This is a genomic window from Sphingomonas sp. DMC6, assembly GCF_056314225.1.
Map to the genome: position 1 here is coordinate 57,672 of NZ_JBQUYT010000001.1, position 113,417 is coordinate 171,088.

The 113,417-nt window shown below is 65.2% G+C and carries 104 protein-coding genes and 1 tRNA gene (2 of these 105 cut by a window edge); 50 read left to right on the top strand and 55 right to left on the bottom strand.

Annotation, left to right across the window (positions count from 1 at the left end; all coding sequences use genetic code 11):
* From ACT53M_RS00190 to ACT53M_RS00210, 5 genes are all read right to left on the bottom strand, one after another.
* Positions 1-1,454 carry the start of an efflux RND transporter permease subunit gene (locus tag ACT53M_RS00190; protein ID WP_476230693.1) on the bottom strand. It extends 1,723 nt beyond the left edge of the window, so the window shows 1,454 of its 3,177 coding nt (coding positions 1-1,454); its start codon is at positions 1,452-1,454; its stop codon lies off the left edge, out of view.
* Positions 1,455-1,577: 123 nt separating this feature from the next.
* On the bottom strand, positions 1,578-2,828 hold the full coding sequence (locus ACT53M_RS00195; RefSeq protein WP_476230694.1) for an efflux RND transporter periplasmic adaptor subunit: 1,251 nt from the start codon (positions 2,826-2,828) through the stop codon (positions 1,578-1,580).
* Positions 2,806-3,222, bottom strand: coding sequence for a hypothetical protein (locus ACT53M_RS00200; protein ID WP_476227317.1), 417 nt, complete (start codon positions 3,220-3,222; stop codon positions 2,806-2,808). The genes ACT53M_RS00195 and ACT53M_RS00200 overlap by 23 nt, the downstream gene beginning before the upstream one ends.
* A 364-nt stretch (positions 3,223-3,586) precedes the next feature.
* Positions 3,587-4,198, bottom strand: a complete 612-nt coding sequence (locus ACT53M_RS00205; RefSeq protein ID WP_476227318.1) for a TetR/AcrR family transcriptional regulator — start codon at positions 4,196-4,198, stop codon at positions 3,587-3,589.
* 65 nt (positions 4,199-4,263) lie between these two features.
* Positions 4,264-5,433, bottom strand: a complete 1,170-nt coding sequence (locus ACT53M_RS00210) for a glycosyltransferase family 4 protein (protein ID WP_476227319.1) — start codon at positions 5,431-5,433, stop codon at positions 4,264-4,266.
* A gap of 114 nt (positions 5,434-5,547) precedes the next feature.
* Here ACT53M_RS00210 and ACT53M_RS00215 point away from each other — a divergent pair, with 114 nt between their 5' ends.
* Positions 5,548-6,255 (top strand): fatty acid desaturase CarF family protein, encoded by a 708-nt coding sequence (locus tag ACT53M_RS00215; RefSeq protein WP_476227320.1) that lies wholly within the window; start codon positions 5,548-5,550, stop codon positions 6,253-6,255.
* Here ACT53M_RS00215 and ACT53M_RS00220 read toward each other — a convergent pair.
* From ACT53M_RS00220 to ACT53M_RS00245, 6 genes are all read right to left on the bottom strand, one after another.
* Positions 6,239-7,516, bottom strand: coding sequence for a capsule biosynthesis protein (locus ACT53M_RS00220; RefSeq protein ID WP_476230695.1), 1,278 nt, complete (start codon positions 7,514-7,516; stop codon positions 6,239-6,241). The genes ACT53M_RS00215 and ACT53M_RS00220 overlap by 17 nt on opposite strands.
* Positions 7,516-9,048 (bottom strand): capsular polysaccharide export protein, LipB/KpsS family, encoded by a 1,533-nt coding sequence (locus ACT53M_RS00225; RefSeq protein WP_476230697.1) that lies wholly within the window; start codon positions 9,046-9,048, stop codon positions 7,516-7,518. The genes ACT53M_RS00220 and ACT53M_RS00225 overlap by 1 nt, the downstream gene beginning before the upstream one ends.
* Positions 9,049-9,141: 93 nt before the next feature.
* Positions 9,142-9,963, bottom strand: coding sequence for a 3-deoxy-8-phosphooctulonate synthase (gene kdsA / locus ACT53M_RS00230; RefSeq protein WP_476230698.1), 822 nt, complete (start codon positions 9,961-9,963; stop codon positions 9,142-9,144).
* Positions 9,964-9,972: 9 nt separating this feature from the next.
* A complete protein-coding gene (locus tag ACT53M_RS00235) occupies positions 9,973-10,773 on the bottom strand; it encodes a 3-deoxy-manno-octulosonate cytidylyltransferase (protein WP_476230699.1) in 801 nt (266 codons plus the stop codon).
* Positions 10,774-10,780: 7 nt separating this feature from the next.
* The gene (locus tag ACT53M_RS00240; protein ID WP_476230700.1) at positions 10,781-11,779 is read right to left on the bottom strand and encodes a KpsF/GutQ family sugar-phosphate isomerase; all 999 of its coding nucleotides are present in this window, start codon (positions 11,777-11,779) and stop codon (positions 10,781-10,783) included.
* Between the two features lie 488 nt (positions 11,780-12,267).
* Positions 12,268-13,296 (bottom strand): LacI family DNA-binding transcriptional regulator, encoded by a 1,029-nt coding sequence (locus ACT53M_RS00245; protein ID WP_476230701.1) that lies wholly within the window; start codon positions 13,294-13,296, stop codon positions 12,268-12,270.
* Positions 13,297-13,475: 179 nt separating this feature from the next.
* Between ACT53M_RS00245 and bglX the strand changes: the two genes are divergently transcribed.
* The gene (bglX, locus tag ACT53M_RS00250; RefSeq protein ID WP_476230702.1) at positions 13,476-15,764 is read left to right on the top strand and encodes a beta-glucosidase BglX; all 2,289 of its coding nucleotides are present in this window, start codon (positions 13,476-13,478) and stop codon (positions 15,762-15,764) included.
* A 466-nt stretch (positions 15,765-16,230) separates the two neighbouring features.
* On the opposite strand, the gene ACT53M_RS00255 is transcribed toward bglX, so the two are convergent.
* The 9 genes from ACT53M_RS00255 to pspA form a co-directional block, all read right to left on the bottom strand.
* A complete protein-coding gene (locus ACT53M_RS00255; protein ID WP_476230703.1) occupies positions 16,231-16,638 on the bottom strand; it encodes a SufE family protein in 408 nt (135 codons plus the stop codon).
* A 161-nt stretch (positions 16,639-16,799) separates the two neighbouring features.
* Complete coding sequence (locus tag ACT53M_RS00260; RefSeq protein WP_476230704.1) at positions 16,800-17,048, bottom strand: hypothetical protein; 249 nt, start codon at positions 17,046-17,048, stop codon at positions 16,800-16,802.
* Positions 17,049-17,068: 20 nt separating this feature from the next.
* The gene (locus ACT53M_RS00265) at positions 17,069-17,338 is read right to left on the bottom strand and encodes a hypothetical protein (protein ID WP_476230705.1); all 270 of its coding nucleotides are present in this window, start codon (positions 17,336-17,338) and stop codon (positions 17,069-17,071) included.
* Positions 17,339-17,523: 185 nt separating this feature from the next.
* Positions 17,524-17,790, bottom strand: a complete 267-nt coding sequence (locus ACT53M_RS00270) for a hypothetical protein (protein WP_476227331.1) — start codon at positions 17,788-17,790, stop codon at positions 17,524-17,526.
* An 11-nt stretch (positions 17,791-17,801) separates the two neighbouring features.
* The gene (locus ACT53M_RS00275) at positions 17,802-18,131 is read right to left on the bottom strand and encodes a hypothetical protein (RefSeq protein ID WP_476227332.1); all 330 of its coding nucleotides are present in this window, start codon (positions 18,129-18,131) and stop codon (positions 17,802-17,804) included.
* A gap of 15 nt (positions 18,132-18,146) precedes the next feature.
* Positions 18,147-18,434 carry a hypothetical protein gene (locus ACT53M_RS00280; RefSeq protein WP_476227333.1) on the bottom strand — a complete coding sequence of 96 codons (288 nt, stop codon included), beginning with the start codon at positions 18,432-18,434 and terminating at the stop codon, positions 18,147-18,149.
* A gap of 30 nt (positions 18,435-18,464) precedes the next feature.
* On the bottom strand, positions 18,465-18,836 hold the full coding sequence (gene pspC / locus ACT53M_RS00285) for an envelope stress response membrane protein PspC (protein WP_476227334.1): 372 nt from the start codon (positions 18,834-18,836) through the stop codon (positions 18,465-18,467).
* 1 nt (position 18,837) lies between these two features.
* Positions 18,838-19,110, bottom strand: a complete 273-nt coding sequence (gene pspB / locus ACT53M_RS00290; protein WP_476227335.1) for an envelope stress response membrane protein PspB — start codon at positions 19,108-19,110, stop codon at positions 18,838-18,840.
* Positions 19,111-19,114: 4 nt separating this feature from the next.
* A complete protein-coding gene (gene pspA / locus ACT53M_RS00295; protein ID WP_476227336.1) occupies positions 19,115-19,783 on the bottom strand; it encodes a phage shock protein PspA in 669 nt (222 codons plus the stop codon).
* A gap of 391 nt (positions 19,784-20,174) precedes the next feature.
* On the opposite strand from pspA, the gene pspF reads away from it, so the two are divergent.
* Positions 20,175-21,215: a phage shock protein operon transcriptional activator gene (gene pspF, locus ACT53M_RS00300; protein ID WP_476227337.1), complete on the top strand. Its 1,041-nt coding sequence runs from the start codon at positions 20,175-20,177 to the stop codon at positions 21,213-21,215.
* A 107-nt stretch (positions 21,216-21,322) separates the two neighbouring features.
* On the top strand, positions 21,323-21,943 hold the full coding sequence (locus tag ACT53M_RS00305; protein WP_476227338.1) for a superoxide dismutase: 621 nt from the start codon (positions 21,323-21,325) through the stop codon (positions 21,941-21,943).
* Between the two features lie 114 nt (positions 21,944-22,057).
* Here ACT53M_RS00305 and ACT53M_RS00310 read toward each other — a convergent pair whose 3' ends face one another.
* The 4 genes from ACT53M_RS00310 to mtaB are packed head-to-tail and all read right to left on the bottom strand — an operon-like array spanning position 22,058 to position 26,570.
* Complete coding sequence (locus ACT53M_RS00310) at positions 22,058-23,815, bottom strand: chloride channel protein (RefSeq protein WP_476227339.1); 1,758 nt, start codon at positions 23,813-23,815, stop codon at positions 22,058-22,060.
* Positions 23,816-23,822: 7 nt separating this feature from the next.
* Positions 23,823-24,449, bottom strand: a complete 627-nt coding sequence (locus ACT53M_RS00315) for a septation protein A (protein ID WP_476230706.1) — start codon at positions 24,447-24,449, stop codon at positions 23,823-23,825.
* Complete coding sequence (gene ftsY, locus ACT53M_RS00320; RefSeq protein ID WP_476227341.1) at positions 24,442-25,377, bottom strand: signal recognition particle-docking protein FtsY; 936 nt, start codon at positions 25,375-25,377, stop codon at positions 24,442-24,444. The genes ACT53M_RS00315 and ftsY overlap by 8 nt, the downstream gene beginning before the upstream one ends.
* Positions 25,374-26,570: a tRNA (N(6)-L-threonylcarbamoyladenosine(37)-C(2))-methylthiotransferase MtaB gene (gene mtaB, locus ACT53M_RS00325; protein ID WP_476230707.1), complete on the bottom strand. Its 1,197-nt coding sequence runs from the start codon at positions 26,568-26,570 to the stop codon at positions 25,374-25,376. Before mtaB ends, ftsY begins: the two co-directional genes overlap by 4 nt.
* A gap of 29 nt (positions 26,571-26,599) precedes the next feature.
* Here mtaB and ACT53M_RS00330 point away from each other — a divergent pair, with 29 nt between their 5' ends.
* A complete protein-coding gene (locus ACT53M_RS00330; protein ID WP_476230708.1) occupies positions 26,600-27,178 on the top strand; it encodes a DUF924 family protein in 579 nt (192 codons plus the stop codon).
* Here ACT53M_RS00330 and ACT53M_RS00335 read toward each other — a convergent pair.
* Entirely contained in the window at positions 27,153-28,793 is a 1,641-nt protein-coding gene (locus ACT53M_RS00335) for a putative bifunctional diguanylate cyclase/phosphodiesterase (RefSeq protein WP_476230709.1), read from the bottom strand. The genes ACT53M_RS00330 and ACT53M_RS00335 overlap by 26 nt on opposite strands.
* A gap of 239 nt (positions 28,794-29,032) precedes the next feature.
* Between ACT53M_RS00335 and ffh the strand changes: the two genes are divergently transcribed.
* The 4 genes from ffh to ACT53M_RS00355 all read left to right on the top strand — a co-directional run bounded on the left by ffh (position 29,033) and on the right by ACT53M_RS00355 (position 33,217).
* Complete coding sequence (ffh, locus tag ACT53M_RS00340) at positions 29,033-30,514, top strand: signal recognition particle protein (RefSeq protein ID WP_476230710.1); 1,482 nt, start codon at positions 29,033-29,035, stop codon at positions 30,512-30,514.
* Between the two features lie 48 nt (positions 30,515-30,562).
* On the top strand, positions 30,563-30,949 hold the full coding sequence (gene rpsP / locus ACT53M_RS00345; protein WP_476230711.1) for a 30S ribosomal protein S16: 387 nt from the start codon (positions 30,563-30,565) through the stop codon (positions 30,947-30,949).
* 63 nt (positions 30,950-31,012) lie between these two features.
* On the top strand, positions 31,013-31,516 hold the full coding sequence (gene rimM, locus ACT53M_RS00350) for a ribosome maturation factor RimM (protein ID WP_476230712.1): 504 nt from the start codon (positions 31,013-31,015) through the stop codon (positions 31,514-31,516).
* Between the two features lie 123 nt (positions 31,517-31,639).
* A complete protein-coding gene (locus ACT53M_RS00355) occupies positions 31,640-33,217 on the top strand; it encodes a serine hydrolase domain-containing protein (protein ID WP_476230713.1) in 1,578 nt (525 codons plus the stop codon).
* A 6-nt stretch (positions 33,218-33,223) separates the two neighbouring features.
* On the opposite strand, the gene ACT53M_RS00360 is transcribed toward ACT53M_RS00355, so the two are convergent.
* Positions 33,224-34,126, bottom strand: coding sequence for an NAD(P)/FAD-dependent oxidoreductase (locus ACT53M_RS00360; protein ID WP_476230714.1), 903 nt, complete (start codon positions 34,124-34,126; stop codon positions 33,224-33,226).
* 58 nt (positions 34,127-34,184) lie between these two features.
* On the opposite strand from ACT53M_RS00360, the gene ACT53M_RS00365 reads away from it, so the two are divergent.
* The 6 genes from ACT53M_RS00365 (at position 34,185) to ACT53M_RS00390 (ending at position 37,188) form a co-directional block, all read left to right on the top strand.
* A complete protein-coding gene (locus ACT53M_RS00365) occupies positions 34,185-34,565 on the top strand; it encodes a PIN domain-containing protein (protein ID WP_476230715.1) in 381 nt (126 codons plus the stop codon).
* A gap of 55 nt (positions 34,566-34,620) precedes the next feature.
* A complete protein-coding gene (locus ACT53M_RS00370) occupies positions 34,621-34,890 on the top strand; it encodes an AbrB/MazE/SpoVT family DNA-binding domain-containing protein (protein ID WP_476230716.1) in 270 nt (89 codons plus the stop codon).
* Positions 34,883-35,260, top strand: a complete 378-nt coding sequence (locus ACT53M_RS00375) for a PIN domain-containing protein (RefSeq protein WP_476230717.1) — start codon at positions 34,883-34,885, stop codon at positions 35,258-35,260. The genes ACT53M_RS00370 and ACT53M_RS00375 overlap by 8 nt, the downstream gene beginning before the upstream one ends.
* Complete coding sequence (gene trmD / locus ACT53M_RS00380; RefSeq protein WP_476230718.1) at positions 35,257-35,991, top strand: tRNA (guanosine(37)-N1)-methyltransferase TrmD; 735 nt, start codon at positions 35,257-35,259, stop codon at positions 35,989-35,991. The genes ACT53M_RS00375 and trmD overlap by 4 nt, the downstream gene beginning before the upstream one ends.
* A gap of 1 nt (position 35,992) precedes the next feature.
* On the top strand, positions 35,993-36,379 hold the full coding sequence (gene rplS, locus ACT53M_RS00385) for a 50S ribosomal protein L19 (RefSeq protein ID WP_476227966.1): 387 nt from the start codon (positions 35,993-35,995) through the stop codon (positions 36,377-36,379).
* A 389-nt stretch (positions 36,380-36,768) separates the two neighbouring features.
* Complete coding sequence (locus ACT53M_RS00390) at positions 36,769-37,188, top strand: hypothetical protein (RefSeq protein WP_476230719.1); 420 nt, start codon at positions 36,769-36,771, stop codon at positions 37,186-37,188.
* 42 nt (positions 37,189-37,230) lie between these two features.
* Here ACT53M_RS00390 and ACT53M_RS00395 read toward each other — a convergent pair whose 3' ends face one another.
* The gene (locus ACT53M_RS00395) at positions 37,231-37,506 is read right to left on the bottom strand and encodes a hypothetical protein (protein ID WP_476230720.1); all 276 of its coding nucleotides are present in this window, start codon (positions 37,504-37,506) and stop codon (positions 37,231-37,233) included.
* 442 nt (positions 37,507-37,948) lie between these two features.
* Here ACT53M_RS00395 and ACT53M_RS00400 point away from each other — a divergent pair, with 442 nt between their 5' ends.
* The 5 genes from ACT53M_RS00400 to ACT53M_RS00420 all read left to right on the top strand — a co-directional run bounded on the left by ACT53M_RS00400 (position 37,949) and on the right by ACT53M_RS00420 (position 45,261).
* Entirely contained in the window at positions 37,949-40,180 is a 2,232-nt protein-coding gene (locus ACT53M_RS00400; RefSeq protein ID WP_476230721.1) for a S9 family peptidase, read from the top strand.
* A 116-nt stretch (positions 40,181-40,296) separates the two neighbouring features.
* Positions 40,297-42,162 carry a methyl-accepting chemotaxis protein gene (locus ACT53M_RS00405; RefSeq protein WP_476230722.1) on the top strand — a complete coding sequence of 622 codons (1,866 nt, stop codon included), beginning with the start codon at positions 40,297-40,299 and terminating at the stop codon, positions 42,160-42,162.
* 74 nt (positions 42,163-42,236) lie between these two features.
* Entirely contained in the window at positions 42,237-43,565 is a 1,329-nt protein-coding gene (locus ACT53M_RS00410) for a DUF418 domain-containing protein (RefSeq protein ID WP_476230723.1), read from the top strand.
* 230 nt (positions 43,566-43,795) lie between these two features.
* The gene (locus ACT53M_RS00415) at positions 43,796-44,821 is read left to right on the top strand and encodes an aspartate-semialdehyde dehydrogenase (RefSeq protein WP_476227359.1); all 1,026 of its coding nucleotides are present in this window, start codon (positions 43,796-43,798) and stop codon (positions 44,819-44,821) included.
* Positions 44,822-44,823: 2 nt separating this feature from the next.
* Positions 44,824-45,261 carry a GFA family protein gene (locus ACT53M_RS00420; RefSeq protein WP_476230724.1) on the top strand — a complete coding sequence of 146 codons (438 nt, stop codon included), beginning with the start codon at positions 44,824-44,826 and terminating at the stop codon, positions 45,259-45,261.
* Between the two features lie 13 nt (positions 45,262-45,274).
* Here the strand turns inward: ACT53M_RS00420 and ACT53M_RS00425 are convergent, their stop codons facing one another.
* The 4 genes from ACT53M_RS00425 to ACT53M_RS00440 all read right to left on the bottom strand — a co-directional run bounded on the left by ACT53M_RS00425 (position 45,275) and on the right by ACT53M_RS00440 (position 49,531).
* Entirely contained in the window at positions 45,275-46,306 is a 1,032-nt protein-coding gene (locus tag ACT53M_RS00425; protein ID WP_476230725.1) for a class I SAM-dependent methyltransferase, read from the bottom strand.
* Positions 46,307-46,393: 87 nt separating this feature from the next.
* The gene (locus ACT53M_RS00430) at positions 46,394-47,998 is read right to left on the bottom strand and encodes a DHA2 family efflux MFS transporter permease subunit (protein ID WP_476230726.1); all 1,605 of its coding nucleotides are present in this window, start codon (positions 47,996-47,998) and stop codon (positions 46,394-46,396) included.
* Positions 47,999-48,000: 2 nt separating this feature from the next.
* Positions 48,001-49,092 carry a biotin/lipoyl-containing protein gene (locus ACT53M_RS00435; protein ID WP_476230727.1) on the bottom strand — a complete coding sequence of 364 codons (1,092 nt, stop codon included), beginning with the start codon at positions 49,090-49,092 and terminating at the stop codon, positions 48,001-48,003.
* A complete protein-coding gene (locus ACT53M_RS00440) occupies positions 49,085-49,531 on the bottom strand; it encodes a MarR family winged helix-turn-helix transcriptional regulator (RefSeq protein ID WP_476230728.1) in 447 nt (148 codons plus the stop codon). Before ACT53M_RS00440 ends, ACT53M_RS00435 begins: the two co-directional genes overlap by 8 nt.
* Positions 49,532-49,609: 78 nt before the next feature.
* Here ACT53M_RS00440 and ACT53M_RS00445 point away from each other — a divergent pair, with 78 nt between their 5' ends.
* The 4 genes from ACT53M_RS00445 (at position 49,610) to ACT53M_RS00460 (ending at position 53,503) form a co-directional block, all read left to right on the top strand.
* The gene (locus ACT53M_RS00445; RefSeq protein ID WP_476230729.1) at positions 49,610-50,053 is read left to right on the top strand and encodes a GFA family protein; all 444 of its coding nucleotides are present in this window, start codon (positions 49,610-49,612) and stop codon (positions 50,051-50,053) included.
* On the top strand, positions 50,034-50,795 hold the full coding sequence (locus ACT53M_RS00450; RefSeq protein WP_476230730.1) for an alpha/beta fold hydrolase: 762 nt from the start codon (positions 50,034-50,036) through the stop codon (positions 50,793-50,795). The genes ACT53M_RS00445 and ACT53M_RS00450 overlap by 20 nt, the downstream gene beginning before the upstream one ends.
* Before the next feature lie 58 nt (positions 50,796-50,853).
* On the top strand, positions 50,854-52,668 hold the full coding sequence (locus ACT53M_RS00455; protein ID WP_476230731.1) for a M2 family metallopeptidase: 1,815 nt from the start codon (positions 50,854-50,856) through the stop codon (positions 52,666-52,668).
* A 79-nt stretch (positions 52,669-52,747) separates the two neighbouring features.
* A complete protein-coding gene (locus ACT53M_RS00460) occupies positions 52,748-53,503 on the top strand; it encodes an SIMPL domain-containing protein (protein ID WP_476227366.1) in 756 nt (251 codons plus the stop codon).
* Positions 53,504-53,537: 34 nt separating this feature from the next.
* Here the strand turns inward: ACT53M_RS00460 and ACT53M_RS00465 are convergent, their stop codons facing one another.
* The 4 genes from ACT53M_RS00465 to ACT53M_RS00480 form a co-directional block, all read right to left on the bottom strand.
* Positions 53,538-53,678: a hypothetical protein gene (locus ACT53M_RS00465; RefSeq protein WP_476230732.1), complete on the bottom strand. Its 141-nt coding sequence runs from the start codon at positions 53,676-53,678 to the stop codon at positions 53,538-53,540.
* 109 nt (positions 53,679-53,787) lie between these two features.
* Positions 53,788-55,224, bottom strand: a complete 1,437-nt coding sequence (locus ACT53M_RS00470) for an AMP nucleosidase (RefSeq protein WP_476227368.1) — start codon at positions 55,222-55,224, stop codon at positions 53,788-53,790.
* Between the two features lie 107 nt (positions 55,225-55,331).
* Complete coding sequence (locus ACT53M_RS00475; RefSeq protein WP_476230733.1) at positions 55,332-55,565, bottom strand: hypothetical protein; 234 nt, start codon at positions 55,563-55,565, stop codon at positions 55,332-55,334.
* Between the two features lie 71 nt (positions 55,566-55,636).
* Positions 55,637-56,119 (bottom strand): redoxin family protein, encoded by a 483-nt coding sequence (locus tag ACT53M_RS00480; RefSeq protein WP_476230734.1) that lies wholly within the window; start codon positions 56,117-56,119, stop codon positions 55,637-55,639.
* Between the two features lie 119 nt (positions 56,120-56,238).
* On the opposite strand from ACT53M_RS00480, the gene ACT53M_RS00485 reads away from it, so the two are divergent.
* Positions 56,239-56,799, top strand: coding sequence for a YqgE/AlgH family protein (locus ACT53M_RS00485; protein WP_476230735.1), 561 nt, complete (start codon positions 56,239-56,241; stop codon positions 56,797-56,799).
* A 5-nt stretch (positions 56,800-56,804) separates the two neighbouring features.
* Here the strand turns inward: ACT53M_RS00485 and ACT53M_RS00490 are convergent, their stop codons facing one another.
* Positions 56,805-57,317, bottom strand: coding sequence for a hypothetical protein (locus tag ACT53M_RS00490; protein ID WP_476230736.1), 513 nt, complete (start codon positions 57,315-57,317; stop codon positions 56,805-56,807).
* A gap of 206 nt (positions 57,318-57,523) precedes the next feature.
* Here ACT53M_RS00490 and ahcY point away from each other — a divergent pair, with 206 nt between their 5' ends.
* The 8 genes from ahcY to trxA all read left to right on the top strand — a co-directional run bounded on the left by ahcY (position 57,524) and on the right by trxA (position 70,594).
* Positions 57,524-58,942 (top strand): adenosylhomocysteinase, encoded by a 1,419-nt coding sequence (gene ahcY, locus ACT53M_RS00495; protein WP_476231556.1) that lies wholly within the window; start codon positions 57,524-57,526, stop codon positions 58,940-58,942.
* A gap of 126 nt (positions 58,943-59,068) precedes the next feature.
* A complete protein-coding gene (locus tag ACT53M_RS00500) occupies positions 59,069-61,408 on the top strand; it encodes a sensor histidine kinase (RefSeq protein WP_476230738.1) in 2,340 nt (779 codons plus the stop codon).
* Positions 61,405-61,857 (top strand): tRNA (adenosine(37)-N6)-threonylcarbamoyltransferase complex ATPase subunit type 1 TsaE, encoded by a 453-nt coding sequence (tsaE, locus tag ACT53M_RS00505; protein WP_476230740.1) that lies wholly within the window; start codon positions 61,405-61,407, stop codon positions 61,855-61,857. Before ACT53M_RS00500 ends, tsaE begins: the two co-directional genes overlap by 4 nt.
* The gene (locus ACT53M_RS00510; protein WP_476231558.1) at positions 61,854-62,828 is read left to right on the top strand and encodes an aminoglycoside phosphotransferase family protein; all 975 of its coding nucleotides are present in this window, start codon (positions 61,854-61,856) and stop codon (positions 62,826-62,828) included. Before tsaE ends, ACT53M_RS00510 begins: the two co-directional genes overlap by 4 nt.
* Positions 62,825-63,586, top strand: coding sequence for a nucleotidyltransferase family protein (locus tag ACT53M_RS00515; RefSeq protein WP_476230742.1), 762 nt, complete (start codon positions 62,825-62,827; stop codon positions 63,584-63,586). Before ACT53M_RS00510 ends, ACT53M_RS00515 begins: the two co-directional genes overlap by 4 nt.
* Before the next feature lie 99 nt (positions 63,587-63,685).
* Entirely contained in the window at positions 63,686-66,625 is a 2,940-nt protein-coding gene (gene addB, locus ACT53M_RS00520) for a double-strand break repair protein AddB (RefSeq protein ID WP_476230744.1), read from the top strand.
* A 156-nt stretch (positions 66,626-66,781) separates the two neighbouring features.
* The gene (gene addA / locus ACT53M_RS00525; RefSeq protein ID WP_476230746.1) at positions 66,782-70,183 is read left to right on the top strand and encodes a double-strand break repair helicase AddA; all 3,402 of its coding nucleotides are present in this window, start codon (positions 66,782-66,784) and stop codon (positions 70,181-70,183) included.
* Positions 70,184-70,267: 84 nt separating this feature from the next.
* Positions 70,268-70,594: a thioredoxin gene (gene trxA, locus ACT53M_RS00530; RefSeq protein WP_476227378.1), complete on the top strand. Its 327-nt coding sequence runs from the start codon at positions 70,268-70,270 to the stop codon at positions 70,592-70,594.
* Positions 70,595-70,747: 153 nt separating this feature from the next.
* On the opposite strand, the gene ACT53M_RS00535 is transcribed toward trxA, so the two are convergent.
* Both ACT53M_RS00535 and argJ read right to left on the bottom strand, forming a co-directional pair.
* Positions 70,748-71,539, bottom strand: coding sequence for an inositol monophosphatase family protein (locus tag ACT53M_RS00535; protein WP_476230747.1), 792 nt, complete (start codon positions 71,537-71,539; stop codon positions 70,748-70,750).
* Positions 71,540-71,543: 4 nt separating this feature from the next.
* Positions 71,544-72,770, bottom strand: a complete 1,227-nt coding sequence (argJ, locus tag ACT53M_RS00540) for a bifunctional glutamate N-acetyltransferase/amino-acid acetyltransferase ArgJ (protein ID WP_476230748.1) — start codon at positions 72,768-72,770, stop codon at positions 71,544-71,546.
* A gap of 57 nt (positions 72,771-72,827) precedes the next feature.
* Here argJ and ACT53M_RS00545 point away from each other — a divergent pair, with 57 nt between their 5' ends.
* The 3 genes from ACT53M_RS00545 (at position 72,828) to secA (ending at position 76,904) form a co-directional block, all read left to right on the top strand.
* Positions 72,828-73,649 (top strand): energy transducer TonB, encoded by an 822-nt coding sequence (locus ACT53M_RS00545; RefSeq protein ID WP_476230750.1) that lies wholly within the window; start codon positions 72,828-72,830, stop codon positions 73,647-73,649.
* 126 nt (positions 73,650-73,775) lie between these two features.
* A complete protein-coding gene (locus ACT53M_RS00550; protein WP_476230752.1) occupies positions 73,776-74,036 on the top strand; it encodes a hypothetical protein in 261 nt (86 codons plus the stop codon).
* A gap of 126 nt (positions 74,037-74,162) precedes the next feature.
* Complete coding sequence (gene secA, locus ACT53M_RS00555) at positions 74,163-76,904, top strand: preprotein translocase subunit SecA (RefSeq protein ID WP_476230754.1); 2,742 nt, start codon at positions 74,163-74,165, stop codon at positions 76,902-76,904.
* Between the two features lie 105 nt (positions 76,905-77,009).
* Here the strand turns inward: secA and ACT53M_RS00560 are convergent, their stop codons facing one another.
* From ACT53M_RS00560 to moaA, 7 genes are all read right to left on the bottom strand, one after another.
* Positions 77,010-77,597: a CC0125/CC1285 family lipoprotein gene (locus tag ACT53M_RS00560; RefSeq protein ID WP_476230755.1), complete on the bottom strand. Its 588-nt coding sequence runs from the start codon at positions 77,595-77,597 to the stop codon at positions 77,010-77,012.
* A gap of 128 nt (positions 77,598-77,725) precedes the next feature.
* Complete coding sequence (locus ACT53M_RS00565) at positions 77,726-78,241, bottom strand: phosphoribosyltransferase (RefSeq protein ID WP_476230756.1); 516 nt, start codon at positions 78,239-78,241, stop codon at positions 77,726-77,728.
* A complete protein-coding gene (locus ACT53M_RS00570) occupies positions 78,241-79,257 on the bottom strand; it encodes an adenosine deaminase (protein WP_476230758.1) in 1,017 nt (338 codons plus the stop codon). The genes ACT53M_RS00565 and ACT53M_RS00570 overlap by 1 nt, the downstream gene beginning before the upstream one ends.
* A gap of 115 nt (positions 79,258-79,372) precedes the next feature.
* Positions 79,373-80,770 (bottom strand): methyl-accepting chemotaxis protein, encoded by a 1,398-nt coding sequence (locus ACT53M_RS00575; RefSeq protein ID WP_476230760.1) that lies wholly within the window; start codon positions 80,768-80,770, stop codon positions 79,373-79,375.
* A 224-nt stretch (positions 80,771-80,994) separates the two neighbouring features.
* Positions 80,995-81,069 (bottom strand) — tRNA-Asn (locus tag ACT53M_RS00580).
* Positions 81,070-81,155: 86 nt separating this feature from the next.
* Positions 81,156-81,929, bottom strand: coding sequence for an NAD kinase (locus tag ACT53M_RS00585; protein WP_476230761.1), 774 nt, complete (start codon positions 81,927-81,929; stop codon positions 81,156-81,158).
* Positions 81,926-82,942 carry a GTP 3',8-cyclase MoaA gene (gene moaA, locus ACT53M_RS00590; protein ID WP_476230763.1) on the bottom strand — a complete coding sequence of 339 codons (1,017 nt, stop codon included), beginning with the start codon at positions 82,940-82,942 and terminating at the stop codon, positions 81,926-81,928. The genes ACT53M_RS00585 and moaA overlap by 4 nt, the downstream gene beginning before the upstream one ends.
* 78 nt (positions 82,943-83,020) lie before the next feature.
* Here moaA and ACT53M_RS00595 point away from each other — a divergent pair, with 78 nt between their 5' ends.
* On the top strand, positions 83,021-85,000 hold the full coding sequence (locus ACT53M_RS00595; RefSeq protein ID WP_476230764.1) for a putative bifunctional diguanylate cyclase/phosphodiesterase: 1,980 nt from the start codon (positions 83,021-83,023) through the stop codon (positions 84,998-85,000).
* Positions 85,001-85,013: 13 nt separating this feature from the next.
* Here the strand turns inward: ACT53M_RS00595 and ACT53M_RS00600 are convergent, their stop codons facing one another.
* The gene (locus ACT53M_RS00600) at positions 85,014-86,483 is read right to left on the bottom strand and encodes a protoglobin domain-containing protein (RefSeq protein ID WP_476231559.1); all 1,470 of its coding nucleotides are present in this window, start codon (positions 86,481-86,483) and stop codon (positions 85,014-85,016) included.
* 225 nt (positions 86,484-86,708) lie between these two features.
* Between ACT53M_RS00600 and ACT53M_RS00605 the strand changes: the two genes are divergently transcribed.
* Positions 86,709-87,128, top strand: coding sequence for an SgcJ/EcaC family oxidoreductase (locus tag ACT53M_RS00605; protein WP_476230765.1), 420 nt, complete (start codon positions 86,709-86,711; stop codon positions 87,126-87,128).
* A 6-nt stretch (positions 87,129-87,134) separates the two neighbouring features.
* Here ACT53M_RS00605 and mfd read toward each other — a convergent pair whose 3' ends face one another.
* The gene (gene mfd, locus ACT53M_RS00610; RefSeq protein WP_476230766.1) at positions 87,135-90,608 is read right to left on the bottom strand and encodes a transcription-repair coupling factor; all 3,474 of its coding nucleotides are present in this window, start codon (positions 90,606-90,608) and stop codon (positions 87,135-87,137) included.
* A gap of 162 nt (positions 90,609-90,770) precedes the next feature.
* The gene (locus ACT53M_RS00615) at positions 90,771-91,037 is read right to left on the bottom strand and encodes an FAD assembly factor SdhE (RefSeq protein WP_476230768.1); all 267 of its coding nucleotides are present in this window, start codon (positions 91,035-91,037) and stop codon (positions 90,771-90,773) included.
* Positions 91,038-91,225: 188 nt separating this feature from the next.
* Here ACT53M_RS00615 and ACT53M_RS00620 point away from each other — a divergent pair, with 188 nt between their 5' ends.
* Both ACT53M_RS00620 and recG read left to right on the top strand, forming a co-directional pair.
* Positions 91,226-91,435 carry a hypothetical protein gene (locus tag ACT53M_RS00620; protein ID WP_476230769.1) on the top strand — a complete coding sequence of 70 codons (210 nt, stop codon included), beginning with the start codon at positions 91,226-91,228 and terminating at the stop codon, positions 91,433-91,435.
* Between the two features lie 65 nt (positions 91,436-91,500).
* Positions 91,501-93,564, top strand: a complete 2,064-nt coding sequence (gene recG, locus ACT53M_RS00625; protein ID WP_476230771.1) for an ATP-dependent DNA helicase RecG — start codon at positions 91,501-91,503, stop codon at positions 93,562-93,564.
* A 10-nt stretch (positions 93,565-93,574) separates the two neighbouring features.
* Here recG and argC read toward each other — a convergent pair whose 3' ends face one another.
* The 3 genes from argC to ACT53M_RS00640 form a co-directional block, all read right to left on the bottom strand.
* Complete coding sequence (gene argC, locus ACT53M_RS00630) at positions 93,575-94,504, bottom strand: N-acetyl-gamma-glutamyl-phosphate reductase (protein ID WP_476230773.1); 930 nt, start codon at positions 94,502-94,504, stop codon at positions 93,575-93,577.
* The gene (locus tag ACT53M_RS00635) at positions 94,501-94,692 is read right to left on the bottom strand and encodes a hypothetical protein (protein WP_476230774.1); all 192 of its coding nucleotides are present in this window, start codon (positions 94,690-94,692) and stop codon (positions 94,501-94,503) included. Before ACT53M_RS00635 ends, argC begins: the two co-directional genes overlap by 4 nt.
* Before the next feature lie 118 nt (positions 94,693-94,810).
* Positions 94,811-95,164, bottom strand: coding sequence for a MarR family transcriptional regulator (locus ACT53M_RS00640; protein ID WP_476227970.1), 354 nt, complete (start codon positions 95,162-95,164; stop codon positions 94,811-94,813).
* Between the two features lie 222 nt (positions 95,165-95,386).
* On the opposite strand from ACT53M_RS00640, the gene secG reads away from it, so the two are divergent.
* The 3 genes from secG to ACT53M_RS00655 all read left to right on the top strand — a co-directional run bounded on the left by secG (position 95,387) and on the right by ACT53M_RS00655 (position 98,160).
* Entirely contained in the window at positions 95,387-95,761 is a 375-nt protein-coding gene (secG, locus tag ACT53M_RS00645) for a preprotein translocase subunit SecG (RefSeq protein WP_476230776.1), read from the top strand.
* A gap of 108 nt (positions 95,762-95,869) precedes the next feature.
* Positions 95,870-97,501: a CTP synthase gene (locus tag ACT53M_RS00650; RefSeq protein WP_476230777.1), complete on the top strand. Its 1,632-nt coding sequence runs from the start codon at positions 95,870-95,872 to the stop codon at positions 97,499-97,501.
* Between the two features lie 2 nt (positions 97,502-97,503).
* The gene (locus ACT53M_RS00655) at positions 97,504-98,160 is read left to right on the top strand and encodes a peptidylprolyl isomerase (protein ID WP_476230779.1); all 657 of its coding nucleotides are present in this window, start codon (positions 97,504-97,506) and stop codon (positions 98,158-98,160) included.
* Positions 98,161-98,646: 486 nt separating this feature from the next.
* Here the strand turns inward: ACT53M_RS00655 and ACT53M_RS00660 are convergent, their stop codons facing one another.
* Positions 98,647-99,114 (bottom strand): Hsp20 family protein, encoded by a 468-nt coding sequence (locus ACT53M_RS00660; protein WP_476230781.1) that lies wholly within the window; start codon positions 99,112-99,114, stop codon positions 98,647-98,649.
* A 225-nt stretch (positions 99,115-99,339) separates the two neighbouring features.
* Between ACT53M_RS00660 and ACT53M_RS00665 the strand changes: the two genes are divergently transcribed.
* The 4 genes from ACT53M_RS00665 to ACT53M_RS00680 all read left to right on the top strand — a co-directional run bounded on the left by ACT53M_RS00665 (position 99,340) and on the right by ACT53M_RS00680 (position 104,629).
* Positions 99,340-101,811 carry a TonB-dependent receptor gene (locus ACT53M_RS00665; RefSeq protein ID WP_476230783.1) on the top strand — a complete coding sequence of 824 codons (2,472 nt, stop codon included), beginning with the start codon at positions 99,340-99,342 and terminating at the stop codon, positions 101,809-101,811.
* A gap of 406 nt (positions 101,812-102,217) precedes the next feature.
* Entirely contained in the window at positions 102,218-103,468 is a 1,251-nt protein-coding gene (locus ACT53M_RS00670) for a lipoprotein-releasing ABC transporter permease subunit (protein WP_476230785.1), read from the top strand.
* Positions 103,461-104,135: an ABC transporter ATP-binding protein gene (locus ACT53M_RS00675; protein ID WP_476230786.1), complete on the top strand. Its 675-nt coding sequence runs from the start codon at positions 103,461-103,463 to the stop codon at positions 104,133-104,135. The genes ACT53M_RS00670 and ACT53M_RS00675 overlap by 8 nt, the downstream gene beginning before the upstream one ends.
* Before the next feature lie 11 nt (positions 104,136-104,146).
* On the top strand, positions 104,147-104,629 hold the full coding sequence (locus ACT53M_RS00680; protein ID WP_476230787.1) for a glutathione peroxidase: 483 nt from the start codon (positions 104,147-104,149) through the stop codon (positions 104,627-104,629).
* A gap of 43 nt (positions 104,630-104,672) precedes the next feature.
* Here ACT53M_RS00680 and ACT53M_RS00685 read toward each other — a convergent pair whose 3' ends face one another.
* Together ACT53M_RS00685 and ACT53M_RS00690 are read right to left on the bottom strand one after the other, a co-directional pair.
* Positions 104,673-106,889: a beta-glucosidase gene (locus ACT53M_RS00685; RefSeq protein WP_476230788.1), complete on the bottom strand. Its 2,217-nt coding sequence runs from the start codon at positions 106,887-106,889 to the stop codon at positions 104,673-104,675.
* Positions 106,890-106,984: 95 nt separating this feature from the next.
* On the bottom strand, positions 106,985-109,246 hold the full coding sequence (locus ACT53M_RS00690; protein ID WP_476230789.1) for an FdhF/YdeP family oxidoreductase: 2,262 nt from the start codon (positions 109,244-109,246) through the stop codon (positions 106,985-106,987).
* Between the two features lie 66 nt (positions 109,247-109,312).
* Here ACT53M_RS00690 and fdhD point away from each other — a divergent pair, with 66 nt between their 5' ends.
* The 3 genes from fdhD (at position 109,313) to ACT53M_RS00705 (ending at position 112,252) form a co-directional block, all read left to right on the top strand.
* Positions 109,313-110,062: a formate dehydrogenase accessory sulfurtransferase FdhD gene (gene fdhD / locus ACT53M_RS00695; protein ID WP_476230790.1), complete on the top strand. Its 750-nt coding sequence runs from the start codon at positions 109,313-109,315 to the stop codon at positions 110,060-110,062.
* Positions 110,047-110,580: a molybdenum cofactor guanylyltransferase gene (mobA, locus tag ACT53M_RS00700; RefSeq protein ID WP_476230791.1), complete on the top strand. Its 534-nt coding sequence runs from the start codon at positions 110,047-110,049 to the stop codon at positions 110,578-110,580. Before fdhD ends, mobA begins: the two co-directional genes overlap by 16 nt.
* Positions 110,581-110,650: 70 nt before the next feature.
* Entirely contained in the window at positions 110,651-112,252 is a 1,602-nt protein-coding gene (locus ACT53M_RS00705) for an ATP-binding protein (RefSeq protein ID WP_476230792.1), read from the top strand.
* A gap of 6 nt (positions 112,253-112,258) precedes the next feature.
* Here ACT53M_RS00705 and ACT53M_RS00710 read toward each other — a convergent pair whose 3' ends face one another.
* A protein-coding gene (locus ACT53M_RS00710) for an NAD(+) synthase (protein ID WP_476230794.1) crosses the window boundary here: on the bottom strand, positions 112,259-113,417 show its 3' portion. 893 nt of this gene lie beyond the right edge of the window; only the last 1,159 of its 2,052 coding nucleotides appear in the window; its start codon lies beyond the right edge, outside the window; its stop codon occupies positions 112,259-112,261.

The window sequence follows — 113,417 nt, forward strand, 5'->3', positions numbered from 1 at the left end:
AGCGAAATTGCCGTCGCGACCGAGATCGTTACCGCGAACTGCTTGTAGAAGGCGCCCGACAGCCCATTGAGGAACAGGGTCGGCAGGAACACCGCGAATAGCACGAGCACGATCGCGACCAGCGCGCCCGACACTTCGTCCATCGAGGTACGCGCGGCCTGAAGCGGCGTCATGCCATGGGCCAGGTTTCGCTCGACATTTTCCACGACGACGATCGCGTCGTCGACGACGATGCCGATGGCGAGCACCAGCCCGAACAGCGACAGGTTGTTGAGCGAATAGCCCAGCGGCAGCAGCACCGCCATGGTGCCGATCAGCGACACCGGGATCGCCACGACCGGGATGATCGCCGCCCGCCATTTCTGAAGGAACACGATAACGACGAGGACGACGAGAAGCACTGCCTCGCCCAGCGTATGGTACACTGCATCGATCGACTGGGCGATGAAGGCGGTGGGGTTGTAGATCACGCGATATTCCAGGCCCTTGGGGAAGGTCTTGGAGATCGTGTCCATTTCCGCCTTGATCCGTTCGGCGGCGGCGAGCGCATTGGAGCCCGGGCGCTGGAACGCGGCCAGAATGACGGTGGGCTGGTTCGAGAGATAGGTGTTGGACGAGTAATCGGCGGCGCCCAGTTCGACGCGCGCCACGTCGCTCACGCGAACCTGACGGCCCTGCGCATCAGTGCGGATCACGACGCGGCCGAACTCGGCCGGGCTCTTCAGCCGGCCTTGCGTTTCGACATTGAGCTGGAAGGCATTGCCGCTGGGGGCGGAGCCGGGCTGGCCCAGCGTACCCGCCGCGACCTGGATATTCTGCCCACGCAGCGCCTGGACGATGTCACCGGCGGTGAGGTTCAGCGCGGCGGCACGGCCGGGGTCGATCCACACCCGCATCGCATAGTCGCGCGCACCGAACATCCGCACGTCGCCCACGCCTTCCAGACGGGCGAGGCGATCCTTCACCTGCGTCAGGGCGTAGTTGGAAATGTAGCTGCGATCGATCGAGTTGTCCGGCGAGATCAGGTTGACGACCATCAGGAAGTCGGGGCTGGTCTTGCGCGTGACGACGCCGAGGCGCTGCACTTCCTCCGGCAGGCGCGGGATGGCGACTGCCACGCGGTTCTGCACCAGCACCTGCGCGGCATCGAGATTGGTACCGGACTTGAACGTGACGGTGATGGTGACATTGCCGTCGCCGGTCGATTGCGACGACTGGTAGAGCATGTCGTCGACGCCGTTGATTTCCTGTTCGATCGGCGCCGCGACGGTTTCCGCGACGGTCTCCGCCGACGCACCGGGATAGCTGGCCGTCACCGTGACAGTGGGCGGCACAATGTCGGGATATTGCGATATGGGCAGCGCGAAATAGGCGATGCCGCCCAGGATCGTGATGATGATCGCGATCACTGCCGCGAAAATCGGGCGGGTGATGAAAAAGCGCGAGAGGCGCATGGCCTTCTCCTTCTTGCGAGCGGACGCGGCCAGTCGCGCCCGCGTGGGACCACGCGGGCGGGCCGAGCGAAAACTGCCTGCCGCCGGGCTTTGGGGGGATGGGGGAGCCCGGCGGCAGTTCGGTCAGCGGGCGAAGGTTGCCTGGCCCGTAACCGGAGCGGAAACCACGGGGGTGCCGGACGAAGCGGTCGGCGTGATGCTGCCGGGCTTCGGCTGCACCTTGGCGCCGGGCTGTGCCATTTGCGTCCCGGCGATGACCACGCGGTCGTTCGGGCCGATGCCGGAGCGGACGATGCGCAGCCCGTCAACGACCGGACCGAGCACCACCGGCTTGGGCACCACCGTTCCGTCCGCATTGACCGTCATCACCAGCTTGCGTGCCTGGTCCGTCTGCACGGCAGCGTCGGGCACCAGCAGCGCGCGGGCCTTGCCGCCGGCTGCCAGCCGCATGTTGCCGAACATCCCCGGCGTCAGGAACATGTCGGGGTTCGACAGCACCGCACGGCCGCGGATCGTACCCGACTTGGGGTCCAGCCCGTTATCGGTGAAGTCGATATGCCCCTGCCAGCGATAATCGGTTTCGTCCTGCAGCCGGATTTCTACGGGGCTGGCCGCCGATCCCGCAGCGCGCTTGGCCTTGAGGAACAGCGCCTCCGATCCGTCGAAAGTGAAATAGATCGGGTCGAGCGCGTTGATCGTGGTCAGCAACGTGCCGCCCTGGCCTTCACCGGCGGCAACCAGATCGCCCGGGTCGACGCGACGGTCGGAGATGCGGCCCGAAATCGGCGCGCGCACCTGGGTGAATTCGACATCGAGCGCCCGGGCGCGAACCCGTGCCTGTGCTGCCGCCACCGCCGCAGTCGCGGCGCGGACGCGGGCCTGCAGCCGCTCGACATCGCTCTTCGAAACGGCCTCGACACTTACCAGCCGCTGCGCGCGGTCGAGGTCGGAACGAGCCAGCGCCAGATCGCTCTGGGCGCTGGCCAGTCCGGCCTTGGCCTCGGCCAGAGCTGCGGTGAAGGGGCGGGGATCGATGGTGAAGAGAAGCTGGCCCTGCTTCACCACGGCGCCGTCCTTGAAGTGGATGGCCGTCACAGCGCCCGAGACGCGCGGGCGCACTTCCACCGTGCGGCTCGCCTCGAAGCGGCCGACATAATCATCCCATTCATTCACTTCACGGGCCAGTGGCGTGGCTACGGTGACGACGGGCGGCGGCGGCGCGGCATGGGCAGGCGTGTTGCGACCGCTGATGCCGAAGCCGATCGCGACGGCGCCCAGCGGCACGGCGACCAGCGCGGCCTTTTGCCAGCCTTGCAGCCGGGTGGTGCGGCGGCGTGCCGCGGTATCGCCCTCAATGGGCGCGTGCATGTTCATGAAACTTCCCCTGATTCAGTGCCGCGCGACCGCGGCTGATGCTGGCAAGCAGCGTCTCGAGCTGGGCGGGTGAGTAGCCCGCCTCATGAAAGGCGCGGATTTCGGATTGCGGCACGCGATAGCCGCGATGCCAGGCAATCACCGCCACGCGGCGAAGCGCTTCGAGCCTCGGGTCCGCGAGCCGCGGATTGGGCCGCTCACCCCCGAAAATCACGCCAAGCGCAATCGACAGGCGGCTCGGCGCTTCGAGCGACGACAGGCGATCATGCTGGGCAATCGCCACCACCTGCCATTCGAGCGCGGAGAGTTTGCCCTCGTCAGCGGTCTCGACGCGGGCGACGATCGGCAGCACCACGGCGTTGTGCTGCATTTCGGTGAGATCAAGATAGGCCATGATCGTTCTCCCTCTGTTGGTGCCGGCGGGGAGCAAAGCTCCGCCCTTCCGCGCGGCGCCTGTCGCCTGCGGTTGCCGGTTCGGTGTCTTCAGGGCGCACGACGCCACCGCTGCGAATGCAGCGTCGTGCGACTGCGTGGAAATGGTTGCGGGCGTTTACCGCGGGCTAGGGGTGGGGCTCACCCGCAGCCTAGCGACAGACAAACTCCGGACTGAAAGCTGACCTTGCCATGCGACTGTCTCCTTCGGCGCATGTTTCGTACCGATTGGTATATAAGTCGTGCTGCGGCGCGTCAACGGTCTTTTTTATACCGGGCGGTATTTTTGTGCGCAAGAGCCCGTTTTAATTGCGTGTTTGCGCAGTTTACCGGGTCGGCCAGAGGGAAAGGCTGGTTTGCACAAGCCGCTCCAACTCGCCGCAGCAGGTACCGGCACCGCCCTGCAGCGCGATTCCCTGCATCAGCGCGACCAGATAAGCCGTCAGGCCCTCCGCATCGATATGGTCTGGCAGATCGCCTTCGGCTTTGGCCCGCTCGAAGCGGGCTACGAGCGCGCGTTTGGCGGATTCGCCACGCTTGAGCACTTCCTCGCGGATCGACTCGGCTTCGACGCCACAGGCGACCGAGTTGATAACGCCCATGCAGCCCTTGGGGTCACTGCTGTCGCGTTGCCGCTCCAGCGCGCCGCGGAGCAGATTTTCGGCAACGCCGCGTGCTGTGGGCGCTTGGAGCGCGCGGCCAATATAACAGAGCTTCTCGCGCTCATAGAGGTCCAGCGCCTTGCAAAACAAGGCTTCCTTGTTGCCGAAGGCGGCATAGAGGCTGGGCCGGGTGATGCCCATTGCCTCGGTAAGGTCGGTCAGCGAGGCGCCTTCATAGCCCTTGCTCCAGAATACGCGGAGCGCAGCGGTTAACGCCTCGTCGACGTCAAACTCACGGGGGCGGCCCTTCGACACGGTACAGGCTGCGGTTTTCATAACGAGCGGTACATAAGCATTTGGCCCGGAGATTGCTAGCAGGAATACAGGTTCCGGTACCGTCCTTAAGCGCCCGGGAAGTGTTCGGCGAGCCAGGTGTCGACGATGGCGAAATGCTCCGGCCATTCGTGTTCGTGAAAGTCCGCCGCGGCCGCAATCTGCCGGGCCCGTCCGGGGGAATCGGTGCAATAGTCCAGCACCGCATGTTCCCAGGCAGGCAGATCGTCTGCACCCAGATAGAGCGGTATCTCCCCGGCGATCTCGCGATAGACGGGCAGGTCGCTGGCGATCACCGGTATCCGGCGTTGCAATGCCTCGATCACCGGCAGGCCGAAGCCTTCGACGAAGCTGGGCATAAGCAGCGCGCGGGCGCCATCCAGATAGCCGACCATTTCACCGTCGCTGCACCGCCCGAGTTCGATGACATGCCGCTTCATCGCCGGGCTGGCATGGTCGAGTATCGCGAACACGTCGTTCGCTTCCCAGCCGCGCTGGCCGATCAGCAGCAGCACCGGCGCCTCGGCCCCGCGCTCGTCGACCAGCTTTTCCCAAAGACGCAACAGCAGCAGGTGGTTCTTGCGCGCTTCGATCGTACCGATCACGACGAAATAGGGGTTCTGCGGCCGGTCGACCGGCGCGGGTTCGGCGGGGTGGCTCGCTGCCAGCCAGGCAGTGACGGCAGGTGGCGGCGCCGGATATCCGTTTGCCCGTGCAAACGCTGCCAGTGCGTCCAGTGTCGCTGCGGAATTGCCGATAATGCCTGCGGCGCTGGCCAGCACATTACGCATCCGGTCGGCATGGCGTTCCGCTTCGCCCGGGCGGCAATATTGCGGGTGGGTGATCGGAATCAGATCGTGGATCAGGTAGATCGGGCGCAGTGCGTGCCGATGCAGCCAGGCGGGAAGTCCGGCTGCGTTGAGGCCTGTATGGCCGATGTTGAGATAGAGCATGCCCGGCTTCAGCTTCGGCTGCCGTTGCAGCAGCGCGCCGGCCATAAGCCGCAGGAACCGGGGGCGAAATCCGTTCGGGCCGGCTGCCAGCAGCGCGAACAGGCGGTCGCTCGAACGCGCATTCAGGACGATCCGGTGCTCACCGCGTTGCACAAACGCCAGCGCACGCGGGCCGTAATGCTCCATATAGGCCAGGCAGACGCGGTCGATTCCGGTGGGTAATCGGCCGCTCCAGATCCGCCAGATCAGCCGGCTGACGTCGAACAGGAAGGGGCGGGTGGACATTGAGGCGCGGCCATGCGGCATTGCCGGCGGCTTGACAAGCATCGCTTGAGCGAGTGAGGCAGCGGGCTATAGTGTCGGCCGGGCTGCCGCCGGCTTCGGACGAGGAGTGGCACGATGCTTCGCCAGCGCGCGATCCTGACGGTATTTCTGCTGTCGGTTGCGGCAAATGCCTGGTTTGCCCTGCGACACCCGCATTGGCTGGCGATCCCGGCGATGCTGCTCGCCTGGTATCTCGCCGATCTGATGTCGGGGCTGATCCATATGTACATGGATTACCGCCCGTGCACGCCCGGCAAGCGGTTGAGCGACCTGTTCTTCTACGAAGGCTCGCGCGAGTCGGACGAATATCTGGCGATGTTCCGCGCGCGCATGGCGAGTATCGGGCCGTTCGAGCGCATCTCCTATGACTTCAAGAACCACCATCCCCGGCCCGACGCGCTGGGGCGCCGGCCCCTGTGGCGGCTGATCGGATCGACGGTCATCATCGCGGCCTTGCCGCTGTCGATCGTCGGCAACATCGCCGGCGGGTTCGATCTGGTGCCCGGCTGGATGATGGCGGGGCTGGCCGCGTTCCTGATCGGGGGTGGCTTTGCACAGTATTTCCACGGCGAGCTCCATCGCCGCAACAACCCTTGGTATATCCGCGGCATGCGCCGTATCGGGCTATTGATGACGCCGGCCGCTCATCAAATCCACCACGACACATTGCAACGCGATTTCGCTACCAATTGTGGCTGGTCCAACCCTTTGGTAAATCGCCTCTTTCGCTACCTTCGCGCGCGCGGGAAGCTCATTGACGCAGGTCTTATTCCCTCGCCCTGACCGCCCCGATCTGGGCGAGCATCGCGGCCCGCCGACTCAGCGCGCCCTCATCTTCGGACAGCAGCCGGTCAACGCTGTTGCGAACCAGAATGTCGACGCCCGATTGACTGGCAAGGCCGCCGCGGACCAGGCATTTCGCGTGCAGCACGCGCTTGAACGCAGCATATAGTTCAAGGTTGGGCTTTTCAGGCCATTGCCAGAAGCTGTCCAGCCCGGCCTGGTGCGTAACGCCCCGCACGTCATACACGGCCTCTCCCAGCACCACTACCGGCGTGCCCACTTCGAGTGCGAGGGTTCCGGAGGTGGAGTTGACGCACACCATACCCAGGGCGTCCTTGGCGAGGCTGACAAGGTCGCCACCATCGATGTGCAGCACGCGATCGGCGATACCGAGCCGCCGCGCCATCCGTGCAATGCGCGCGCGCCAGCTGCGATGGGAGCTGTCGAGAGGGTGCTCCTTGACGACCAGAATTGCGTCCTCGGGCGCGAAATGCGCGAAACTTTCGAGCACATATTCGACCGCGACCGCCATCGATCCGAAGGGGGAATGCGCCCGGATCTGGTAATCGCCCGTAAGCTGCAGCGGGAACAGGAAGTAGTTGCGGTTCGCGATGGTTGCCAATGTCGCCTTCGCCTGTCGCTCCCGCAGCCCGCGACGCAAGAACTTGAAAGCCCAGCCGATGCCGTCGAGCATCAGCGATCCCTGGCGGTGGCTGGAATAGTAGGGGAAGCGCAGCTTGCCCGTCACCACATAGTGATAATGCCAATAGCTGTCGCGGGCGCGGCGTTTGAAGTCTGCCGTGATGGGAGGGAGCTTCGGCACGTCGGGCAGCCACCGCGCCATGGCCCGGATCACTTCCGGATCGCGTTCCATCGGCGAATGGCCGTTCACGCCGTCGCGTTCCAGCGTCATCCAGTCGGGCCGGATATAGCCTTCTTCGAACACATGGATGTGGATGCCGCGCAGCTGTGCGAGCCGAACGGCAGTCTTGTGCATCGGCCGGCAATCGCCGAACAGGACCAGATCGGTGATCCCCTGGTTGCGCACGAACCGGTCGAAAAAGATCGGCCATTTGCCCATGGGTCCGCGGTAGTCGATCCCTTCGCCCGGCCAGTCATATCGGTCGCCGCCACAAAGGTGGATGCGGTGCACGCCTACGCCGCGTTCGCGAAGCGCCGTCGCCAGTGCCCGGAAGAACGGTCCCGGTGGCCCCTGGAGGAACAGAAATTCGCGACGGAAAGTTTGCGGCGTATGCAGCATTATCGGTTCACCGAACGGCGCAGGAGCGCGTTGAGCCGGCCTTGCCAGGTGCGCAGGCGCACCAGCGGCGAGGAAATCGCAGCTGCACCCGCAGCCATGCGTTCAACCAGGATTTCGGCGGGGCAGGGAAGGTGCGTCACCGGATCAATATAGCGGGGATAGAGCAGTAAGGTGGCTGCGACCAACTCTTCGAGCGAACGTCGCCGCGTGCGGCGTGCCGGCACCGCGCCCAGGTCGCGCGTCAGACCCCAGCCCGCATAGAAGGGTACGCCATGCGTGGTCACAGGCTTTCCCCGCAAGAGAGACTCGAACCCGGCAAGCGAGGTGATGACATGGACCGCGTCAACGGCATCGATGAGCGCAGTGATGGGAGCATCACGCTGAACCTCATCGGCAAAACGAAGCGCTTCGACTTCTGGCACATGGCCCTTGCGGTGACCTGCTTCCACATCCGGATGCGGCTTATAGATGATCCAGGCGTCGCCTTCTAGATGTCTCACCTGCGAAAGTAGGCGTATATTGCTTACATTTCCGCCGCCGCTAAGAATCGAGCGGTCATCTTCGACCTGGCCGGTGACAAGAATCTGTCTTTTTTTGTTAACCTGTCGTTCAAATGTCACAGGCCCCTGCGCGTACTTGCTTATTGCGCCCGAAACGATTTGCTCGCGAAGCCGGCGCGCGCGCCGGCAAAGTTCGTCGTCTATTTCGCTATATTGCAGTATGTTTTCTAGGTCGCTCGGCTTCGCCGGGTCGAAATAGACGCCGGCATGGTCCACAATGGCCGACAGCGGCGGCACGCAATTCGCACCAAGGCCCACAGAGCGGATGAAACCGTCCTCGATCTCACCAAGCGGTACCCGTCGAGTTTCAAGCACGTTCAGAAGGTCCGGTGAAGTGCGCGATTTCCACGCCAAAGCGTTGCATGGCGGCGCCTTACTTCCGATTTGGGTGCGGCGATGCGGGACTGGTCCTTGCCCGTTCCAGAGCAGAGGATCCAGCGTAATGCGCTTCCAGCCGGCGACGCCATATACTGCGTCGACGCTGCGATTGCTGTCGATCAGGCGGCGCCACGCCCCAAGTTGGGCGATTGCCGTTGCGACGGACCATCCGCTGTCGTGAAACGGGTCGGCATAGCGGCAGGCGCCCACGACGCGAGCGAGAGTTGCGGCGGGGTCGGTATCGCAACCGGAAAAGGCGCCTTCCCCGAATACGCGCACCGCCTTGCCGGCGAGCGCCGCTACCAGCGCGAGTTCCTGGCCGGCGCCAGCCCAGATCGCGGGCGCCGTGTTCACCAGGTGCCACGGGTCGATATCGCCGCCGATGCTCGGGATATCCGATGGCGCGCGAATGCCCCTTGCTGCGAGCAGGATTGGTCGCTCCGTTACCGCGGCAGCCAGCATTTCGTGAAGCTGAGCATTGCTGTCTGGGGCTAGCAACACTGTGCAGCCTGCGGGAAATTCCGGTTGGGCACCCCAGAAGCTGCCGCCGACTCGCTCTTGCACCAGCGCGTCCGCAATCTGCTCCGCGTCCACCGTCGTCGTTCCGGGGCGAGCGAGGGGGGCAGCGCGATGCCCTGGGAAGGGCGGGATGCGCAGGAAAGGGTGAGCAGGCGCTGCCGCCACGGGTCAGGCCTTGACGGCTGTGTCGATGGCAAAAAGCTGGCGCAAGAATGGCTCCAGCTCGGCCAGCGGTAGCGCGCTGGGACCATCGCACTTGGCCTTGGCGGGATCGGGATGGGCTTCCAGGAACAGTCCGGCAATGCCGACCGCTACGCCGGCGCGGGCTAGCGCCGCCGCCTGTTCCCCGCGCCCGTCGGCGCTGTCGGGGCGGGCACCGGGTTTTTGCAATGCATGCGTAACGTCGAACAGCACGGGCGCCATCGGCTTCATCAGGTCGATGCCCAGCATGTCGACGACCAGATTGTTGTAGCCGAAGCTGGTGCCGCGCTCGCACAACAGGATGCGGTCGTTGCCTGCCTCATGGAATTTGGTGAGGATATGGCGCATTTCCTGCGGGGCGAGGAACTGCGGCTTCTTGACGTTGATGACCCGGCCGGTGCGCGCCAGCGCCAGCACCAGATCCGTCTGGCGCGCCAGAAAGGCAGGCAATTGCAGAATGTCGGCGACTTCTGCAGCAGGCGCTGCCTGCTCGGGTTCGTGCACATCGGTCAGAATGGGGACGCCGAACCGCTCCTTGATTTCGGCAAGCGCCTTCAACCCTTCCCGCAAGCCTGGCCCACGAAAGGAATGAACGGAGGAGCGGTTGGCCTTATCGAAACTGGCCTTGAAGACATAGGGGATGCCGAGCGCGCCTGTTACCCGCACCATATGCGCCGCAACCTCATGCAAGGTCTCGCGATCCTCGATGACATTCATGCCGCCGACCAGTGCCAAAGGCGCGTCGTTGGCGAAGCGAATACCTGCTTCCAGGGTAACGGAACTGTGCATCGGGCGCGCCTAGCGCATTCCCCTTTCGCGTAAAACCGCTTCGATAGCGGGGACGTCTTCGGGATTGTTGAGTTCTATACAATCCCATTCGAGCGGTTCGAACGGCACCATGCGGATCGGCGCGTGCGTATCGAGGAAGCGCAGCTGTTCCAGTCCCTCCAGCGCCTCGAGCGGCGACGGCGGGGTAGCCGCATAGGCCCGCAGCGCGGCCGGGCGATACGCGTAGACTCCAAGATGCAAGTGCACATGCCGATGCGCATCGGCCACCTCGTCCCCGACAAAGGGGAGCACGCGCTTCGAGAAATAGAGGGCGCGGCGCTCGTGGTTGAACACGACCGTCGTGCCACCGACGCGACCTTCGGCCTGATCGGTGACGAGATGGCGGTACAGGGTTGGGGAACAGCGTACCGCCGGTGTCGCCATTGCCGCATCGGAATCACCGGCCAGCGCCGCAACCAGATCACCAACGACAAAGGCTGGGGTTAGCGGCGCGTCGCCCTGGAGGTTGACGATCAACGGAGCGACGTCGCCCAGAATATCCAGCGCCGCGGCGCAACGTTCGGTGCCGTTGCGGCATTCGGCAGGCGTCATCACCACCTGGCCGCCGAAATCCTGAACGGCTTCAGCAATCCGTGCATCGTCAGTGGCGACCCAGACATGGTCCGCGTTCGTGATGGCCCGGGCGGCTTCCCAGGTGCGCTGGATCAGGCTGCGCGGCTCGCCGTCGGCGCCACGAAGCAGCGCCAGCGGCTTGCCCGGGTAGCGTCGCGACGCAAACCGCGCCGGGATGATGACGGCGAAATCGGTCATGACCTGATCAGCTCAGGCCGTGGCGAAGCAGGTCGTGGATATGGACGATGCCGACGGGACGGGGCTGGCTTACGGTCGGGTCATCGACGACGAAGGCGGCGGTGATGACGTTTTCGTTGAGGAACAAGAGCGCGTCCGCCGCTGCAATCTCGCCGACGATGACCTTGGGACCGCGCGTCATCACCTCGTGCGCGCAGGCCGTTGCGAGTACGTCGAAATGGCGCCGCAAGTCGCCATCGGTGATGATTCCCAGCAATGCACCGGTGCCGTCGATAACACCCGCCAGACCGAACCGGCCCGATGTCATTACCGAAATTACTTCCGGCATTCGTGCGCGCATGTCGACCAGCGGCATCTCGTCCGGCCCGTGCATGATGTCCGAAACCGGGGTTAGCGCCAGGCCGATATTGCCGGCCGGGTGCAGCTTGCGGAGGTGGTTTTTCGACACGCCGCGCATGTCCATCACCGTCATCGCCAGCGCATCGCCGAGCGCGAGCTGCATCGCGGTCGACGCGGTGGGGGCGACATTGGCGGAGCAGGCCTCACGCACATCGGGAAGAAGAATGCCGACTTCGGCCTGATCCATCACGATCGACTTCTTGCGAGATGCGACACCGATGACGGGAATTCCGGTCCGCTTGGCATATTGGATGATCGGCCGCAGTTCAGGCGTGGCGCCGGAGTTGGAAAGCACCAGCAGCACGTCGCCACGCGCGAGCATCCCCAGATCGCCGTGACCGGCCTCGCTGGGATGGACGTAGATCGCCGGGGTGCCGGTAGCGGCAAAGGTGGCCGCTATCTTACGGGCAACATGACCCGATTTTCCCATGCCGGTGATGACGATCTGACGCGCCGCGTTCAGGATAAGGGAGCAGGCGGCAACAAAGCTCTGGTCGAGGCATTCCTCCAGGCGGCCAAGCGCCTCCCGCTCGATACGCACCACCTCGCGTCCACGCAGCACCACCGCTTCACGTTCCAGCGGCTCAGCCTCAGCGAGCAATTTCATATGCGGCCTTTTCCCCTTCTAGACCTTTGGCAACGTTCGATTTGCTAAAAGGTTGTCACGTGCCCGAAATAAGAAATCGCGAATCTGCCATCGATCTTTTTTCCGGCAAAATCATGCCTTTTCCAATGAACCCGGCGTGAACCTCATCGGCAATTCCGCACCGCCCGGCCGGGGACGGTCGAGAGGCGGCCGTACAGGAGGGCGGCGATCCTTTGCAAGATATTGATCCATGAATCGCAACAGTGTTGCCGCCCGCCCGCGATGATCAATGGGGGGCGAACTATTGCGATTCACTCCGGGAGAAGCCTGCCCACCATAAGCTAATCCTTTCAATTCAAAGGAAAGTCACTCTTGCCTGGAAAGGTTTTTGTCCCACCCGACGGTTTTACCCCCATCCTGCAGCGCCCGGCCTTGTTTCCGCCCGCGCCACATTTGAGAGATGGAGCCATTTCGGACCTTAAACAAATAAGGGGAAATGCGGGGCAACCTTATTCCGTCGGTCGGGGAGGCAGGGCCGTCGCGGCGGCTCGGAGGGGCGTTGTGCTGCGGACGACCAGATCGGGCGCGATCCGGATCGTTTCGGGGGCGGCTCGTTCCCCCTCCAGCTGATCGATCAGGCGGCCCACCGCGCGGGCGCCCATCTCGGCGATCCGTACCTGCACGGTGGTGAGGTCGAGATAGCGGGCCAGCGGCACGTCATCGAAACCGGCGATCGCAATGTCGCCCGGCACGGCCAGCCCGGCGCCACGCAACCCATGCATGCAGCCCAGCGCCATCATGTCGTTGGCAGCGAAAATCGCATCGCAGGGGAGGTTGCGGGAGAGGATGTCCCGGGCCGCTTCCTCGCCGCTGTCCTCGTTGAAGTCGCCCTGGAGAATGCGCGGTTCGATGCCCGGCAGATACTGTTCCATCGCCCGGCAATAGCCCTCGGAGCGCTCGCGCGCGTCCACATTGCCGATCGGCCCCGCAATATGGAGGATGTGACGATAGCCTCGCGCAGCCAGGTGCGCGACCACGGCCTCGGCCCCGCCGCTGTTATCCAGCCGGAAGCTGGTCCGCCCCGGCGGCGCCGCCGTGCAGTTCATCAACACGACAGGCTGGGTTGGGGGCAACGCCTGGGCCAGCACCTCGAGCGACAGGCGCGGCGCCATGACCAGCAGCCCGTCGACGCGGCCGCGCATGGCGCGTATGGCACTCATCGCCTGATCGCGGTCGTCATGCATGTTGGAAAGCAACAGCAGATAGCCGTGTCGACTGGCTTCGCGATCCATGCCGCGCACGCATTCCGAGAAGAATTCGCCATGCAGATCGGGCAGCACCACGCCGATCGCGTTGGCGCGCGCCATGCTGAGGCTGCGCGCCGCAGCATGCGGCACATAGCCGAGCGTCGCCGCTGCCGCGAGGATGCGATCGCGGGTATCCGGGTGCACATTGTCCAGGCCATTCAAAGCCCGGGAGACCGTGGCAACCGAAACCTGGGCGAGGCTGGCGACATCCCGAATCGTGGCTTCGCCCATGATGTACTTACTCCCCCCGATACGCGCGCGATCGACTGTTTCAGGCCGCATCGGCGATTGCAATCCCTGTGCCCCCGCGGCTATGTAACCGGTTACGCAGGCTTGGCGAAAGCCACGGCCGGGAGAGAGCAAACCAGCGCCGGGGTAAGGCACTGGCGGGACGGAGAGGGTTGAACAGGATGGTCGATACCAGGATTTCGCGGCGTGCCGCGCTGCTCGGCGCGGGGGCGATCGCTGCCTGGATGCACAGTCCGGCGCGCGCGATGCTGTGGCGCGCGGGTGCACTGCCGGTGCCTGCCTTTGTCGATTCGCTGGTTTCCCGCATGACGCTCGCCGAAAAGGCGGGGCAGTTGACGCTGATGCCGAGTGCCTGGGGCGGCGGCGCGGCGACCGCGCTGAACCCGCCCACCGCCGGGCCGAGCTTCGATGCGCAGCTCGAGGAAGTCCGGCAGGGCCGCATCACCGGCGTGTTCAACGGCAATGGCGCGGAGATGGCCCGGCGGATGCAGGGCGCGGCGATGCAGTCGCGCCTCAAGGTGCCGCTGATCTTTGCCGGGGACGTGATCCACGGCCACCGCACCATCTTCCCGGTGCCGCTGGGTGAGGCCGCCAGCTTCGAACCCGACCTGGCCGAGCGCACTGCGCGGATGGCCGCATTTGAAGCCGCTGCGGCCGGGATCGACTGGACCTTCGCGCCCATGGTCGACATCGCGCGCGACCAGCGCTGGGGGCGCGGCGTCGAAGGCGCGGGCGAGGACATTCTGGTCGGCGAGATTTTCGCCGCCGCGCGCGTGCGCGGATTCCAGGGCAAGGATCTGAAGGCTTCGGACGCGGTACTGGCCTGCGCCAAGCACTTCGCGGCCTATGGTGCGGGCGAGGGCGGTCTGGATTACAACACCGTCGACGTGTCGGAGCGGACGCTGCGCGAAGTATATCTGCCGCCGTTCAAGGCGGCGGTCGATGCCGGGGTGGGGTCGTTCATGGCCTCGTTCAACGAAATTTCGGGCGTTCCTTCGACCGGCAATCCCTGGCTGATGCGCACCGTGTTGCGCGACGAGTGGCATTTCGACGGCTTTGTCGTGTCCGACTATACCGGCGATATGGAGATGATCGCGCATGGCTTTGCCGCTGATGCGCGCGATGCGGCCAAGATCGCCTTCCTCGCCGGCGTCGACATGAGCATGACCAGCGGATTCTATCGCGATCACCTGCCCGATCTGGTCGAAAAGGGCGAAGTGCCGATGGCGCTGCTCGATGCATCGGTGCGGCGCGTGCTGGCTGCGAAGGCCGCTCTGGGCCTGTTCGACGATCCGTTCCGGCGCATCGACCCGAAGCGCGAAAAGGCGCGGACCCGCACCAGGGCGGCGATCGATCTGGCGCGGGAATCCGGGCGCAAGTCCATCGTGCTCCTGAAGAACGAAGGCGATCTGTTGCCCTTGCCCAAGGCGGGCAAGCGGATTGCGATCATCGGTCCGTTCGCGGCAGGCGCGCATGATCTGGTCGGCCCGTGGGTCATTTATGGTGACGATCAACAGTCGGTCGATCTTGCCGCAGGCGTGAAGGCGGCGGTGAAGGATCCGGCGCTGGTCACGGTAACGCCGGGATCGGACGTTGAGACGCCGATTCCGGGTGGGATCGACGCGGCGGTGGCGGCGGCCAAGGCTGCCGATGTTGTGCTGCTGGCGGTGGGTGAATCGCAGGGCATGTCCGGCGAGGCGCAGTCGCGTGCGGACATCGTGCTGCCGGCGCCGCAACAGGCGCTGGCCGAGGCGGTGGCCGCTACCGGCAAGCCCGTTGTCGTATTGCTGAAGAACGGTCGCGCGCTGGCGCTGAAAGGCGCGGTGCTGGATGCGCCGGCGATCCTCGTCACCTGGTTCCTTGGCAGCGAGACCGGCAATGCCATCGCGGACGTGCTGTTCGGCGACCATGGTCCTTCCGGCCGCCTGCCGTGCAGCTTCCCGCGCGCGCCGGGGCAGCAACCCTATTATTATGCGCACAAGAATTCGGGACGGCCGAACCCCTCCGACGACAAGCTGGAGCCGTACAAGACGCATTATCGCGGCGTGCCGAACTCGGCGCTGTTCCCGTTCGGGCACGGTCTGACCTATGGCAAGATCGACTATGCCGATCTGCAGGTAACGCCGGCGATGGCGTGGGACGGCGAAGTGGTGGTCAGCGCGACTGTGACCAACCGCGGCACCCGCGCGGCGGACGAAGTGGTGCAGCTTTACATCCACGACCGTGCCGCCAGCGTGACACGGCCGGTGCGGGAGTTGAAGGCGTTCCGCAAGCTGACGCTGGCGCCGGGTGCATCGGAGCGCGTGACGTTCCGGCTGAAGCGTGCGCAGCTCGAATTCATCGGGCTGGAAGAAAAGCCGACCGTGGAGCCCGGCACATTCGACGTGTGGGTTGCACCTTCGGCGGAAGGAACGGGGCTGAAAGGCAGTTTCGCGTTGCAGCGGGGCTGATGGGGCATCTCCCGCTGGAACAAGGCGCTGGGGGTGACGAGGGTATTTACAAAACTGCGTGGATGGTGCCCCATCCCCATCGTCATGCCAGCGCAAGCTGGCATCTTCCGCAGGTGCGCTTTTCCGGTATCGCCCAGCCCCCGAAGACCCCAGCCTGCGCTGGGGTGACGGCTGGAGGAAAGGATTGCGATACACGGGTGAGTCCAGGTCAACGCAGCCTGTAGTAGGGGCGCCGCTTTCCTACCGCCTGTAGGCGGTCGCCCTGCTGCCGGCCTGGGACGGGATTTCATACCAAGGTGCATGGGTGGCGACGCATCCCGCTTCCCTCCGTCAGCCCGGCGGAAGCCGGGATCCATTTGCCTCTCCTTCTCAGCAAGAGCCGATAGCGAGACCCCAATGGACCCCGGCTTTCGCCGGGGTGACGCTTGGTGAAACAGCGATGGGTTCTTATCAACGCAACTAGGTATCAGTCGTGCAGGCGTGCTGCCGTGTCGCGGATCAGTGCGATCATGTTGGGAATGCCCTGGGTTCGGTTCGAGCTGAGCTGGTTCTTCAGGTTGAACGGCGCGAGCGCTGCCTCGATGTCGGTCGCGGCGATTTCAGCGGGCGTGCGGTCCTGCACGGTCAGCAATACCAGCGCGATGATGCCCTTGGTGATCGCGGCGTTGGAGTCGGCCAGGAAATGCAGCCGGCCATCGTCGGGGCGGGTGGGATAGACCCAGACGGAGGCCGAGCAGCCGCGCACCAGCGTGGCGTCGGTCTTCAGGGCATCGGGCATGTCTTCCAGCCCGCGGCCCAGATCGATCAGCAGCCGATAGCGGTCGTCTGCATCGAGAAACCCATATTCTTCCTGAAGATCGGCAATGCTCGTCATTCCGTTCGCGCTAGAGCCAAAGCGGCGGGATTTCCAGTCGCCGCGTCACTTCGCCTGCGTGCCGCCGAAGCGCAGGCCCAGCCGGGGGCGGGGGCTGCGTTCGGCGGCAGGGGCTGCGGCCGGCTGGTTCTGCTGGCCGCTCGCGGGGCGATCGGCGGAATTCACAGATCGACACCCGCCGCGATCGCCTCCAGCTTGCGGATGCGTTCCTTGAGGTCCGCAATTTCGATGCGCGAGGCGGCGGTAGGCAGGGCGGGCTGCGGATCCGAACCGCGGCTGCGCTCCACCAGTTCGCGGTGCTTGAGTGCCAGCCAGCCGCGCCAGCCGGAGAGACCCGCGGCGGTGAGCATCGCGAGGCCGGCGAGGCCCGATACCGCCATGGTCAGATAGAGTTGGGGATCGCTGGTCATGATTCCTGCTCCCGTCATAATCAGATGCGGTTCTTGTCGCGCAGCTTCTCGATCTCATGGTCGAGCCGCAGGCTGGTTTCATTGTCGGTGATGACGCGCTCGAGCACCTGCACGCGGTCCTTGAGCTGGCGGATCTCGTCGCGGAGGCGGGCGTTTTCCGCCACCTGGACCGCGTCCGGCTCCGCCGGGGCATGGCGGCCGCGTACCCGTTGCACGCCGTAGCGCGCCTGAATGACCCTGCCGACCGTCACAATCAGGATGATCGCTACGACCATTTCCGACCAAGCCATTGTTCAACTCCCCTCTTCTGCGCTCTTGGCGTTCAGTTATTCTGCGATGCCTCGGCGGCGCGGATAGCGCGGCGACGGGGACGATCACGGCTTTCGGCGAGGTAAATAGCTCCCCCGCACAGTGCCGTCAGCACTGCGAGAACGATAATCATCGAAATATTCCTTCTGGTTAGGCGCGATCCGCCCTAGTTCAGCGGTGCATCGCGCAGTCGTTCGATTTCTTCTGCCAGACCCGCACCACGATCGGTGATGATCCGTTCGAGAACCTGTACCCGTTGTTCCAGCCGCTGGATCTGCGCCGCATATTGGGCGGCCTTTTCCGCGGCCATGCCTGCTTCCATTTCCATCCGGCGTTCGCGCAGCTTCAGAAAGGGTTTCACGAACACGCCGCCGATGATGGCCACGAGGCCGCAGCTGATGCCAAGGATCGGGATGAGGAGCGGCGAAATCATGGTCGTTCCTTTCAGTTCGTCTTGCTGCGCAGCGCTTCGATGTCGCGGTCGAGCTGGTGGGCGCTGTCGGTTACGATCCGTTCGACATTGGCCAGCCGGTCCTTCATCGAGCCGAGTTCGGCGCGCAGTTGCGCATTTTCCTGGCTGAGCAGCTTGATCCGCTCGATCGCCTCATCGTTGCGCTGCGGGTAGACGGCCTTGCCCCAGCTGTTTTCCAGCGGATAGCCGTTCTTGACGCGGAGCCAGGTGGTGAACAGCCACCCACCGACCCCCATGAACCCCAGCGCAATGCCGCTGAGGATGATCCAGGGGAGGAAAGGGGCGAGGGTAATTTCGATCATCTTGTCTCTCCCGGTTCAGCGCAGCGCGTCGATGGCGCGGGCGGTGCGCTCGGCGGGATCGGTGGCGATCCGTTCGAGCACCGCAATCCGGTCTTCGAGGCGGCTGACCTGGCCGGTCAGGCGCGCATTCTCGGCAGCGAGCAGTTCGATCTTGCGGTCGCTCTCCATATCCCCGCGCGTGGTGATTTCACCGTTGCGTTCGCGGATGGGGTAACCGTGCTTCGTGCGTGCCCAGACCGAAACTGCCCAGGCCGTGGGGCCGACGGCGATTGCGGTAATGGGTACCAAAATCCCCAGGTCCATCGTCTTGCCTCCCTGTTGCAGCCCTTCGCCTCAGCGCAGGCTGTCGATTTCGTCGGCGAGCCGGGTGTTGCGGCTCGTATAGTACATCTCGATATCGGCCAGCCGACGATCGATGTCGCGGAACTTGGAGCGGACTTCCGCCGTGGACCGCTTGGGGCTGGAGCGTACGCCCTGCCAGAAGCGTTCGTCTTCGGGCGTGTCGTACAGGCCGGCCGGCTTCGGATTGGCGATCCAGGCGATCACGAAATAGCCGAGCGCGGCCCAGCCGGTGGCGAAGGTGAGCAGCACGGTGGCCACCCGAACCCAGGTCACGTCGATCCCGGTATAATCCGCGATCCCGGCGCAGACGCCCAGAAACTTGCCGTTCTGCTTGTCCAGGTAGAATTTGGTGCGAGCGGACATCTCAGTTCCTCCGTGAAGGATCATAAGGGCCGGGCTCGGGGCGCTGGGCCGAGAGCGGGCGATAATCGGGGTTGTCGGCGGCGATGATCCGCTCGACCGTGTTCAGCCGGTCTTCCAGCATCCGCGCCGTGCGATAGAGGTCGTCGAGCAGATTTTCGTCTTCCCGGGTGATCGTGCCGGCCTGTTTCCACTTGGTGACATAGTGGAAGACCAGCCACGGCAACCCGATGAAGAGCATCCCGCAGACGAGCACCGGGATCAGTACGTCCTCCATCGCCTCACGCTCCCTTGTTCAGCCGGGCCTTCAGCGCTTCGAGTTCGGCATCGACCTTCTCCGACGAACGGAGCTCGGCGATTTCTTCTTCCAGCGTCTTCGGCGCGCCACCCAGGCCCATCGCATCGGCGCGGCCTTCGGCCAGATCGACGCGGCGTTCGAGGATGTCGAAGCGCGAGAAGGCATCCTGCATCTTCGCGCCGTTGGTCATTTCCCGCAAGCGGGCGCGGTTGTTCGCGCTTTCCAGGCGGGCGACGATCGAGTTCTGGCGGACACGGGCCTCGCGCAGCTTGTTCTGCAGCTTGTTGATGTCCTCTTCCGAGGCCTTCAGCGCATCGTCGAGCACGGCGATTTCCTGATGCAGCTGGTCGCACATGTCGGCGGCCTTCTGCTTTTCGACCAGTGCGGCCTTGGCCAGGTCTTCGCGGTCCTTGGAAAGCGCCAGCTCGGCCTTTTCGGTCCAGCTTTCCTGCAGCTTTTCCAGCTTGGCGATGTGACGGCGCATTTCCTTCTGGTCGGCGATGGTGCGCGCGGCGCTGGCGCGAACTTCGACCAGCGTTTCCTCCATCTCGAGGATGATCATGCGGATCATCTTGGCGGGGTCTTCCGCCTTGTCGAGCAGGTCGGTGACGTTGGCGGCGATGATATCGCGGGTTCGCGAAAAGATGCCCATTTGAACTCTCCTTCGTAATCTGGTGTCCGCCGGAGGGGGAAGGGAAGATCCCCCTCCGGCGATACCCGGCCCGCCGAGGGAAGCAGCGGGCTGGGGAGACCTCGTGTGCCTCAGGCGACCGCGGGGCCGACTGCGCCGGCCATGAAGACCGCGCTGGCGAGAAAGGCGAAGCTTACCGCGACGAAGACGTTGCGAAGCTTGATGACCTGATAGTGCATGGTGGCATTCCTTGAAGCGTTGTTTCGGTGCCCGTCGCCGGGCTTGCCCACAGCTTTGCAGGGAGCGTGCCAAGTCGCGAAAACGGTGGATTTCCGTGCCTTTTTGCCGGTGATGGCGCAGAGTTGGGAAATTTCCCTTGCCAATTGTTGGGAAAATTCGCCAAGCTTGGGGAATGGAGCGCGTTACCCAGGTCATTGGCCAGTCATCCGTCTTTCTCGACGCGCTGGAACGCGCCAGTCGCGCCGCCGCACTCGACCGCCCGGTGCTGGTGATCGGCGAGCGTGGTACCGGCAAGGAACTGGTGGCAGAGCGCCTCCACCGGCTGAGCGGACGATGGGACCAGCCGCTCGTCACGATGAACTGCGCGGCACTGCCCGAAACGCTGATCGAAGCGGAGCTGTTCGGCCATGAGGCGGGTGCCTTTACCGGTGCCACCAAGGCGCGGGTGGGGCGGTTCGAGGAGGCCGATGGCGGCACGCTGTTCCTCGACGAGCTGGGCACGCTGTCGATGGGTGCGCAGGAGCGGCTGCTGCGCGCGGTGGAATATGGCGAAGTGACCCGGATCGGTTCGTCGCGGCCGATGCGGGTGGATGTGCGGATCGTCGCCGCCACCAACGAACATCTGCCCGACCGCGTGGAAAAGGGCACCTTCCGCGCCGACCTGCTCGACCGGCTGAGCTTCGAGGTGGTGACGCTGCCGCCGCTCCGCGTACGCAAGGGCGATGTCGAGGTGCTGGCAGACTTTTACGGTCGGCGCATGGCGGCGGAGCTGGGCCGCGGCGACTGGCCCGGCTGGGGCCCGCACGCGCTGGACGCGCTGCTGACCTATGACTGGCCGGGCAATGTCCGCGAACTGCGCAACGTCGTCGAGCGGGCGGTCTATCGCTGGGAGCGCGAAGGGCCGATCGACGCGATCGAGATCGATCCCTTCGCCTCGCCCTTCCGGCCGAAACCCATGGCCAGTTCGGCAAGCGGGCCGGTGGAGAAGCCCGCGCCCGCGCTCGAGCCTTCGCCGCTACCCGCGCCCGCCGAACCGATCGACAACGGCGGCGACTTCAAGACGCGCGTGGCGCGGTTCGAGCGGCAATTGCTCGCCGGCGCGCTTGCCGAGCATCGCTACAATCAGCGGGCGACCGCGGAGGCGCTTGGCCTCACCTATGACCAGTTGCGCCACGCGCTTCGGCGGCATGATCTGCTCAGCGCGGGCGCATAGATCGGCATATTCGATCACGTCCGAAACAAAAAATGTTGCGGCGTCGGCGCGTCCCGTGCGTTAGGCGAGCGACCGGAACGGTTTCCAATCCCAACCAGGAGGATGACATGGCCTTCGAACTGCCAGAACTGCCCTATGCCAAGGATGCACTCGCGCCGCACATGTCGGCCGAGACGTTCGACTTCCACCACGGCAAGCACCACAAGGCCTATGTCGACAACTGCAACAAGCTGGTTGCCGACATTCCCGAACTCGCCGGTGCCAAGCTGACCCAGGTGATCCAGTATGCCAAGGAAAAGGGCAACAAGGGCCTGTTCAACAACAGCTCGCAGATCTGGAATCACAGCTTCTTCTGGCAGTGCCTGACGCCCAACTATGCGGCGCCCACCGGCAAGCTGGCCGAGATGATCACCCGTGATTTCGGCAGCCATGAAGCGCTGATCGAAAAGCTGAAGGCTGAATCCGTCGGCCATTTCGCCAGCGGCTGGGGCTGGCTGGTGCTCGATGGCGACACGCTGAAGGTGACGTCGTTCCACGACGGCGACTCCCCGGTCGCGCACGGTGTGAAGCCGCTGTTCACGATCGACGTGTGGGAACACGCCTATTATATCGACTACCGCAACGCCCGCCCGTCGTTCGTCGACACGGTGCTGACCAAGCTGGCGAACTGGGACTTCGTTGCTCAGAACCTCGACGGCGAAGGTGCAGCACGCGCCGACCAGGGCTGATTTCGCCATTCACCCTCACCCTTCCGGCGCTTCGCGCCTCCCTCCCTCTCCCAATGGGAGAGGGAAGGGGCCCATCGCGATAGCGATGGGAAGGGTGAGGGTGATGGTTCTGCCTCAACTTTCCCCGTACAATTCCCGCTGGGCCTTCTCCAGCTCTTCGGCATAGCGACGCCGGGCGTGACGCTCGGTGATCAGGCCCAGCACCATGCCGTCCGGCGACAGCACGGCCAGATCGTCGGCAACGCTGGCGTCAAAGGCTTCCAGCACCTCGGCAATGTTCATCCCCGGGGCGAGCGCGGTGTCGCTCAGCTTGGCCAGCGCACCCACTTGCGCGACGGCATCGGCCGCCGGGCTCCACAAATCGGCGGTCTCGGCGATGCCTGCATAGCGGCCGGCGTTGTCGAGCAGCACCACGCGCTTGGTGGAGCCTAGCGGAAATCGCTTTCGGAAGGCGGCAACGCCGGTATCCGCCGCAATCTGCGCAATATCGCTGCGCATCATGCGGGCTGCGGTGAGGGCGCGCACCCAACCGACATCGCGGCCGCTGCGCAGCGTCTCGCCGCGCAAATGCAGCCGCCAGGTCGAGAAGCTGTATCCGAACAGTTCGCGGACGATCGTGCTCGCGATCAGCGAAGCGGCGATGGCGACGCCCGTGATCGAGAAATCATGCGTCACTTCCAGCACCAGCAGGGCCATGGTGATGGGGCCGCCCACCACCGCGACCGCCAGCGCCGCCATGCCGACGACGGCGGCGTCGTCCGCCACCAGCGGATGGAGATGCGGAACCTGCGCCAGAACGAGCTGATAGAAGCGGCCGACCAGGCTGCCGAGGAACAGCGAAGCGAAGAACAGGCCGCCGCGAAAACCGAAGCCGAGCGAAACCGCCGAGGCGAGCAGTTTCAGCAGGATGGCGATGCCCAGTGACAGGATCGTCGCTTGCGCTGCCAGATTCAGGTTGAGCGCGCCATGCCCGCTCGACAGCACTTGCGGCGAGGCAAGTGCGAGCGGCATCAACAACAGGCCGCCGATCAGCGGTGCCAGCGCCGGCGGCAGGGCAGTGCGCCGCACGCTGCCTTCCACCAGTGAGACCAGTCGCATCAGCGCAATGCCGAAGCCGGCGCAGCACAGGCCGAGCAGTCCGTACAGGGCATAGTCGGCAGAGTTCATCGGATGCGTGCCGCCTGCGCTGATGACATAGGGGGCGATGCCGAGCGCCCGCGCGATCAATGCGCCGGTCAGCGAGGCCAGCACCACCGGCGCGACGGTCGCGGGTGTATAGGCGCCCAGCACAACCTCAAAGGCATAGAAGGCGCCGGTAAGCGGGGCACCAAAGGCGGCGCCCAGCCCTGCACCGGCACCTGCCGCCATCAGCGTGCGCAGATCGGCGCGGCGCAGCTTCAGCCGCTGGCCGAGCAGGGATGCGATGCCACCGCCGGCCTGGGCATAGGCGGCCTCCAGGCCCACCGAAGCACCGAAGCCGTTCGAAATCAGCGTCTGCCCCACCACCGTGGCCGTGTCGCGTGCGGGGATGCGGCCGCCGTGCAGCGCATTCGCCTCGACCACGTCGATCGTCTTGCGGCGGCGGAGCAGCCACAAGGTCGCGCCGAGCAGCGCGCCGCCCACGGGAAGCGCAAGCAGGCGCAACGGGGCGAGATGGCTTGCTGCGCTCAGATGTTCGCCGATGTTCAGGCCGAATAGCAGCCGCTGCAGCCCGCGGGCCGACTGACCGATCGCAATTGCCGCGAAGCTGGCGGCGGCACCGACGGCAACTGCCAGCACCAGAAACCACAGGCTGCTCGACCGGATCTGCCGGCGCAGACCATTTGCCGCCCGCACCGCGCGATAGGATGCGGGGTGGTGCGGAACGCCCATTCTCGCTTCAGCCTTCCGGCGGCAGCGGAACGTCTTCCGGCTTTTCGAGCTGCAGTCCGTGGCGGAGCAGCATCGGGATATTGGCGGCCGCGAATACCAGCGTGAGCGGAATCACGCCCCAGGTCTTGAACGCCACCCAGTGATCCCAGGTCAGCCACTGCCGCATGACCTCGTTCAGGATCGCCATCGCCACGAAAAATGCCGTCCAGTTGATGGTCAGCAGCCGCCACCCCTTTGCGCTCAGGCCGGGATAGGCGGCTTCCAGCAGCATCTGGAGCAGCGGCTTGTCGGCGATCAGGCCATAGCCCAGGATCAGCGCGAACATCGCGTAGACGAAGGTCGGCTTCATCTGGATGAAGGCCTGATCGTGAAAATAGAGCGTCAGCCCGCCGAATACGAGCACCAGCGCGGCGGTGATCCACAACATTGGCGAGATATGCCGTGTCTTCCACCACGAAACCGCCAGTGCGATCGCCATCGCGACCATGAAGGCGAGCGTCGCGGTCAGTGCGCGCGCCAGTGCCGGCCCATGGGCCAGGGCGTTCACCGCGAAGAAGAGGAGCAGCGGCCCGAAATCGAGCGCCATGCGCAGGCCGGGCTGGGGGGCGGGGCGGGGGCTCTGCGGCTCAGCCACGGGTCAGTTCCTCCACGCCGGCGATGATGCGGGCGACTTCGTTGGCATCGAACGGGCGCAGGTCGTCGACCTTTTCGCCGACCCCGATCGCGTGAATCGGCAGGCCGTATTTCTCCGCCGCCGCGACCAGCACGCCGCCGCGCGCGGTGCCGTCGAGCTTGGTCATCACCAGGCCAGTGACGCCCGCAACTTCCTTGAACACCTCGATCTGGTTGAGCGCGTTCTGGCCGGTGGTGGCGTCGAGCACCAGCACCACGTCGTGCGGCGCCGCCGGGTTGAGGCGGCCGAGCACGCGGCGAACCTTGGCCAGTTCGTCCATCAGCTCGCGCTTGTTCTGCAGGCGCCCGGCGGTATCGACGATCAGCACGTCGGTACCGATCTCGGTCGCGCGCTTCACGGCCTCGAACACGATGCCCGCGGCGTCGCCACCTTCGGCGCCGGAGACGATCGGCACGCCGATCCGCTCCGCCCAGGTCTTGAGCTGGCCGATCGCGGCGGCGCGGAACGTGTCGCCGGCGGCCAGCATCACGCTGTAATCCTGGTCGAGCAGGCGATTGGCGAGCTTGGCGATGGTCGTCGTCTTGCCCGATCCGTTGACGCCGATGACCAGGATTACCTGCGGGCGCGGAAATGCTTCGATCTCCAGCGGCTTTGCCACCGGTTCGAGCACCTTGGCGATTTCCTCGGCAACGACCAGGCGGATGCCCAGCTCTTCCATGTTGCGCTCAAACTGCCCTTCGGCCAGCCGCGCGCGGACCCGTGCCGCCGTGGCGGGGCCAAGATCGGAGGCGATCAGCGCTTCTTCGATCTCATCGAGCGTCGCGTCGTCGAGCCGCGCGCCAGAAAGGCCGGCAAGGTTGCCCAGCAGCCGGTCCGACGTCTTGCGAAAGCCGCCGAGCAGTCTTTCGTGCCAGCTCGTCCCGCTCATGCCGCCAGCCTTCCGTCCAACACGCCTGCAATCGTCACGTCCACAATATCTCCAATCGGGGCGGGGGCAGTGAGGCGCACTTCAGCGAAATTGCCGGCATGGCCCCGGTCGCCCGGTCGCTCCACCAGAATCTGCTGGCGGCTGCCCACCAGACCCGCGAGCCAGCGCGCGCGTTCCGCCGCAGCCGCCGCGCGCAGCCGCGCCGCACGTTCCCGCACCACGGCCGGCGCCACTTGGGGCATCCGCGCAGCGGGTGTGCCCGGGCGCGGGCTATAGGGGAAGATGTGCGCATGTACCACGCCGCAATCGCCGATCAGCGCGAGCGTGTTGGCGAACATCGCCTCATCCTCGGTCGGGAAGCCGGCGATCAGGTCGGCGCCGATCGCGATGTCGGGCCGGGCGGCGCGCAGTCGCTCGGCGAGCGCCACCGACTGGACGCGGCTGTGGCGGCGCTTCATCCGCTTGAGGATCATGTCGTCGCCGGCCTGCAGCGACAGATGGACATGCGGCATCACCCGCGGTTCCTGCGTCAGCAGCGCAAACAGCCGGTCGTCGACTTCGATGCCGTCAAGCGAGGAGAGCCGCAGCCGCCTTAGCCGGGGTACATGGCGCAGGATGCGCTCGACCAAGGTTCCCAGCGTCGGGCTGCCCGGCAGATCATGGCCGTAGCTGGTGAGGTCCACCCCGGTCAGCACCACTTCGCCATGCGCCTCGGCCAGCGCGGCGATCCGGTCGATCACGGCGCCCGCCGGCACCGAGCGGCTGTTGCCGCGCCCCTGCGGGATCACGCAGAAGGTGCAGCGATGGTCGCAGCCATTCTGCACCTCTACGAACGCCCGGGCATGGGTGGAGAAACTGGCGGCCAGATGCGGCGCGGTGTCGCGCACGGCCATGATGTCCTGCACCTGCACCCGCGCTTCGTTCGCCCAGGCGGCGGGCAGCAGCTTCTCGGCATTGCCGATCACCCGGTCCACCTCGGGCATGGCGGCGAAACCGGCCGGGTCGATCTGTGCCGCGCAACCGGTGACGACCAGTTCGGCATCGGGCCGTTCGCGCCGGGCACGGCGGATCGCCTGGCGGGTCTGTTTGACGGCCTCGGACGTTACGGCACAACTGTTCACCACGATGGCGTCACGGTCCGCCAGCAGTGCGCGGATCGACTCGCCTTCGGCTAGGTTCAGCCGGCAACCCATGTTAAGGATGAGGGGCGAGGAGAGCGACATTGGCGAGCGATCTAGAGACGCCGACCGCAGAAGTCCACGCGAAGGCAGCGTTGGTGCTGGCCTTCTGGTTCGACGCGCTCATGCCCGAACAATGGTTTGCCAAATGCGACACGCTGGATGCGGAGATCGCCCGGCGCTTCGGCAAGCTGCGCGACACGGTGCTGGCGCGCCGCGCGGCGGGGTGGGACACGGCGCCCGACACGCTGCTGGCGGCGGTGATCCTGCTCGACCAGTTTTCCCGCAACATCCATCGCGGCAAGGCCGCGGCCTTCGCTGCCGACCCGCTGGCGCAGCGGCTGGCCAGCGAGGCGGTGGAGATGGGCTGGGACCGCGACATGCCCGCAGAGCGGCGCCAGTTTCTGTATCTGCCGTTCGAGCATGCCGAGGACCCGGTGCTGCAGGCGCGCAGCCTGGAATGCTTTACCGGGCTGGGGCTGGCACAGCCGCTGGCCTATGCCCGTGAAGATGCCGAGGTGATTGCGCGGTTCGGGCGTTTCCCCACGCGCAATGCCGCGCTCGGGCGCGACTCGACGCCCGAGGAGAAAGCCTGGCTCAGCCAGCCTGGCGTCGGCTGGTAGCGGCGTCGGTAACGACCGGGCGTGGCCTTTCGGGCGCGGCTGCCTGCAGGATCAGGCGGCGTTCGGCGAGCAAACGGCGCACGCTCGCGATGGAGAGCGGGCGGCCATAATGCCAGCCCTGTGCCTTGGCGCAGCCGAGCGCACGCAGCCGTTCCTCGATCGCCCCGTCTTCCACGCCTTCGGCGGTGACCGGCAGGTTCAGGCTTTCCCCAAGCCGGACGATCGCGTTGACGATTGCCGCCGAATCCGCGCTCTGGTTGAGCGAGGTGACGAAGCTCTTGTCGATCTTGATCCGGTCGAAGGGCAGGGCGCGCAAATGGGCAAGCGACGAATAGCCGGTGCCGAAATCGTCGAGCGCCAGGCGAACGCCCTGGTTCTTCAGGCTGCCGACGATCGACTGGGCCAGCGGGAGATTGTCGAACAGCGAGCTTTCGGTGATCTCGACTTCCAGCCGGTTGGCAGGAAAGCCGGTCTCGGTCAGCACCTTGATGATCTTCTGCGCCAGCCAGGCGTCGCGCAGCTGCCAGGGCGAAATGTTCACCGACAGCGACAATGCCGGATCCCAGTCGCGCGCGGCGAGGAATGCCTGCTGCATGATCGACAGCGACATGTCGCCGATCATGCCCGTTTCCTCGGCGATGGGGATGAACAGTTCGGGACTGATCGTGCCGCGGGTCGGGTGTTCCCAGCGCGCGAGCACTTCAAAGCCGTGCAGCCGGCCGGAGGGGAGATCGATCTGCTGTTCAAAATAGGGCACGATCTGCTGGCGCGGAATGGCCAGGCGCAGCCCGCTTTCCAGCTCGTTGCGCGTCTGAAGCTCGCGCTCCATCGACTGGTCGAACCAGGCATAGCGGTTCCGGCCGGTCTTTTTCGCCTGGTACATGGCGATGTCGGCCGAGCGGATCAGCGCGTCGATGCTGGCGCAGTCGAAATCGCTGCGGGCGACGCCGACCGAGCAGCTGATGTGCAGGCGCAGCCCTTCCGCCTCGAAAGGCTGTGCCATGCGGCAGACCAGGCGTTCGGCGACTCGCTCGACGGTTGCGGGTTCGCCGGGGTCGAACAGAAAGGCGCAGGCGAATTCGTCGCCGCCCAGCCGCGCGGTGAGCGCCACCGGCGGCAAGGCGCTCGCAATCTCGCCGGCAACCGCGCGCAGCAGCGAATCGCCGACCGGGTGGCCGTGCATGTCGTTGACCGATTTGAAATGGTCGAGATCGAGCACGATCATCGCCATCGCCTTGCGCCGCCGTTCCGCGCGCAGGAACATGGCAGCGCCTTCTTCGGCCAGGCTGCGGCGGTTGAGAAAGCCGGTCAGCGGATCGCGGCTGGCAAGATGTTGGGCGCGTTCTTCTGCCGCGGTGCGCATCTCCACTTCCATGCTCAGCGCATGGTGACGGCGCCAACCGAACAGGATCAGCGCGACATTGAGAAGCAGCGCGATCACCAGCGTGCGGTCTGCGGGGGGCGTACCCTCCGCATAATGCTGCAGCGTCTTCGACAGCACGGCGCTTCCCGTGCCGACGAACAACAGAATCGCGGCTACACTCGTCGCCCCTGCTATAATGCCGGAGCGACGGTTTTCCTGTCGATCGAGATCTTCGTCTAAAGCCAGCGCCATTGCCGGAGGACATCCCCCAAGGATTTGAATGGGGCCTTCTTCCATGGCGAGAGTGTAGATCAGGTTAAACCCGTAGCGCTTGCAATCGTCGGGGGCTGCGTCTAAAGGCCAGCGCAACCGTTCCTGACGAACGCGCGACATTTGCCACCCCAAGGGGTGACGCCGGCCGACGAGGTTTCGTCCGCCGGCGTGTTTTGCGTTTGGCGGTGCGAGACTGAATTTGGAGTGATCTGGGCATCATGTTCGAGAGTTTGAGCGATCGGCTGGGCGGCGTCTTCGAACGCCTGCGCGGGCGTGGCGCGCTCGCCGAGGCCGATGTCCGGACCGCGATGCGCGAAGTGCGCGTGGCGCTGCTGGAAGCCGACGTCGCGCTGCCCGTCGCCCGCGATTTCGTCGACAAGGTAACCGAGCAGGCCGTCGGCCAGCAGGTGCTGCGGTCGGTCACGCCGGGGCAGCAGGTCGTCAAGATCGTCCATGACGCACTGGTCGACATGCTGGGCGCCGACACCGCCGAACTGGCGATCGACGTTACCCCGCCGGCCGTCATCATGCTGGTCGGTCTGCAGGGCTCGGGCAAGACCACGACCACCGCCAAGCTGGCCAAGTTGCTGAAGAAGCAGGGCAAGAAGGTGATGATGGCGTCGCTGGACGTGAACCGTCCGGCCGCGCAGGAACAGCTGGCCGTGCTCGGCACCCAGACCGAAGTGACGACGCTGCCGATCGTCGCGGGCCAGCAGCCGGTCGACATCGCCCGCCGCGCGCTCCAGTCGGCGAAGCTCCAGGGCTTCGACGTGCTGATGCTCGACACTGCGGGCCGTCTGCACGTCGACCAGGCGCTGATGGACGAGATGAAGGCGGTTGCCGACATCTCCAAGCCGCAGGAAATCCTGCTGGTCGTCGACTCGCTGACCGGTCAGGACGCGGTGAACGTCGCCAGCAACTTCTCCGAACAGGTGCCGCTGACCGGCGTGATCCTGACGCGGATGGACGGCGATGCGCGCGGCGGTGCGGCGCTGTCGATGCGTGCCGTTACCGGCAAGCCGATCAAGTTCGCGGGCATGGGCGAAAAGCTCGACCAGATCGAGCCGTTCCACCCGAAGCGCGTTGCCGGCCGCATCCTGGGCATGGGCGACGTCGTCAGCCTGGTCGAAAAGGCCGCGGCCGCGATCGAGCAGGAAGATGCCGAGCGCATGGCGAACCGGCTCGCCAAGGGCCAGTTCGACATGAACGACCTGCGCGCGCAGCTGGCGCAGATGCGCAGGATGGGCGGCCTGGGTGCGCTGGCGGGGATGATCCCCGGCATGAAGAAGGCGCAGGCGGCGGTCGATCAGGTCGGCGGCGACAAGGTGCTGATCCGCATGGACGCGATCATCGGATCGATGACGCCCAAGGAGCGCGCCAAGCCTGAACTGCTCAACGCCAAGCGCAAGATCCGCATCGCCAAGGGCAGCGGCCTGACCGTGCAGGACGTCAACAAGCTCATCAAGATGCATCAGGAGATGCAGACCGCGATGAAGCGGCTGAAGAAGATGGGCGGGCTGAAGGGCATGCTGGGCATGCTGGGCAAGGGCGGCCCCGGCGGCGGCATGGGCGGCATCGGTAATGCGCTGGGCGGCGCCGAGCTCGGCGACATGATGGACAAGGTGGGCGCGGGCCTGCCGGGTCTTCCTGGTGGCGCGAAACTGCCCCCTGGCTTCGAAAATTTGCTGAAGAAGAAGTAATTTAGTTCAACTGGTTTCAACTGTATCTCAAGAAGGAAGTGAAGTAGAATGGCTCTCTCCATGCGTCTGTCGCGCGGCGGCTCCAAGAAGCGCCCGTATTACCGGATCGTCGTTGCTGACGCCCGTGCGCCCCGCGACGGCAAGTTCATCGAGAAGATCGGCACCTATAACCCGCTGCTCGCCAAGGATTCGCCCGAGCGCGTGAAGCTGGACGGCGAGCGCGCCAAGTACTGGCTGAGCGTCGGCGCCCAGCCGACCGATCGCGTCCTGCGCTTCCTCGACGCCGTGGGCATCAAGGAGCGTGCGGCCCGCAACAACCCGAACAAGGCGGTCCCGGGCGAAAAGGCCAAGGAACGCGCGGAAGAGCGTGCCGAGAAGGCCAAGGCCGCTGCCGAAGCCGCTGCCGCGCCGGCCGAAGAAGCTGCCGAGGCCTGAGGCTGACATTCCCTCCCGCTGCGCGCGGGAGGGACGCCTTATGCGTCGCGCGTTCGCTATATCATGTCCGAACCCTCATCTCCCTCGCGCCGCGGCGATCGCCCGGTGACGCTTGCCGCCATAATCGGCGCGCACGGCATTGCGGGTGAGGTTCGGCTGAAGGTGTTTGCCGAAGATCTGGCGGCGCACAAACGCTTCAATGGCGGCACGCTGACGCTCAAGACACTGCGCGATGGCCCGAACGGTGCCATCGCCCGATTCGCCGAAGTGAGCGACCGCAACGCCGCCGAGGCGCTGCGCGGGACCACATTGACGGTGCCGCGCTTCGCCCTGCCGCCGCTTGGCGAGGGCGAATATTACCATGTCGATCTGCTGGACCTGCCCGTGCTTGGCGAGGATGGCGCCACGATCGGTCGCGTCGTCGCGATCGATGATTATGGCGCGGGCGACGTGATCGAAATCGAGCGCCCCGACGGCAAGCGCTTCATGGTGCCGATGCGGCCCGAAGCGGTGCCGAGCTGGGATGAGACCAGGCTCGTCGTAGCGAGCGCTTTCATCGATTTCTAAAGTCCGTCGCGCGATGTTCGTCGCGGGACCGTCATGATTCCCGTATAAATAGGTGATGGGGGCCTATTGGCCGGCAATTGCGGGGGCGATTGACCGATGGGGCGAATTCTTTCTCTTGCAGCCATGCTTGGCTTGGTCTTCTCGCCGATCCCGGTGAAAGCACAGGACTGGGCAAAAGCGGACGCCTTGTTTGCTGCCTATGACCGGCTCGACATGCCTGGCTGTGCGTATGGCGTGTTCCGCGACGGCGTGTTGCTGCATGCGCGGGGCTTCGGCGCCGCCAATGTCGACGACCATCGCCCGATCACGCCCGACACGATCTTCGAGCTCGGCTCGATCACGAAGCAGTTCACTGCTTTCGGCCTGCTGTTGCTCGAGGCAGAGGGCAAGCTGAAGCTCAGCGATCCGTATGCCAAATATCTGCCCGAACTGCCTGCCTTCGCGCACGCGGTCACCTTCGAGCAGGGGCTGCACCATATGGGCGGGCTGCCGCCCTATCTCAACTATGCCTTTTTCCTGCAGAGCCCGGGCATTGAGCATGTCGATGCCGCCCAGCGTATGCGTTATCTGCAACGCGACACCGCGCTGATGTTCCCGAGCGGCGACGATTTCAGCTATGGCGACGTGCCCTATGGCCTGGCCTCGGTCGTGATCGAGCGGGTGAGCGGCATGTCCTTCGCGCGCTACATGCGCGAACGCGTATTCCTGCCGCTTGGCATGACGGAAACCCAGGTGTCGCAAGAGCGCGAGCCTGCGCCGAACCGCGCCTATCCGTATCAACTCAACCAAGCAGGCGTGCCGCTGCTGACGATCGTGTCGATTGCCGATCTCGGCGGCTGGGGCGTGAAGTCGAGCATCCGCGACCTGGCGCGCTGGGAAGCCAATCTGCGCAGCGGCGCGGTGGGCGGCAAGGCGCTGATCGCGAAGATGCTGACGCCGGGACGGCTGAACAATGGCGAGCCGGTTGCCTATGGTCTCGGCTTGGAATTGATGCCGTATCGCGGCATGCGGCTGTATGAGCATAACGGGACGGCGGACGGGGTTGCGACCGACATCATGAGCTATCCCGATGCCGGGATCGGCATGGCGATCGTCTGCAACCGCGACGACCTCGACACCTATTTCACCATTCGCGACCTCGCCGACATCGTGCTCGCGGACAAGGCTGCACCGAAGCCGCCCCAGGCAACCGTGGCGGAAGATGGTGCGCTCGTTGGCGGCTATATCGACACGCGCGACAGGAGCTTCGCGATCGAGGCGCGCGAAGGGCGCCTCTATTATCGGAGCGGCGGCTACAGCGAGGCGCTAGTCCGGGTTGGTCACGGGCGATACGCGCTGGTGGACACCGAATTTGAAGTCGAAGGCACGGGGCTGCGCGAACATAATCCCGCGCGCGCCGACGAATCCTTCCGTCGCTTCACCCCCGTGACGCCGGACCAGGCGACGCTGCGGTCCTATCTCGGCCTGTATCGCCATCCGCAGTTCGACGGTGTGATCCGCGTCGAGTTCGCCGGGAACGGCATTGCGCTCCGCTTGCTCGACGGCACGGTGAAGCCGCTGACGCCGACGATCGCCAATGCCTTTAGCGGTTCGCACCAGGGCAGCTTCGGGCTGCGCTTCACCGCCAACGGCGCGGGCATGACCATGACGATCCGCCGGTTCCGCGGGCGCGACATGGTGCTGACGCGGATCGCGGACTGATCCTGCCTAGCGCCAGAGCGGCGCCTGGGCGTTGAGCATGTTGCGGATCGTCGTCGCCGCGACGCCGGCTTCGCCCATCGCATGGCTGATCTGGTCGAGCCCCTTGGCGACGTCGCCGGCAGCGAACAGGCCGGGGAGCGAGGTGCGCTGGTGGTCGTCGACCTCGAGGCAGCCGCTGGCGTCGGCTCGGGCACCCGCCTCGACGGCAAGCTCCGATCGGATGTGCGAGCCGAGCGCGGGGTAGAGGCTGTCGAACGCCAGCCGCCCGGCGGCCGTGGATAGCACTAGCTGCCCGTCTTCCAGCGCCCAGCCGGTAGCCGGGCCGTTGATGCAGGGAATGCCCGCGGCGTCGAGCTGGGCCAGCTGTTCGGCGGGCAGCGCGTGGCGATCGGGGGCGATCAGCGTCACGTCCTTGGTGAAGCTGCGCGCGAACAGTGCCTCCCGCGCGCCGTGCGTGCCGGTTCCGAGGACAGCCACGCGCCTGTCGGTAACTTCATAGCCGTCGCAGACCGGGCAATAGCGGATCAGGCCGTGCGCCAGCGCTGCGTCGTGCAACGCATCGGGCATCTCCGGGCGGTGATTGACTACGCCGGTTGCCAGCAGAACCGCCCGCGCACTTGCCTCGCGCTCGCCGATTTCGATGCGGAAGCCTTCGTCCAGCACCTCCAGCCTAGTCACCCTGGCTGCCTCGCGCACGGCGCCATATTTCTCGGCCTGGGCGCGCATCCGCCCGAGCAGGTCCAGACCTGAAATGCCTTCTGGATAACCGGCGTGGTTGCGGGTGCAGGGAATCAGTGCGGCGCGGCTCGATCCGCAATCGAACAGGCGGATATTCAGGTGAAAGCGGGCAAGATAGATGGCCGCGGTCAGCCCGGCCGGCCCGCCGCCGATGATGATGCAATCGTCCATGCCGCCGCCAGCGCGCGGGGGCGGGACAGGTTCCCGGCCGGGATGCTAGAGGAGGCATATGGCTGCGCCTGACTATTTGCTCGATACCTGTGTCTGCATTCGCCTGCTGCGGGGCGGCGGCGCACCGCTCGCGCGACGGATTGCAGCGGCGGAGCGGGGGAAGATCGCGATCTCGGCGATCAGCCATGCCGAACTGATCGATGGCGCTGCGCGAGGCGAGGCGGCGAGGCTCGCGGCGCTGGAAGCGCTGCTGGAGAAGGTGCCGGTCGCCGCCTTCGATGCAGAGGCCGCGCTTAGCTTTCCGGCGGCGCGTTTGGCGCGGGGGCGGTACGACCGCTTGATTGCCGCGCATGCGCTGGCGCTGGGCGCGACATTGGTGACGCACAATGCCGGCGATTTTCGCAAGGTGCCGGGGCTACGGATCGAGGACTGGTTCTGAGCGCATTGCTTTCCGAGAGGTGTGTATATACATGCCGTATATACGGAGGCGGCATATGGGCGAGGAATATCGCGCCAGGATCTTCAAGTCAGGCAATTCGCTGGCGCTTCGCCTGCCCAAGGCGCTTGGCCTGAAGGAAGGCGCTGAAGTGGTACTGCGCGAGGGGCGCCGCGGCTTTTCGGTCGAGCCGGTGGACGGCGAGGAGAAGATCGGCGGGGACTGGATCGGCGCGCTCCCGTGGCTGAAGCCGATTCCGGACGAAGATCGCGAGATTGAGGAACGCGAACTCGACTGGGAATTGCGAAAATTGCGGCGCGATGACTGATCCGCTTTTTCTGCTCGACAGCAATATCTGCATCGATCTGCTCCAGGGGGCGGTGGAGCGGTTGAATGCGCGCGTCCGTGCGCAGGCGCGGGGCAGTCTGGCGGTTTCGGCGATCAGCTATGCCAAGGTTCGGCTGGGCGTTCGCGACGCGCACGGCGAAAGGGCGCTGCAGGGGTTTTTACGCGACGTGCTGTTGTTGCCCTTCGACGCCGCCGCTGCGGAGGCCTATGCCCGGCTGCCTTTCCGTCGCGCCCGGCTGGACCGGCTGATCGCGGCGCAGGCGCTGGCGGCCGGGCTGACGCTGATTACCAATAACGAGCGGGATTTCGCCGACATCCCGGACCTCAGGCTAGAGAACTGGACGCTGTGACCTTCGCCGCCACTATCCTTACGCTTTATCCGGAGATGTTTCCCGGGCCGCTTGGCATTTCGCTTGCCGGGCGTGGCCTGCGCGAAGGGCTGTGGGCGCTGGAGACTGTGCAGATCCGCGATTTCGCCACCGACAAGCATCGCTCGGTCGATGACACGCCCGCGGGCGGCGGGGCGGGGATGGTGCTGCGCGCCGATGTGGTCGCCGCCGCCATCGACAGCGTTGCGCGGGACGGCAGGCCGCTGCTCGCCATGACACCCCGCGGGCGACCGCTCACGCAGGGGCGTGTGCGCGAACTGGCGGCAGGGCCGGGGGCAATCGTGCTGTGCGGCCGGTTCGAGGGATTTGACGAGCGAATCTTCGACGCGCGCTACGTGGAGGAAGTTTCGATCGGCGACTATATCCTTTCCGGTGGCGAAATGGCAGCGCTGACGCTGCTCGACGCTTGCATTCGTCTCCTTCCCGGCGTAATGGGCGCCGCTTCCAGCGGTATGGACGAGAGCTTCGAAACGGGGCTGCTCGAATATCCGCAATATACCCGACCTGTAGAATGGGAAGGGCGCACGATCCCCGAAGTGCTGCGATCGGGGGATCATGCGAAGATCGAAGCCTGGCGACGCGCCATGGCAGAGAGCGATACACGGCTAAGGAGGCCGGACCTTTGGGAGCGCCACGAGGGCGCTCGGGTTCAGTCTCCCTCTGGCGCGCGGCGAAAAAATGGGACTGACTGAGATGAACCTCATCCAGACGCTCGAAGCCGAGCAGATTGCCAAGTTCAATGAAGCCAAGAAGATTCCGGAATTCCGTCCGGGCGACACCCTTCGCGTCGGCGTGAAGGTCGTCGAAGGAGAGCGTACCCGCGTGCAGAACTTCGAAGGCGTGTGCATCGCCCGCGCCAACAAGGGCATGGGTTCGAACTTCACCGTTCGCAAGATCTCGTTCGGCGAAGGCGTCGAGCGCGTGTTCCCGCTCTATTCGCCGAACCTCGATTCGATCGAAGTCGTGCGCCGCGGTGTCGTGCGTCGTGCGAAGCTCTATTATCTGCGCGGGCGCACCGGCAAGTCGGCACGTATCGCCGAGCGCCGGGATACCCGTACGGAGACCCAGGCGGCCGAATAAATCGGTTCCCGATTATCAAATTGCAGGGCGCGCGACCGAAAGGTTTGCGCGCCCTTTGCTTTGTGCAAACGGTTGGCCTCTTTTCGCGTTGGTGCTTTTGTCAACGGGTTCAGCGAACTGGGAGGTAACTTTTCGATAACCGCTATTGGTTATACCATCTACTCATAATGATACAAAAACCGGTCTTCTGACCGGATTTGATTTGAGATTTAAACATTTCCGAGATCATAGTCATTTCAGGCTCCGGTGCGTTAATACATTACTAACTATTGTTAGTAATGCTCGAACCCGGTGGGGTGCGTAGAGTCGCGTTGGGTAGATATCCGTAATCGATACAATGGGGTGCGATCGCATAGATCGGCGCTGGGGGCTGTACGGGAGTAAGTAAAATGACGGGGCGTCCGGAAACTATCGATATCGCGACGCGTCCTCTTCGTGAGGATGCTTTCCTGATCGGGGATGCCTGGACGAAGTCCCATCTCGACAAGCTGGCAGAGGCTGCGCTCGGGCTTGTAGGTGGCGATATTGCCATTGCCCGGATGGACCGGGTTGGTACGATTGCGCGTTCCGAGCGGGGACTGGACGCAACCATCCCGAACGCCGTGCTCGCCCAGCCTGCTCTTGCATTTCGCAATGGCTATATTTCTCAGCTCAGCGTGCCGCTTCGCGCCGGGGATCGTCAGGTCGGCATGTTGACCGTTCTGCGCAAGGAGGCACGGGCCTTTTGCCGCGACGACATCGCCGCGCTGCGTTGGCTAGCCGCCGGGATGTCGGAACGCACACCCGAAGAGATCCGGCAGCTCAACTGAGCCGCCGGCTACGCGTCAGCCCACTGCGGTAGAATTTGGCCGTCAGTCGACAGGCCAGGTGCGCGCTGCCAAGGCAGCGCGACCGCGCGCGGTGAGCGCTGCATCAATGACAACGGGCCCGCCCGGCTGGACCAGCAGCGCCTCATAGGTAAGGAATCCGCAGTCGCTGAGCGATTGCACGATCTCGAGAAACTGGATCGTCGAGCGGGTGTCGTTGCCCAAGCCGAGGCTGGTTGGAGTCAGCACGGTCAGTGCTGGCCAACTTTCCTGCAGCAATCGGGCGGCGGCTTCCGCTGGCGCCTGTTTACGCGTGCCCATCTGGCCGTCCGAAGACATCCGGCCGATACTCCTTCAATGGACCTACTGCGCCCCGATCTCATGCCTTTAGGCCGTTGATTAAGCTCTAAATAAGAATCGTTAAAAAATCCTTAAGATGTCGCAACTGCGGCGGAATCGTGCTTTTCGCGCCGCCAATATCCGGCTGCCGTAAGTTTACAGCAGTCAGATCAGGGCTATTTTATACCGCGAAATATAAAAAGGTAGGTATATTCCGGAGGACGGCTCTCGAATGATTTTAGTATGAGAAATTTTAACAACGTGCTTACGAATATTTTGTTGCAGCTTGGATGGCCATGACGGGCATTTTTTCTGAGTTCTTGGCCGCAAGGTCAGCCTCTTTACGGGTCGGCCCTCCCTCGCGATAAGCCTCGTTCGCCCGCATGCGGGTTTAGCCCTCTGGAGCGTTGGGATGCGCAAATGGATGACGGGACTTGTGATCGGAAGCTGTGGTGTGTTGGCGGGCATGGGTGAGGTGGTGGCACAGACCCAGCCGCAGCCGCTCACGCTGGAGCGCGTATTCGCCAGTCCTCCCATCGATGGGCCGGCGCCGCGCGCGCTGAAACTGTCGCCCGACGGCAAGCTGCTGACCCTGCTGCGCAACCGCGACGACGAGAAAGAGCGCTACGACCTCTGGGCCATGGATACGGCCACGGGCGCGTGGCGAATGCTGGTCGATTCCAGAAAGCTCGGTTCGGGTGCCGAATTGTCCGAAGCCGAGAAGATGCAGCGTGAACGTGCGCGGATCAGCGGCACCAAGGGCATTGTCAGCTATGACTGGGCGCCCGACGGCAAATCCGTCCTCGTTCCGCTGGACGGCGAACTGTTTCGCGCAGGGACGGACGGCACCGTCGACAAGCTGCCCGCCGCTCCAGGCGCGAAGCTCAACGCCACGATCAGCCCGGCCGGCACCTATGCCAGCTATGTGCAGGACCGGAATCTTGTGGTGATGGATCTCGCCACCCGTAAACCGACGCGCCTGACGCGGGACGGCGCCGGAACGGTGCACTGGGGCGAAGCGGAGTTCGTCGCGCAGGAGGAAATGGGGCGCGATCAGGGCTATTGGTGGGCGCCCACCGATGCCTATGTCGCCGTTGAGCGGTTCGATGAGGCGCCGGTCGGCATCGTAACCCGCGCGGCGATCGGCGCCGACGGCACGAGCATTTTCCAGCAGCGCTATCCGAAGGCGGGCACGCCCAATGTGCTGGTCGAACTCTATGTGATCGATCCGCGTCATGGCGGCCGGGTGAAGGTGGATCTGGGGAGCGATCCCGACATCTATCTGGCGCGGGTGAACTGGTCGGCCGATGGCAAGACGCTCTATGTCCAGCGTGAGAACCGCGCCCAGACCCAGCTCGACCTGCTGGCGGTCGATCCGGCGACCGGCGCATCGCACCTGCTGTTCAGCGAGAAGGCGGCGCCGAAGAGCTGGATCAACCTGTCCAATGCCTTCACCCCGCTGGCGGACGGCAGCCTGATCTGGTGGTCCGAGCGCGACGGCCATGGCCATCTCTATCGCTGGAATGCCGGCACCTGGACCCAGCTCACGCACGGGGCGTGGGAAGTCACGCCGGAGGCGGTGAGCGTCGATCAGAAATCCGGCCGTCTGTTCTTCCAGGGCAACAAGGATGATCCGCTCGAGCGGCATCTCTACTGGGTCGATTATCGCAAGCCCGGTGCCATTACCCGGCTAACCGAACGCGGATGGTGGAACAGTGCTTCGATGGATGTCGGGGGCACCCGCGCGATCATTGGTCGATCGAGCCCGAACCAGCCGCGTCAGGTCTATCTTGCCGAGGCCGACGGCAAGCGGCTGGCCTGGGTGATGGAAAATGCCGTCACGGATCCGGCGCATCCCTATCACCCCTATCTGGCCGCGCATCGCGAGCGGACCTTCGGCACCGTCAAGGCCGCCGACGGCACCGAATTGCATTGGGAAATGATCGCGCCGAAGCTGGAGCCGGGCAAGCGCTATCCGGTATTCTTCCAGCATTATGGCGGCCCGCATGTGCAGACTGTCAGCCGCGCCTGGGGCGGGGCGCTGCAGCAATATCTGGTCGGGCAGGGCTATATCTGGTTCCAGATCGACAATCGCGGCTCGGCCAATCGCGGGGTCGCGTTCGAAAGCGCGATCTGGCATGCGATGGGCACGGTAGAGGTGGAAGACCAGCTATCCGGCGTCGCTTACCTAAAGACGCTGCCGTTTGTGGAAGCCAAGCGCATCGCGACCTATGGCTGGTCCTATGGCGGCTATATGACGCTGAAGCTGCTGGAAGCTGCGCCGGGCACCTTCGCGGCGGGCGTGTCCGGTGCGCCGGTGACGAAATGGGAACTCTACGACACCCATTATACCGAACGCTATATGGGCGATCCGAACAAGGTGCCTGAAGCCTATCTCCGCTCCGGCGCGATTGCCGATGCAGGCAAGATCGCCGATCCCTTGCTGATCCTGCATGGCATGGCCGACGACAATGTCGTTCTGGACAACACCACCGCCATGGCAGCGACCCTGCAGCAGCGGAATATCCCGTTCGAGATGATGCTCTATCCCGGCTCCACGCATCGCGTCGGCGGCCCCGGAATTAGTGAACATCTATGGGGAACGATCTTGAAATTTGTGGAAAATACTTTGAACGATCCTCGCAGGGCGCGGTAGTCGCTGTATAAATCCTTAGGCATGAGAAGCACTTGTGGCGTCTCTGCCTCCTATAACTTCCAGAAGGACAATAGCGCCCGCAGGAGAGGCGCGAGGCTTTCTGGAAGGATCGCGACGTGCAATTTCTCGCAAACCTGAAGATACAGTTCAAGATCATGCTGTTGCTGGGCCTGCTGGGGGCCATCGCCTTCGGCATGTCCTGGTATGCCGGTAACCGCATCATGAGCGCCGACGCGGACTATAGCGTGCTCGTCGGGGACCGGCTTCCCGACACGATCAAGCTGGTTCGGATCAATCGCATCGCTTCGACGATGATCTATGACACCTATCGTGTCATGGCCTATGAAGGCACCTCGCAGGAGGCGCGCGACGCGGCGGCCGATGAGCCCAAGGTCTACAAGCAGGCGCTCGATGCGCTCGATGCCGTAGGAAAGGTTGAGCCGGCAATCGCGCCTGCCCTGAACGGTTTCCGTGCACAACTGGGCGAAATCCATGGCCAGTTGTCGCGGGCGATCCAGTTGGGCTTGCGCAACCAGGACGAGCAGGCGCGACAGGTGCTGGTGCAGACGGACGTCGCGATGAAGCGTTTCACCAGCGACCTTCGGGCATTCAACGATCGCCGCGTCGCTGAAGCCAATGAACAGTCGGATCAGTTGAGCGCTGCTGCCGCTAGCACGCGGACGATGTTGCTGGTGACGGCGGTGATCGCGATCCTGTCCGCCATGGGCTTTGCGATCTTCGTGGCACGCAGCCAGATCGTCCGGCCGCTTGCTCGCCTTCAGGACGCGATGCGGGCGCTGGCCGGTGGCGACAATGGCGTCGATGTACCCGGCACCGAGCGCGGCGACGAAGTGGGCGCGATGGCGAAGTCCGTGCTCGTTTTCAAGGACGCGGCGATCGAGCAGGCCGCTGCGGCCGTCGCCAAACAGCGCGCAGATGCCGAACAGAAACTGGTCGTCGACACGCTCGAGGACCGTCTGGGCAAGCTGGCCGATGGCGACCTGACCGCCACGATCGATGCAGCCTTCGCCGCGCAGTATGAAAGCCTGAAGGGCAATTTTAACGCGGCCGTGGTTGCGCTGCGCGATCTGATCTCCGCCGTGATGGACAGCGCAGAAGCGATTTCGACCGGATCGGCTGAAATCGCGCAGGCCTCCGAAGATCTGGCACGTCGCACCGAAAGTGCTGCGGCCAGCCTGGAAGAGACCTCGGCGGCGGTCAGCCAGATGGACCAGCGCATCAAGGCGACCGCGACCGCCGCGACGCGCACCGTCGAGCGGGCCAACGGCGCGATCGAAGTGGTGGACTCGGGCCGCTCGGTGGCCGACGAGGCGGTGCAGGCGATGAACCGTGTGTCGGACAGCGCCAAGGGCATCGACAACGTGATCGAGGGCCTCGACAAGATCGCGTTCCAGACCCGCGTTCTGGCAATGAACGCCGCCGTCGAAGCCGGTCGCGCCGGCGAGGCTGGCCGCGGCTTCGCGGTAGTGGCCGACCTTGTTTCTGCCCTTGCGATGCGGGCTGAGGAAGAGGCCGGGCGCGCCCGCGACCAGCTCACTGCGACGCAGACGGACATCACCGCAGCGGTGGACATGGTCCGCCGTGTGGATGGCGCGCTGGGCGACATCGTCGGCGACGTCAACGAGGTCCACTCGCTGCTGTCGACTATGGCCAATGACAATCAGGTGCAGGCGGCAGCCGTCACCCAGGTTGCGACTGCGGTCAACTCGATCGATCAGTCGACCCAGCAGAACGCTGCGATGGTTGAAGAAACCTCCGCTGCGGCACGCAATCTGAGCAGCGAGGTCGCTTCGCTGTCGGAGCGCGCTTCGCGGTTCAACACCGGCCGCAGCGCCGCAACGCGCCGGCCGGTCCGCTCGACCGTTCACGCGCTGCCGGTCGCCTCCTCCAAGCCCCACGCTGCGACGGTTTCTACCGTTCGCCAGGTGGGCGCCGATGTCGAGGAGTGGGCGAGCTTCTGATCGCCCGCCTGCCAAGTATAGACTTGGTGCAGGACGAACTATAGGCTCGCCCCCGATCGAAGCGGGGGCGAGCCATGGTCGTTGATGCGGAGGTGTCACTTGCGCCGGTGCGCGATACTGCGCGGATCGATATTCTCGACATATTACGCGGCTTGGCCATTCTCGGCATTTTCTTCATGAATATTCCGTTCGAGGGGCAGACAGTGCTCGCGGAATTCGGAACGCCGCAGCGGATTGGCTGGAGCGTCGCCGATCAGTGGAGCTGGGCCGTCATCAAGGTGGCGCTGGAGGGCACTCAGCGCGGCGTGCTGGAGATTCTGTTCGGCTGCGGGCTGATGGTGCTGGCGTCGCGGGCGATGCGGCCGGATGGCCCCGTGGCAGTCGCCGACCTCTATTTGCGTCGCAACCTCTGGCTGCTCGGCTTTGGGCTGGTCGACATTTTCCTGGTGCTGTGGTCGGGCGACATCCTGCACCTATATGCGCTGGCGGCGCTGTTCCTTTTTCCGTTCCGGGTGCTGGGGCCAAGGCTGTTACTGGCGCTCGGCTCGGTCTTTGCGCTGGCGATGGCAGTCACCGGTGGCCTGCAATATGCCGAGCGCGCGCAACTGGTCGCGGCGATGCCGGCAATCGAGCAGAAGGTGGCGGCACATCAGCCGCTGACCGCAGCAGAGCAGGCGAAGCAGCAGGCGTGGCACCATTGGTTTGAACTGCGTAGAACCGGCGGCGAGATCGGCAAAAAGGCGCAGCAACTCGAGAAACAGGGGCTGTCCGGCGGCTTTGTCGCCTATGCGACGATGAACTACGCCTTCTATTTCACCTTCCTCCTGCCCGAACTCGGCATGGGCATCGCCGAAGCGTTCTGCACGATGCTGATCGGCATTGCGCTGTGGAAATGGCGCGTGGTGCAGGGCGGACGGAGCACGCGCTTCTACTGGCTGTTGCTGATCGGCTGTTACGGCCCGGGGCTGCTGGCGCGCGCGGTGGGCGCGCATCTCTACTTGTCGCCCGTGCCGATCGCACAGACATTCTGGATCACGGATGAGCCGGCGCGCCTGCTCGTGTCGGTGGGGCACATTGCGCTCATCAACCTGCTCGTGCGCAGCGGGGCGGGGCTGGTTCTGCTGGCGCCGTTCAAGGCGGCGGGGCGCACCGCCTTCTCGCTGTACTTCCTGCAGCAGATCATCGCCCTCTACATCCTGTTCGCGCCCTGGGGGCTGGGCCTGTGGGGCAAGCTGAGCTGGAGCGGGCTGTATCTGGTGGCGCTGGCTGTGCTGGCGTTTGAAGTGGTGGTCGCCAATCTGTGGTTGCGCAGCTTCGCCGTGGGACCAATGGAATGGGCGTGGCGTTCGCTTGCCTATGTCCGCTGGCAGCCATTGCGGCGGGGCGATCCGGTGAAGGCCTAACTTTCGTACGAAATTTCACCAAATGGTCTCGCCACGCAGCTTTGTTTCTGCTAGCGGGCTCCCGATGCTTCGAAAACGCGCCACACTCACGCGAATTACCCCGCGCCCGTAATCGGGCGCGATAGCTGCTTGTGCAGCGAAGCAGCGGAATGCACGTGCATTCCACCTTTCTCTCACACTAAAGAGCACCCACGCCGCACTGCCGGCGCTGGCAAGAAAAAGAGGTACAGATGGGTTACCGTGTCGTCGTCGCAGGCGCCACCGGCAATGTCGGTCGCGAAATGCTGAACATCCTGGCCGAGCGGGAATTCCCGATCGACGATCTCGCCGTGCTGGCGTCGTCGCGCTCGACCGGGGACATGGTCGATTTCGGCGAGACCGGGAAACAGTATAAGGTCCAGAATATCGAGCATTTCGATCCCACCGGCTGGGACATGGCGCTGTTCGCCATCGGCTCGGAAGGCAGCGCGATCTATGCGCCGAAGTTTGCCGCCGCAGGCTGCACGGTGATCGACAATGCCTCGCTCTACCGCATGGACCCGGACGTGCCGCTGATCGTGCCGGAAGTGAATCCGGAGGCGATCGACGGCTACAAGGCGCGCAACATCATCGCCAATCCGAACTGTTCGACCGCGCAGATGGTGGTGGCGCTGAAGCCGCTGCACGACGCCGCAAAGATCAAGCGCGTGGTGGTCGCGACCTATCAGTCGGTCTCGGGCGCCGGCAAGGCTGGCATGGACGAACTGTTCAACCAGAGCCGCGCGATCTTCGTCGGCGATCAGGTGGAGCCGGCCAAGTTCACCAAACAGATCGCGTTCAACGTGATCCCGCACATCGACAGCTTCCTCGACGATGGTTCGACCAAGGAAGAATGGAAGATGGTCGCCGAGACCAAGAAGATACTCGATCCCAAGATCAAGGTGACTGCCACCTGCGTGCGCGTGCCGGTGTTCGTCGGCCATTCGGAGGCCATCAACCTCGAGTTCGAGAACGAGCTGTCCGCCGAGGACGCGCAGAAGATCCTGCGCGAGGCGCCGGGGGTGATGCTGGTCGATAAGCGCGAAAATGGCGGCTATGTGACGCCGATCGAGTGCGTCGGCGAATATGCCACCTATGTCAGCCGCGTCCGCGATGACTCGACGGTCGACAATGGCCTGTCGCTGTGGTGCGTGTCGGACAATCTCCGCAAGGGCGCCGCGCTGAACGCCGTGCAGATCGCCGAGCTGCTGGGCCGGCGGCATTTGCAGAAGGCCTGACCATGGCAGTGACGGGCGGCTGCCGTTGTGGCGCGGTGCGCTACACGCTGGCACTGGAGGCGCTGCCGCCCGTCTATTGCTGTCATTGTCTCGATTGTCAGACCTGGTCGGGCAGCGCCTTTACGCAGCAGGCGCCGGTGGAAGAGACGGTCTTCGCGGTAGCCGGGCCGCTGGTGGAATATGCCCATCCCGGTAGCAGCGGCAGCACCTCGCACCAGTTTATCTGCGGCATTTGCCATACGCGCATCTTCAACCGGCGCAGCGCACGACCCGGTCTGGTGCTGTTGCGCGCCGGTACGCTGGACGACAGCGCGGCGATCGTGCCGCGCGTGCACATCTGGACACGGCGCAAGCAGGCATGGGTGAAACTGCCCGATGAAGTGCCGCAATTCCCGGAGAACGCGCCGCTGACGGAATTGGCCGCGTTGTTGCGCGGGTGAGGCTGGCGGCGCTTCAGCCTGCCTTGCGGATGATGATCCCGAACGATGTGCTGACGAAGCCGTCGATCGACAGCTTCAAATGCGCGGGGGAGCCGATCGTCATCTGATTGCCGTCAGTTCCGTCGAACAGCCAGGGTGGAAGATCGATGAACCTGTCCATCACCTTGTCGCCAAAGTCGAAATCGAGCGGCGATACTAAGTGGCCGGCCGCTGCCAGCCGGGCCGAAAGCGCTTCGATATGGCGCCGCTGAAATAGCACGGTCACCCAGTTGTCGATCGAAGGGCCCACATTGTCGACGTTCAGTTCCAGCGTGTGGACCGCGGTGCCGCCCGGGCGAAGCGTGTCGAGCGAGCGTTCGATGAAGCGTAGCCCGTGCTCGATGCTGCCCAGATGTTCCAGCGCACACATCGACCAGCAGAAATCGAAGCCCTGCAAGCGCTCCGGAACCGCGTTCATGTCGACGGTGTCGATGGCCACGAACTGGTCGAAGGTGGCGCGATCGACCAGATGGGGTACGAACGGCGATGCAGCCGAGCCCAGATGCTGGTTGGTCGCGGTCCATCCCGCCGCATGGGCGGCCTCGCTCGAATAATCTGTTGCCGTCACCAGGATGCCGCGCGACGCGAGATAGCTGGGGATAGGCTCCGCACCGCATCCGAAACCCAGGCCGCGACTGCCCGGATTCAGATGGCCGTGTTCGAAAAGTACCTGCAGCACATAGACGAGTTCCCACAGCTTGCGATGATAGACGCGTCCCGTCTTCAGTTCGGACGCCCAGTGTGCCGCCCAGTCGCTTTCGATATCGGCCTGGGTCGCCGGCTTGCAGGTCAGGCCCACCGGGCGGGCCTCTGTCGGTCCAGTGACCGGCAAGGCCTCGGCCAAACGCCGCGCCAGTTCATAGCCCATCGCCTTCACGTTCAGCTCCAGCGCGCGCACTTCCTTCACAATGTCATTGAGCGCATTGAGATTCGGCTGCGAGTCCTTGGTGACCAATGCCAGCAGGCGCCTCAGAGTCCGCGCCTCGATCTTTTTGCGAAGTGACAAGCCGCCTCCTGCGTCATGCTATGTCTGGTAGACACATGGCGCCGCCCTTTTGGCAAGCGCGCACCGGAAAGCTTCGGCGCAGACCGCTCAGTGCCCTGCTGCTGAAGGATCTGGCTTTTCGGCAGGCCCTTTGGGGCGGCGGAGTAGCAGCACCAGCGGCACGCTGATCGCCGTTACGATCGCCATCAGCCAGAAGTCGTTGAGATAGGCGATCATGGCTGCCTGCCGCGTTACTTCGCTGTCGAGCATCGCCAGCGCGCTGGTGCCGGCCCCGCCCAAGGCGCGGAGCAGGCCGGGGTCGAGCCCGTTCAGCGCTTGCGCGGTGACATGGCTGCCCAGATACTCATGGCTCGTCTGGGTGCTGCGGGCGAGCATGGCCGTTACGATCGATATGCCTACAGACGCGCCGATGTTGCGCATCAGGTTCATCAGGCTCGATCCCTCGGTACGGAAATGGGCGGGCAGGCCGGCAAAGGCCAGCCCCTGCAGCGGCATGAACACCAGTCCCAGGCCCAGGCCCTGCACGAAGCCCGTGATGATGAAGGGCGTCGAGCCCATCTCGATTGTCCATTGCGACATCTGCCACAGCGACACTGCCGCCACGGCGAGCCCGCCACCGACCAGAATGCGCGGATCGAAGCCGCGCTGGGTAAGGGTTGCGGCCAAGTACATGGTGATCAGCACGCCGACGCCGCGCGGCATCAGGAGCAGGCCGGTATCGAACACCGAATAGCCATAGAGCGCCTGCAGCATGGGCGGCAGCAGCGCCATGGTGGCCATCATCACAAGTCCGATGACCAGCATGAAGAAAATGGCGGTGACGAGGTTGCGGTTCTTCCACAGCTCCCGGTCGAACATGGGCTGTCGGCCCGTGAAGAGATGGACCGCGAACGTCCAGAAGCCGATGACGGCAAGGAGCAGCTCGATCCATATTTCTGTAGAGCCGAACCAGTCCTGATTTTGCCCGCGGTCGAGCATCAACTGCAAACCGATAATGCCTGTCGATAGCAGCGAAAAGCCGAGCAGGTCGAATGGACGCATCCGGATCGGGCGGCTGGGCAGCAGCCACCACAGGATCGCGAAACAGACCACGCCGACCGGCAGGTTGACGTAGAAGACCCAGCGCCATTCGAAATTATCGGTAAGGTACCCGCCGATCAGCGGACCCATGATCGGGCCGACCATGATGCCCATGCCCCAGATCGACATTGCCTTGGCCTGGCGCTCGGGCGGGTTGATGTCGAGCAGCACGGTCTGGCTGAGCGGATTGAGAAACGCCGCCGAGATGCCCTGCAACAGGCGGAAGGCGACCATCTCCTCCAGGCTCTGCGCCGCGCCGCACAGCGCCGAAGCGACGATGAAGCCGATGGTGGAGGCAAGGAACAGGTTGCGCGACCCGACCCGGTCGGCCAGCCAGCCCGTGATCGGGATCGCGATTGCCGAGGCGACGATATAGCTGGTCAGTACCCAGGTGATCGTGTCGGAGGTCGCACCCAGCGCGGTCTGCATATGGGGCAGGGCGACATTGGCGATGGTGGTATCGAGGATCTGCATGATCGTCGCCATCATCACGCCCAGGGTCAACAGGCCGCGATACTTTACCGGCAGGGCAGCGACACCGGCCTGTGGGCCGGAAGGTTGGGCGCGTGCTGCGCCCGCCCGGCTGGCGCCGCCCGGGGCCGCCGTCGCCATGGTCAGTTGCACTTTCCGGTGAAGGAGACGTCGATATCGGCCGACAGGCCCGCGATCATCTCGCGCGGGCTCTTGCCGTCGATGGCGATGCGAACCGGCACGCGCTGCGTCACCTTGACCCAGTTGCCATTGGCGTTCTGCGCCGGCAGCACCGCAAAGGTGGAGCCGGTGCCCGCACCGATCGACTGGACATGGCCACGCAATTTCAGCTTCGGATAGGCGTCGAAGCGGACGGTCGCGCATTGGCCGACGCGCATCTTGTCGAGATCGGTTTCCTTGAAATTGGCCTCGATCCAGGCGGGCTTGTCCGACACGATCGAAACCGCGGGCAGGCCGGTGATCATCTGCTGACCGACCTGTAGGCTCTTGGTCTGGCTGACGATGCCGCTGATCGGTGCCCGCACGACGGTGCGCTGCAGGTCGAGCTCGGCCTTGGCCAGCTGGACCCGGGCAGCGGCGATGGCGGGGTTTTCGCCCGGCACGGCATTGCCGGTTGCCAGCTTGGCGCGTGCCTCGGCCGCGCTCGCCTGTGCATTCTCCAGCGTGGCGCGGGCCTGTTCCAGCGCATGTTCGGCGGCCTGATAATTGGCGCGCGTGGTGAAACCGGCCTTCATCAGCGCGGCCTGGCGATCATAATCCTCTTTGGCCTGCTGGATGCGGTCGCGCGCCGCCTGAATGTTGGCACCGGTGCCCTGGTAGCTGACGCGATCGGTGTTCAGTTGCACCTGTGCGGACGCGATGGCCGCCTTCGCCTGCTCGACGGCGATGCGATAGGGCTCGGGATCGATGCGGAACAGCAAATCGCCGGCGTTAACGTGCTGGTTTTCCTGGACCGCGACTTCGACGATGCGGCCCGCCACGTCGGACGATACCGACGCCTTGTCCTGCTGGACATAGGCATTGTCGGTCGAGACGCTGTGGCCGGAGGTCAGCCAGAAATAGCCCGCGACCAGCACCAGCACCAACGGCACGCCCAGCATCAGCACCGGGCGGAGCCAGTTGCGCCGGCGGTGGCGCGCAGGCTGTTCCGTGGCAACGGCCGCGGCGGCTTCGTCTTGCGAAGGGGAGCGCAATTTCGGGTCTGCGTCAGCCATGAGCCGCCTCTTTGATTTCTGCGGATTGCGACAGGTTGTCGCGAATGGTCAAAAGCGACTGGCGCAACGCCGCGCGCGCTTCGTCGTTCAAGCCGGCAAGAATTTCTTCGAGCCAGCCGCTGACGACGATGTGCAATTCTTCCAGCACCGGGGTGGCGCGGGGCGTCAGGTGGATGCGCCACATGCGCCGGTCGGCGGGATCGCGGCGACGCTCGACCAGACCTGATTCCTCCAGCCGATCGATCATCCGGCAGCAGGTGATAGGCTCGACTTCGAGAAGTTCGGCAATCTGTCCCTGGTTGAGGCCCGGCTCGCGCTCAAGGATCTTCAGCACGCGCCATTGTGTTAGACTCGCGCCGATCGAGCGCGCACGTTCGTCGGCACGCCGCCGCATCAGGCGCGCGACATCGCTGATGAGGAAGCCCAGAGTTTCGGTCATGACGGCACAGATAATAAGGGTGCTTATTAACTTCAAGCGGGTGAACCGGTCGATTCTGTCCGTGAATGGAGGGTGAGAATGGATGAGGAATTGGGCGGCGGGTGCCAGTGTGGCCGCATCCGCTATCAGGTGCGGGTACGCGATGCCGATGCCTATCTGTGCCATTGTCGCATGTGCCAGCGGGCAACTGGCGGCGTTTCCATCGCCTTTAAGAATGTGCGGAAAGACGATGTCCGGTGGGAACGCGAGCCGGATCGCTACGCGTCCTCGCCGATCGCAAAGCGCGGCTTTTGCCGCGAGTGCGGGACTCCGCTGACGTTCGAATTCCCCGACAGCGAAACCATGGATCTGACGGTCGGGAGCCTCGATGCACCGGGCCGGTTCCAGCCGACGCACCATTTCGGCGTGGAAAGCATGCACGAACAGTGGCTCGACACGACGGCGCTGCCCAGATACCGGACCGAGGACAATCCCAATGTCGTACAACGCTGGATGCATAGCCTTGGCAGACTTCCCGACTGAAACCTACCGCTTCCACAGCTTCGATGGGGTCGAGATCGCCTGGACGGAGATGGGCGAGGGGCGGCCGGTGGTGCTGATCCACGGCTATTTTTCCAATGCCGAGGTCAACTGGATCAAATACGGCCATGCCGCCAAGCTGGCCGCGCGCGGTTGCCGGGTGATCATGCCGGACCTGCGTGCCCATGGGCAGAGCGACAAGCCGCACGATCCCGCCGCCTATCCGCCCGACGTGCTGATGCGCGACGGCTTCGCGCTGATCGCGCATCTGGGCCTGACCGACTATGATCTGGGCGGCTATTCGCTGGGCGCGCGGACGGTGGTGCGGATGCTGGCCAACGGCGCCGCGCCGCACCGGGTGGTGCTCTCGGGCATGGGGCTGGACGGGCTGGTCGCGACCAAGGGGCGCGGCGCCTATTTCCACCGGGTGCTCACCAATCTCGGCAGCTTCGAGCGCGGCAGCTCCGAATGGCTGACCGAGGCGTTCCTGAAGACGACCAAGGGCGATCCGGTGGCGCTGCTGCGGATCCTTGACACCTTTGTCGACACACCACGCGACGACATTGCGGCAATCGGCCAGCCGACCGTGGTGATCGCCGGTGCCGACGATTACGACAATGGCTCCGCACAGGAAGTCGCGGACCTGTTGCCCTGGGGGCATTTTGTCGAGATTCCCGGCAACCACATGAGTGCCGTGACGCGGCCCGAACTGGGCGACTCCATCGCCGATTTTCTGGTCGGTTGACGGGGGCGGGGGAGGCGCGGCAAGGTCGCGCCTTTCTTGATTTCGGGAACCTACCATTATGATCCGCAAGGGACTTTCGCTGCTGGCGCTGGGTATCGCGCTGGCCGGCACGGCGCAGGCGCAAACCGCCAAAGCGCCAACGGCTGCCGAGGCCGCGACGTTTCTCGATCGCGTGCAGCAGGAAATTACGACGTATAACTTGACCGCGCAGCGCATCGCCTGGGTCAACGCCACCTATATCACCGACGATACCGATGCGCTGGCGTCGGAGGTCGGCGCAAAGGGCACCGAAATGTCGGTTCGCTTCGCGCTGGAGGCGGCGCGGCTGCAAAAGGCGCCGGGGCTGACCGCCGAACAGCAGCGCCAGCTGACGATGCTGCGCGCCGGGCTGGTCCTGCCGGCGCCGACCCGCGCGGGTGCAGCGCAGGAATTGAGCGACATTTCGACGCGGCTCGGTTCGGCCTATGCCAAGGGCAAGGGCACCCGGAACGGCAAGCCGATCAACGGCAGCGACATCGAAGCGGCGATGGGCAAAAGCCGCGATCCAAACGAACTGAAGGAGATGTGGGTCAGCTGGCACGACAATGTCGGTGCACCGATGCGCGGCGACTTCGCCAGGATGGTCGGCATCGCCAACCAGGGTGCGCAGGAACTGGGCTTTGCCGATACCGGCGCGCTGTGGCGTTCGAGCTATGACATGACCCCGGCGCAGTTCGCACAGCTGACCGACAAATTGTGGGGCGAAGTGAAGCCGCTCTACGTAGCGCTCCACACCTATGTCCGTCGCAAGCTCAACGAGCAATATGGCGATGCGGTGCAGCCCAAGACGGGGCCGATCCGCGCCGACCTGCTCGGCAATATGTGGGCGCAGGAATGGGGCAATATTTACGGCCTCGTTGCGCCCAAGGGCGCGGGCGACCTGGGCTATGACGTCGGCGACCTGCTGACCGCCAAGGGCTATGACTGGAAGAAGATGGTCCAGACCGGCGAGGGCTTCTATTCCTCGCTCGGCTTTGCGCCGTTACCCGCGACTTTCTGGGAGCGTTCGCTGTTCCTGAAGCCTGCGGATCGCGAAGTGCTGTGCCATGCATCCGCCTGGGACATCGACGAGAAGAACGATGTCCGCATCAAGATGTGCATCAAGGTCAATTCGGACGACTTCGTCACCATCCACCACGAGCTGGGGCATAATTATTACCAGCGCGCCTATCAGGCGTTGCCGGCGCTGTATCGAAACGGCGCGAACGATGGTTTCCACGAAGCGATCGGCGACTTTATCGCGCTGTCGATCACGCCCGAATATCTGGTGCAGATCGGCCTGCTCGACCGCGCACAGGTGCCGAGCGCCGACAAGGACATAGGCCTGTTGCTCCGTCAGGCGATGGACAAGGTGGCGTTCCTGCCGTTCGGCCTGCTGGTCGACAAATATCGCTGGCAGGTCTTCGACGGGACGATCCCGGCCGGCCAGTATGAGGCTGGCTGGAACAAGCTGCGCCTGCAATATCAGGGCATCGTGCCGCCGGTCGCGCGCGACGAGAGCAAGTTCGATCCGGGCGCGAAATACCATGTCGCCGGTAGCGTGCCCTATGCCCGCTATTTCCTTGCCCGGCTGTTGCAGTTCCAGTTCTACAAGGCGGCGTGCGACCAGGCCGGGTGGAAGGGGCCGCTGCATCGCTGCTCGTTCTTCGGCAACAAGGAAGTCGGTGCGCGGCTGAACAAGATGCTGGAAATGGGCGCGTCAAAGCCCTGGCCGGAGGCGCTGGAGGCGTTCACCGGCACGCGCGAAATCTCCGGCAAGGCGATGATGGAATATTTCGCGCCGCTGAAGAAATGGCTCGACGAGCAGAATAAGGGGCAGCCCCAGGGATGGTGACGCGGTCGGAGTGCTGGTGAATCTGCAAGACTTTCTCCCCCGTTTCAGGCAGGAGCAGCCCGTAATGGGGGAGAAATCCATGCGAATCACGAATTTCGTTACCGCGCTTGCGTTGCTGTCGCCGGGCCTTGCGCTGGCGCAGGTGGGGAAGCCCGCACAGCCGGTTGCGCTGGAAATCGTCGCTTCGGGCGGTGTCGATGCGACGGCGACCAAGCTGACGATGACGATCAGTTTCACCGAAGAAGCCAAGACCCAGGACGCTGCCGACAAGGCCCGCACCGCCAAGATGGCGAAGGTAGAGGCGGCGCTGAAGGCACAGGGGCTGACCAGCGCTGCGCTCAGCGATCTCTCGGCATCCGAGCAGACCAAGATCATGCTCGCCAGCGGCAAGGGCAGCGGCGACGACGACAGCGAAGACGCTGACGCCAAGGATCCGAAATTCTCTGCGACCGAAGCCAAGAAGCTGACGGTCGCTTCCGCAGCGCAGGCGGAAGCCGTCAAGGCAGCGCTGGAAAAGCTCGACGTGACCGTCGGCGAAACAAATTCGGAACTGGACGACGCGGGCTTCGCTGCGGCTCAGCGTCAGGCGAAGGCCAAGGCGCTGCGCACTGCGCGTGCCGATGCCGATGCTTATGCGAAGGAAATGGGTCTTCGTGTGAACCGCGTCGTCCGGATCAGCGAAGTTGGTAACAACCTGCTGCTGCCGGGCTTCCAGGCCAAGATGGAAGAGGCAATGAGTAAGGGCCCGCAGGCGCTGGCCAACCTGTTCAAGAACCCTGAGGGCGCCGTGCACGTCGAAAAGTCGATCGTCGTCGAATTCGAACTGGCCCAATAAGACTTGATGCCCGGCGCGTTGGGGGCGCCGGGCGTTATTCTTCCGGATCGTCGGGGATCATATTCTCGTCGGCGATCCGGGCGTTCCACTCTTCGGAACTGTCAGTGCGGTCGGGCTGATGCGCGTGGCCCTTGGCGTCTGTGTGCTCTTCGGGTGTTCGTTCGGGGTTGGCCATGATGCTTCTCCTCGCGCGGAGAACGCATCGCGCGCCGGGAATGTCCTTGCGGCTTGTCGCCCTCACCCTTCCGTGGCGGCGGGAAGGGTGAGGGCGATCCGACCCGCTCTTACCGGAACGGCGGCTCGTTGAACGCCCGCAATTTCCGGCTGTGCAGCTTGGCGCCTTCGCGGCGCAGTTCCTCGCAGGCTTCAATGCCGATCTTCAGATGCTCGGCGATGGCGCGCTCGTAGAAGCGGTTTGCCTGGCCCGGCAGCTTGAGTTCGCCGTGCAGCGGCTTGTCCGACACGCAGAGCAGCGTCCCATAGGGTACGCGGAAGCGATAGCCCTGTGCCGCCAGCGTCGCCGACTCCATATCCACGCCCACCGCGCGGCTCAGCGAAAAGCGCAGCGCCGACTGCGAATAGCGCAGCTCCCAGTTGCGGTCGTCGGTGGTGACGATGGTGCCGGTGCGCAGCCGCTGCTTGAGCTCGTCCCCTGACTGGCCCGACACCGTCTCCGCTGCGCGGGCGAGCGCCTGCTGCACTTCGGCGATGGCGGGGATGGGGATTTCCGGCGGCAGCACATCGTCCATGATATGATCGTCGCGCAGATAGGCGTGCGCCAGCACATAGTCGCCGATCCGCTGGCTGGGGCGCAGGCCGCCGCAATGGCCTATCATCAGCCATGCCTCGGGGCGCAGCACCGCCAGATGGTCGGTAATCGTCTTGGCGTTGGACGGACCGACGCCGATATTGACCAGCGTGATGCCGGTGCCCCCGGGCGCCATCAGGTGATAGGCGGGCATCTGGTGCCGCCGCCATGCGCCGTCGCTGACCAGCCGGTCGGCGTCCGCCGCATCCTCGATCACGATTCCGCCCGCGCCAGACACGCCGGTGAAGCGGCTTTCCTCACCCAGCTGGCTGCACGCCCAGCGCACGAATTCATCGACGTAGCGATGATAGTTGGTGAACAGGATATATTGCTGGAAATGCTCGACCGGGGTGCCGGTATAGTGCTTCAGCCGGGCCAGCGAGAAATCGGTGCGCAGCGCATCGAACAGCGCCAGCGGGCGGGTGCCGTCCTGGCTGATCCACAGGCCGTCGGCGATCTCGTCCCCAATGTGCGACAGCTCGGTTGCGGGGAAATGCCGGCCCAGCTCGGTGGCGGAGATATCGTCGAGGCTCAGGATCGTGCTGGGATCGAGCACATAGGGAAACGGGATTTCCTGGCGACCGGTCACCGCGTGTACTTCCACGTCGAAATCCTCGATCAGGAAGGTCAGCTGTTCGGTGAGATAGTCGGCGAACATTGCCGGTCGCGTGACCGTGATGCGATAGTCGCCGGCCTCCACCAGCCGCCCGAAGGAGCGGCGCGGCGTCGGCTTGGCCGGACCGCCGCGATAGGTGATGCGAAGTTCCGGATAGGCGAAGGAGCCATCGGTCCGGCTTTCCGGATCGGGCGTGGTGCCATCGGTGATATAGCGATTGAGCGCCTGCTGAAGCCGTTCGACTGAGGCGCGATAGAGCCGATCAAGGTCGGCGACGATATCGGAGGCTTGTGTCATCTTCCATGGCTAATGGCAGATGATGACGCTGGCAAGACATCGCCGGTTTACACGGCGCAGTTGTGCGCCCTCCCGCACGCGGGAAGGGCACTTCGTTCGGGTGCGGATTACTTTTCCGTCGTGCCGTTGCCACGCAGCTGGGTCGCTGCATAGGCCGCACCGCCAATGGCTGCGACCGCGCCGGCGGCGATGGTGGCAGCAGTAACGGGACGTTCGCGGACGGCGGCGACGGTAGCATCCCAGGCGTTGCTTACGCTTTCCTGTGCCTGGGCGATGAAGGGCTTGCCCTGCTGCCCGGCAGCGGGTTCGCTCGCGACGTTGGACGTCAGATCGGTAGCCATGGGTCTGTCCTTTCCCTTCGGAATCAACCCCCTGTCAACTCCGTCGACAGGGGGCGGTTCCGGGAAATCGATCAGAGCTGGCCCAGAAGATATTCGGCCGAGCTCACTTCGAACTGGCCGCCCTGTTCGACGTTGAGCTGTTCGATGACGCCATCATTGACGATCATCGAGAAACGCTGGCCGCGCGTGCCGAGGCCGAAGGCCGAGCCGTCGAGCGTCAGGCCCAGCGCTTCGACGAAGCTGCCATTGCCGTCCGCGAGCATCGTCACCTTGCCGGCCACGCCGTTGGCGTCGCCCCAGGCCTTCATTACGAAGAAGTCGTTGACGGCGGTGCAGGCGATTTCGTCGACACCCTTCGCCTTGATCTCTTCGGCCTTCTCGACAAAGCCCGGCAGATGCTTGGCCGAGCAAGTGGGGGTGAAGGCGCCCGGCACCGAAAAGAGAGCGACCTTGCGGCCGGCGAAATAGGCGGGTGCTTCGACCTGTTCGGGGCCTTCTGCAGTCACCTTGACGAGCTTGGCGTCGGGGATGCGGTCACCGGTCTGGATGGTCATGCTGCTCACTCCTGCGAATCCTGCGGCCGTGCGCAGATGCCCGGCCGCCGCCTCCATCGGCATGTGGCGTGGCATTTTCAAGCTTGGCCACGCCGAAGCGGTAGCGATATGTGGGAGATATGGAGTCGACACCCTCGCTTACCGGCCAGTTTCTGCTGGCCATGCCCGGCATCGGCGATCCCCGCTTCGAACGCGCCGTGATTGCAATGTGCGCGCATGATGTCGAAGGCGCGCTGGGCATCGGCATCGGTGCGACGATCGAGGGAATCGGCCTGCACGAGTTGCTCGAGCAGTTTGAAATCGATCCGGGCGATGCACCCGATGCACCGGTGCATTTCGGCGGGCCGGTGGAGCCGCAGCGGGGCTTTGTGCTCCACACGCTCGATTGGGGCGGGCAGGACACGATCGACGTCGCGGGCCGTTGGGCGCTGTCCGGTACCGTCGACGTGCTGCGCGCTATCGCCGCAGGCACCGGACCCAGCCGCTGGCTGGTCGCGCTCGGCTATGCCGGCTGGGGTGAGGGGCAGTTGGAGGGTGAATTGACCCGGCACGGCTGGTTCAACACCAGTGCCGACCCGGCATTGATCTACGACCAGCCGGTGGAGGGGAGGTGGGCCGCTGGCTTCACCGCAGCCGGGATCGACCCGACGTTGCTGGCGGGCAGTTCCGGACGCGCCTGATCGATTTAATGGTCTTTGGTTGGCTCCACGCTAACCTGCGGTTCGACCATATTGATGCGCACTACCGAGTCCTGATGCGGTGCGGTGCAAAGGCTGGTCCGGCCGTCAACTGTCACCTTTTCCTTCGTCTCGCGGCTGCGCAGCGTGAATCGCACCGACGCCTCGCACGTTGCCGGTCCGCCGGTCTTGAAACGCAACGTCGCCTTCATTGGACCAAGTGCCACGGGGAACTGGTTTCCGCTCCAATGAGCGGGCTCGCCCGGCTTTGCCGTATCGACCTGAAAGGCGATCACGTCATAGCCATGGGTCTGGTTGATGATCAGAAGGCAGCCCAGCTTCCAGCAATTGTCGCGCGCCTGTTGCTGCATGCGCATCTGGTTCACGACGCTCATGAAGGAGTCATGGGACGATTCCGACGTGCGGATGGTGCCTGCGCTGTCCGCTGGCGGATCCTCCTGGGCATTGCAGTTGCCGGCCATAACGACCGTCGACAGGAACACTGCTATCGGAAACCGCACGGACAATCCCCCGAATCGAGTGGGCAGCATAGCCGGGGGGGCCGTCTGGCTGCAACGAGGGAGCCAAATCGGAGGCATTGGTTGAATAGCCCCGAAAAAGCATATAAAGATATCTTTATATTGACGTTGCGCGGTAGGCGCGAAGCGGCTAGGTGCGCACCTATGCGGCCGGGAGTGACTCCCGGTGCGCCTGCATTTTGCTTGAACTGGAGAAGCAGCCCGTGGCTACCAACGACTATGTCATCAAGGACATCGCGCTCGCCGATTTCGGCCGTAAGGAGATCGAGATCGCCGAGACCGAAATGCCCGGTCTGATGGCGCTCCGCAAGGAATTCGGCCCGTCGCAGCCGCTGAAGGGCGCGCGGATCACCGGTTCGCTGCACATGACGATCCAGACTGCGGTGCTGATCGAGACGCTGACCGCGCTGGGTGCGCGGGTTCGCTGGGCGACCTGCAACATCTTCTCGACGCAGGACCATGCCGCCGCCGCCATTGCCGCGACGGGCGTGCCGGTGTTCGCGGTGAAGGGTGAGACCCTGGGCGAATATTGGGACTATGTCGGCGACATCTTCAACTGGGGTGCGGACACCGACGGCACCACCGCCAACATCATCCTCGATGACGGCGGCGACGCGACCATGTTCGCGCTGTGGGGCGCCAAGATCGAAGCCGGTGCGACCCTGCCGGAGCCGGAAAATGACGAGGAAGTCGAATTCCAGCGCGCGCTGAAGGCGTTCGTCGCCAAGTATCCGGGCTACCTCACCAAGACGGTGCAGAACCTGAAGGGCGTTTCGGAAGAGACCACCACCGGCGTGCACCGCCTGTACGAGATCGCCAAGAAGGGCGAGCTGCCGTTCCCGGCGATCAACGTCAACGACAGCGTCACCAAGTCGAAGTTCGACAACCTCTATGGCTGCAAGGAATCGCTGGTCGACGCGATCCGTCGCGCCACCGACGTGATGCTGGCGGGCAAGGTCGCGTGCGTCGCCGGCTTCGGTGACGTGGGCAAGGGCTCGGCCCAGTCGCTCCGCAACGGCGGCGCCCGCGTGATGGTCACCGAAATCGACCCGATCTGCGCGCTGCAGGCGGCGATGGAAGGCTTCGAGGTCGTCACCATGGATGAGGCCGTGAAGCGCGCCGATATTTTCGTGACCGCCACCGGCAATGCCGACGTCATCACCGCCGATCACATGAAGGCGATGAAGCCGATGTCGATCGTCTGTAACATCGGCCACTTCGACAGCGAGATCCAGATCTCGGCCCTGTCGAACTACAAGTGGACCGAAGTGAAGCCGGGCACCGACCTGGTCGAATTCCCGGACGGCAAGCAGATCATCGTGCTGGCCAAGGGCCGCCTGGTGAACCTGGGCTGCGCCACCGGGCACCCGAGCTTTGTGATGTCGGCCAGCTTCACCAACCAGACGCTGGCGCAGATCGAGCTGTGGACCCGCGGCGAGCACTACAAGAACGAAGTGTATGTGCTGCCGAAGCACCTCGACGAGAAGGTTGCGGCACTCCACCTCGAGAAGCTGGGCGTGCAGCTGTCTAAGCTGAGCGACAAGCAGGCCGCCTATATCGGCGTGCCGGTCGAAGGGCCGTTCAAGCCGGACCATTATCGCTACTAAGGCGCCTGTCGGCGGAAATATTCCGCTGCGGTTGCATCTTTCGGGGCCCGGCCTGTGCCGGGCCCCTTTTCGTATGCCGGTGCTTTGCCCTAAGGACAGTGCGATGGACGTTCGGTTGGGGCACCCGTGATCCTCGTATCGCAGACTGGCGCGGCGCTGGCGGGCGCGGGCATTGCCTTTGCCGTGCTGGGTGCGGCCTGGGCGCTCTATGCCGGGTTGCGGGCGCGAGCGGAGGCGCGCGCCACCTATGACGAGAATCGCCGGCTGCTCGCCTTTTCCCGCGCCGCACCTGCCCAGGCCATGGTGGTGCGTGCAGACGGGCGGCTGGACCTGTCGCGCAAGCTGGCTGGCTGGCTGGGGCTCGAGCAAATGCCCCGGTTGCTCAGCGAACTGGCCGGCGAGGAAGGCGGCCTCGACGAAGAAGAGGCGGCATTGCTGGCCGACCGCGTGAACGCCGCCCATCGCGCGGCGCAGCCCTTTACGATGGCGGTGCAGGCGCGCGGCTCCGAGCGGACGCTGATGATCCTTGGCGAGCGTGCGTCCGAACTGGTCGAGGCGCCGGGCAGCGTGGTGCTGTGGTTTCTCGACATGACCGAGAACCAGGCCGAGGTGCGTCGACTGGAGCGCGAGGCGGATCGGCTGCGTACCGCCTTCGATGCGCTCACCGCGCTGATCGAGGCGGCGCCGATGCCCATGTGGTATCGCGGTCCCGATCTTCGGCTGCTGATGGTCAATTCGGCCTATGTCCGCGCGGTTGAAGGCCGTGATGCCGAGGATGTCGTGGCGCGCGGGCTGGAGCTGGTGGAAGGCGCCGGCCTAGGCGGACCGCTTGCCAATGCGGCTATCGCGCGCGACACGCAGGAACCGCAATCGGCGGCCATGCCGGCGACGATTGCGGGCGCCCGGCGGATGCTGCGCCTGCACGACGTGCCCCTGCCGACCGGCGGCATTGCCGGTTTCGCTGTCGATATCGAGGAGCTGGAACAGGCACGCGGCGGGATGAAGCGCTTTGCCGAGGCGCAGCGGGCAATGCTTGACCGCATGTCTTCGGGCGTTGCGCAGTTCGGGTCGGATCGCGGGCTCGTTTTCTGCAACCAGCCGTTCCGCCGCATGTTTGCGATGCGCAACGAATGGCTGGCCGACCGTCCGGAATTCGACCGCGTCCTCGAACGCATGCGCGAAGCGCGCAAACTGCCCGACGTGCGCGACTTTCCGGCCTGGAAGGCGGAGCGGCGCGAATGGTTCACCGCGCCTGACGCGGTCGAGGAAAGCTGGAGCATCGGCACCACCCATTTGCGCGTCGTTGCTCAGCCACTGCCGGAAGGCGGTCTGTTGCTGATCTTCGAGGATCAGACCCAGCAGTTCGAGCTGCAGCGCGAACATGGCGAGATGCAACTGGTGCGCACGGCCACGCTGGACAGCCTGGCCGAGGCGGTGGCGGTGTTCGGCAAGGGGCGGTTGCAGCTTTGGAACCGCAAGTTCCGTCAGGTTTGGGACTTCGAGGACGGCTTCCTGGACGGTCATCCGCAGATCCCGACGCTGATCAAGGCGGCCAGCACGAAATTGGCCAATCCCGCGCGGGCGGATACGCTCGGCGATCTGATCCGGCTTGCCGCTAAGGACAGGCAGCAGCGCGGCTCGGCATTGGTTTTCGCCAATGGCCGGCATTTCGATGTCGCCGCCGTGCCGTTGCCCGACGGGAATGCGCTGGTGACGATGCTCGACACGACCGATCGCCAGCGGGTGGAACGCGCGCTGCGGGACCGGAACGAGGCGCTGGAGGCGGCGGACCGTGTGCGTACCGCCTTCGTCGCCAATATGAGTTATGAACTGCGCACCCCGCTTACCTCGATCAAGGGCTTTGCCGAAATGCTGCAGGGCGGCTTTGCGGGCAAGCTGAGCGCCGATGGTGCCGAATATGTCGATGCGATCCTGATGTCGGTCGAGCGGCTGGGCGGGCTGGTAGATGACGTGCTCGATCTGACGCTGAGCGAAGGCGAGCCGCTGGAGCGCAGCCGGGTCGACATCGCGGTCGCGGCAGGGGCTGCTGCCGAGGCGATCGGGCCGCTGGCCCGCAGCCGCGCAATTGATCTGGCAGTGGAAGATACTGGCACTGCCGGACAGGTGCAGGGCGATGCCCGGCGCATTCGCCAGATAGTGGAGCATCTGCTGCGTCATGCCGTTGCCGGTACCGGCGAGGGCGGGCGCGTGCTGCTTCACCTCGACGGCAATGCCCGGGTTGCGCGGATCATTGTCTCCGACGATGGCCCCGGCATGTCTCGGGAGGCTGTGGCGCGGGCGTTCGACCGGTTCGCACAGGTAGGCGCGCCACGCAGCGGTGAGCGGGCGTTGGGGCTTGGCCTTCCGCTTGCCAAGCAGTTTGTCGATGCCCATGGCGGGCGGATCGAAATGATTTCCGAGCCGGGCGAGGGTACGCTCGTCACGGTTGAGCTGCCACGTGGATGACTAATATTCGGCTAGAATCGCTCGAAGCGGCGCTGGCGCTGGGTGCGCGGCTGGCGGCTGTGGTTCGGCCGGGGGACGCTATCGCTCTTTCCGGCCCAATGGGCGCCGGCAAGACCAGCATCGCGCGCGGGTTGCTCGCGGCACTGGGGTTGGAGGGCGAGGCGCCTTCGCCCAGCTTCGCGATCGTTCAGCCTTATGATCCACCCGAAGTGCGGTTGCCGGTGCTGCATGTCGATCTTTACCGCGTCGAGGATCCGGAAGAGGCGGAGGAACTGGGCCTCGACGACGCCCGCAGCGACTCGTTGCTACTGGTCGAATGGCCCGAGCGGCTGGGCGAGCGCTGGTGGCGCGACGCGCTGTGGCTCAGCCTGGAAGTGTTGCCGGATGGCGCGCGCGCCTTGACAGCGCGAGTGCCGGCGGCATGGGAGGACCGATGGCCCCTGACATGAATCCGCCTTCTGCGGCACCCGATTTCCTGATTTCGGCTGGCTGGGAAGGCGCGCAGATCCTGCCGCTTGCCGGCGATGCGTCGTTCCGCCGCTATTTTCGCGTGGTTGATCATGACCGGAGCGCGATACTGATGGATGCGCCCCCGCCGCACGAGGACCCGCGACCGTTCATCGCGGTTGCGCGCTGGCTGACAGACCATGGTTTCGCGGCGCCCGAAATCCTCCATCAGGATCTGGGCGAGGGGCTGGTGCTGCTCCAGGATTTCGGCGACGCCCGGCTGCGCGAAACCGCCGACGCGGCGCCCGAAAGCGAGCTGCGGCTGTACGAGGCGGCGGTCGATCTGCTGGTGCGGCTCCATAACCAGCCTGCGGGTGTGGCGCGAGCATATGACATGGCAGAGTATCAGCGCGAGGCCGGACTGTTCCCTGAATGGTATTGCCGGGCGATCGGCCTTTCGGTCGATGCGGAAGCCTATAAGGCGGCCTGGGAACAGGTGCTGACCCCATTGCTCGCCGGCACCCGCGCAGTGACCGTGCTGCGCGATTATCATGCCGAAAATCTGATGTTGATCGACGGTAGCGAGACGCTGGGCCTGCTCGATTTCCAGGACGCGGTGGCAGGACATGCCGCCTATGATCTGGTCTCGCTGCTGCAGGACGCCCGCCGCGACGTGGCGCCGGCGCTGGAGACAGCAATGCTTGACCGCTACAAGCGGATCACCGGTGCCGCCGATGCCTTCGATGTCGCCTATCATGTGCTGGGCGCGCAGCGGAATGCGAAGATCATCGGTGTCTTTACCCGACTGTGGAAGCGCGACGGCAAGCCCCGCTATCCGGGCCTGTGCCCGCGCGTCTGGACCTATCTGGAGCGTGACCTGAAGCATCCCGCACTCAAGCCCGTGGCCGACTGGTTCGCGGCGAACGTGCCCGCCGACCGCCGCGGCGACCCGATGGCTTTGGCGGCGGCATGAGCACGTCGGCGACCTATTCGCTCCGCCCGCAGCCTGCGGTGGCGGTGCCCGAAACCGCGATGGTGATGGCAGCGGGGCTGGGCAAGCGGATGCGCCCGCTAACCGCATCGCGGCCCAAGCCGCTCATCGAAGTGGCGGGCAAGCCGCTGATCGACCATGTTTTCGACCGTCTCCGCTCGGCAGGAGTCAGCCGGGCGGTGGTCAATGTCCATTATCTTGCCGACCAGCTCGAGGCGCATCTGCGCGCGCGGGTAAAGGGCATGGAGCTGCTGATCTCGGACGAGCGGAAGCAGTTGATGGAAACCGGCGGCGGGCTGGTGCAGGCCCGTGACCTGCTGGGCGACAAGCCGTTCCTCTGCGTCAACAGCGACAATCTGTGGATTGACGGTCCCAGCGATGCGATCCGCCTGCTCGCAGCGCAGTGGGACGACGCGAAGATGGATGCGCTGCTGCTGCTGGTGCCGCTGGCGCGCGCCTATTGCCATAGCGGGCGTGGCGATTTCCGGCTCGATCCGTTCGGCCGGATCACCGAGCGGCGGAAGCCGGGCCGGCTGGCGCCGTTCGTGTTCACCGGTGTCCAGATCCTGTCGCCGCGCCTGATCCGCGACTGGCCGGAAGGGCCTTTCTCCACCAATCTGTTCTGGAACCGCGCGCTCGAGACCGGGCGGTTGTGGGGCGCCGTGCATCAGGGCCTGTGGTTCGATGTCGGCTCGCCCAAATCAATCGGCGAAGCACAGGCTGCGCTGGCGGGAATGTGAACGCACCCCCTCCCCAACGGGAGGGGATGTCGCAGCACGAGCCTTGCTCCCGTCGTCGCGCGCGCTACCTTTGCGCCTCACCCCTTGCCGACGAGCCGGATGCCGCACCGTCTTCACCTCTATACCATCCCGCCGCACCGCGCCTTTGCCGATGCACTGGCGATCGGGTTGATCCGGCGGTTCGGCGCCGATCCCATGCGGCTGGCGCGCGGCGTCGTGTTGCTGCCCAACAACCGCGCCAAGCGGGCGATGCAGGATGCGTTCGTGCGCGAAAGCGGCGGCGGATTGCTGCTGCCGCGGCTGGTGGCGGTGGGCGATCCCGAACTCGACGAGGCGGTGTTCGAGGCGGTGGAGGACAGCGATCCGGTGCCGCCGGCGGTCGATCCACTGCAGCGGCGCATGATCCTTGCCCGGCTGATCCAGGCGCACGATTCCCGGCTCGACGCGGCGGAGGCGGTGCGGCTGGCCGGGGAACTGGCGACCACGCTCGACCAGTTGCTGGTCGAGGAAGTCGCGCCGTACCGATTACGCGAGCTCGATCTGGGGCCGGAACTGTCGGCGCACTGGGAACGCTCGCTGGCGCTGTTCGAGATTGTGCTGTCGCGCTGGCCCGAGGAACTGGCGCGGCAGGGGCGGGTCGATCTCGCCGAGCGGCGGCGGCAGTTGCTGGCGCGCGTTACCGACCGGTGGAAAGCGGCGCCGCCATCGGGCTTCGTCTGTGCCGCCGGGATCACCACCAGCGCTCCTGCCATCGCCCGGCTGCTGCGTGTCGTCGCCGGGTTGCCGAGCGGCATGGTGGTGCTGCCCGGCCTTGCCACCACCATGGGCGATGCCGAGTGGGACTCGCTCGGCCCGCACGCCCCCGACCCCGTCACCGGGCGGAGACGCCGCAGCCTGGAGGCGCATCCGCAATTTCATCTGAAGCTGCTGCTCGACCGGATGGGCGTGCATCGCAACGAGTTCGATGTCTGGCGGGTAGCCAGCGAACTGGACGCACCGCCGGCGCGCAGCAAGGCGATCGCCTCGGCGATGCAGCCGCCCGAACTGACGCATCGCTGGACCGACCTGCCGCCCGGTGAGCGCCGGCTGGATGGGGTGCGGGCACTGGCACTAGCCACCCCTGCGGAGGAGGCCCAGGCAATCGCGCTGGCGTTGCGCGAAGCGGTGGAGACCCCCGGCCGCACTGCTGCGCTGGTAACGCCGGATCGGGCGCTTGCCCGGCGGGTAGCGGCGCATTGCGCGCGCTGGGGGATCATCGTCGACGATTCCGCCGGTCAGCCACTGTCTCTCACTCCTCCGGGCACGCTGTTGCTCGCGCTGGCCGATGCCGCTGCGCAAGGCTTTGCGCCGATGCCGCTGCTGACGTTGCTCAAGCATCCGCTCGTCCAGCCGGACGCCCGCGCAGATTGGCTGGAAGGCGCGCGCGCGCTCGACCTGGCGTTGCGCGGGCCGCGGCCGGCGCCGGGGCTGGAGGGGGTCAACCGGTATCTGGCCGAACAGAGCGGGCGGGAAGGGGCGCTTCGCCGCGTTACGGCCGGTTGGTGGGAAATGGCACGGCCGTTGCTCGCGCCGCTGGAGGCGATCTTCGCCGCCGGTATGCAGCCGCTACCCGGCCTCGTGGCCGTGATGCGAGAAACGGCACAGGCGCTGGGCGGCGACATGCTGTGGAGCCGCGAAGATGGTCGTGCGGCCGCCGCGCTGCTCGACGATCTGGAGCGCGAGGCAGCGCATGGTCCGGCGCTAGTAGAGCCGGACAGCCTTGCGCCTATGCTGCGCACGCTGATGGACGAGGTCGCCGTGCGACCGCCGCAGGGCGGACACCCCCGACTGGCCATTCTCGGTCTGATCGAGGCGCGGCTGCACAGCGCTGACCTGATGATTCTGGGCGGGCTGAACGAAGGCGTCTGGCCGGGGCTGCCCGCACCGGACCCGTGGCTGGCGCCGCGAATCCGCGCCGAACTGGGCCTGCCGGGGCTGGAGCGGCGGATTGGTGTATCGGCGCATGATCTGGCAATCGGGCTGGGGGCGAAGCAGGTGCTGCTCACCCGCGCGCGCCGCGACGCCAGCGCGCCGACCATCGCCTCGCGCTTCTGGCTGCGGCTGGAAGCGCTGTCGGGCGGGCTGGAGCGTGCGGACGATCTTGCCGAATGGCTGGCGGCGATCGATGCACCGGGTGCCTTCGCGCCGGTCGCCCGGCCGGAACCCGCGCCGCCCGCCAGCGATCGCCCCAAGGCGATCTCCGTCACCGAGGTCGACCGGCTGAAGGCCGATCCCTATGCCTTTTACGCCCGCCGGATGCTGCGGCTGATGCCGCTCGATGCGGTCGATGCCGATCCCAGCGCCGCGTGGCGCGGTACAGCTGTGCACAACGTGCTGCAACGCTGGTTCGAGGATGATGATTGCCGCCCCGACCGTTTGCGCGCGCGTGCCGAGGCGATGTTGGCAGACACGCGCACCCATCCGCTGATCCGCGCATTGTGGCAGCCGCGCCTGATGGAGGCGATCGACTGGATTGCCGACGAACTGGCCGCCAATGTCGCCAAGGGCCGCCGCGTGCTGGCGGTGGAGCGGGACGGCGCGATCGATTTCGCCGGGGTGACGCTGCGCGGCAAGTTCGACCGCGTCGACCGGCTAGGCGACGGTAGCCTGGCGATCGTCGACTACAAGACCGGCCAGCCGCCTAGCACCCGCGCCGTGAAGGCGGGTTTCAGCCTGCAACTCGGCCTGCTGGGGCTTATCGCCGAGCGTGGCGGGTTCGAGGGAATAGCAGGCGAGGCGCGCTGCTTCGAATATTGGTCGCTGGCGCGAAATTCGAGGAGCGGCGGGTTCGGCTTCGTCGATTCGCCGGTCGATCCGAAGAAGCGCGACCCGATACCGGTCGAGGATTTCGTTAGCATCGCCGCGCGGGAATTTGCCGAGGCGGCGAAGGATTGGCTGACGGGCGAGCGACCGTTCACCGCCAAGCTGGTGCCGGAATATGCGCCGTACGCCGAATATGACCAGCTGATGCGCCGGGACGAGTGGTATGGGCGGGACTAGAGCGGTGCCGATTTTCGCTCCCCTCCCGCTTGCGGGAGGGGCTGGGGGAGGGGGCGACGTAGTAGAAGCGCAGCGACTGTTTAGCCCCTCCCCCGACCCCTCCCGCAAGCGGGAGGTGACCGCATGCTGCCGCCGTTCTGGTGTTGGGGGGCTCGAATGACCCGCGGCCCCGCCAAGCTCCATCCGCTGAGGGGGAACCAGAAGCTCGCCAGCGACCCGCGCCGGCATGTCTGGCTGTCGGCCTCGGCCGGCACTGGCAAGACGCAGGTGCTTGCCGCGCGAGTGTGGCGCTTGCTGCTCGCGGGCACCGATCCGTCGGCGATTCTGTGCCTTACCTTCACCAAGGCTGGCGCCGCGGAAATGTCCGAGCGGATCACCGGCAAGCTGGCGCATTGGGTGCGGGCCAAGCCGGAGGAGCTGGTTGCGGACCTTGAGGCGCTGGGGGAAAGCATCGCTCCTGCGCACCTCGCCCGTGCGCGTACGTTGTTCGCCAAGGTGCTCGACGCGCCGGGCGGCGGTATTCGCATCCAGACGATCCACAGCTTCTGCCAGTCGCTGTTGTCGGCCTTCCCGGTCGAGGCGGGGCTGGTCCCGGGCTTTCGCCCGTTGGAGGCACGCGAGGAAGCGGTGCTGGCGCGCGAGACGCTGGCTGAGATGCTGGTCGATGCCCGGCGCGAAGGGCGCGAAGGCGTGATCGAGGCAATCGGCGCGCTCAGCCTGCGGCTGGGCGAGGGCGGAGCGGAAGGTTTCCTGCAGGAATGCGCGCGGGCCGGCGAGGCGCTGGAGGCGCTGCCCGCCGGCATCCAGCCCTGGCTACGGCGCGCCTTCGATTTGCCCCAGGGCGACATCGGCGAAGAGGTCGAGCGCTGCTGTACCGATGAGCTGTTCGATGTGCGAACGCTACGCATTATCGCTGCGAATAATTCGCAATGGGGAACCGCACGTGGTCTTGAACGTGCCGATGTGATCGCCGCTTGGCTTGCCCGCTCGCCCGTCGAACGCGCCGTGACGCTCGACCAGCTGCACCTCGTCTGGGCGACCGCCAAGGGCGATCCTCGCAGCTTCGCCAAGGGGCAGGCGCCGCAGGAGCCCGGCTATGCCGAAGCGGCGATGCGGTTGCACGAGCGCTGCGGCGAACTGCTCGCGATGCAGGTGCGTGCCGGCTATGTCGATCTGCTCGCGCGCGGGCTGGAGGCAGGGCGCGACTATGCCCGCGCCTATGCCGGGGCCAAGCGGCGGCTGGGCGCGGTCGATTTCGACGACCTGATCGGCCGCACCATCGCGCTGCTCGGCCAGCCGGGGATGGGCGAATGGGTTCGTTACAAGCTCGACCAGACGACCGAGCATGTGCTGATTGACGAGGCGCAGGACACTAATCCGCGGCAATGGGCGATTGTCGGTGCTATGGCCGACGAGTTTTTTGCCGGCGAGGGCGCGCGCGGCGACATGGTTCGGACGCTGTTCACCGTCGGCGACTATAAACAGGCGATCTTCGGCTTTCAGGGCACCGACCCGGTCTTTTTCCGCGCCGCGTTTGAGCGGTTCAAGGCGCTGGCCAATATCCATAGCGACTATGAGGTGGAGGCGCCGCCGCTCGAATCGCTGTCGCTTACCCACAGCTTCCGCTCGACCCGGCCGGTGCTGGAATTCGTCGATGCCGCGCTCGCCGCGTTGCCGGCGCCCGGCATGGGGCCGATGAGCGACCGCGAGCCGCATGCCAGCGAAGTACCGGGGCCGGGCACGGTAACGCTGTGGTCGCCCGTCATCGATGGCGGCAGCGAGGCGGACGAAGAGGATTGGATCGGCGACGCCACTCGCGCGCTGGCGACGAAGATCGCGCGCCAGATCCGCGACTGGGTCGGCACGCTGCCGCTGGGGAGCAAGGGCCGGCTGCTCGCCCCGGGCGATGTGATGGTGCTGGTCAAGCGGCGCGGCGAGCTCGCGTCGCTGATCGTCGCGCGGCTTTATGCCGAAGGCGTGCCGGTGGCGGGTGTCGATCGGCTGCGGCTGAACGCGCCGCTGGCGGTGCAGGACCTGCTGGCGGCGATCCGCTTCGTGCTTCAGCCCGAAGATGACTTGTCGCTCGCCGCTCTGCTGGTCTCACCGCTTATCGGCTGGAGCCAGGAGGAACTGATGGCGGCGGCGGTGCGGCCGCATGGCGGGCTCTGGCGGCATTTGCGCGCCACCCAGTCGGCCGAACCGCTGGCGCCGCTGTACGAGCTGCTACGCCGCGCGGACATCGCCACGCCATACCGATTCCTGGAGGAAATCCTGTCGGGGTCGATGCAGGGGCGACGCAAGCTGCTGCTCCGGCTGGGCGAGGAAGCACGCGATCCGATCGAGGAACTGCTCAACGCCGCGCTGACCTTCGAGACGCGGGCGACGCCGTCGCTCCAGCGCTTCCTCGACTGGTTCGATCGAGGCGATGTCGAGATCGTTCGCGATGCCGCCCAGCCGCAGCCGGCGGTGCGGGTGATGACGGCACATGGATCGAAGGGATTGCAGGCGCCGCTGGTGATCCTGGCCGATGCCACGGTGGACCCGACGCGCAGCCCGCGCAGCTTCCTGAAATGGGCGCCGGAGGAAGCCGAGAAATTCCCGATCTTCCGCCCGCGCAGTGCTGAGCGCGACGGGCCGCTGGCCGAGGCGTTGGCCGAGGCGGACGCGCGTGAGCTGCAGGAGCATTGGCGGCTCTTCTACGTCGCGGTGACGCGGGCGGAGGAGCGGCTGGTGATTGCCGGCGCGCTGGGGCCGCAGGCCAAGGGCCAGCCGCCCGAAAAGAGCTGGTATGCGGCCAGCGCGGCGGCGTTCGATGCACTGGGCGTCGCGGCGGACGAGGTAGGGGTGCGTAACTTCCACGGGCTTTCCCCGCAGTCGGCGGTAAAGCCGGTCGCGCCGCCTGCACCGGCGATCGCGGCGCCCGCCCCGGTGCTGCCAGGCTGGCTCCACGCCTCGGCGCCGGAGGAATCGCGCCCGCCGCGCCCGCTGGCGCCTTCGTCGCTGGGCGAGGATCAGGTTGCCGATCCGCCGCCCGGCCCCGCGATGCGCGCCCCTGCCGAGCGGGGACGGCTACTTCATGCACTGTTTGAGAGGCTGCCGAGTGTCGCTCCCGACGCGCGCCGCGCCGCTGCAGATCGCTGGCTGGTGGGGGCGGGCGGGCTGGCCGAGGCGAACGAGCGTGCTGCGCTGATCGATGCGGCGCTGGCAGTGACGGAAGACCCGCGCTTTGCCGAACTGTTCGGGCCAGATTCGCTGGGCGAGGCGCCGATTGCGGCGGTGGTGGCGGACGGCGTTGTCGTTTCCGGCATGGTGGACCGGCTCGTGGTGCTGCCCGATCGGGTGCGGGTGGTCGATTTCAAGACCGGCCGCCGCGCGCCGGCCACGCTGGCGGACGTTCCCGCCTATCACCTGCGCCAGATGGCGGCCTATGTCGCGGCGCTCCGGGTGATCTTTCCGGGCCGGGAAGTCGAGGCCGCGCTGCTCTATGCCGCCGGTCCGGTGCTGTACGCATTGCCGGACGCCCTTCTCGACGCGCACAAGCCGGGCTACGCGGGGTAGGAGCAAAGCTTGGTACGATGCGCTTGAGCGAAAGCCACGCCGTACATAGATTACCGGCCAACACGAAGTTCAGGAGATTATGATATGGGCACCGCCACCCTGGCGACCACCGACGCCACTTTCGAAACCGACGTGCTGCAGGCGGACAAGCCGGTGCTCGTCGATTTCTGGGCCGAATGGTGCGGCCCGTGCCGCATGATTGCCCCGGCGCTGGAAGAACTGGCCGAGGAACTGGCGGACAAGGTACAGATCGTGAAGATCGACATCGACGAGAATCCGGATGCGCCGACCAAATATGGCGTGCGCGGCATTCCGACGATGATCCTGTTCAAGAACGGTCAGCAGGCCGCCACCCAGGTCGGCGCACTGCCCAAGAGCGCGATCAAGCAGTGGATCGAAAAGGAACTTTGAGGGACTGAGCCTTGCCCAGTCTTCGCTCCCCTCCCGCTTGCGGGAGGGGCTGGGGGAGGGGAGGAAGGTGTAGTGTACTGTATCGTCGGGGATGGGGCCGCCACGTCAGTCCCTCCCCCGACCCCTCCCGCAAGCGGGAGGGGAGTGTGTGCTTCAGCCGAACAGCAATTCCGTCGCGCGCCGGCCTAGTTCGGGGGTGGAGGCGGCGACGATCCCGATCCCGTCATAGCCGATTCGGTAGGGGCTGCCGTCCCAGCGCGCTACATAGCCGCCGGCTTCGGTGAGGAAGAGAGCGCCGGGCGCATGGTCCCAGACCAGCGTGCGACGGAAAACGGCGATGTCATTCTGTCCCAGCGCCAACCGCGGATAATTCTCGGCCGCGCAGCGCGGCAGCGGAACCAGATCGAAGGCCGCACCGAAACGGGCGCTACGGGCGGCATGTTCTTCTTCCGACTGGCCGACCTTCGACACCGCCGCCAGTGGCCGTCCGCCGCTTGGCCGAGCGCGTACCGCCGCATCGTCAATAAACGCGCCGCCGCCCAATAGGGCATGGCACATCCGCTGCGCCACGGGATCATAAAGCCAGCCCGCCTGCGTTACGCCGCCTTCGACCAGCGCGATCATGATGCCGAAGGGCGGCTGACCGCTCGCGAAATTGGCGGTGCCGTCGATCGGATCGATTATCCAGGCACGCGCCGCCGTCGCCTGCGCCATCAGTGCCGGGTCGGCGGCACAGGCTTCCTCGCCGACGATCACCGTGTCGCCATCGATCGCGGCGAGGCCCTCGGTCAGCCGTTCCTCCGCCTCGCGGTCGGCGATCGTCACCAGTTCGCCGGGCATCTTTTCCACCACCTCATGCGCGGCGAGATTGCGGAAGCGCGGCAGGATCACCGCCTCGGCCACCGCCCGCATCAGGCGCGATACGGCTTCGTGGTGGCGGTGCATCGGCTCAGCTCCGGTAATCGGCGTTGATCGAGATATAGCCGTGGGTCAGGTCGCAGGTCCAAACCGTCGCGCGGCCTTCGCCGAGCCCGAGATCGACGCCGATCTCGATTTCCTGACCTTTCAGGTGCGTGGCGACCGGCGCCTCGTCATAGCCTTCCACCGCCAGCCCCTCGCGCGCCACCTGGGTGGTGCCGAAGCGGATGGCGAGCCGGTCGCGCTCGGCGGGCTCGCCGGCTTTGCCTACCGCCATCACCACGCGGCCCCAGTTCGCGTCCTCGCCGGCGATGGCGGTCTTCACCAGCGGCGAATTGGCGATCGACATGGCGATGCGGTGCGCGCTGGCGTCGGACACCGCGCCCTCGACCGTGATCTCGATCAGCTTCTGCGCGCCTTCACCGTCGCGGACGACCAGCAGCGCGAGCTGGCGGCACAGGTCGGCCAGCGCGGCGCGGAAGGCATCGGCGCCGGCATCGTCATCGCTGGCGAGCGGGGCATTGCCCGCCTTGCCGGTTGCGAAGGCGAGCACCGTATCGCTGGTCGAGGTGTCGCCATCGACGGTGATGCACGAGAAGCTGGTGCCGTTGGCCTCGGCCAGTGCGCGCTGGAGGAAGGCGGGCTCGATCGCGGCGTCGGTGAAGATAAAGCCCAGCATCGTCGCCATGTCCGGCGCGATCATGCCCGACCCCTTGATGATGCCGGCCAGCGTCACCGTGCGGCCATCGACCACCGCCGTCGTCACTGCGCCCTTGATGAAGGTGTCCGTCGTCATGATCGTCGCGGCGGCGGCTTCCCAGGTGCACGGCTCCGCCCCATAGGCGGCATCCAGCCCGGCTTCGGCCTTGTCGATCGGCAGCGGTACGCCGATCACGCCGGTCGAGGCGACGAATACGTCGGAGGGTTCGCAGCCGAGATGGCGGGCGGTGCGGACGGCGATCGCCTCCACCGCCGCGCGGCCGCGATTGCCGGTGAAGGCGTTGGAATTGCCCGCATTCACCACCAGCGCGCGCGCCTGCCCGAGAGGAAGCGCCTGGCGGCACCATTCGACTTCGGGGGAGGGGCATTTGCTGCTGGTCAGCACGCCCGCGACGCTGGTGCCCGGATCGAGCGTGACGAATGTCAGGTCGCAACGATCCCAGTTCTTGTACCGCGCCCGCGCGACGCGCAGCGTGACGCCGGCAATTTCGGGCAGAGCGGGGAAGGGGAGGGCAAGCGGAGAGGTGCTGGTGGACATGAAACCGCCTCAGGTTAGGATGCGGCGCGTGCTTCGTGCATGGAGGGGTAAAGATCAATGCTTTTGGTGATGGCGCTGCTGGCGGCGCAGGCGCAGGATGTTAGTACCGTTGCGGTTGCCGCCAAGCCGCTGACGAATCCTGGTCTCTGGGTTAAGCCGGACGACTACCCAGCCGCGGCGATGCGAGCAGGCCATCAGGGAAGTGTAACTTTTAGTTTGAGCATCGACGGTAGTGGCATCCCTACCGCTTGCACGGTTCTAGAATCTACCGGCTTCGATGAACTGGATCAGGCGACATGCCGGATCATGATGAAGCGTGCGCGGTTCTCCCCGGCGCGCGACGGTAAGGGGAAAGCGGTAGCTTCAACATACGTCAGACGCTTTAACTGGAAGCTGGATGATCCACAGCCGGTTCTCAAGGCGGGGCTAGGCCATATTGAGATTGAAATGTCGCCGTCCGATAAGGTGCTGGCTTGCTCGGCAACAAACGCGGACCTTTTCGGCGGAAAATCGCCGTGCGAGGCACTTCCGACAGGAAGCTCCTCAAATACCTTTTCCGGAATCGCTAGTGGCAAGCATCGTCAGATCATCACCGAATTTGCTGTCGAAACCCAAGCCGCCCCTGTTGATTTACTATTTGATGCGGCAGGTGATGGGAGGGTGGGCAAGTACGTGGCCCGTTTCGAGGCCGACGCGGACGGACGAATGACAAAGTGCGAAATGGAAAATGAGCTGCACGGCTCGATCTCGATTCCCGCGCCGCCAAACCTTTGTGCAGCGCCGCTTCCGCTCGTGGGGGCACATCTTGGACCTGATGGAAAGGACGGGCCTGTTCGCGGAGCACTGGTGGTGGCGGTTTCCTGGAAGGAACTACCATGACGGCCTATGCGTGATAGGCTTGCCTTGCGCAGCTTTTGATTAGACGAACCGTGTCCCATTCCCTATGTGACGTGCGTTGTGCCCGGATCGGGTACGATGCCGTCGCTGTGTAAATCAGGGTTTCGCTTGGAACTGCTGCTGCTCCTCACTGCACTTTTCGCCAGCCTGACCGGCGTGTCGGGCGAGCGCGGCGTGCGGCCGGTGCAGGGCGTGGCGGTGGTGCGCGTGGCCGAGGTTGCGCAGGCCGTAGTCCAGCCGGCCCGGCACATCATCGCAGCGGCGGCGGTTGCGCCGGCGCTGCCCCGTGTCGCGAACGAGACCTTCGCCTATCTCGCCGCAGCGCCGCTGCCGCGGCTGCGCCTCGCCTTCGAGCAGCGGCGCGAATAGCGATCCGGCCCGCCGCGCGCGCGGGCCTATCCCTTTGCAGCCGCCCCCGTGCGGCGCACGCCTGCGGATGCCGTGCCGTTCCGGTCGCGTCCGCCCGAACCCATTCAGAACAGGTCAGGAATTTCCATGCTCGGCGCCATTGCCAAGACGCTTTTCGGTTCGTCCAACGATCGCTACGTCAAGTCGCTCAACCCGATCCTCCAGAAGATCGCCGGCTTCGAACCGGCGCTGCAGGCGATGGACGACACGCAGCTTGCCGCGCAGACGGTGAAGTTCCGCGAACAGCTCGCCAACGGCGCCAAGCTTGACGATCTGCTCCCCGAGGCCTTCGCCACGGTGCGCGAGGCAGCGCGCCGGGTGATCGGCCAGCGTCATTATGACGTGCAGATGGTGGGCGGCATCGTCCTCCACCGCGGCGAGATTGCCGAGATGCGCACCGGCGAAGGCAAGACGCTGGTGGCGACGCTCGCCACCTATCTCAACGCGCTGCCGGGCGACGGCGTGCATGTCGTTACCGTCAACGACTATCTCGCCCGCCGCGATGCCGAGTGGATGAGCCAGATCTACGGCTTTCTGGGCCTCACCACCGGGGTGATCGTGCCTAACCTGTCGGACCAGGAACGCCGCGACGCTTATGCCGCCGACATCACCTATGGCACCAACAACGAGTTCGGCTTCGACTATCTGCGCGACAATATGAAATATGATCGCGGGTCGATGGTGCAGCGGCCGTTCAATTTCGCGATCGTCGACGAAGTCGATTCGATCCTGATCGACGAGGCGCGCACGCCGCTGATCATTTCCGGCCCGACCGACGACAAGTCCGAACTCTATATCGGTGTCGATGCGGTGGTGAAGCAGCTCGATCCGGCCGATTACGAGAAGGACGAGAAGCAGCGCACGATCGTGCTGACCGAGGAAGGCACCGAAAAGGTCGAGCGGATGCTGGAATCGGCCGGCCTGCTGGTCGGCGCCAATCTCTATGATTTCGAGAATACCCAGGTGGTCCACCACCTGAACCAGGCGCTCCGCGCGAACGTGATGTTCAAGCGCGACACCGACTATATCGTGAAGGACGGGAAGGTCGTCATCATCGACGAATTCACCGGCCGCATGATGGACGGCCGGCGCTGGTCGGAAGGTCTGCACCAGGCGGTCGAGGCCAAGGAAGGCGTGAACATCGAGCCGGAGAACCAGACGCTCGCCTCGATCACCTTCCAGAACTATTTCCGCATGTACCCCAAGCTGGGCGGCATGACCGGCACCGCCGCCACCGAGGCGGCCGAGTTCTACGACATCTACAAGATGAACGTCGTCACCATCCCGACCAACCTGCCGGTGCAGCGCGTCGACGAGGAAGACGAGTTCTACAAGACGACCGAGGAAAAATTCGCGGCTATCGCCAAGAAGATCAAGGATCATGCCGCGAAGGGTCAGCCGGTGCTGGTCGGTACGGTTTCGATCGAAAAGTCGGAACTGCTCTCCGCCTTTCTCCACAAGGAAGGGGTGAAGCACGAGGTGCTGAACGCCCGTTTCCACGAAAGCGAAGCGCATATCGTCGCCCAGGCGGGCCGGCTGGGCGTGGTGACGGTTTCCACCAACATGGCCGGTCGCGGCACCGACATTCAGCTTGGCGGTAACGTCGAGTTCCGCGTCGCCGACGAACTGCGCGACATGCCCGAGGGGCCGGAACGCGACGCCGCAATCGAACGGATCAAGGCCGAAGTCGCCGAGGAAAAGGAAAAGGTGAAGGCCGCGGGCGGCCTGTTCGTGCTGGGCACCGAGCGTCACGAGAGCCGCCGCATCGACAATCAGCTCCGCGGCCGTTCGGGGCGTCAGGGCGATCCGGGTCTCAGCCGCTTCTACCTCAGCCTCGACGACGATCTGTTGCGCATCTTCGGCTCGAACACGTTGTTCGCACGGATGATGCGCTCGAACATCGAGGATGGCGAAGCGATCGGCAGCAAGTGGCTGTCCAAGGCGATCGAGACCGCGCAGCGCAAGGTCGAGGCGCGCAACTACGACATCCGCAAGCAGGTCGTCGAATATGACGACGTGATGAACGATCAGCGCAAGGTGATCTACGAACAGCGCGCCGATATCATGGACGCCGAGACGGTCGGCAGCGTGGTGGAGGATATGCGCCACGAGACCGTCAACGCGATCGTCGGCGAGGCATGCCCGCCGAACAGCTATCCAGAGCAATGGGATGTCGAGGCGCTCAAGGCCCGTCTGGCCGACACGCTCAATCTCGAACTGCCGGTCGACCAATGGATCAAGGACGAAGAGGCGATCGACCCGGAAATTCTGGAGGAGCGAGTCCGCAACGAGGCCGATGCGCTGGTGCGGGCCAAGTCCGACGATCTCGATCCGGAAACCTGGACCAATATCGAGAAGTCGATCCTGCTCCAGAATCTCGACCATCACTGGAAGGAGCATCTCGCGATGCTCGACGCGCTTCGCCAGGTTGTGCACCTGCGGGCGTATGCCCAGAAAACGCCGATCAACGAATACAAGCACGAGGCGTTCTCGATGTTCCAGCGGATGCTCGACAATATCCGCGAGGACGTGACGCGCACGCTCGCCTTCGCCCAATTCCGCATGGCGCCAGCGCCCGAACTCCCCGAGCTGCCGGCGTTTCTCACCTCGCACATCGATCCGCTGACCGGCGACGACAACAGTGCCGATTGGGACGGTGGTTCGGCCGGGCTGGTCACCACCCGCCTGCCGCCGCTGTCGATCCCGCAGCCCTCAGGCGAGGCGCTGGGCGACGATCCAGCGTCGTGGGTAGGCGTGGTCAGCCGCAACGCGACGTGTCCGTGCGGCTCGGGGTTGAAGTACAAGCACTGCCACGGCCAGGTCGCTTAATCGCGCGGCGACCCCTCTCGCGTGCGGGAGGGGAGCAAGCCGGAGGTACAAAAAAGAAGGCGCCGGGTTCCCCCGGCGCCTTCCTCGTTTTCAAGGCCCTGCCGCTTAGTGCGTCTGCGGCATCTGGATCTTCGGGCCGAGCCGTTCCTTGACTTCGTGCGCGTCGAAAGCACGCAGATTGTCGGCCGGCTTGGGGCCCTTGCCCATCACGATCTCCGCCGAAGCCTCGTACCGGTCGACGGTGCGGATATCGACATCGCGGTCCCAGAACGGATCACCCCAGAACGGATCCCAGGTCCGCCAGCCCCAGCGCGGGCGATAATAGCGCCAATAGGGGCTCCAATAGCCCCACGGCCCCGGGCCATAGGTCGGGGTCGCGTAGGTTTCGCTCTTCTTCTCCGTGTCCCGGTTGGAGAGCACGAAATAGTCATAGCCGTTCTGCAGCGTCAGCTCGGCCGACCGGTACAGCAGGTAGCGCTCGACTGTTTCGCGCGACGTCAGGCTGTTGCCGGAGAAGGTGACGCGGAAGCGGTTTTCCTCGATCTGCTCGTCCGAATAGCCGTTGCGCACCGATCCGCTGGCCGATGCAGGCTGATAGGGGGTGGCGGTCATGCATGAAGCGAGCGACAGGCTGGCTGCGACCGCTAGGCCCAACGCCGCGATTCTCCGGCCCTTGCTTGATTGAATTAACATTTTTCCTCCGACACTTGAGGGTATTCCTTCGCCGCCTGCCCCTCGAACGCGCGCACCGGCGAAAGTGTCCGCGCGTCCACGCGGTGAACCGTGGCATTCACACGATTGACCGTAGCTGAACAAGGCATTCAGGCGAGCCGGTCCGGTACCGCACGCGCATCCTCTTCCACGGTGGTGTGCGGCGCCATCGCCTCCCACGGGAAGATGAACCAGTCCTTGTCGACTGCGCGGTCGATGGTGCGCGCGCGATATTCCACGCGCTGGCTCGAGCGGATATTGTCGAGCAGCACGGCGAAGCGGATCTGGGCTGCGACCGCCCCTTCCGCTGCCAGCGCGGCGCGCAGTTCGCCGATGGTCTTGCCGCTGTCATTGATATCCTCGACGAACAGCAACCGGTCGCCGTCGCGCGTGCGGCGGGCGAGCACCGCCACCAGCTCCTCGGCAAACTGTGCGATCCGCGTGGAATAGTCGACCGACACCAGCGGCAGGCCGATCCGGTGCGACAGATATACCGCTGGCGTAAGGCCGCCGCGCCCGACGCCGACCAGCAAGGTGGGCGCCCAGTCGCCGATCGTAGCGGCAATGCCGTGGACGCCGGCCACCATCTCGTCATGCGTGAAATGGGTGAAGACGATGTCGCCCATCACGCTTTCTCCGCCATCCAGGCGTCGATGCGGGCGAGATGCGCGGCAACCTCGGCATCGGGCAGGAAGGAGCCGAGGAAGCTGTTGCGCGCCAGCGTTGCCAGCGCCGCCTTGTCCAGCCCGCGCCCTTTTGCCACAGCGCGGTAATTTTCGCCGATATAGCCGCCGAAATAGGCCGGATCGTCCGAATTGACGGTCGCGCGCAGGCCGAGTTCGAGCATCCGGTCGATCGGGTGCGTCTCGATTGAGGCAACGTTGCACAGCTTGACGTTGGATAGCGGGCAGACGGTGAGCGTCATTCCCGATCGCGCCAGCCGGGCGACCAGCGCGGGATCGTCGAGACTGCGGTTGCCATGGTCGATCCGGTCGACGCCGAGCAGGTCTAGCGCCTCCCGTACATAATCGGCCGGGCCTTCCTCCCCGGCATGCGCGACGCGCTTCAGGCCCCTTTCGGCGGCGGCTGCGAAGACGCGGGCGAATTTGGCGGGCGGGTGCCCGAGTTCGGCGGAATCGAGCCCCACGCCGGCGATGCGATCGAGCCAGGGCTCCGCTTCCGTCAGCGTCCGGAAAGCATCTTCCTCGTCGAGATGGCGGAGGAAGCACAGGATCAGCTTGGACGTGACGCCCAGCCGCGATTCCGCCTCGGCCATGCCCGCCAGCAGCCCCTCGACCACCGTGCCGAAGGCAATGCCGCGCTGGGTATGCGTCTGTGGATCGAAGAAGATCTCGGCATGGACTACACCGTCGGCGGCCGCGCGTTCGAAATAGGCGAGGGCGAGGTCGCGGAAATCGGCTTCGGTGCGCAGAACGTCGGCACCGGCGTAATAAATGTCGAGAAAGTCCTGGAGATTGGAGAAGCTGTAGGCGGCGCGGACCGCCTCGACGCTGTCGAAGGGAATCGCCACGCCGTTGCGCCGGGCGAAGGCGAACATCTGCTCGGGTTCCAGGCTGCCTTCGATGTGGAGATGCAGTTCGGCCTTGGGCAGGCCGGTGATGAAAGTGTCGAGATCGTCCATCACCCGAGCATCGCAGGGGGGAAGACGAGTCGCAAGCGCAACGCTTGCCGTCAGGGGCGCCTGTGTTCAGGCGGCATGCGATGCCCCGGCCGCGCGCGCAGCCGGGGCAGGAGGGTCAGAATGCATTCCAGTCGTCGTCGCGGCCTGCCATCGCCGTGACCGGCAACGCCTTGACGGGCGAGACATAGTCACTGGCTTTGGCGGCGGCGCGGGCCGGCGCCGGGGTTGCGGCTCTGGGGCGCGCCGTGGGCGTCTTGTTCCCGATGTTGAAGCGCATGGCGGCGCTGGCGAGCTGGTTTACTTCAGAAGCGAGGTTACGGGCGGCGGCCGATGTTTCCTCGACCATCGCCGCATTCTGCTGCGTGGCCTGGTCCATCGAACCGATCGCGCTGCTGATCTGGGTGATCGCGCTCGCCTGGGCATTGTTGTCATTGGCCATGTTGCCGAGCAGGTCGTGCACCTCGGCAACATCGCTGGAGATCGCCACCAGCGCATCATCGACCTTGCGGACCATTTCGACTGCCGACAGGATTTCGCTCTGCGTCGAGGTGAGCTGGTCGCGGGCGCGCCCGGCTTCTTCCTCGGCACGCATCGCCAGCGCCGAGACAAGGTCGGCGACCACGGCGAAACCGCGCCCCGCCTCGCCGGCACGGCCTGCCTCGACGGCGGCGTTCATGGCGAGCACCCGGGTCTGGAAGGCGATCTTGTCGAGGCCTTCGATGACGCTGTCGATGCCCTTGGCGCTCTCGGACACGCGGCCCATCGCCGATACCGCCTCGTCGGCGATGACGCGACCGCCCGAAACTGTACCCATCGCGCCGTCTGCACGGCTGACGGTGCGGGCAGCGGCCTGCGCCGTCTGCTTCAGCCGCTGGTCCATTTCCGCGACCGAGGTGGTGGTCTCCTGCAGGCTTGCGGCATTGGCTTCGGTACGGCGGGCGAGGTCTTCCGAGGCATGGGCGATTTCGGCCGAGCCGGTCTCGATCGTCTGGGCACTCACCGACACCGCGCCGATCAACTCGCGCAGGCTCGCCAGAGCCAGATTGAAGTCGTCACGCAGCAACATATAGGATTGCGGCACCTGCTGCTCGATGGTCGCGGTGAGGTTCCCCTCGCGCAACTGCCCCAGCGCCTGTGCGAGGATGCTGACCACTTCCGTCTGTTCGGCCGCCGTGCGCTGCTGGTCGAGGGCGTTGTCGCGGAAGGTCTGCATCGCCTTCGTCATGCGGCCGACGCAGTCGGTAAAGTGGGTATAGGCGATCGGGCTTGTCAGATCGCCGGCGGCCAGACCTTCCATGCGCACGACCGTGTCCACATACGGATCGGCGATGGCGTGGCGGAACTGCATGGCAAGGACGAACGCGACTATCGTCATCGCAAGATTTAGGCCGGCAGCCAGCCACGCGCCGGAAACCAGCGTGACCACCGTCATCGCCGCCATCAGCGCGACCATGATGCCGAAGGCGACCTGCAGTTTTTTTCGTATCGGGAACTCGGCCTTGAACCGTTCCATCCCTTATCTCCTTGCCTTGCGATTCCCCGCAAGTTTCGTGGTTTGTGTTCAAAGGATTATAGGAGGACTGGTTTAGGAACTGTACGAAGGTGCATCGGGAGATTACCCGTAGTGGTGCGCCCGAAGTTAGGGGACTATACGCAGGCGCATTGACAATGCCGCGATACCGCGCGGGAATATTCTAGGAATGTGCTGGGAGGCGGTTACAGCGGACATGATGGAGGTGGCTCCCCGAGTAGGATTCGAACCTACGACCATTCGATTAACAGTCGAATGCTCTACCGCTGAGCTATCGGGGAACACCTTGTGTCCAACCCCTAGGCGGTGTGTCACCGCGTCGGGAGGCGCGCCTATAGCAGCGGCTTTTCGGACTTTGCAAGGGGTATTACGCGATGAATTGTTCCATCGTGATTCTGTCGTCCAGCGCATGCTCCGGATCAAACAGCAGGGTCAGGCTGCGCATCAGGTCGATCGCCACATCGACACGCGCGACATCGCGTACTTCGCGCTGATCGGCGACGGCGCTGACCGGCCTTTTGTCGGCTTCCAGCACGCGCAGGCTGATTCGGGTCTTCTCCGGCAGAATCGCCCCGCGCCAGCGACGGGGGCGGAAGGGGCTGATCGGTGTCAGCGTCAACAGCGCCGAGCCGAGCGGCAGGATTGGCCCCTGCGCCGAAAAATTATACGCGGTCGAGCCCGCCGGCGTCGCCACCAGGATACCGTCGCACACCAGCTCGGGCATCACCACCCGGTCGTTCACCGTAACTTCCAGCTTTGCGGTCTGGCGGGTCTCGCGCAGCAGCGAGACTTCGTTGATCGCCGCCAGCACGCAGCTTTCGCCCTCCACCGTCACCGCCGTCATGGAGAGCGGCGAGACCCGGAACGGCCGCGCGCGCTCCAGCCGCGCCTCCAGCCCTTCCAGCGCCCAGTCGTTCATGAGGAAGCCGATCGTGCCGAGGTTCATGCCGAACACGGGCAGGATACGCCGCCGTTCCAGCATGGCGTGCAGCGTCTGGAGCATGAACCCGTCGCCGCCCAGGGCGACGACTTGTTCAGCCTCCTCAAGTGGCGCCCAGTCATAGGCATGGCGCAGCTCCTCGGCCGCCACCTGCGCAGGGGGCGTCGGCGATGCCAGCAATGCGCGTGCTACGCCGCTCATCCGCCGGTAACGCTCATATGGCGGGAAACCGCAGGGGCAGCGCCGCGCGCGATACGGAAGTCATGCGCCTCGGGCTTGGCGGCCATCGCCGCGTCGATCCCTGAATCGACCGCTGCCAGCCCGCCGGTGCGAATCGCCGCCTTGAGATCGACCGAATCGTCATGGCCAAGGCACATATGGAGTCGTCCGTCGGTAGAGAGCCGCACGCGATTGCAGCTCGCGCAGAAATTGCCGGTTAGCGGCGAAATGAGCCCAAGCCGCGTCGCCGTTCCCCCAACGCGCCAATAGCGGGCAGGGCCGCCACTGTCGTGCGTATCGGGCTCCAGTGCGAACCGTAACCGCAGCTGGTCGAGCACGCCGGTCAGGGGCAGGAAGCGATCGGCGCGATCTTCGTCGATCATGCCGAGCGGCATTGTCTCGATCAGCGACAGGTCGTGTCCTTCCGCTACCGCCCAGGCGAGCATCGGCGCGATTTCGTCCTCGTTCAGTCCCTTCAGTGCGACCATGTTGATCTTGATCTGCAGGCCCGCCGCCTGCGCCGCGGCGATGCCGGCCAGCACCTCGGTCACGTCGCCGTGGCGCGTGATGTGACGGAAAATCTCGGGGTCGCGGCTGTCGAGGCTTACATTTACGCGGCGGACGCCTGCATCGAACAGGGCGTCGGCATGGTCCGCCAGCCGTGTGCCGTTGGTTGTCAGCGTCAGCTCATGCAGTCCGGTGCCGACATGGCGGCCCAGTCGCCGCACCAGCGCGATCATGTCACGCCGGACCAGCGGCTCGCCACCGGTCAGACGAATTTTGGTCACGCCGCGTGCGATGAAGCGCTCCGCAATCAGTGCCAGCTCTTCCAGCGACAGCACCTCCGAACGCGGCAGGAACGTCATTGCTTCCGACATGCAATAGCGGCAGCGCAGATCACATCGATCAGTCACGGAAATCCGCAGATAGCGGATCGCGCGCCCATGGCGATCGACCAGCATGGGTGGCGTCGCGGGGGCGTGGGCGCTGGCCATGCGATGGACGTAAGGGCTTGTGCGACGGGAAACAAGCCTTGGATGGCGGTGCGCGAAAGGAGTCGCTATCGGTATCGCATGGATGAAGGTTTCACCGTCGTACAAACCAACAGTGCCGCGCCCGAAACGCCGGTTTTCATTTTGTCTTTCCGGCAGCGCGACGAAGTGGCGGCGGCTGCCGCCGGCGGCGGCTGGCGTGTGGTCGCGGCGCGGCGCAGCGAGGGGCTGGAGACGCGCTTCCTGGCCAGCGGCGCCTCGGTAGCGGTGATCGACGCGCGCGGTGCCTTCAGCGAAGGGCTGGAAGCGGCGCGGATGCTGGGCCCGGTGGTTCGGGCGCACGGCGCGGCGATGCTGATCCTCGTCTCACAGAGCGACACCGTGCATATGGGGCGCTTCTACGATGCCGGCGCCACGCATTTTCTCGGCAGCCCCATGTCCTCGGCGGCGATGGCGCACGCGATCCGCTTTGCCCAGCGCCACGTCGAGCGTCTGTCGGGCTGGCTGGGGCAGGGGAGCGGCCCGGCCGAGCCGCTGGGCTGGCACTTCGATCGCGGCCTCCGCTCGCTGGAACTGACGCCGGCGCTGGCGGAAATGCTGGAGCTGCCGGAGGCGCCCGGCTTGCGCGCGCTGTTCGCGCGGCTTGATCCGGCCGACCGCCGGCTGGCCCGCGCGGCGCTGAAGCGCTTGCGTGAAGCGGGCTCGACCGCGTTCGCCCATGACCTGCCGGGCAAGGGGCGGGTGGTGCAGCATCTGCAATATGATCCCGACACACACCGGGTCGATGCGCTGGTTGAGCCGCTGGGCATGGCGCCGGATCCCGGCGCGGCAGTCCGCGACGTCCTGACCGGATCGCGCGATGGGCCCAGCGCGCGGCGCTGGATCGAGCGCCAGCTCGAAACCGGCGCGCGGGTGGGGTTGCTGCTGATCGGCCTGACGCGCTTCGATACGGTCAATAATGCCTATGGCCGTGCTGCCGGTGACGAACTGCTGCGCGGCGTTTCGCGCCGTGTCGCCGATGTTGCGCGCGAAACGCTGGGCGGAGACGCGATCGTCGCGCGCATCGGCGGATCGGATTTTCTTGCCGCCGCAGTCGATCCTGGCCTCACGGCGCTCCGTGGGGCAACGCGGCGCATGGAGGAGGCGCTTGTCCGTCCGTTCGTGGCAGGCGGCGAGCTCGCGCATCTTGGCGCGCGCGTGGCCATTGCGGAAAGCATGGCAAGCGACACTGCCGGCACCCTGATTCGCCGCGCGAGCGAAGCCCTGCTCGGCGATGGCAGCCAGCAGTCGGCCAGCGGCCCGTCGGTTGAGTCTCTGATCGGTGACTTGCGGCGCGGAATTGAGCGAGGCGAGATCGGCGTGTTGTTCCAGCCCCAGGTTGCCATTGCCATCGGCCAGGTGACAGGGGTCGAGGCGCTGGCGCGCTGGCAGCATCCGCACCATGGTGAGATCGGCGCCGAACTGCTGTTCGCGGCGGCAGAGCGTGCCGGGCTGGAAGCGGTGCTGAGCGAACATGTCCAGCGGCGTGCGTTGACCATCGCGGCGCACTGGCCGCAATCGCTGAAGAGAATGCGGCTGTCGATCAATGTCACGGCGGGGGATGTTGCCAGGGCAGGGTTCGTCGATAGCTTGCTGGGCTGGATCGATTCGACCGGCTTCCCGCGCGGAAGGCTGACGGTGGAAATCACCGAAAGCGGAATCATGGCTGATCTGAGCGAAGCTGCCCGGCTGCTGTCCGAACTGCGCACCGCCGGCTGCCGGGTGGCGATCGACGATTTCGGAACCGGTTATTCCAGTCTCGCCTATCTGAAGGCGCTGCCGCTCGATTATCTGAAGATCGACAAGAAGCTGTCGCACGACATCACTGGATCGGCCCGCGACCGGATCGTGGTTCGTGGCGTGATCGATATGGCGCGTTCGCTGGGACTGGCGGTGGTCGCCGAAGGGGTGGAGACCGAGGAACAACTGGACATGCTGGCGAAGGAAGGTTGCCAGTATTTCCAGGGGTATCTCTGTTCCGGCCCCATCGACGTGCCCGCGCTGGCAGCGCTGGTGCGATAGGGCCGGCGCTCGATCAGAGGTCCGGTCGCGTCAGGGCCGACACTGCACCGGCGGGCAGCGGCTTGAACCCCGGTAGCGGCCCCTTGCGACTGGTCCGCTCGACGTGAAACTGCGACGCCAGATTGGAGAGGTCGGCCACTTCGGAGGTAAGGTTCTGGGCGGCGGCAGACGTTTGCTCGACCATCGCCGCGTTCTGCTGCGTCGCCCGGTCCATCTCGCCGATCGCCTTGGAGATTTCGCCGATGGCGGTCGATTGCGCTTCGTTGTCCGTCGCCATCGACGACAGGAGCGAGTGTACGACGCCGACATCGCCGGAGATGTTGGCGAGGGCGCCGTCGACCTTCTGCACGGCGTCCACGGCAACGACGATTTCCGCCTGGGTCATGGTAAGCTGTTCTCGGGCGCGGCCGGCTTCTTCCTCGGCGCGCATCGCCAGTGCAGAAACCAGATCAGCGACGACGGCAAAGCCTCGGCCGGCTTCCCCGGCGCGACCGGCTTCGACGGCGGCGTTCATCGCCAGAACGCGCGTCTGGAACGCGATCTTGTCCAGGCCTTCGATGACGCTGTCGGTGCCCTTGGCTGCTTCAGAAACACGGCCCATCGCCTGCACTGCCTGATCCGCCACCGATCGGCCTTCGCCGACCGTGGAGATGGTCTGGTCGGCGCGGTGTACGGTGTTGCGCGCCGCTTCCGCCGTTGCGCGGATGCGGCCGTCCATCTGCGAAATCGCAGCGGTGGTTTCTTCCAGCGACGCCGCATTGCTCTGGGTACGGCGGGAAAGGTCGTTCGCCGCATCCGAGATTTCGGAAATGCCCGAGCGGATACGCTGCGTGCCTTCGGTAACGCCGCCGATCATGTCGCGGATGCGGACGAGCGTCTCGTTGTAGCTGCGTTCCAGTGACGCGAAGCTGGGGGGCATGCCGTGCAGATCCTGGCTCAAGTCGCCGTCCGCCAGGGTCTTGAGCGAGGTCTCGAGCCGTTCGATCGCGGCGTTGCGCTCGACCTGCGCCTCTTCGAAATAGATGGAGAGCGACACTTCCATGTCGAGCAGCGCCGCCTTCACGACGGCGATGATTGCGGTTTCCTTGCGGCGGTTGAACCAACGGGTCAGGAAGCTCCAGGGCTTCTTGCTGCCGGACATGCCGGCGATCAGCTCTTCCAGCACGATCGCATAGGCGCCGACGTACCAGCGCGGTTCCAGCCCGATACGGGCATGGGTGGCGCCGATCCGCCGCGCGCTCTCATAATAGCCGGTGCTGAATTCAGCCGAGGCGATGCGTTCCCAGTGCTTTTCCTGCGCCGCCTTGGCCTGGCGCATATGCGCGGGATCGCGAAAGAACCGCGCGGTTTCCGGCGTTGTGCTGGCGCGGGCATAGAAGCGGTCGAGGGCGCCACCGATCAAAGAGTGGACCTGCGATTGCGCCGAGCGCAGAGCCTGACGCTGAACCTCATCCATTTCCATGAAGGTGAGGCGCGAGGTCATATGGTCGGACAAAGCACTCTCCTTGATACGCGAACTTTGGTAAATGTTGATCGAACAGGCATGTGGCCACAGTTCCGTTTCATCATAGCAAGGAAGTGGTTGGCAGTGGGGCACTAGGTAATTTTACTGCCCTTTTCCGTAACTTCGTAAGCAGCAGCTATCGCTGTTGTAAAAACGCTGTCGGGTCGTGCTATCTGTTGCCCCGTCTGTAACGGGGAGGCGAGGATGTGGTTTGCACTGGGACTGGTGATCGCCGTGCAGGATGCCGATGCTCGCGACAGGGCGGCGGTCGACGCGGCGATGGCGGATAGCGTGGCGGGGTGGAATGCCGGTGACGTCGACCGTTTCATGTCGGTCTATTCCACCGGACCTGATACGAGCTTTGTCGCGGGCGACGGTCTGATACGCGGCAAGGCTGCGATGACGGCCCGCTATCGTGCCAAGTACGACTTCGGCGATCCGGCGAAACGCGGTGCGCTGGTTATCGAGCGGCTCGACTATCGCGCGCTGGGGCCGGACTATGCGCTGTATATCGGTCGTTATACGCTGCGCTATCCCGACGGACATAGCGCTTCCGGCCCGACCAGCCTGGTGTTTCACCACGAGGCCGGCGGGTGGAAGATCATCGCCGATCACAGCAGCTAAGGCGGCTCAGCCGGCCGCCTTGGCCAGCCCTCGCGAGAGCTGGAGCGCACCGTGCAGCCGCGCCGCGGGGTTCGCCCAGACGCGGTTGATCACCAGCTTCATGTCCGGCCGCAGCCGCGCCGTCTCGCCCAGCTTTTCGACATAGGCGATCAGCCCGGCGGGGTTGGGGAAGCTGTCGTTGTGGAAGGTGACCAGCGCGCCTTTCGGCCCAAGATCGAGCTTGGCGATGCAGGCGCGCTTCGCGTTCAGCTTCGTCTCGATCAGCCGCAGCAGATTGTCGGTCGCCTCGGGCAGCTTGCCGAACCGGTCGATCAGTTCGGCGGCGAAGCTCTCGATGCCGTCGGTTTCCTCGATTTCGTTGAGGCGTCGATAGAGGCCCATGCGCAGGTCCAGGTCCGGCACATAATCCTCGGGGATCAGGATCGACGCGTCCACGGTGATCTGCGGCGACAGGTCCTTGGGCCGGCTCTCGTCGCGCAGGCCGCCGGCCTTGGCGTCGAGAATCGCCTCTTCCAGCATCGACTGGTAGAGTTCGTAGCCGACTTCCTTGATGTGGCCCGATTGCTCGTCGCCCAGCAGGTTGCCGGCGCCGCGAATGTCGAGATCGTGGCTGGCGAGCTGGAAGCCCGCGCCTAGGCTTTCGAGGTCGGAGAGCACCTTCAGCCGCTTCTCCGCCGCCTCGGTCATCTGCCGCTCGGGCGGCGTTGTCATATAGGCATAGGCGCGGGTCTTGGCCCGGCCCACGCGGCCGCGAAGCTGATAGAGCTGGGCGAGGCCGAACTTGTCGGCGCGGTTGATGATCAGCGTGTTGGCGCTAGGAATGTCGAGCCCGCTTTCGACGATGGTAGTTGAGACCAGCACCTCGAACTTCTTGTCGTAGAAGGCGGACATCCGCTCTTCCACTTCGGTCGGCGACATCTGTCCGTGCGCCACGACATAGCGCACCTCGGGTACGTCGTTGCGGAGGAATTCCTCGATCTCGGGCAGGTCGGCGATGCGCGGGGTGACGAAATAGCTCTGGCCGCCGCGATAATGCTCGCGCAGCAGCGCCTCGCGCAGCACCACCGGATCCCAGGGCATCACATAGGTGCGCACCGCGAGACGATCGATCGGTGGGGTCTGGATCACCGAGAGTTCGCGCAGCCCGCTCATCGCCATCTGCAGCGTGCGCGGGATCGGGGTGGCGGTGAGGGTGAGGACGTGGACGTCGGTCTTGAGCGCCTTCAGTCGTTCCTTGTGCGTCACGCCGAACCGCTGCTCCTCGTCGACGATGACGAGGCCGAGGCGCTTGAAGTCGATATTCTTGGCGAGCACCGCATGGGTGCCGACCACAACGTCGATCGTGCCGGCGGCGAGCCGTTCCTTCACCGCCTTGGTTTCGCTGGCGGTGACGAGGCGGGAGAGGCGGCCGATCTCGATCGGGAAGCCTTCGAAGCGCGCCTTGAAGTTGTTGTAATGCTGGCGGGCGAGCAGGGTCGTGGGACACACCACCGCCACCTGCATCCCCGCCATCGCTGCGACGAAGGCGGCGCGCAGCGCGACCTCGGTCTTGCCGAAGCCGACATCGCCGACGACCAGCCGGTCCATCGGGCGCCCCGCAGCCAGGTCGGCCAGCACGTCGCCGATCGCGCGGTCCTGATCGTCGGTTTCCTCATAGGGGAAGCGGTCGACGAAGGCCGGGTAGCCGCCATGATCGGGCTCGGCGATTTCGGCGCCGCGCGTGGCGCGGAGCGCCGCGGTGGCGATCAGCTCGCCCGCAATCTCGCGGATGCGCTCCTTCATACGCGCCTTGCGGCGCTGCCACGCCTCGCCGCCCAGCTTGTCGAGGCTCGCGCCTTCCTCGCCCGAGCCATAGCGGCTCAGCACTTCGAGATTTTCGACCGGCACGTAGAGCTTGTCGCCGCCGGCATATTCAAGCGCGACGCAGTCGTGCGGCGCCTTCTGCACCGGGATCTGGGTCAGCCCCTCATAGCGGCCGATGCCATGGTCGATATGCACGACGAGATCGCCGGGCGAGAGCGTCGCCAGTTCCTGGAGGAACGCATCGGTATTCTTGCGGCGCTTCGAGCGGCGGACGAGCCGATCGCCGAGCATGTCCTGTTCGGTGAGCACCGCCACGTCGGGTGCAGTGAAGCCATGGTCGAGCGGCAGCACGACCAGCGCCACCTGCAGTCCGCTGCCGTTCGGGTTCGCCACGCCCAAGGCAGGCTGCCAGCCATCAACCGGCACCGCGCCGGTGAGGCCGTGATCTTCCAGCAGACCCTTCAACCGCTCGCGTGCGCCGTTGGAATAGCTGGCGAGCACCGGCTTGCGGCCGTCCTTGCGGAGCGCCTTGAGGTGCGCGACCACCGCCTCATAGACATTGCTACCGGCGGCGCGCTCGGGCGCGAAATCGCGCGGACCGTCGACGCCGAACTCTACCACACGGTCCGATTCCGGCTCGTGGAACGCGGTCGCCAGATGCATCGGCAGCGCGTCGATCCTGCTCTGCCATTCCTTCGCCAGCAGATAGAGGTCGCCGGCCTTGAGCGGGCGATAGCTGCCCGGATCGGCCGACTGCGCCTTGATGCGATTGTCCTGATAATCCTTGATAGCCTCGAAGCGTTGTTCGGCCGCCGCCGGCGCACCGCTGTCGCGAACGATCACGGCGCTGTCGGGCAGATGGTCGTACAGAGTCTCCAGCCGCTCCTCGAACAGCGGCAGCCAGTGCTCCATGCCGGCGAGGCGGCGGCCCTCGCTAATCGCCTGGTAGAGCGGATCGCCGGTCGCGGTCGCGCCGAACCGGTCGCGATAGCCGCTGCGGAAGCGCTTGATGCTTTCCTCGTCGAGCAGCGCCTCGCTGGCGGGCAGCAGGGTGAAGCCCTCGACGCGGCCGGTGGTGCGCTGGTCCTGCGGATCGAAAGTACGGACGCTTTCGATCTCGTCACCGAAGAAGTCTAGTCGCAGCGCCTGTTCGGCGCCGCTCGGGAACAGGTCGACCAGGCCGCCGCGCACCGCGAACTCGCCATGATCATTGACTGTCTCGACCCGGACATAGCCATTTGCCTGTAGCAGCGCCGCAAGACGATCGAGCCCGATGCGCTCGCCGGGCGCGAGGCGCGCCACGAGCTGACGGATGCGGAACGGGGTCAGCGTGCGCTGTGTCGCCGCGTTGACGGTGGTGACCAGCAGGCGCGGCGTTTCGCTCTTTCCTTGCAGTGCATGAAGCGTCGCCAGTCGTTCCGCCATCACCCGCAGGGTCGGGCTGGCGCGATCATAGGGCAGGCAATCCCAGGCGGGGTAGGTGAGCACCTCCAGCTCCGGCGCGAAGAAGGCCGCTGTGCCCGCCACCGCGCGCATGCCTGCCTCGTCAGCGGCGATGAACACTGCCGTCCGACTGGCGCGGGCCAGGTCTGCCAGCATCCAGGGCAGGAATCCCCCCGGCACCCCGGCAAGGGTGAGCGGATGCTGGGCGGAGAGAATGGTCCTCAGTTCGGGCATGGGGTCTCGTGTCGATAGGTTGGCCTGGTCACCCTCACCCTTTCGGCGCTTCGCGCCTCCTTCACCCTCCCAAAGGGAGAGGGACTTTTACACCTCTCCCTTTGGGAGAGGGAGGGGCACGCCGCCGAAGGCGGTGGGAGGGTGAGGGTGGCTAAAGCCTTTTCATTCGGAAATCGGTACGTAATTCAGCGTCTTGAGTGCATCCAGGATCGTCCCCCGGAAGCGCTCTGGTGCCTCGGCGGTTCCCATCGCCCAGGCCATGATGTCGACATCCTGTTCTTCCAGCAGCGTTTCGAACAACGCGATTTCCGCGTCGCTCCAGCTTTCGCCATGCTGGTCGAAGAAGCCGCCGATCAGCAGATCGGCCTCTTTGGTGCCGCGATGCCAGGAGCGGAAGCGCAGGCGCTTGAGGCGGGTTTCACGGTCCATGTTCGCTCCAACGGCAAATGGCCGACGGCGTGCGAAAGGGCACTGTCGGCGACGGGTTTCGGTTGGCCGACCAGATAGGGGCACGAATGCCGAAACGCTACGGGAGATTCAGTACGACCGGCTGGACGGGTTATTAAGCATTTTGGGCTTCTATGCCGACCTTAACGTGAATGAACGAGGCGATTCGAATGACTGATCAGACGCATACCCGGCCTCGGTTCGTGATGCTGAAATCGATAAACGGGGAACCGATGCTGGTGAACGTCGCATCGATCCGGACCGTCTCGACCATCCATATGGAAGGAACCGAGTTCGGCGTGATTTCCTTCGGCAACGATCATGAAGTGGTGATCGGCTCCTCCGTTCCCGAAGTGCTACAGGCAATCGAAGCTGTATAATATGCTGGCGGCCCTGGCCGCGCTGAGATTTGTCAGTCGCCCCTGTACCGGATAGGGCAGGGGCTATGCGGCCCGAGCTTCTCAATCCCCTGTTCGCCGAGGTCACTGCGCTGAAGGGCATTGGCCCGGCATTGGCGCGTCCAATGGAGCGGCTGGGGTTGGCGCGCGTCGTCGATGTGGCTTTTCATTTGCCGACAGGGTTTGTCGACCGCCTTCCGCGCGACGAACTCGACATGGCCGATTTGGGCAAGGTGATCGCGATCACGCTGACGCCGGTGCAATACCGCTTCGGCGGTGGCCCCCGCTCGCCGGCGCGGGTGCAGGCGGTTGACGGCAAGGGCAATCACGTCACGCTCGTCTATTTCGGCGGCAATTCCGGCTGGGCGAAGAAGCTGCTGCCGCTGAACGAGCCGCGCTGGGTTTCCGGCAAGCTCGAACATTATGGGCAGGAACTGCAGATGGTTCACCCGGACCATGTCCTGCCGCCCGATCAGGTCGAAAGCGTCGGCGGGCGAGAGGCGATCTATTCCTGTTCGGAAGGCATCACCTCGAAGCGGATTGCCGCATTGGCGGCGCAGGCTATCGAGCGCGCGCCGGAGCTTCCCGAATGGATCGAGCCGAGCCTGAAGGCACAGAAAGGCTGGCCCGACTGGCGCGACGCGCTGGGGCGTATTCATGCCGATCCGGCCGATGCCAAGGCGCGCGAACGGCTGGCCTATGACGAAATCTTCGCCAACCAGCTCGCGTTGCTGCTGGTACGCGGCGAGGCGCGGGCGAAGCGGGGCAGGGCTCTGGTCGGCGACCATCGGCTGCGTGACGCGCTGAAGCTGCCTTATGTCCCCACTGGCGCACAAAGCCGCACCATCGCCGAAATCGAGGGCGATATGGCGCAGTCGCAACCCATGCTGCGGCTGCTCCAGGGCGATGTCGGCTCGGGCAAGACGCTGGTGGCGACGATGGCGCTGCTGATCGCGGCGGAAGCGGGCGCGCAAGGCGCGCTGCTGGCGCCGACGGAAATCCTCGCGCGACAGCATTATGAGACGCTGCGCCGCACGCTTTCCGGGCTGGGGGTGAACGTCGCGCTCCTCACCGGACGCGACAAGGGGCGTGTGCGGGAGGCGACGCTTATGGGCCTCGCCTCGGGGGAGATCGACATTCTGATCGGCACGCACGCGATCTTTCAGGAAGGGGTTACCTATCGGGATCTTGGGCTGGTGATCGTCGACGAGCAGCATCGCTTTGGCGTCGCCCAGCGGATGATGTTGCAGGCGAAGGCCGAACGCCCGCCGCATCTGCTCGTAATGACCGCCACGCCGATCCCCCGCACCCTCACGCTCGCGCAATATGGCGAGATGGATGTCAGCCGGCTCGACGAGATGCCGCCGGGGCGCCAGCCGATCGAAACCAGCGTGATTTCGGAGGAGCGGCTGGGCGAAGTGGTCGGCGGCCTCGGGCGTCACCTTGCCGGCGGCGGCCAAGCCTACTGGGTGTGCCCGCTGGTCGAGGAGAGCGAAAAGATCGACATGGCCGCCGCCGAGGCGCGTGCCGTCGAGCTGGAGGCGCATTTCCCCGGCAAGGTCGGGCTGATCCATGGCCGGATGAAGGGACCGGAAAAGGACGCGGTGATGGCGCGCTTCGCTGCCGGTGATCTGGGTGTGCTGGTCGCGACGACCGTGATCGAGGTGGGCGTGGACGTGCCCAACGCGACCCTGATCGTGATCGAGCATGCCGACCGGTTCGGCCTCGCGCAGCTCCACCAGTTGCGCGGTCGGGTGGGGCGGGGCGGTGGGCGCTCGGTGTGCCTGCTGTTGCGCGGCAATGCGCTCAGCGAAACGTCGCGCGCACGGCTGGCGCTGATGCGCGAGAGCAATGACGGCTTCCGCATCGCCGAGGAGGACCTGCGGCTGCGTGGGGCGGGTGAACTGCTCGGCACGCGCCAGTCGGGTGACATGCAGTTCCGGCTGGCCGCCCCCGAGATGCTCGGCGATCTGCTCCCCGCCGCCAATGGCGATGCCCGGCTGCTGGTCGATCGCGACGGCGGACTGAAGGGCGAGCGCGGGCAGGCGGCGCGGGTGGCGCTGTACCTGTTCGAGCGCGATGCAGCGGTGGGACTGCTGCGCGCGGGCTAGGAAAGACCCGTTACAGCACCAGTCCGGCGACGGGATCGAGACCGGCCATGATGTTCAGGTTCTGCACGGCTGCGCCGGCCGCGCCCTTGCCGAGATTGTCGAGCGTCGCCACCAGCCGCGCCTGGCGGGTATCGTCATTGCCGAACACGCGCAGGCTAAGCCGGTCGGTGCCGGCATTCTCCTCGATCGTCAGCACCGGTACGTCCGCCGGCAGCACCTTCACTACCGGCGAATCGCGATAGGCCTCGCGCAGCACATTTTCGAGCGACTCGATCGACGGCTTTCGGGTGAAGGCATGGAGCGGCAACGGCACTTCGACGATCATGCCGCGATAGGTGTTCGCCACTGCCGGCAGGAAGATCGGCGGATTTTCGATCCGTGCGTGCTTCTGCATTTCCGGCACATGCTTGTGTGCCAGCGACAGGCCATAGGGCCGGAAGGCGGTTGCCGCCTCGCTACCCTCGAACTCGGAGATCATCGAACGGCCGCCGCCCGAATAGCCGGAGGTGGCGTTGACGCTCAGCGGATAGTCATGCGGGATCAGCCCAGCGCGAATGAGCGGCCGTACCAGCGCCAGAAAGCCGGTCGGGTAGCAGCCGGGATTGCTGACCCGCGCCGCCTCGCCGATAGTTGCGGCCTGGCCGGGTTCCAGCTCGGCAAAGCCATAGGTCCAGTCCGCGGCGACGCGGTGCGCGGTGGAGGCATCGATCACACGGGTGCGCTCGTTGCGGATCATCGCCACCGCCTCGCGCGCTGCGTTGTCGGGCAGACACAGGATCACGAAATCGGCGTCGTTAAGCGCTTCTTCTCGCCGCAGGGGATCCTTGCGGTCCTGTTCGTCGAGCAGGATCATCTGGATTTCGGGGCGCCCCGCCAGCCGCTCGCGGATTTCCAGCCCGGTGGTGCCCACCGCGCCGTCGATAAAGACACGTGCAATCATGCGACACCTTCTAGGGCAGCGGCATCGATATAGCCGACCAGTCCTGTGCCCGGGGCACGGCCCCAGGCATGGGTGCCGGCCAGCTCCAGAACCTCGAAAACATCGCCGGGTGCCAGCGAGGCGACCGGATCTGTGCCGGCCGCGGCGGCGGCACGCAGTTCCGTTGCGATGCGGATCACCCGCGGCATTGGAGCCGCGTAGTGCGGTGCGAACACGCGGTCGGCAAGGCGCACATCGGCCAGATCGGGCCTGACTGCTTCGGTACGCGGGTCGATCGCCTCCGATCGCCCCTGCAGGGCGAATCGCTTACGCGCTGGCGCTGTGGGCGACTGGCTCGCTGAGGTGGTTGCCAGCGAGGAAATGCCCGAACTCTGCAAGAAACTCTGCCCCTTCAGCCGTGCGCGCTACGAAGATGTTGCGCTTGTCGGTATCGTCACGTTGGCGGCGCAGATAGCCGAGCGTGCCCAATCGATTCAAGGCGCGTGTGACTACCGGCTTCGAGACGTTCAAAGCCCGCGCCAATCCGCGCACCGTATGGGGGCCGGGATCAAGATACACAAGCATCAGAAGCGCCATCTGGCGATTCGTCAGATCAGGTTCGCCGGACCGCACATAGTCGATCAGGGTGTTCTTCCACGAATAAAGTGGTTTGTCCGACATTGCGTTCACCGGTTCTACTCACACGTTTCGAGCGCGGCATGGCCCTGAATTAGAGGGGGAAACGCCCGTTTCGCGACTAGGTTTCAGTGCGCGTGCGAAATGTTTGCAGCGCTGTAACAAAGGTCGGCGGGGCGGGGCTGTGGTGCATTGTCCGGAACAGGCGGTTGATTGCCGGGGGCCGCTCCCCTATGTCGCGCCCTTCACCAACAGGTCCCGGGCTTCATGTTCACCTTCCTCCTCGTCGTCCAGTTCCTCATCGCCGCCATGCTGGTGGGGGTGATTCTTCTGCAGAAGTCGGAAGGCGGCGGCCTGACCACGGGCGGCAGCCCCTCGGGCCTGATGTCGGCGCGCGGCGCAGCCGATTTCCTGACCCGGACCACCGCGATTCTGGCGACGGCATTCATCGCGATGAGCATCCTGCTCGCCTTCATGGCGGCCAGCCGGCACTCGACGACGATCGACCCCAGCCTGCAGCGCAAGGCGGCGCCGGTCAGCTCCATTCCGGGCCTGACGCCCGCACCGGCACCGGCTCCGACCACGGCGCCGACGGGCAATGCCACCCCGGCAGGCAACAGCCAGGTTCCGTTCAGCCAGTAATTTTCCGTAGTTCGCCGCCGCTGCGGCGATCCATCCACAAAAAATCGTGCACCGGCGGGATTCGGACGCTTGCCGGTGCGCGGTTATTGACGTTAGGCGTTTCCTCCCATGGCGCGGTACATATTCATCACCGGCGGCGTGGTCTCCTCGCTTGGCAAGGGTCTTATGGCGGCAAGCCTCGCGGCGTTGCTCCAGGCCCGCGGCTATCGGGTCCGCATCCGCAAATTCGATCCCTATCTGAACGTCGATCCCGGCACGATGTCGCCACACCAGCATGGTGAGGTCTATGTGACCGACGACGGGGCGGAGACCGACCTCGACCTCGGCCATTACGAGCGCTTCACCGGCGTCGCGTCGCGCCAGGCGGATAACGTCACTTCGGGCCGCATTTACAAGACGATCATCGAGCGCGAGCGGCGCGGCGACTATCTGGGCGCGACCGTGCAGGTCGTCCCGCACGTGACCGACGCGATCAAGGCGTTCGCCCAGGCGGAAACCGAAGATCTCGACTTTGTGCTGTGCGAAATCGGCGGCACCGTGGGCGATATCGAATCGCTGCCGTTCATCGAAGCGATTCGCCAGCTTCGCAATGATCTCGGCCGCGGCCAGACCGTCAGCATCCACGTCACGCTGGTGCCGTACATCGCGGCGGCGGGCGAGCTGAAGACCAAGCCAACCCAGCACAGCGTACGCGAGCTCGCGGCGCTGGGCGTACAGCCCGACGTGCTGGTATGCCGCGCCGAACGGCCCCTGCCGGCCGGCGAGCGGGCGAAGATCGCCCAGTTCTGCAACGTGCCCGCTTCGGCGGTGATCCCGGCGCTCGACGCGAAGAGCATCTACGCCGTTCCCTTGCAGTATCATGGCGAAGGCCTGGATGTCGAAGTGCTCAAGGCCTTCGGCATCGAACCCGGCCCGTCCCCCGATCTCGCCCGCTGGAGCGGCATCGTCGAGCGGCTGGAAAATCCCGAGGGCGAAGTCACGATCGGCGTGGTCGGCAAATATATGGGCGTGCCCGACGCCTATAAGTCGCTGACCGAGGCGCTGGTTCATGGTGGCATCGCCAACCGGGTGAAGGTCAATATCCGCTGGCTTGACGCCGAATTGTTCGAGCAGGATGAGGCCGAAGTCGCCGCGCTGCTCGAGCCGATGCACGGCATTCTCGTCCCCGGCGGCTTCGGCGAACGCGGTAGCGAAGGCAAGATCGCCGGCGTCCGCTTCGCCCGCGAGCGCAACGTGCCCTTTTTCGGCATCTGCCTCGGAATGCAGATGGCCTGTATCGAAGGCGTCCGCGCGGAGGGCATCGCCAACGCCTCGACCACCGAATTCGGCCCTACCGAAGAGCCGGTGGTCGGCATGATCACCGAATGGATGACCGCCGACGGTCTGCAGAAGCGCGAGGAAGGCGGCGACCTGGGCGGCACGATGCGGCTGGGCGCCTATACCGCCAAGTTGGGCGGCAACAGCGTCGTCGCTTCGATCTATGGCGCCGACACGATCAGCGAGCGCCACCGCCACCGCTATGAAGTCAACACTGCCTACAAACCGGTGCTCGAACAGGGCGGCCTGGTCTTTTCCGGCATGTCGCCCGACGGCACGCTGCCCGAAATCGTCGAGCGGCCGGACCATCCCTGGTTCGTCGGTGTGCAGTTCCACCCCGAACTGAAGTCGAAGCCGTTCGATCCGCACCCGCTTTTCGCCAGCTTCATTGCGGCGGCGTTGAAGCACTCGCGGCTCGTCTGAACGTGCTGCGCTGCGCGTTCGTTGCCGGGCTTGCGCTGCTCGCCGTGTCGGCGGCGCCGGCGCCACAAAGGCCTGCGGCGCCCGGCATGGTGCGCGTGCGGCTGGTGACGAGCATGGGTGCGATCACCGTCGCGCTCGATGCGAAGCGCGCGCCGAAGACCGTCGCCAATTTCCTCGCCTATGTCGATGACGGCCGGTTCGAGGGCACGCAATTCTATCGCGCCGCGCGGCGCAAGGGCGATCCGGGCAAGGGCTTCGTTCAGGGCGGCGTCGGCACCGATGCGCGGCGGATGCTCGATCCGTTGCCGCTCGAGCCGACCAGCCAGACTGGCATCCGCCACACGGACGGCACCATTTCGATGGCGCACGGGCCGAACCCCGATTCGGCCAATGGCAATTTCTCGATCATGGTCGGCGACAATCCGGGGCTGGACGCGCGCGGCGCCTATGGCGGCTTTGCGGCATTCGGCCATGTCGTCGCGGGCATGGATGTGGTGAAGCGCATCCTCGCGCTGCCCTCCGGCGGCGGGCGCGACGCGATGAAGGGGCAGATGATCCTGAAGCCGGTGACGATCCTGCGCGCCGAACGGCTCGACGGCGTCGCCCGCCCCACCGGTCGGGTACGGCCGTGGCTGCTGGGGGTAAAGCCGGCGGGGTGACCGGGCGGCGCTGACGTACACGTCGTAAAGTTTCGCGGGTAACCATCGCATTGCTAAGGTCCGTTCTGCGGTATAGGTTTAGCGCATTGCTTTTGATGGACCTGAATAATGGAATATCTTGGCGGAGCTCTGCTCATCTGCGTTGCCCTCGCCGCGATAGCTGTTGGTGCTAGTACTTTAAGGTGGATCGGGAGCGAGGAAGTTCCGACCTTAAGCCGAACCTCCCAACGCTTGGTCTCTCGCCGAAAGGAGCCCGCTGGTTTCTGGGCGACGATGGGAACAGGTCTTCTCTGGACACTATTGGGCGTGTTTCTTCTGGTTTGCACGGTCGGCGGTATGTTCGGGTTTTTATAGTGTGCGCACTGGGCGTTGCCGGCGCGTCCGTTTCTCACCGGTTGGGTTCCCAAAGAAAAGGCGCCCGGGCCGAAGCCCGAGCGCCCCGTCGCGGCGCCAAAGGGAGTGGGCGCCGCGCGCGCGTGAAGAAGATCAGGCCGCGTCGGCGCGGTGCTCGATCGGGGTCGGCACGCTGCCGGTGCCCACGGCGATCTTCTTGGGCTTCATCGCTTCCGGCACTTCACGGACCAGCTCGATGGTGAGCAGGCCATCGGCCAGATCGGCGCTCTCCACCCGCACGAAATCGGCGAGTTCGAAGCGGCGCTCGAAGCTGCGGTTGGCGATGCCGAGATGCAGGAAATTGCCCTGGTTATTCTCGTTCTCGCCCGCCTTGCGGCCTGCGACGAGCAGCAGGTTCTGCTGCGCGGTGATGTCGATTTCGTTCGCCTTGAATCCGGCCACCGCAATCGTGATGCGATAGCGATCCTCGGCCAGACGCTCCAGGTTGAACGGCGGATAATTCTCGCTCCCCGCCTGGCGCGCGCTGGCTTCGAGCAGGTCGAAGAGGCGATCGAAACCGATGGCGGAACGGCGGAACGGGGTAAAATCAAACTGACGCATCTTCAAATCCTCCATTGAGCAAAATGAACGTCTTATCCGGTGCCCGGACCACCCGCGGCACCTTGTGCACGGCCCGTATTGGCACCGTGCAGCGCTGATGTTGGGTAGCGGATCGGCAGTTTCAAGCCTCCAACAAGAGCCGCTTCGCTGCCCTAAACAACTGCTTGTTCGCCAATTCCCACTTTGTTGGTGGAGATTGTCGTCAACCAGAATTGGGGGACGGGAATGAGTCTATCTTCGCTGACGCTGCTGTTGCTCGCCGGTACTGCGCCGATCGGGCTAGACCCCGATACCGCGGCGCCCGCCCGCGTGGCGGTGCCGAACGTGCAGCCGGACAAGGGCCAGCCCGCCAGCGACCAGCCCGCAGCGGCCGATGCGGGGCAGGAAGCGCCCGGCGAAGTCGTCGTCACTGCCCGGCGGCGGCAGGAGCGCGTGCAGGAAGTGCCGCTCGCCGTCTCCGTCATCAGCGGTCAGACGCTGACGGATAGCGGGGCGTTCAACGTCTCCCGCATCCAGCAGTCGCAGCCGGCGCTGCAATTCTATTCGAGCAACCCGCGCAACACCGCGATCAATATCCGCGGCCTGGGTGCGCCGTTCGGCCTGACCAATGACGGCATTGAACAGGGCGTCGGCTTCTATCTCGACGGCGTCTATATCGGCCGGGTCGGCGCATCGACCTTCGACTTTGTCGATGTCGAGCGGGTCGAGGTGCTGCGTGGGCCGCAGGGTACGCTCTATGGCAAGAATACCACCGCTGGCGCCATCAACATCACCACGCGCGCGCCCAGCTTCACGCCGGAGGTCCGCTATGAGGCGAGCACCGGCAACTACAACTTCCTGCAGGTAAAGGCATCGGCCTCGGCCCCGATTGCCGATGACAAGCTGGCGGTGCGGATTTCCACGTCGGTCACCAGCCGCAAGGGCACGATCTACGACACGAAGAGCGATACCAACCTGCACCGGCTCGATAATTACGGCGTGCGCGGGCAGTTGCTGTGGCGCGCGGCGCCAGGCATCGACTTCACGCTCTCGGGCGATTTCAACCTGCAGAACCCCTTGTGCTGCGTGCAATATTATGTGCGTACCGGCGCGACCCAGCGGCCGCTCAACCGCCAATATGCGGCGCTGGCGGCGGCGTTCGGCTATGCACCACCCAGCACCGATCCGTTCGATCGCAAGACCGACCTCGATGCCGACATCAATTCCCGGCAGGAAATCGGCGGCGTGTCGCTGCTCGGCAACTGGGATGTGGGGCCGGCGACGATCACTTCGGTAACCGCGTGGCGCTATTGGGACTGGAAGCCGGCGAACGACCGGGATTTTGTGGGCCTGCCGATCACCACCGTGTCGCAAAACCCGTCGCAGCAGAAACAGGTGACGCAGGAACTGCGCATCGCCTCCAACGGCAAGAACCGGCTCGACTATACGGCCGGCATCTTCCTGTTCCACCAGACGATCGACACGCATGGATCGCAGGTGCAGGGGCCCGCCGCCAGCCGCTGGCTGCTCAACCCGGGCACTGTCGCGCCGGGATCGAGCGGGTGCGCGTCGCCGACCGCCAATGCCTGCAACCCGGCGGTGCTGAACGGGCTGACCTCGAAAAATGCGATCAGCTTCGACAACACCAGCTTCGCCGTGTTCGGCAAGCTGAACTGGGAAGTGCTGCCCAAGCTGCGGCTGCAGCCCGGCCTCCGGCTGAACTATGACAAGAAGAGCGGTTCCTATGTCGCCACCGTGACGACGGGAACGGGCAGCACCACGCTCAACAGCGACCAGCGCGGCGTGCTGGCGCCGCAAAGCTATTCGCCCCGGTTCAGCGACTGGAACGTGTCGGGCGACGTCACGCTTTCCTATGACTTCGCTGTCGACGTCCATGGCTATGCCACCTATGCGCGCAGCTTCAAATCGGGCGGCATCAACCTGTCGGGCCTGCCGCTCGATGCCAATAATAACCCGATCCTGGCAGCCGCGACGGTGAAGCCCGAAAAGGTCAATCATTTCGAAGTGGGGTTGAAGACCCAGTTCCTCGACCACCGCGCGACCTTCAACCTCGCCGGCTTCTGGACCGAGGTGAAGGATTATCAGGCGACCGTGACCAACGGGCAGCTGGGGGTGATTCGCGGCTATCTCGCCAATGCCGAAAAGGTGCGGGTGCGGGGTGTCGAATTCGATTCGCGCTTTCAGCCGAGCCCGCGCTTCAGCGTCTATGCCAATGGCGCCTTCACCGATGCCAAATATGTCCACTTCCGCGATGCGCCGTGCCCGCCCGAGCTGTCCGGCGGATCGAGCGGGGCCACGCCCAGCGCCCCCGGGACGCCCGGCGGTGTCAGCCCGGTAAATTGCGACATTTCCGGCCAGGTGCTACCCGGCATTTCGAAATGGGCTGCTGGTTATGGCGCCGAATATAATGTGCCGGTAGGCGAGGGGCAGGTGTATCTGGGGTATGACGGCAGCTGGCGCTCGCGCTTTTCGTCGAACCCGTCGCCATCTGCCTATACCTGGATCGACGCTTATTCGCTGTCGAACTTCCGGCTCGGCTATCGCCAGGGACGGGTGAATGCGTTCGCCTGGGTCCGCAACGCCTTCGACCAGCACTATTTCGAGCTGTTGTCGGTTCAGTCGGGCAGCACGGGCCTGATCGTCGGCCAGCCGGGCGATCCGCGCACTTGGGGCTTCACGATCAGCGGTTCGTTCTGATCGGGTAACGCACTGACCTCCTGCTTTGGCCGGGGGAGGTTGGCGGGCGGGGCGGGCAAACCTGCTCCGCCCGAAATCATGGTCCGAACGGATCGGAAAAAGCAAACGCCCGGACCGTTTCCAGCCCGGGCGCCTGCGTGACGAATGCTCGTCAGCCCCCTTGAACAGACCCTCGCTCTGACGCCTCGCTTGCGCGAACGGAGCTGAGAGCCTCCCCGAACCACGGCCTTTTTGCCTGCGCTTCGACGGTTTTTTGGTACGAGCCGCCGGTCCGTTTGTCACCGGTTCAGAAACCAAGTCTTGCCGATTGGCGGCACCCTGTGATGATTCCGCAACAGCGGGGTAACTGCGGTCGGCTGCAAGTCCGCGCTTCCGTTCGCTCCCCAGTCGCCCTAGAGGGGGGCCCATGCTGCTATCGCGCTATGAGCGGATGATTGCCCGCCGTTACCTGCTGCCCGGGCGCAGCGAAGCCTTCATCGCCGTCGTTGCGGGGTTCAGCCTCGTCGCCGTCATGCTGGGTGTCGCTGCGCTGATCGTGGTGATGAGCGTCATGAACGGGTTCCGCGCCGAACTGTTCGACAAGATTTCCGGGTTGAACGGCCACGCCGTCATCCAGGGCTATAATAACCAGTTGCGCGACTGGCGCCGCGTGGCCGAGGAAGCGAAGCACACGCCGGGCGTGACCAGCGCGACGCCGCTGATCGAGCAGCCGTTGTTCGCGGGCTATAACGGCCGGGTCGAATTCGCGCTGGTCCGCGGGATGCGGATGGAAGACATCCTCACCAACAAGACGCTGAAGGGCAAGGAGATCGCCGGCTCGCTGAAGGCGCTGAAGCCGGGCAGCGAACAGGTGGCGATCGGCTCGCGTCTGGCGGAGGCGCTGGGCGTTACGCTCGGCAGCCAGATCTCGATCATCAACCCGCAAGGCGCGGCGACGCCGTTCGGCACCATGCCGCGGATCGTCCAGTACAAGGTCGCGGCGATCTTCGAGGTCGGCGTCTATGACTATGACAAGGCCTTCATCATCATGCCGATGCAGGACGCCCAAACGCTGATGCTGATGGGCGATTCGGTCGGCATGGTGCGGATCGACACGGTGAACCCGGACAAGGTGGGCGAGATTCTGGCGCCGCTGGCGGACAAGATCAGCGATGTCGGCCAGATCACCGACTGGCGCCAGATGAACCGCGAGTTGTTCGAGGCGCTGGCGATGGACCGCGTGGTCTCGTTCACCATCCTGTCGATCATCCTGCTGGTCGCGTCGTTCAACATAATTTCGTCGCTGATCATGCTGGTGCGCGCCAAGACGCGCGACATTGCCGTGCTGCGCACCATGGGGGCGACGCGCGGCGGGCTGATGCGCATTTTCGTGACGGTGGGAACGACGATCGGCGCGCTGGGGGTGGCGGCGGGCGGCGTGCTCGCCTTTTTCTTCATCACCTATCGCGAGCAGGTCGTGTGGCTGATCGGCGTCGTAACCGGTCAGAAGGTGTGGGATCCGCAAATCCGGTTCCTGACCGAGCTGCCGGCCAAGACTGACCCGGTACAGACCTTCACCATCTGCGCGATGGCGTTGCTGTTCGCCTTCCTTTCCACGCTGTATCCCGCCTGGAAGGCAGCGGGTACCGATCCTGTGCAGGTGCTGCGCTATGAGTGAGCCGGTTCTTCAGACGCGCGACCTGCGGCGCAGCTTCTCACAGGGCGGCGTGGTGATCGATGTGCTGCGCGGCGTGGATCTGGATGTCCAGCCCGGCGAGATCGTCGCGCTGCTCGGGCCGTCCGGCTCGGGCAAGTCGACACTGCTCCAGGCGGTCGGGCTGCTTGAAGGCGGTTTTGAAGGATCGATCCGCATTTCCGGGCGCGAGGCATCGAAGCTATCGGCCAGCGCGCGGACGGAGGTGCGGCGCGACCAGCTCGGCTTCGTCTATCAGTTCCACCATCTCCTGCCCGACTTCAACGCGACCGAGAATGTCGTTCTGCCGCAGCTCATCCGGGGCACCACCCGGGCCGAGGCGGCGGTGCGGGCGGAGGCGCTGCTGGCGGTGCTGGGCCTGGAGCATCGTCTCACTCACCGCCCGAACCAGCTTTCGGGCGGCGAGCAGCAGCGCGTCGCGGTTGCCCGTGCGCTGGCCAATCGACCGGCGCTGGTGCTGGCAGACGAACCGACCGGCAATCTCGACGAGGCGACGTCGGACCGGGTATTCGGCGAATTCCTCAACCTCGTCCGCAACGAAGGCTCGGCAGCACTGGTCGCCACGCATAACGAGCGGCTCGCGGCGCGGATGGACCGGGTGCTGCGCCTGCATGAGGGGCGGCTGCAATAGCGGGAGGGCATATGACCGAAGCGATCACCACAATAGCGGTACAGACCGCAGACGGGCAGGAGACCAACCTGGCCGATTATGCCGGCAAGGTTCTGCTGGTGGTGAACACCGCATCGAAATGCGGCTTCACCCCGCAATATGCCGAGCTGGAGGCGTTGTGGCGCCAGTATCGTGACCGCGGCTTTGCCGTGCTGGCCTTCCCGTGCAACCAGTTCGGTGCGCAGGAACCCGGCGATGCCGAAGAAATCGCGCGCTTCTGCTCGCTCACCTATGACGTGACCTTTCCGGTCTATGCCAAGGTCGACGTGAACGGCGACGACGCTGCGCCCTTGTTCCGCTTCCTGAAGGCGGCGGCGCCCGGCGTGCTGGGTACGCAGGCGATCAAGTGGAACTTCACCAAGTTTCTGATCGATCGCGCCGGCAACGTCGTCGAACGCTATGCGCCGACCACGTCTCCACGCGACATTGCGGGCGCGATTGAGGCGCTGCTCTGAACCAATGCGGCGGGGGGCCAACGGCGCCCCCGCCTGTGGGGCCTCAGGGGTGCCAGCTCGCCGGCAAGGTGCGCGCGGGCACCTGTACCGTCACCGTAGCGACAATATCGTCGGACGCATGGCCGAGCAGCAGCTTGTAGCTGCCACCGGCGATCTTCCAGCTATGCGATGCGTCGTCGAACACCGCCAGCAGGCGCGGATCGACTTCGATCGTCACGCTCTTCGACGCGCCGGGCGTCAGCGTCACTTTCTCAAAGCCGCCCAGCCGCTTCGGTGCTTCCCAGCCCTCGCCAGAAACATAGAGCTGCGCCACATCGGCACCGGCACGCGCGCCGGTGTTGCGGATCGAGAAGCTGGCTCTCACCGTGCCGCCGGCAACTGCGCCCTTCAGCCCGCTATAGGCGAAGCTGGTATAGGAGAGGCCGTGGCCGAACGCGAACAGCGGCTTGTCGCCCTTTGCGTCATACCATTTATACCCGACTGCGGCGCCTTCGGTGTAGCGGGTTTCGCCGTCATTCGGTGCCGCGGGGCGGGGCAACTGCGACAGGCTGCGCGGGAAGCTCGCGGGCAAATGCCCCGACGGATTGACCTTGCCGGTCAGCACATTGGCAATCGCTTCGCCGCCGGCGGTGCCGGGGTACCAGGCCTCGAGAATCGCGGCGGCCTTGTCGGCCCAGGGCATCAGCACCGGTCCGCCGGTTTCCAGCACCACCACCGTCTTTCCGTTGGCGCCCGCGACCAGCTCGATCAGCTGATCTTGCTTGTCGGCAAGCGTCAGCGACGGATCGAACGACTCGCCAGCCCATTGCGTGGCGAAGACGATCGCGACATCGGCCTGTTTGGCGGCGGCTGCCGCGGCGGCGGGGTCACTGCCGTCGAGATAGGTGATCGTCGCGCCCGGCAATTGCCGCTTCAGCGCGGCGAGCGGGGCGGAGGGGTGGTACATCACCGGCCCTGGCCAGCTCGTCGGCTCCTTGCCCGGCACTGCGTTGCCGCCGACCGGATAGACCAACGACGATCCGCTGCCCGCCATCACGCCCTTGTCGGCATGGCCGCCGATCACGACGATGCGCTTCGCCGCTGCCGCCAAGGGCAGGGCGTTACCCTTGTTCTGCAGCAGCACGATGCCCGCCTCGGCGTCGGCGCGGGTAACGGCGACATGGGCGGCGAGCATATCGGCGGGAAGGTCCAGCGGCGCGCCCGCGATCGGGTGATCGAACAGGCCGTGCGCGAACATCGAACGCAGGATGCGATGCGCCATTTGGTCGAGCCGTGCCTTGCTGACCTCACCCTTCGCGACCGCTTCCTTCAGCAGCGGGCCGAAAAACGGCCTTTCGTCGAACGGGTGGCCTGATTGCTGCTCCAGCCCGGCATTGGCGGCGGCAACCGTCGAATGGGTAGCGCCCCAGTCCGACATGACATAGCCCGGCCAACCCCAGTCGCGGCGCAGCACGTCGTTCAGCAGCCAGGGCTGTTCGCACGCATAGATGCCGTTGATCTTGTTGTACGCGCACATGACCGAGCCGGGGTTCGACTTCTCGATCGCGATCTCGAAGGCGAGCAGGTCGCTCATCCGCGCGGCGGCGGGGTCGATCACCGCGTCCATCTTGAAGCGGTCGGTCTCCTGATCGTTGACCGCATAATGCTTGATCGTCGAGATGATGTGGTTCGACTGGATGCCGGCGATCTGCGCGCCGACCATGGTGCCAGCGAGCAGCGGATCTTCGCCGCCATATTCGAAATTGCGGCCGTTGCGCGGCTCGCGCAGCAGGTTGACGCCGCCGGCCAACATCACGTTGAAGCCAGAGGCGCGCGCCTCGGCACCGATCATCGCCCCGCCCTTGAAGGCCAGTGCCGGATCCCAGGTCGCCGCAGTAGCGAGTCCGGACGGTAGCGAGGTGCGCCCCCGCTTGTGCACTGCCGAACCCTGGGTGGCTACGCCCACGCCTGCATCGGTCTGCCACTGCGCCGGAATGCCAAGACGCGGGATGCCCGGAACATAGCCGGCCGAACCCTCGCGCGCGCCGGTCGGGTAGCTGTAGTCTTTGGGCGGAAAGGTGGAGCCGAAATAGCCGAAAACCAGTGTCAGCTTCTCGTCCTCGGTCATCTGGGCGAGCACCAGTTCTGCGCGCGCATCGGGCGCCAGCTTGCTGTTCATCCAGGCATGGCCGGCCTGCTGCGCCACAGCCTGGCCCGGCACGGCGAAAAGGGCGGCGATTGCGACCATCGAGCTGGTCCAGGCAATCTTTTGGCGTGTCATTTCGTCCTCTCCTCCGGATTCTGTCAACGCTGTCTTTTGGCCAGCATAAGCGAATGCGCAGGCGCATGCCAGTCATTGCTGGTATTATGGTTGCTTCAGATGCGGATGCGCACAGGCACCGATTTGGCGGCGGGCGTTTTCGATGCCTGGTCGTGATGATCCAGCGCAATCAACGGGTTGAGCTCAGGGTAATAGCCGGCGATGCAACCGTCAGGCAGGCGGAAGGGGAGGACTTCCAGCCCCTCGACTACGCGCTCCACGCCGTCGTCGGCGTCGCTGACCAGCGCCACGCGCTGGCCCTCCACCAGCCCGGCGCGGGCCATCTCCTCCGGGTTGATCAGCACCACGTCGCGCTTGCCTTCGATGCCCCGCAGCCGGTCCGAATAGCCATAGACAGTGGTGTTGAACTGGTCGTTCGAGCGCAGCGTCATCAGCCGGTACCGACCGTCGGCATCGGCAAAGCCGGTCGCGTTGAGCGCGCCGGGCACGGTGAACTCGGCCTTGCCGCTTTTCGTCAGCCATTTGCGGTCGCGTGCGCTGTTGCCCTTGAAGAAGCCACCGGGCGTGAACAGGCGTTTGTTGAAATCCCGGAACTTGTCGGGATAGGTCGTCTCGATCGCGTCGCGCACCAGCGCATAGTCGCCCACCCATGCGTCCCACGGCACATTGGGATTGGGGGCCAGCGTCTCTTTCGCGATCCCCGCGACGATCGCCATTTCGGACTTGAGGTGCTGGCTGGCGGGCTTGGCCTTGCCGACCGAGCCATGGATGCAGCTAAGGCTGTCCTCCATCGTCACCACCTGGCGACCGGTCGCCTGCACATCCTCTTCAGAGCGGACGAGGCAGGGGAGTAGATAGGCGGTCTCGCCGCAGAACAGCTGGCCGCGGTTGAGCTTGGTGGCGATCTGCACGGTCAGGTCCATGCCGGTCCAGGCGCCTTCCATCAGCCCGTGGTCGGGCACCGCGCGCAGGAAGTTGCCGCCCAGCCCCAGGAAAGCGCGCACCTTGCCCTCGACAATCGCCTGGCAGCCGGTGACGGTGCCCAGCCCATGGTCGCGCGGCGGCTGGAAGCCATATTGCTCGGAAAGCTGGTCGAGCGGGACGAGTTCGGGATTCTCCGCAATCCCCACGGTGCGCTGGCCCTGCACATTCGAATGGCCGCGCACCGGCGACACGCCCGCCCCCAGCCGGCCGATATTGCCCCGCAGCAGCATCAGGTTGACGACACTGGCGACATTGTCGAACCCGCGGACATGCTGGGTCAGTCCCATGCCCCAGATCCCGATGGCGCGTTCGGCATGGATATAGACTTCGGCCGCGGCGATCAGGTCGGCGCGGGGCAGGCCGGTCTCCGCTTCGATTGCTTCCCAGCTCGTGCCGCGCACCTTGTCAGCAAAACCGTCGAAGCCATGCGTGTGCGCGGCGATAAAGGCGTGGTCGATCACGCCGCCGCGCCGGTCCTCCTCGGCCAGCACATGCTTGCAGATGCCCAGAATCGCGGAGATGTCGCTACCGGGCTTGAGCTGATAATATTGTGACGAAATCTTGGTCTTGCCGCCCGTCATCATCTGGAGACTTTGGGGGTTGCGAAACTCCAGCAGGCCCTTCTCGCGGATCGGGTTGAAGGTGACGATCTTCGCGCCGCGTTTCACTGCGCGGGTCAGCGTGTGGATGAAGCGCGGGCTGTTGGTGCCGGTGTTCTGGCCGAAGAAGAAGATCGCATCGACATGGTCGAAATCCTCCAGCAGGCAGGTGCCGACCGGCGCGCCGATCGTTGTCTTCAACGCAACCGAGGTGGTCTCGTGGCACATGTTCGAGCTGTCGGGCAGGTTGTTATGGCCATAAAGCCGCGCGAAGAGCGCCCAGGCATAGCTGGTTTCGAGACTGGCCTTGCCCGATGCGTAGAAGATCGTCTCGCGCGGAGCATAGCCTCGTAGCTTCGCGCCAATTTCGCGGAACGCCTCTTCCCAGGTGCAGGGGGCATATTTGTCGGTGGCGCGGTCGTAACGCATCGGCTGCGTCAGGCGCCCGGCCTGTTCCAGGTCGTAATCGCTCCAGCCGCGCAGTTCGGCCAGCGTGTGCTGCGCGAAGAATTCGGGCGTGGCGCGGCGGGAGGTCAGATCCCACATCGTCGCCTTGGCGCCGTTCTCGCAGATTTCGAACATGTGAGGCTTGGCCGGCTTGGTCCAGGCGCAGGAGGTGCACATCACGCCGCCGGGCTTGTTCTGGCGCAGCAGCGTGGAAAGCGCCTCGGCGCTCGGCTTTTCGGCACCGGCAACCAGCGCCATGCCGCGAACCGATCCCCAGCCGCCTTCGGCACCCGAATAGTGAATCGTGCCGTCCTTCGCTCTGGCCATTGGTTCGTCTCCTCGTCCGCCGCATCCGCACTATACTGGCGCGATCCGATCTGCCTATCTGTCCCGGTGATTGGAAGTTTCGACCGGATCGATCGCGCGGGATCGCACCTGCGCACGGAACGCCCGCTCGCGCAGGAAGTGCCAGTCGCGGTCGAGCTAAACGGCATCGGCTATGCCGTGATGATGGCGACACCGGCGGATCTCGAGGATTTCGCGCATGGCTTTGTCGCGGCCGAGCGGCTGGGCAGGGTGGCGGACGTCGAGGTCCATGCTGCGGAAACGGGGATGCTGCTGCGTGTCACGCTCGACGATCCGGCGGTGGTAATCGAACGGGTGCGGCACCGCACGACCGATTCCGCCTGTGGGCTGTGCGGGGTCGACGCGCTGGAGGCGGCTATGCGCCCGCTTCCTGCAGTAACGACGACGAGTGTCGCGACGGCCGAGGCCGTTTTTCGCGCGGCCGATGCGCTGGGTGACTTTCAGCCGCTCAACCGCGCGACGGGCGCGGCCCATGCGGCGGCGCTCTGTGCGCCCGATGGCACGATCCGCCTGGTGCGGGAGGATGTCGGCCGCCACAGTGCCATGGACAAGCTGATCGGCGCGATGTTGCGCGCGGGGCTTGGCTGGGACGGGGGATTTGCGCTGGTCAGCGCGCGCTGCTCGTTCGAGCTGGTGGAAAAGGCTGTGCTTGCGGGATGCCCGTTGCTGGCCGCGATCTCGGCACCCACCGAATTGGCGGTGGAGCGGGCGCGGGCAGCTGGCATGGCGCTGGCGGTGCTGGTGCGGCGCGATTCGCTGTTATGGGCAGCCGCATGAAATTGCTGGGCGCCGTGCTGGCGGGCGGCGAGGGGCGCCGCTTTGGGTCAGACAAGGCCATGGCCATGCTGCGCGGCAAGCCCTTGATCGATCATGTGGCTGCGGCACTCGAGCCCCGCTGCGCCGCAGTGCGGATCTGCGGGCGTGATGACCTGGCCGACCGGCCTGGGCCAGGGCTGGGGCCGCTCGCCGGGATCAATGCGGCGTTGCATGTCGCGGGCGCCGAAGCATTTGACGCCGTGCTTGCCAGCCCCTGCGACACGCCGATCCTGCCGCCCGCACTTCTGGATTTGCTCACGAGCGCACGGAAGCCGGCCTATATTGCCCAACTGCCGCTGCTCGGTTTCTGGCCTGCACCGTTGGGCAGCGCGCTTGATGCGTATCTGGCTTCAGGTAAGAGCAGGTCCGTGCGCAGCTGGGCAGATTCCGTCGGGGCGATAGCGATTTCGTGGCCTGATCCGCTCCCGAATGTGAATTTTCCCTCTGATCTGACTGACCTTTACGGTCTTTCTCCGTAGTTTCGGTCGACGCGCCAATCGGTTAAGTGTTGAGGCAGAAGCGGGCGGGAGGCCCGGGACGGGGATCGCCATGCAAAGCCTTTTCGATGCGTTTTGGAGCGGCAACTATTCGCCGCATGGCTATTGTCTTTTCTGGCAGCCCCCACTGCTTTATACCCATATCGTGGCCGACGCGCTGATCGCTCTCGCCTATTTCTCCATTCCCGTCGTGCTGGTTTTGCTCATCCGGCGTCGGCGTGACTTGGCATTTGGCTGGGCATTCTGGTGCTTTGCGCTGTTCATCATGGCATGCGGGTTCACGCATGTGATGTCGATTGTAACGCTCTATGTCCCGCTTTACGGGCTGGAGGCGTTGATAAAGGTTGTTACCGCAATTGCATCCATTGCGACGGCCATTCTTATTTGGCCGTTACTGCCGCGGGCCATCGCCTTACCTTCTGCGGATAAGTTACGGGAAGCAAACGAAGAACTTGCTGCGCTGGTGGCGCAGCGCGATGCTGCGCTGGGTGAGTTGCAGCAGGAGGCGGAGCAGCGCCGGGCGGTGGAGGCGGCGCTGTTGCAAGCGCAGAAGCTGGAGGCGGTGGGGCATCTTACCGGCGGTATCGCGCACGACTTCAACAACCTGCTGCAGGCGATCGCCGGCAATCTCGAGTTGATCGCGCGCAAGCCCGGCGATGAGGACCGGGTGGTTCGCTGGACGTCGAGTGCACTCGACGCGGTGGAGCGCGGGCGCCTGCTTACCGGCCAGCTGCTGGCCTTTTCCAGCAAGCAGCGGCTGGATGTGAAGTCGGTCCGGCTTGCTGAATTGCTGGGCGGCATGGCGGGGCTGGTCGAGCGTGCCGTCGCGCCGCTTAGCCGGGTGCGGATGGAGCGGATCGACCCTGTCTGGAATGTACAGACCGATGCGCTGCAGCTCGAACTCGCCGTGCTCAACCTGGCGTTCAATGCGCGCGATGCGATGCCAGAGGGCGGCGTTCTGACGATCGAGGCGGAATTGCGCAGCGGCCGGCCGGCGCCGGACCTGGCAGAGGGCGACTATGTCGCGGTGACGGTGTCGGACACCGGGACCGGCATGACGCCCGAAGTCGCCGCGCGTGCGGTCGAGCCGTTTTTCTCGACCAAGGGCGTCGGCAAGGGCACGGGCATGGGCCTGTCGATGGCGTTCGGCGTGATGCGTCAGTCGGGCGGCACGCTGACCATCGACAGCGAACCCGGGCGGGGGACGGCGATCACGCTGTTCCTGCCGCTTGCCGCTGCCGAACCGCGCCGCGATACCGGCGACGACGCTGCGCACGACGTGCGTGTCAGCATCGAAGGTGCGCGAGTGGCGCTGGTCGACGATGACGATCATGTGCGCGCGACACTGGCAGACACGCTGCGCGCTGCCGGGGCGCTGGTGGAAGAGGCGCCCGATGGTGAGCGCGGCATCGCGCTGGTCCGCGCCGGGCGGTTCAATGTCCTTGTGGTCGATTTCGCGATGCCGGGGCTCAGCGGCAGCGACGTGGCCGAGCAGGTTCAGGCAGTCGATCCCGGACTTCCGGTAATCGTGGCCACCGGCTTTGCCGATTCCAGCCGGTTGGACGCGATTGCCGACGGAAATGTGACCGTGTTGCGCAAACCGTTCGAATCACAGGAATTGCTGCGCAGAATCAGCCAGGTGATGCGACGCTAAACGGGATTACGGCAGCGCCCGCCGCAACTCCTCGATCCAGGTCGTCGCCACGCTATCCGACGGTGCCCGCCAGTCGCCGCGCGGGCTCAGCGCTGCTGCGGGCGAAACCTTGGGTCCGTTGGGCAGTGCCGACCGCTTGAACTGGCTGATCTGGAAGAAGCGGAACAGGAACGTTTCCAGCCACTTGGCAATCGTCGCCAAATCATAGGCGTTGCGCCCCTCGGCCGGAAAGCCGATCGGCCAGGCGCCTGCCTCGGCATCCTTCCATGCGTGCCACGCGAGGAATGCCACTTTCGAAGGCTTCAGTCCGAACCGCGCGATGTGGTGCAGGAAGAAATCGTGCAGTTCGTAGGGGCCGATGCGGTCCTGCGTGCTCTGCATCTTGCCGTCTGCATCGGCGGGCACCAGTTCCGGAGAGATTTCGGTATCGAGGATCGACAGCAGCACCTCCGCCGCCGCCCCGGTGAACTGCCCGCTCTCGACGCTCCAGCGGATCAGATACTGGATCAGCGTCTTGGGTACGCCGGCATTGACGCCATAATGGCTCATCTGGTCGCCGACGCCATAGGTCGACCAGCCCAGCGCCAGCTCCGACAAGTCGCCGGTCCCTAGCACGAAGCCGTGATTCTGGTTGGCGAGGCGGAACAGATAGTCGGTGCGCAAGCCCGCCTGCACATTCTCAAACGTGATGTCGTAGACCGGCTCGCCACCGGCAAAGGGGTGGCCAAGATCGGCGAGCATCTGGCGTGCGGCCGGGCGAATATCGATTTCGGCAGCGGTGATGCCGATTGCGCGCATCAGCGCCCAAGCGTTCGACTTGGTGCCGTCGCTCGTGGCGAAGCCGGGCATGGTATAGCCCAGAATATCGGTACGGGGGCGCCCCAGCCTGTCCATTGCCTTGGCGGCGACGATCAGCGCATGGGTGGAATCGAGCCCGCCCGAAATGCCGATCACCAGCGTCTTGCTCCGGGTCGCGGCGAGCCGCTGGCGCAGCCCTTCGACCTGAATGTTGAAGGCTTCGTAGCAATCCTCTTCGAGCGCTGCGGGTGTATTGGGCACGAATGGAAAGCGCCGGATCGGCCGGATCAGCCCGCGATCGGCAAAGTCAGGCTGATGGTCGAAGGCGATGCGGCGGAAGCGGGTTTCCGGGTGGCCGGCATTGCGC

Bases quoted from the DNA above. Each gene is read 5' to 3' on its own strand.
- ACT53M_RS00195 (WP_476230694.1), bottom strand. From the start codon at position 2,828: ATGAACATGCACGCGCCCATTGAGGGCGATACCGCGGCACGCCGCCGC.
- ACT53M_RS00200 (WP_476227317.1), bottom strand. From the start codon at position 3,222: ATGGCCTATCTTGATCTCACCGAAATGCAGCACAACGCCGTGGTGCTG.
- ACT53M_RS00205 (WP_476227318.1), bottom strand. From the start codon at position 4,198: ATGAAAACCGCAGCCTGTACCGTGTCGAAGGGCCGCCCCCGTGAGTTT.
- ACT53M_RS00210 (WP_476227319.1), bottom strand. From the start codon at position 5,433: ATGTCCACCCGCCCCTTCCTGTTCGACGTCAGCCGGCTGATCTGGCGG.
- ACT53M_RS00215 (WP_476227320.1), top strand. From the start codon at position 5,548: ATGCTTCGCCAGCGCGCGATCCTGACGGTATTTCTGCTGTCGGTTGCG.
- ACT53M_RS00220 (WP_476230695.1), bottom strand. From the start codon at position 7,516: ATGCTGCATACGCCGCAAACTTTCCGTCGCGAATTTCTGTTCCTCCAG.
- kdsA (WP_476230698.1), bottom strand. From the start codon at position 9,963: ATGCACAGTTCCGTTACCCTGGAAGCAGGTATTCGCTTCGCCAACGAC.
- ACT53M_RS00235 (WP_476230699.1), bottom strand. From the start codon at position 10,773: ATGACCGATTTCGCCGTCATCATCCCGGCGCGGTTTGCGTCGCGACGC.
- ACT53M_RS00240 (WP_476230700.1), bottom strand. From the start codon at position 11,779: ATGAAATTGCTCGCTGAGGCTGAGCCGCTGGAACGTGAAGCGGTGGTG.
- ACT53M_RS00245 (WP_476230701.1), bottom strand. From the start codon at position 13,296: ATGGGCGAAGCCACGATTCGGGATGTCGCCAGCCTCGCCCAGGTTTCG.
- bglX (WP_476230702.1), top strand. From the start codon at position 13,476: ATGGTCGATACCAGGATTTCGCGGCGTGCCGCGCTGCTCGGCGCGGGG.
- ACT53M_RS00255 (WP_476230703.1), bottom strand. From the start codon at position 16,638: ATGACGAGCATTGCCGATCTTCAGGAAGAATATGGGTTTCTCGATGCA.
- ACT53M_RS00260 (WP_476230704.1), bottom strand. From the start codon at position 17,048: ATGACCAGCGATCCCCAACTCTATCTGACCATGGCGGTATCGGGCCTC.
- ACT53M_RS00265 (WP_476230705.1), bottom strand. From the start codon at position 17,338: ATGGCTTGGTCGGAAATGGTCGTAGCGATCATCCTGATTGTGACGGTC.
- ACT53M_RS00270 (WP_476227331.1), bottom strand. From the start codon at position 17,790: ATGATTTCGCCGCTCCTCATCCCGATCCTTGGCATCAGCTGCGGCCTC.
- ACT53M_RS00275 (WP_476227332.1), bottom strand. From the start codon at position 18,131: ATGATCGAAATTACCCTCGCCCCTTTCCTCCCCTGGATCATCCTCAGC.
- ACT53M_RS00280 (WP_476227333.1), bottom strand. From the start codon at position 18,434: ATGGACCTGGGGATTTTGGTACCCATTACCGCAATCGCCGTCGGCCCC.
- pspC (WP_476227334.1), bottom strand. From the start codon at position 18,836: ATGTCCGCTCGCACCAAATTCTACCTGGACAAGCAGAACGGCAAGTTT.
- pspB (WP_476227335.1), bottom strand. From the start codon at position 19,110: ATGGAGGACGTACTGATCCCGGTGCTCGTCTGCGGGATGCTCTTCATC.
- pspA (WP_476227336.1), bottom strand. From the start codon at position 19,783: ATGGGCATCTTTTCGCGAACCCGCGATATCATCGCCGCCAACGTCACC.
- pspF (WP_476227337.1), top strand. From the start codon at position 20,175: ATGGAGCGCGTTACCCAGGTCATTGGCCAGTCATCCGTCTTTCTCGAC.
- ACT53M_RS00305 (WP_476227338.1), top strand. From the start codon at position 21,323: ATGGCCTTCGAACTGCCAGAACTGCCCTATGCCAAGGATGCACTCGCG.
- ACT53M_RS00310 (WP_476227339.1), bottom strand. From the start codon at position 23,815: ATGGGCGTTCCGCACCACCCCGCATCCTATCGCGCGGTGCGGGCGGCA.
- ftsY (WP_476227341.1), bottom strand. From the start codon at position 25,377: ATGAGCGGGACGAGCTGGCACGAAAGACTGCTCGGCGGCTTTCGCAAG.
- mtaB (WP_476230707.1), bottom strand. From the start codon at position 26,570: ATGGGTTGCCGGCTGAACCTAGCCGAAGGCGAGTCGATCCGCGCACTG.
- ACT53M_RS00335 (WP_476230709.1), bottom strand. From the start codon at position 28,793: ATGGCGCTGGCTTTAGACGAAGATCTCGATCGACAGGAAAACCGTCGC.
- ffh (WP_476230710.1), top strand. From the start codon at position 29,033: ATGTTCGAGAGTTTGAGCGATCGGCTGGGCGGCGTCTTCGAACGCCTG.
- rpsP (WP_476230711.1), top strand. From the start codon at position 30,563: ATGGCTCTCTCCATGCGTCTGTCGCGCGGCGGCTCCAAGAAGCGCCCG.
- rimM (WP_476230712.1), top strand. From the start codon at position 31,013: ATGTCCGAACCCTCATCTCCCTCGCGCCGCGGCGATCGCCCGGTGACG.
- ACT53M_RS00355 (WP_476230713.1), top strand. From the start codon at position 31,640: ATGCTTGGCTTGGTCTTCTCGCCGATCCCGGTGAAAGCACAGGACTGG.
- ACT53M_RS00360 (WP_476230714.1), bottom strand. From the start codon at position 34,126: ATGGACGATTGCATCATCATCGGCGGCGGGCCGGCCGGGCTGACCGCG.
- ACT53M_RS00365 (WP_476230715.1), top strand. From the start codon at position 34,185: ATGGCTGCGCCTGACTATTTGCTCGATACCTGTGTCTGCATTCGCCTG.
- ACT53M_RS00370 (WP_476230716.1), top strand. From the start codon at position 34,621: ATGGGCGAGGAATATCGCGCCAGGATCTTCAAGTCAGGCAATTCGCTG.
- ACT53M_RS00375 (WP_476230717.1), top strand. From the start codon at position 34,883: ATGACTGATCCGCTTTTTCTGCTCGACAGCAATATCTGCATCGATCTG.
- rplS (WP_476227966.1), top strand. From the start codon at position 35,993: ATGAACCTCATCCAGACGCTCGAAGCCGAGCAGATTGCCAAGTTCAAT.
- ACT53M_RS00390 (WP_476230719.1), top strand. From the start codon at position 36,769: ATGACGGGGCGTCCGGAAACTATCGATATCGCGACGCGTCCTCTTCGT.
- ACT53M_RS00395 (WP_476230720.1), bottom strand. From the start codon at position 37,506: ATGGGCACGCGTAAACAGGCGCCAGCGGAAGCCGCCGCCCGATTGCTG.
- ACT53M_RS00400 (WP_476230721.1), top strand. From the start codon at position 37,949: ATGACGGGACTTGTGATCGGAAGCTGTGGTGTGTTGGCGGGCATGGGT.
- ACT53M_RS00410 (WP_476230723.1), top strand. From the start codon at position 42,237: ATGGTCGTTGATGCGGAGGTGTCACTTGCGCCGGTGCGCGATACTGCG.
- ACT53M_RS00415 (WP_476227359.1), top strand. From the start codon at position 43,796: ATGGGTTACCGTGTCGTCGTCGCAGGCGCCACCGGCAATGTCGGTCGC.
- ACT53M_RS00420 (WP_476230724.1), top strand. From the start codon at position 44,824: ATGGCAGTGACGGGCGGCTGCCGTTGTGGCGCGGTGCGCTACACGCTG.
- ACT53M_RS00430 (WP_476230726.1), bottom strand. From the start codon at position 47,998: ATGGCGACGGCGGCCCCGGGCGGCGCCAGCCGGGCGGGCGCAGCACGC.
- ACT53M_RS00435 (WP_476230727.1), bottom strand. From the start codon at position 49,092: ATGGCTGACGCAGACCCGAAATTGCGCTCCCCTTCGCAAGACGAAGCC.
- ACT53M_RS00440 (WP_476230728.1), bottom strand. From the start codon at position 49,531: ATGACCGAAACTCTGGGCTTCCTCATCAGCGATGTCGCGCGCCTGATG.
- ACT53M_RS00445 (WP_476230729.1), top strand. From the start codon at position 49,610: ATGGATGAGGAATTGGGCGGCGGGTGCCAGTGTGGCCGCATCCGCTAT.
- ACT53M_RS00455 (WP_476230731.1), top strand. From the start codon at position 50,854: ATGATCCGCAAGGGACTTTCGCTGCTGGCGCTGGGTATCGCGCTGGCC.
- ACT53M_RS00460 (WP_476227366.1), top strand. From the start codon at position 52,748: ATGCGAATCACGAATTTCGTTACCGCGCTTGCGTTGCTGTCGCCGGGC.
- ACT53M_RS00465 (WP_476230732.1), bottom strand. From the start codon at position 53,678: ATGGCCAACCCCGAACGAACACCCGAAGAGCACACAGACGCCAAGGGC.
- ACT53M_RS00470 (WP_476227368.1), bottom strand. From the start codon at position 55,224: ATGACACAAGCCTCCGATATCGTCGCCGACCTTGATCGGCTCTATCGC.
- ACT53M_RS00475 (WP_476230733.1), bottom strand. From the start codon at position 55,565: ATGGCTACCGATCTGACGTCCAACGTCGCGAGCGAACCCGCTGCCGGG.
- ACT53M_RS00480 (WP_476230734.1), bottom strand. From the start codon at position 56,119: ATGACCATCCAGACCGGTGACCGCATCCCCGACGCCAAGCTCGTCAAG.
- ACT53M_RS00485 (WP_476230735.1), top strand. From the start codon at position 56,239: ATGGAGTCGACACCCTCGCTTACCGGCCAGTTTCTGCTGGCCATGCCC.
- tsaE (WP_476230740.1), top strand. From the start codon at position 61,405: ATGACTAATATTCGGCTAGAATCGCTCGAAGCGGCGCTGGCGCTGGGT.
- ACT53M_RS00510 (WP_476231558.1), top strand. From the start codon at position 61,854: ATGAATCCGCCTTCTGCGGCACCCGATTTCCTGATTTCGGCTGGCTGG.
- ACT53M_RS00515 (WP_476230742.1), top strand. From the start codon at position 62,825: ATGAGCACGTCGGCGACCTATTCGCTCCGCCCGCAGCCTGCGGTGGCG.
- addB (WP_476230744.1), top strand. From the start codon at position 63,686: ATGCCGCACCGTCTTCACCTCTATACCATCCCGCCGCACCGCGCCTTT.
- addA (WP_476230746.1), top strand. From the start codon at position 66,782: ATGACCCGCGGCCCCGCCAAGCTCCATCCGCTGAGGGGGAACCAGAAG.
- trxA (WP_476227378.1), top strand. From the start codon at position 70,268: ATGGGCACCGCCACCCTGGCGACCACCGACGCCACTTTCGAAACCGAC.
- ACT53M_RS00535 (WP_476230747.1), bottom strand. From the start codon at position 71,539: ATGCACCGCCACCACGAAGCCGTATCGCGCCTGATGCGGGCGGTGGCC.
- argJ (WP_476230748.1), bottom strand. From the start codon at position 72,770: ATGTCCACCAGCACCTCTCCGCTTGCCCTCCCCTTCCCCGCTCTGCCC.
- ACT53M_RS00545 (WP_476230750.1), top strand. From the start codon at position 72,828: ATGCTTTTGGTGATGGCGCTGCTGGCGGCGCAGGCGCAGGATGTTAGT.
- secA (WP_476230754.1), top strand. From the start codon at position 74,163: ATGCTCGGCGCCATTGCCAAGACGCTTTTCGGTTCGTCCAACGATCGC.
- ACT53M_RS00560 (WP_476230755.1), bottom strand. From the start codon at position 77,597: ATGTTAATTCAATCAAGCAAGGGCCGGAGAATCGCGGCGTTGGGCCTA.
- ACT53M_RS00565 (WP_476230756.1), bottom strand. From the start codon at position 78,241: ATGGGCGACATCGTCTTCACCCATTTCACGCATGACGAGATGGTGGCC.
- ACT53M_RS00570 (WP_476230758.1), bottom strand. From the start codon at position 79,257: ATGGACGATCTCGACACTTTCATCACCGGCCTGCCCAAGGCCGAACTG.
- ACT53M_RS00575 (WP_476230760.1), bottom strand. From the start codon at position 80,770: ATGGAACGGTTCAAGGCCGAGTTCCCGATACGAAAAAAACTGCAGGTC.
- ACT53M_RS00585 (WP_476230761.1), bottom strand. From the start codon at position 81,929: ATGAGCGGCGTAGCACGCGCATTGCTGGCATCGCCGACGCCCCCTGCG.
- moaA (WP_476230763.1), bottom strand. From the start codon at position 82,942: ATGGCCAGCGCCCACGCCCCCGCGACGCCACCCATGCTGGTCGATCGC.
- ACT53M_RS00595 (WP_476230764.1), top strand. From the start codon at position 83,021: ATGGATGAAGGTTTCACCGTCGTACAAACCAACAGTGCCGCGCCCGAA.
- ACT53M_RS00600 (WP_476231559.1), bottom strand. From the start codon at position 86,483: ATGACCTCGCGCCTCACCTTCATGGAAATGGATGAGGTTCAGCGTCAG.
- ACT53M_RS00605 (WP_476230765.1), top strand. From the start codon at position 86,709: ATGTGGTTTGCACTGGGACTGGTGATCGCCGTGCAGGATGCCGATGCT.
- mfd (WP_476230766.1), bottom strand. From the start codon at position 90,608: ATGCCCGAACTGAGGACCATTCTCTCCGCCCAGCATCCGCTCACCCTT.
- ACT53M_RS00615 (WP_476230768.1), bottom strand. From the start codon at position 91,037: ATGGACCGTGAAACCCGCCTCAAGCGCCTGCGCTTCCGCTCCTGGCAT.
- ACT53M_RS00620 (WP_476230769.1), top strand. From the start codon at position 91,226: ATGACTGATCAGACGCATACCCGGCCTCGGTTCGTGATGCTGAAATCG.
- recG (WP_476230771.1), top strand. From the start codon at position 91,501: ATGCGGCCCGAGCTTCTCAATCCCCTGTTCGCCGAGGTCACTGCGCTG.
- argC (WP_476230773.1), bottom strand. From the start codon at position 94,504: ATGATTGCACGTGTCTTTATCGACGGCGCGGTGGGCACCACCGGGCTG.
- ACT53M_RS00635 (WP_476230774.1), bottom strand. From the start codon at position 94,692: ATGCCGCGGGTGATCCGCATCGCAACGGAACTGCGTGCCGCCGCCGCG.
- ACT53M_RS00640 (WP_476227970.1), bottom strand. From the start codon at position 95,164: ATGTCGGACAAACCACTTTATTCGTGGAAGAACACCCTGATCGACTAT.
- secG (WP_476230776.1), top strand. From the start codon at position 95,387: ATGTTCACCTTCCTCCTCGTCGTCCAGTTCCTCATCGCCGCCATGCTG.
- ACT53M_RS00650 (WP_476230777.1), top strand. From the start codon at position 95,870: ATGGCGCGGTACATATTCATCACCGGCGGCGTGGTCTCCTCGCTTGGC.
- ACT53M_RS00660 (WP_476230781.1), bottom strand. From the start codon at position 99,114: ATGCGTCAGTTTGATTTTACCCCGTTCCGCCGTTCCGCCATCGGTTTC.
- ACT53M_RS00665 (WP_476230783.1), top strand. From the start codon at position 99,340: ATGAGTCTATCTTCGCTGACGCTGCTGTTGCTCGCCGGTACTGCGCCG.
- ACT53M_RS00670 (WP_476230785.1), top strand. From the start codon at position 102,218: ATGCTGCTATCGCGCTATGAGCGGATGATTGCCCGCCGTTACCTGCTG.
- ACT53M_RS00675 (WP_476230786.1), top strand. From the start codon at position 103,461: ATGAGTGAGCCGGTTCTTCAGACGCGCGACCTGCGGCGCAGCTTCTCA.
- ACT53M_RS00680 (WP_476230787.1), top strand. From the start codon at position 104,147: ATGACCGAAGCGATCACCACAATAGCGGTACAGACCGCAGACGGGCAG.
- ACT53M_RS00685 (WP_476230788.1), bottom strand. From the start codon at position 106,889: ATGACACGCCAAAAGATTGCCTGGACCAGCTCGATGGTCGCAATCGCC.
- ACT53M_RS00690 (WP_476230789.1), bottom strand. From the start codon at position 109,246: ATGGCCAGAGCGAAGGACGGCACGATTCACTATTCGGGTGCCGAAGGC.
- mobA (WP_476230791.1), top strand. From the start codon at position 110,047: ATGGGCAGCCGCATGAAATTGCTGGGCGCCGTGCTGGCGGGCGGCGAG.
- ACT53M_RS00705 (WP_476230792.1), top strand. From the start codon at position 110,651: ATGCAAAGCCTTTTCGATGCGTTTTGGAGCGGCAACTATTCGCCGCAT.